Origin of the sequence: Streptomyces sp. MK7 (assembly GCF_032658145.1) — a bacterium.
In the GTDB taxonomy this organism is placed as follows: Bacteria; Actinomycetota; Actinomycetes; order Streptomycetales; family Streptomycetaceae; genus Streptomyces; species Streptomyces spiralis.
Genome location: NZ_JAVACL010000007.1, coordinates 112692 through 225614, shown reverse-complemented (window position 1 = coordinate 225614; position 112923 = coordinate 112692). Strand labels below are relative to the sequence as shown.

Genomic DNA, 112923 nt, shown 5'->3' with positions numbered 1-112923 from the left:
CGCAGTCGGTCGAGCAGGTCGTCGGCCGGACAGCGGCCCTTGAGGACGTAGCGGTCCAGGTACGCTCCGACGGCGTCGGTGACCTCGGCGGTGGCACCGACCCGGGGCAGGGCGTCCAGGGCGGCGACGAAGCAGGCGATCGCCGCCTCGTGCAGCTCCGGGTCGGCGAGCCCGGCGCGGGCGGCGTCGGCCCACAGCGGATTGTGCGGCGCCGGCAGGGCGAGGGTCCGCTCGGCGAGCGGCTTCACCGCCCGGTACGCGGTCTCGGCCGCCTCCGGGTCGTCGAAGAGCGCCGTCGTCACCGCGAGCGGCACGATCCACCCGTCGTCGCCGGGCTGGGCGTCGATCATGCGCAGTTCCAGGTGGCCGCGCGGCCTGACCGGAGGGAACAGCGTGGTCATGTGGTAGTCGAGGTCGTCTCTCGTCGGCGGCCTCGGCCGGCCCGAGCGGATCCACTCCCGGAAGGTCAGCGCCTCGGGGACCTCCCACGGCCCGGTGTCGCGGCGTACGCACATCACCGGCGCGTCCAGCACATGCCGCGCCCACGCGGAGCGCGGAGCACCGTCCAGCGGGGGAGCGCCCGCCCTTGCGGGGCCTATCTGCGTCCACAGCAGCTGCCGGGTGGAGAGCCAGCCGGTGGGCCGGCGCCCGAGCAGCGGGGAGTTGGCGAACACGGCCACCAGGACGGGGCCCAGCTGGTGTGCGAGCCACCACCGTCGCACATGGCCGAGCGGCCCCGGCTCCTCGTGGCCGGCGTCCAGGCACACCTGTACGGATGCCGTGGTGCACATCATGTGCCGGCCCGCCGCGCCGCCGCGGTCCAGACAGGTCTCCAGGGCGTCGTAGCGCCGCTCGCGCAGGAATCTGCGGGGCGTGTGCCAGGGGTCGTGGCCGATGCCGACGAGGCGGAGGCCGCCCTCGGCCAGTACGGCACGGACGGCGTCGAGGTCGGCGGAGACGGTGCCGATGCACTCCATCAGGGAGGCGGCGGGCGGCGAGCTCAGCTCCAGCTGGCCGCCGGGTTCGACGGTGAGCGCCGACCTCAGGGGCACGGTCCGCAGCGCGGCGTAGGCCGCTTCCAGACGTTCGGGTGTCACGGGGACGCGCGGAGTACGCAGCTCGTGGACGAGCCACTCCACCTCGACGCCGACGGCGCGGGGTGGTCCGGTTTTGAAGCAGATGCCGCTGACCAGTGCCTCGACCTCGGCCTCGGTGAGGGCCGTACGGCCCTGCGTACAGCCGCTCGCCGGGGCGGCGGGCGAATCTGACATGTCGGGATCCTCCTGAGATTCCACCATGCCACCGGCCCGGGATCGGTGGGCCGGGGCGGAGTCATACCGTCCCACCCAAGACCCTGCGGCCGATTCGCACAAGGGTGCAGATCGGGACAATCCTGCCTTGAAATTTCTGTTTCCGCGATGTTTGCCTGTGCCTCACGGCGCTTCACGGGGCGGGGTCCGTCACAGGCCTCTCGCGGGGCCCGCCGGTGGCCTTCCTCCCGGAAACCCGTTTGCACCGCACGTCCAGGATCGCCCACGATGCGTGCATGAGCACGACGGGGGAGGCCGCGCGGCGCGCGGTCATGGCGCGTACGGGGGTGGCGCCATGAGCGCGCGCCTGCGCGGGATCGCGCAGCAGACGGAGCAGATCGTGATGGCGGGCGTCTACCGCGCCGCCGACGGGCGCGAGATGCGGATCGCGGCGGCCGTCGATGCCGCACGGGAGGGCACCCGCGTGTACGGCCCGGAGCCGGTGCCCGTACCGCGCTGGACCCCGCTCGAGACGTCCGTCGAGGTCACCGGCGAGAGCAGCCTGGCGGCGGCCCGACGGCTCTGCGGCCCCCCGGTGGCCGTCCTGAACTTCGCCTCGGCCCGTAATCCCGGCGGCGGCTACCTCAACGGCGCCCAGGCCCAGGAGGAGGCCCTGTGCCGCGCCTCCGCCCTGCACACGTGCCTGCTCGGGGCCAAGGGGTTCTACGACCACCATCGGGCCCACCGAGACCCGTTCTACTCCGATCGGGTGATTCATTCACCGGCGGTGCCCGTCTTCCGTGACGACGGGCACCGGCTCCTGGACGAGCCGTACACCGCCGGCTTCCTGACCGCCGCCGCGCCGAACGCGGGGGTGGTGCTGCGCGACGCCCCGGAGCGCGCCGGTGAACTGCCGCACGCCCTGGCCGTCCGCGCCGAGCGGGTGCTGGAGACGGCCGCCGCGCACGGCTACCGGCGGCTGGTGCTGGGCGCGTGGGGCTGCGGGGTGTTCCGCAACGACCCGGCGCAGGTGGCGGGCGCCTTCCGGGCGCTGCTCGGCCCCGGCGGACGGTTCGCGGACGCCTTCGAACACGTGGTGTTCGGGGTGCTGGACCGCACCCGGGACGGCCTGGTCCGCGAGGCGTTCGTACGAGCGTTCGCCTGAGGCCGAGGCTGAATCCCAACCTCGGCCCAGCCCGAACCTGAGACTGAGCCTCAGCTCCAGCGGTACCGCTCCCGCAGCCGGTGCACCACCGAGTTGAAGCGCATCCGGTCCAGCGCGCACGCCTCGCGTCGCATGCCGTCCTCGTGCAGCCTCAGCACCCGGTCGACGTCCACCCAGGAGTCGCGTCCCGACCGGTCCCAGGGCCCGTTCCCGATCGGCACCCACTCCCGGTCGCCGTCGTGCGCCTTGCTGGAGAGCTGGACGGCGAGCAGGGTTCCCGCCGTCTCCCGGGCCACCACCAGCACCGGACGGTCCTTGCCCCGCCCGTCGTTCTCCTCGAAGGGCACCCAGGTCCAGACGATCTCCCCGGGGTCCGGGTCACCGTCGTGCGCGGGCGCGTACTCGGTGCGCACCCGGCCGACCGCGCGCGCGTCGGCCTCGGTGGTGGCGGTGGGGCCGTAGCGGCCCGGGACGTCGTCATCGGTGAAGGCAGTCACGGGGGCACCCTAGAGCGTGCGCGCGAGCGCCGGGACACCGGGCGTACGGTGCTGATGCCTGGTCAGGACATCTCGCCGGGCCCGCGGATGCGCATGCCGGGCCGGCGCCGGTGCACGGTCAGGTAGACAAGGCCGTCCTCGCCCGCGGTGATGCTGCGCGTGGAGCCGTGCGGGAGCCACACCGTGGCGCCCTCGGCCAGTGGGCGGGGCTCGTCCCCGGTGCCCGCGCCGAGCACACCGCCGCCGGAGACCACGTACAGCAGCACGTCCAGATCCGGTTCGGCGTGCGGTGCCACGCGCCCGCCCGGCGCGAGGCGGACGAGGTTGGCGTCCAACTGGCGTCCGCTCTTCGCCAGCTTCCACAGCACACCCGCCGGGACCGGCGGGGCGTCGGCCAGCGCGCGGGCGTCGCACAGGACGCGCGGCTCCGACGGCTCGGTGTCGTGCGCGGACGGCGGCGTCATGCCGTACCCCTCTCTCGGCGGCTCCCAGGCGTGGCCTACGATTATTCCATGTTGGTTTCGTAGAAAATCGCCGCAGCTGAGAAGGGGTGAGCAGGCGTGTCCACCACACGGCGGAGCCCTCGCCGGCGCGAGGTGCTGGACGTGCTGCGCGCGGCCGCCGGGCCGCTGGGCGTCACGGAGACGGCCGAGCGGATCGGGGTCCACCCCAACACCGTCCGGTTCCACCTGGACGCACTGGTGGCCGAGGGGCTGGTCGAGCGGCGGATCGGGGAGCCCTCGGGGCCCGGCCGTCCCCGGACCGTCTACGTCCCGCAGCCCGGCATGGACCGCGGCGGGACGCGCGGCTACCGCCTGCTGGCGCAGATCCTGCTCAGCCAGTTGGCGTCCCGGGGTCCCGAGGCCCGGTCGGCCGCGACAGAGGCGGGCCGTGCGTGGGGGCGGTACCTGGTCGACCCGTTGCCGCCCTTCCGGGAGCCGACGGCCGAGGAGGCGGTGGGGCGTCTGGTCGCCCTGCTGGACGACCTGGGCTTCGATCCGGTGCCGGAGACGAGCGGCGCCGGGGAACCGCCGGAGCGGATCCGGCTGCGGCACTGCCCGTTCCTGGAGCTGGCCGAGGAGTACGGCTCGCTGGTGTGCCCGGTCCATCTGGGGCTGATGCAGGGGGCGCTGACCGAACTCCGGGCCCCGTTGACCGCGACCGGCCTGGAGCCCTTCGCGGAACCCGATTCCTGTCTGGCCCATATGAGGTTCCTTGAAGCTCCCTGAAGCTCCCTGAAGCCCCGTGAGCTCCCTGAAGCCCCTGAAGCCCCTGAAGCCCCTGAAGTCCCCGTGCAGTGAGCAGGCCGCGGGCCGGTGCCCCGGCAGAGAGGCAACACATCGATGAACACCACGTCGGCCGCCACGGCGAGCGCGGTCACCTTCGTCTGGCTCGGCATGGTGCTGGCCATCTCCTTCCTGGAGGCGCCGCTGAAGTTCCGCGCTCCCGGTGTGACCATCCCCATCGGCCTGGGCATCGGCCGACTGGTCTTCCGGGCGCTGAACCTGACGGAGGCCGCCCTGGCCGCCGTCGTGATCGTCGCGACGGCCGTCGGCGACGCCCCGGGCCGCGTGATCGCGCTGACCGCGGCCGTGGCCGTCGTGCTCATCGCCCAGCTGGTCTTCGTCCGGCCCCGCCTCAACCGCAGGTCCGACCGCGTCCTGGCGGGCGAGGACGACGGCCCCCGCTCCCTTGGCCACCTGGCCTATGTGGCCCTGGAGGTCGCCAAGGTCGCCGTGCTGATCGCCCTGGGAATCAGCCTGCTGACGGTGTGAGCGACACGTGTGGGGCCCTCCGGGCGGAGGGCCCCACGCACGTGTTCGTGTCCGGAACGGTCAGCTCTCGCCGCCGTCCACCGGGACCTTCTGCGCCGGGGGCGGCGCGCTCCCGTTCAGGGACGGCGAGGCGCCGTTCCCGCCCTGGCCGTTGCTGTTCGACCCGTTCTGGTTCATGGACGCCAGCAGTTGGCGGGCCAGACCCAGCCCGGTGCCGCCCATGGTGAGCGCCTTGGCGAACAGGTCGGCCATCCCGTCGGCGCCGTTGAGCAGCACCATGTTGTCGACGTTGCCGAACGCCGAGGCGCCCGCCTGGACGATCTCCGGCCAGTTCTCGGCGAGTTGCTGGGCGACGACGGCCTCCTGGTTCTCGGCGAGGGCCGCCGCCCGCGCCTTGATGGTCTCCGCCTCCGCCAGGCCCTTGGCCCTGGTCGCCTCGGCGTCCGCCAGGCCCTTCGCCTGCGCGGCCGCCGCCTCGGCCTCACCGGTGGCCCGGGTCGCCGCGGCGGTCGCCGCACCCCGGGTCTTGGTGGCCTCCGCCTCCGCGCCCGCGGCCGTCTTGACCCGGGTCGCCTCGGCCGCCGCCGCGAGCTCCGTCTCCTTGGCCTTCGCCTGCGCCGCCGAGATCCGCGCGTCGCGCTCGGCCTCGGCGAGCGTCCGCTTCTCGTACGCCGTGGCGTCCGCCGGCTTGCGTACGTCCGCCTGGAGCTGCTGTTCGCGCCGGTGCGCCTCCAGTTCGGCGACCCGCGTCTCCTGGACGACCACTTCCTGCCGGGCGCCGGCTTCGGCGAGCGGGCCGGCCTGGCGGGCCTTCGCGGCCGCCTTGTCCCGCTCGGCCTGGTAGCCGGCCTGGAGGATCTCGCTGTCCCGGGTGGCCTCGGCCATCCGCGCGAACGACTGCTGCTCCGCCTCGGTGGCCAGCCGGTTCGCCTCCGCCTGCGCGATGCGCGCGTCCCGCTGGACGGCCGCCGCGTGCGGCATCGCGAGGTTCTGGATGTAGCCGGTGGGGTCCTCGATCTCGTGGATCTGCAGCGAGTCCACGATCAGACCGAGCTTCTCCATCTCCGTGCCACAGGCCGCCCGGGTCTGCCCGGTCAGCTTCTCCCGGTCGCGGATCATGTCCTCCACCGTCAAACCGCCCACGATCGAGCGCAGATGACCGGCGAAGACGTTGTGCACCCGCTCCGACATCAGCTTCTGCTGGTCCAGGAAACGGCGGGCCGCGTTCGCGATCGACACGAAGTCGTCGCCCACCTTGAAGATGACCACGCCCCGCACCTTCAGCGGAATGCCCTGATGGGTCACGCAGTCCACGTGCAGTTCGGTCTCGTTCAGGTCGAGCGAGAGCTTGCGCACCACCTGCACCCCGGGCAGCACCAGCGTGCCGCGCCCGGTGACGATGCGGAAACCCATGCCCTCCTCGAGGCCCTCGGTCCGGTGCTTGGAACCCGAGATGACCAGTGCCTCGTTGGGCTCGGCGACCCGCCACATCAACTTGAACAGACCGATCAGAACGAGGACGGCGACGACCGCCACCCCCGCAACGACGCCGACGATCATCGGCATACGCCCCCTTTGGGTTGGTGCCCGTTCGGCACCGAACGAAGGGAGTGTGCTCCTCGGCGGGCCCCGGGTGAAGACACCGGCGCGTCCTTGTTGCAGTCTTGACGTGTAAGGCCCTCACCTGCGCTCTCATCGGTGACGGAGCGGGCTCAACTGTCGTACACCGCTTCGACGTAGACGGTCCGGGGTGGCAGGTACTCCACCACCATCACCACCGTGCCCCGCTCGAGCCGGCCCTTGCCGTCGGCGGGGTAGGCGAGGAAGTGCTCGGCGCCGCCGCGCACCCGGACGATCACCTCGCCGACCAGCCCCGGCCCGACGGTACCGGTGACACGCCCCATCAAGCCGACCATCCCCGCATCCTCCATGGCCGCAGCCTAGATCCTGCCGGGGCATCAGGCAGGAGGGCGGAGGGTAGATGCTCGTACTGCTGCCCCGGGGAAGCCGGGGGCGCCGGACACGGTGGGGAGAAGGGGGAGTTCATGTCCGACGAGCTGGTGCGGTTCGAGCTGGGGGAGGGCTCGGCCGGGGTGTACGTCGAGGTGGCCGAGGACGACTCCGGAGTGGAGCGGGTACGGCGGCGCGGCGGCGCCCCGCCTCAGGCGGTGGACGGATTCGAGCACGGCCTGGACCAGATCCGCGACGTGGCGGCCCGCACCCTGCGGCGGATCACCTCGATGCCGGCCGCGCCGTCGACGGTGGAGCTGGAGTTCGGGGTCAAGTTCAGCGTGGAGGCGGGCGCGGTCATCGCGCGGACCGGCGTCGAAGGGCATCTGAAGGTGAAGGTGGTCTGGGAGAACGCCGCTCCGGACCGGCGCGCGAACCAGGGCGAGGACGAAGACGAGGACGAGGAGACGACGGACACGCCTCAGGCGACCGACGCAACCGGAGACACTGCCCATGCCACAGCCGCAGCCGGTGCCGCAGCCGGTGCCTGAGCCGGCGCCTGAGCCGGCGCCCGGTTCACTTCGGCATCGGATCCGTCGACTTGATCACCACAGGGTCCGCATCCGTCGGCTCCCGGCGCATGGGAGCCACCCGCGTGTGCTGAGGCGGAGGCCCGGCATGCTGCGGGGGCCCCGCCACCTTCACCAGGCTCGGCGCGGCCCCGGCCCGCTCCGTCCGGCTCCGGTACAGCGTCGTCCGCCCGGTGACCCAGCATCTCCACCACCATCACCAGTATCCCGAGCGGAGCATGGGCCACGGGGTGATCCACGCGCGCCGGTGGCCGGCACGCCTCGCCGTCGCCGCGTCGTCAGTGGGCCAGCAGCCTGCGCAGCCAGTCCCCGCGGGCGGTCTGCGCGGCCCGGGACAGGGCCGCTCGCGGGGCGATGCCGTCGAAGCCGTGGAAGCCGCCGGGCCAGACGTGGAGTTCGGCGACGCCCCCGGCCTGCCAGATACGGGAGGCGTAGGAGACCACCTCGTCGCGGAAGGTCTCCGCGGAGCCGACGTCCAGGAAGGCCGGCGGCAGGCCCGACAGGTCCTCGGCGCGGGCCGGCGCGGCGTACGGCGACACGTCCGGGCCGCCGCGCCGGTCGCCGAGCAGCGCCGTCCACGCGGTCTCGTTGGCCGTGCGGTCCCAGAGGCCGGTGCCCGCCATCTGGTGCGCGGACGGCGTGTCGTTGCGGTCGTCGAGCATCGGGGACATCAGCATCTGGCCCAGCGGCCGCGGCCCTCCCGCGTCCCGCAGCAGCAGCGCCAGCGCGGCGGCGAGCCCGCCGCCGGCGCTCCCGCCGACGAGCACGATCCGGCCCGGGTCGCAGCCGAGTTCCCGCGCGTGCTCCGCCGTCCACAGCAGACCCGCGTGCACGTCGTCGACGGGCGCGGGGTGGGGGTGTTCCGGCGCCAGCCGGTACTCCACCGACACCACGGCCGCCCGATGCCCCTTCGCCCAGTCCAGGGCCGTGTTCACGCCCAGTCTCCGGTTTCCGAGGACCATGCCCCCGCCGTGCACGTGGTAGAGGAGGGGCCGGCCGGTGCCGGTGGCCGGTGCGGTGGGCCGGCAGACCAGCAGCGAGACGCCGGGCGCGCCCTCGGGCCCCGGCACGGTCGGCTCGGTCACCTCGAAGGCGCCGTCCATGGTCAGGTCCAGCTCGTCCAGGAGTTCGACGGCGGCACCCTGCCGGGCGGCCGCGATGTCCTCCGCCGCGAGCCCGGGCCCCAGCAGACCCCCGGACTCCTCCAGGGCGGCGGCGAGTTCGGGGTCGAACGGGGGCGGGAGCGGCGTCATGAAGTCTCCTCGCGCGGATCGCGGTGTGCGGCGGCTCGTATGCCCTGTGTGGGTACCCCTCCGCGGCGTGGACGCCGCCGTACGGCGGACAGGTCCCGCCGACCGGCGGGTGGTCACCGGCCCTTCCGTCCGCAGACGGCGGCGTGGCGGGCCTTGGAGCGCACTTGAGGATCTAGTGTCGGAGGGGCCGAAGACGGCCGGAGACTCGGAAACTGCGACGTACGGAGACGCGCATGCGGGTCGGTGTGCACATCAACCGGTTCAACAACGCGGGTGGCGCGCCCGCACTCGGCACGGAACTGGCCGCCGCGGGGGAGGCGGCCGAGTCCGCCGGGGTGAGCCGGTTGTCGGTCATGGACCACTACTTCCAGATGGAGTTCAACGGCGGAGCCGAGGACCCGATGCTGGAGGCCTACACCACGCTGGGCTTCCTCGCCGGCCGCACCTCCACCGTGCGGCTCGGCGCCCTGGTGACGGGGGTGACGTACCGCCACCCCGGGCTGCTCGCCAAGATCGTCACCACCCTGGACGTGCTCTCCGGCGGCCGGGCCACGCTCGGCCTCGGGGCGGCCTGGTACGACCGTGAGCACCACGGGCTGGGTGTGCCCTACCCGCCGCTCGCCGAGCGTTTCGAGCGGTTGGATGAGACTCTGCGGATCTGTCTGCAGATGTGGGACCCGGACGCCGACGGCCCCTTCGAGGGCACGCACTACCGGCTCGCCGAGACACTGTGCGTGCCGCCGCCGGTGAGCTCGCCGCACCCGGAGATCATGATCGGCGGCGGGGGTGAGAAGAAGACGCTGCGCCTGGTCGCGCAGTACGCGGACGCCTGCAATCTGATCCCCGCCTCCCCCGAGGAGCTGCGGCACAAGCTGGACGTGCTGCGGAGGCACTGCGACAGCGTGGGGCGCGACTACGACGCCGTACGCAAGACGTTCGTGTACACCGGGGAGGCGGCGACCGAGGAGGACCTCGACGCCCTGCTGCGGGACCTGGAGGGCTACGCCGGGCTCGGTGTCGACACCGTGATCCTGGCTCCGCGCCTGGGCGATCCGGCCGGCTGGATCGACCGCTTCGCCTCCCGGGCCGTCCGGCGCGTCGCCGAACTGGAGTGAGACCGCGCCGTGAACCGGGTGAGGGGCCCGAGCTCCACGCTCGGACCCCTCACCCGGTTCGTTCGGCTCGGCTCAGGCGGCGACGGCCTCGCCGGCGTGGCCGTGCAGGCGGGCGACGACCTCGGTCAGCTGGGCGGCGACCTCGGCGTCGTCGACCGGGTGGGTCTCGGCGAAGCGGGTCACGGAGCCCGGGATGGACAGCTTGATGTCCTCGATGACCTTGCCGCCGGCGATGCCCACGGCCTTGCGGGCGTCGTCCTGCGCCCACACGCCGCCGTACTGGCCGAAGGCGGTGCCCACGACCGCGACGGGCTTGCCGGTGAGGGCACCGACGCCGTACGGACGGGACAGCCAGTCGATGGCGTTCTTCAGCACGGCCGGGATGGTGCCGTTGTACTCGGGGGAGAAGAGCAGGAAGGCGTCGGCGGCCTGGGCGGCCTCGCGCAGCTTGGCGGCGGCGGCCGGCACGCTGCCCTCGACGTCGATGTCCTCGTTGTAGAACGGAACCTCGGCCAGGCCCTCGAACAGCTCGACCTCGGCACCCGCGGGGGCGAGCTTGACGGCCGCCTCGGCGAGCTGGCGGTTGTGCGAACCGGCGCGAAGGCTGCCGACGAGCGCGAGGATACGAACAGACATGGGAACTCCAAGGGGGGGTGAAACACTGCGGTAACGATCCGGACCGAGGTCCGTTTAATTTTCTACCAGACTAACCGGACCACGGTCCAGTTTTCTTCCCGATGCTTTACGCTGGCTTCATGTCCAGCACCCTCCCGCCCTTCCCCACGCCTCAGGAGCCCGTGGAGAACACGCCGGTGCTGCTCGAGCTCGGCACCGGCGTGGACGAGCCATGTCTGCGCGCCGATGCCGCGCGCAACCGCGCCCGGCTGCTGGACGCGGCCGCACGCCTGGTGGCGGAGCACGGCGCGGCCGGCGTCACGATGGAGGCGGTCGCCGCGGCCGCCCAGGTGGGCAAGGGCACGGTCTTCCGCCGCTTCGGCGACCGCATCGGTCTGCTCAACGCGCTGCTGGACCACTCCGAGCGGAAGTTCCAGGCGTCCATCCTCAGCGGCCCGGCCCCGCTGGGGCCCGGCGCGCCGCCGGTGGAGCGGCTGCGCGCGTTCGGCTGCGCCGCGCTGCGCCGCGCCGCCGACGACCTGGAGCTGCAGCTGGCGGCCGAGCCCTGCCCCGACCGCCGCTTCCTCGTGCCGGCCCGCCAGGTGCGCTACGGCCATGTGCTCATGCTGCTGCGGCAGGCGGTCCCGGACGCGGACTGCGAACTGCTCGCGCAGACGCTGATGGGCTACCTCGAACCCGCCCTGATCCACCACCTGACCCGGCAGTGCAAGATGCCGATGGACCGGTTGCAGGCAGGCTGGTTCGACCTCGTCGAACGCGTGACCGGCACCGGGTGATCGGCGCCGGGGTGATGGGCACCGATGGATCCCGCTGAGAGCGGGTGGTGCTGCCGAGAGCGTGGGGCTGGTCGCCGTCGAGGCCGGACGGGCTCAGTGGTGGCCGGCGAACATCTCCAGCAGGCCCTCCGGCGCGTCCTGACGGAACAGCAGGGCCGCACCGCGGGCCGAGTCCGCCGCCGCGGCCTCGCTGCGCGGGAACAGCCTCTCCTCGGGGGATGGCTGGACGGGCGGGGCGCTGACGGTCCGGCAGGGGTGTCCGGCCGAGGGGCGGTCACGGTCGCCCGGGGACGCTCGTGCGCTCGATGCCGTTGATCAGGGTCTGGAAGCCCCAGGACAGGCGGTCCTCGGGGGCGCCGGACAGCAGAGGGCCGGCGAGGGCGGCGATGTGCGGGTGGGTGCGGTCAGACGCGCTGTGCAGGGCGTGCGCGAGCGCGTCCCACTCGGCCCGGTCCGCCGCCGAACCGTCGCGCGACGCGTGCTCGGCGGCCGTCGCGGTGGCGTGCTGGAGCAGCAGATCCACCCCCCACGCGGCCCGGTCGGGCGCGACGCCGCCCTCGTCGAGGAGACCGAGCAGCGTCTCGATCAGGTTCAGGTGGTGCGGGCCGCTGGGCCGGGCGGTGAGCGCGGACCGGGCGAGTCCCGGGTGCTCCATGAGCATCGCCGTGTACGCCGTGAGCACCTGCTCGAGTCGGCCGCGCCAACTGCCCTCCGCCGGCGCGGGGCCCACCGTGCCGAGCAGCTCGTCCAGCACGGCCGCGTGCAGCTCGGAGGTGTTGCGCACGTACACGTACAGCGAGGCCGGGCCGGTGTCGAGATCCTGGGCCAGGCGCCGCATGGTCACTCTCTCCAGGCCCTCGGCCCGCAGCACGGCGACGGCCGCGGCCACGATGCCCTGACGGGTCAGGGCGGGCTTGGCCGGGCGGTCGCGACGGCTGCGCGGGGCGGTGGGTCGGCGTGCCGTCATGCGACGACTGTAACGAACGCGTTCGTGACGAACTAGTTCGTGGCGAACGCGTTCGCGGCGAACATGTTCGCCGCAGGCCGTACGCCTCCCGCCCGGCCCGCACGGCCCTGCCCGGTCCGCGCTCCCCGCCTTCTGCCAAGATGCAGTACGTCATGGTGCAGATACCAGAACCCGCCGCGTCCTCGTCACCCGCACCGCGCTCCGTCCCCACGAGTGCCGATGTGGCCCGCCTTGCGGGCGTCTCGCGCGCGACCGTCTCCTACGTCCTGAACAACACCGGCGCCGTACGCATCAGCGAGCCCACCCGCCGCCGGGTCCACGAGGCCGCCAGAGAACTCGGGTACGTGCCCCACGCCGCCGCGCGCAGCCTGCGCGCCGGGCACAGCCGGATCGTCCTGATGCCCGCCCCCGCCATCGCACCCGGCCCCCTCTACAGCCGGTACCTCAACGAACTCCAGTGGGCGCTCGGCCGCCTGGACTACACCGTGGTGCAGCACGGGAACGTCGGCCTGCACGGCGACGAGGCCGTCCGCGCCTGGGCCGAGCTACGGCCGGTCGCCGTCCTGGTCCCCGGAGCCGGGATAGGCCCGGAAGGCGTCGCGGTGCTCAAGCGCTCCGGCGCCCGCGCCGTCGTCACCCTGGGACCCGAACCCGTGGACGGCGCCCACGCCCTGCTCATGGACAACGAGCGCGTCGGGCACTGCGCGGGCGCCCACCTCTACGCCCGCGGCCGCCGCCGGATCGGTGTGGTCGTGCCCGAGGAGAGCGGCCTCGACATCTTCTCCCGGCCCCGCCTGGCCGGCGTACGGCACGCCCTGCGCGGCACCGACGGGACCGTGACCGAACTGCCCCTCGGCTACGACGAGGAGTCCGCGGCCCGCCTCGCCGGCCGCTGGCGCGGGCTCGGCCTGGACGCGGTGTTCGCCTACAACGACGAGTACGCGATGCTGCTGATGCGCGCCCTTCAGGACGACGGCGTCCGCATCCCCGAGGAGACGGCCGTGATCGGCGCCGACGATCTGATGCTCGGCCGCCTGCTGCGCCCCCGGCTGAGCACCGTGCACATCGACCTGCCCTCCGGCCGCTACGTCGCCGACCTCGTCGACCGGGCCGTACGCAACCCGGGCGCGGCACCCGAACGGCTGACGGTGCTCGGCGCGACGGTGGTCCAGCGCGAGTCCACCTGACCCGGGGCGCGATGGAACGGGCCCGCCGATGAGCGACGGGCCGGCCGACGAGGGGCGGGCCCGTCGCTGAGGACGGGCCCGTCGCTGAGGACGGGTCCGCCGACGAGGAAGGACCCCTACTGCCCGTCAGGGCCCGTCTGCCCCTGTCCCTGACCCTGTGCCTGCTGCTCGGCGACAGCCTTGCGGACCTCGTCCATGTCCAGCTTGCGGGCCTGCCCGATCACATCCGTCAGGGCGGCCTCGGGCAGCGCGCCCGGCTGCGCGAACACGGCCACCTGGTCGCGGACGATCATCAGCGTCGGAATGGACTGGATGCCGAAGGCCGCCGCGAGCTCCGGTTGCGCCTCGGTGTCCACCTTGCCGAACACCAGGTCCGGGTTGTCCTCGGCCGCCTTCTCGTAGACCGGGGCGAACGAACGGCACGGCCCGCACCAGGACGCCCAGAAGTCGATGAGAACGAAGTCGTTCTCGCTGACCGTCTGGTCGAAGTTCTCTTTGGTGAGCTCAACGGTGCTGCTCATGGCGTATTTCCTCTTCCTGGTGTGGGGACGTACTTCCTGGCGCGGGGACAAGACGTCGGCACAACACGGCCGGCCCTACGGGTATTCCGCGCGCGTACCCGTTTGGCCACGGCGCACACCACCGTCCAGACTGACGTCATGACGGAAACGGAAACCATCGCGTACGACGTCGTGGTGCTCGGGGCCGGGCCCGTGGGGGAGAACGTGGCCGACCGCACTCGCGCGGCCGGTCTGTCCACCGCGGTCGTGGAGAGCGAGTTGGTCGGCGGCGAGTGCTCCTACTGGGCGTGCATGCCCAGCAAGGCTCTGCTCCGCCCGGTCATCGCGCGCGCCGACGCCCGCCGCCTGCCCGGCCTGAGCCAGGCGGTGCAGGGCCCCCTCGACGTCCCGGCGGTCCTCGCCCGCCGGGACGAGTACACCTCGCACTGGCACGACGACGGCCAGGTCGGGTGGCTGGACGGCATCGGCGCCGACCTGTACCGCGGCCACGGCCGTCTCGCCGGTCCGCGCACGGTCACGGTCACCGGCGCGGACGGCGGGCACGTGACGCTGACCGCCCGGCACGCCGTCGCCGTCTGCACCGGCACCGGCGCCCAGCTGCCCGACCTGCCCGGCCTCGCCGACGTCCGGCCGTGGACCAGCCGTGAGGCCACCTCCGCGAAGCACGTGCCCGAGAGGCTGATCGTGGTCGGCGGAGGCGTGGTCGCCACCGAGATGGCCACCGTCTACCAGGCGCTCGGCTCCCAGGTCACCGTTGTGGTCCGCGGCAAGGGGCTGCTGTCCCGGATGGAGCCCTTCGCCGGCGAGCTGGTCGCCGAGGCACTCACCGAGGCGGGCGCCGACATCCGCACCGGCACCTCGGTGGATTCGGTGACCCGGGAGAACGGCGCCGTCGTGGCCGTCACCGGCACCGGCGACCGGATCGAGGCCGACGAGATCCTCTTCGCCACCGGACGGGTCCCGCGCACCGAGGACATCGGACTGGAGACCGTCGGCCTTCAGCCGGGCTCCTGGCTCACGGTCGACGACACCCTGCGGGTCGAGGACAGCGACTGGCTCTACGCGTGCGGCGACGTCAACCACCGTGCCCTCCTCACCCACCAGGGCAAGTACCAGGCCCGGATCGCGGGCGACGCCATCGGCGCCCGCGCCAAGGGCGAGCCCCTCCAGGACCCTGCCCCTTGGGGCCCGCACGCGGCCACCGCCGACCACCACGCCGTCCCGCAGGTGGTCTTCACCGACCCGGAGGCCGCCGCCGTGGGACTGTCGCTGGCGGAGGCCGAACAGGCCGGCCATCGGGTCCGCGCCGTCGACGTGGAGCTGTCCTCGGTCGCCGGGGCCGGGCTGTACGGGGACGGTTACCGCGGCCGCGCCCGCATGGTGGTCGACCTGGACGAGGGGATCCTGCGGGGCGTCACCTTCGTCGGGCCCGGCGTCGGCGAACTGCTTCACTCGGCGTCCGTCGCCGTCGCCGGACAGGTCCCGGTCGACCGGCTGTGGCACGCGGTCCCGTCCTATCCGACGATCAGCGAGGTGTGGCTGCGCCTGCTGGAGGCGTACCGGGGCTGACCGCGGCGGTGAGGGCCGCGGCGACGCCCGTCACCGCGGCTCGAGCCCCGTCACGGCAGCTCGAACCCGAGTGCCTGCGCCGCCTCCTCGGGTGTCGGCTGCGTCCAGCGCGCCGCCAGCGTCTCGTTCGAGGACAGCGAGCGCAGCTCGGCGCGGTCGAGGTAGAGGGTGCCGTCGAGGTGATCGGTCTCGTGCTGCACGATGCGGGCCGGCCAGCCGGTGAACACCTCGTCCACCGCCCGGCCGTGCTCGTCCCGCGCGCGCAGCCGCACCTCGGCGTGGCGGGCCACCACCGCCTGCCAGCCCGGCACGCTGAGGCAGCCCTCGTAGAACGCGGCCCGTGCCGCGCCGACCGGCTCGTACGACGGATTGACCAGCACGCGGAACGGCTGGGGCACCCGCCCCCGCGCTCGTCGCACCTCCTCCGGAACCGGCGCCGGATCCTCCAGGACGGCGATCCGCAGCGCCACACCCACCTGGGGTGCGGCGAGTCCCACGCCGGGCGCCGCGTGCATGGTGAGGCGCAGCGCCTCGACGAACCGGGCCAGCAGTGCCGGCTCCAGCTGGCCGTCGAACGGCTCCGCGCCGCGCCGCAGCACCGGATGACCGGCCGTCACCACGGGCAACGGCCCGCCAGCGGCGAGAAGTTCCTCGACCCGCTCGGCAACGGGCGTACGCGCATCCGGGCAGTCCATCGCGCCAGCATGCCACGGCCCCGACGGGACCCGTCGCACCGTCCCGCTCACACGTCCGCGAACTCGCCCGCGAACGCCGAGGCGATGCGCAGGTGCTGCGCGGCCTCCTCGTGGCGTCCCTGCCGCTGGAGGGTGCGGCCGAGCATCAGCCGGGCGTAGTGCTCCACCGGGTCACGCTCCACGATGACGCGCAACTCCGTCTCGGCACGGCGCAGCTGGGCCGAGTGGTAGTAGGCACGGGCCAGCAGCAGCCGCGGTCCGGTCTGCTCCGGCACCTCCTCGACCAGTCCGGCCAGGACGCGGGCCGCGCCGGCGTAGTCCCGGGCGTCGAAGAACTGCTGCGCGCGCTCCCAGCGCTCGGCCGGTGTTCCGTGGTCGTAGTACGTCGTGTTCACGCGTGACCTCCTTCGGTGTACTGCAACCGAGGCAGGTGGCTGAACATTCCACGATGTGCCGCGCCCGCTGCAGACCGGTCAGGAGGCGAGCGCGGCCAGCTCCGCTTCGGCCCGCTCGGTGACCGTGGTCAGGACGCGGGCGGCGGCCGCAAGGTCCTCGGCGGGGATGCCGGCGTAGATACGGGCGGCGATCTCGGCCGTCTCGGCGCTCGCACCGGCGTAGAAGGTCTGCCCGGCGTCGGTGATCCGCAGGTGCGGACCGTCGGCCGCCAGCAGCCCCTTGGCGATCAGCTGCCCGATGACGTCACGCACACCGGCCTCGTCGGCCTTGAGCGCGGCGGCGGTACGGCCCACCAGCCGGTCGTGCTCGACGGGGCCGCCGGCGGTGGCGACCGGCCGCAGGGTCACCATCTCCTGGAACGTGACGTGGTAGCGGGACAGCACCTTCTCCAGGACCGCTCGGGCGGCGTAGTGGGCCACACCGATGAGGCGGCTGTCCATGGCCGGGGTGGGGGCGGAGCCGGTGGCGTGGGCGGTGGTGTGGGCGGTGGTGGTCATGACTGCTCCTTCTCGTGCTCACTGTTCTGGCTGAACGGATCAAGAGGTGCGTCGAGCAGGGTCGCCAGCTCGCTGGTGAACGCCCGTGTGCGCGGGCTGTCGAGGCCGCCGAGCGGCTCCAGCAGCTGCCGCAGGAGCCCATGGACGACCTTGATCGCCTGCCCGGTGACATCCCGGCCGCGCTCGGTGAGCGCGAGCTGGACGGCGCGCGGGTCCTCGGGGTCCCGGGTGCGCTCGAGCAGACCCGCGGACTCCAGTCCGCGCGCCAGCTTCGACACGTAGAGGGGCTCCAGCCCGGTGTGGTCGGCCAGGCGCCGCTGGCTGGGCCGCAGCCCGGAGCGGTGCATGCCGTACAGCGAGGCCACCAGCGAGTACTGGGCATGGGTCAGCCCCAGCGGGGCGACGGCGCGGTCGACCGCCACGCGCCACTTCATTGAGAGACGCCAGACCAGAAAACCGGGCGTCGCGCCCTCGGATGCCGTACCCATGGCAGATACAGTACATGGCTATTATGTACATGGCTACTATATCCGCGATCGCTGTTCCTTCCAGGGCTCCGGGGGACAGGGCGGCGGCTCACCGGGAACGGAGACAGGCCTCACCGAGGGCCGAACAGGCCTCACACTCGGCCGGACGCCCGCGTGACGGACTGACGGAACCGCTCCGGCGGGACTAGGTTGTGGCCATGAGCAATCTTGACCGCGAGGCGGTCCCCGCCGTGTGCGGCGGCCGTGGTTTCGTGGTGGCGGAGCCGGTGCGCGAACTCCTCAGCCCGCGCCGCGTCAAGCTCGGCGAGTCCACCGAGGTCCGCCGGCTGCTGCCCAACCTCGGCCGCCGCATGGTGGGCGCATGGTGCTTCGTCGATCACTACGGCCCGGACGACATCGCCGACGAGCCCGGCATGCAGGTGCCCCCGCACCCGCACATGGGCCTGCAGACGGTGAGCTGGCTGCACGACGGCGAGGTGCTGCACCGCGACTCGACCGGCAGCCTCCAGCTGATCCGCCCCGGCGAACTGGGCCTGATGACCTCGGGCCGGGCCATCAGTCACTCGGAGGAGAGCCCCGGGTCGCATGCCCGCTTCCTGCACGGCGCACAACTGTGGGTCGCCCTCCCGGACGGCCACCGCCACACCGACCCGCACTTCGAGCACCACGCCGACCTGCCGACCGTCACGGCACCCGGCCTGACCGCCAGGCTGATCCTCGGCGACCTCGACGGCGCCACCTCACCCGGTACCACATACACCCCGATCACCGGCGCCGACCTGGCCCTCACCCGTGGCGCGGACGTACGCCTCCCCCTGGAGCCCGACTTCGAATACGCCGTGCTGTCCATGTCCGGCGAAGCCCACGTCGACGGCGTACCACTGCTGCCCGGCTCGATGCTCTACCTCGGCTGCGGCCGCGGCGAACTCCCCCTGCGCGCCGAGTCCGACGCCGGCCTGATGCTCCTGGGCGGCGAGCCCTTCGAGGAGGAGCTGATCATGTTCTGGAACTGGATCGGCCGTTCGCAGGAGGAGATCGCCCAGGCCCGCCGGGACTGGATGGAAGGGACACGGTTCGGCGAGGTCAAGGGGTACGACGGTGATCCACTGCCGGCTCCCGAGCTGCCGGCGACGCCCCTGAAGCCACGTGGGCGGGTGCGCTGACCTGCGGAAATGGTTGACGGTCGGCGGCGGGTGGGTGAGTCCGGTCGGGGACTGTCCCGCGTCCTTCGACCGCGCACAGGCAGGGCGGCTGAGTATGCCGCAGGTTCGATGCGAGGCGCTGGGCGATTCCACGGTGTGGCCGTCTGTGGGCGGCTGTGGCAGGAGTCTTGCTGACCCACTGCCAACTCTACTGATGCGTTATCAGATGACCTCAGAGTCCTGTTCGCCCAGCTATGTGTACGTGGCGCGCAGCCGTCTCGCCGAGGTCCTCAAGGACGATCTCCAGTGTCCGGCCCGTGCGTTGGCGGGTTCGTGGATGGGCTGCGCCATGTGCCGAGGTGGGGCGATCCAGGGCTGTGTTTCTCCCAGCGGGGGTTCTGGAAGGGATGCGGGGCTCCACGGGGCGCGGCGGGCTCGGCCGGGCGGGTTCTGGGGACATGTCCGGCGCCCCGCGGGAGCAGGCCGGCCTGGCGTCCGGCATCGTCAACACCACCTACCAGGTGGGGTCGGCCCTGGGCCTCGCCGCACTGACCGCGGTGGCCACCTCGCGGGGCGCCGGACAGCTGGGCAACCTGCCCGCCCTCACGGACGGTTTCAGCGCCGCCTCCGTCTGGGCCGCCGCGATCGCCGCGGTGGGCGGGATCGCCGGCTGACATCAACGACGCCCACTGATCGCCAGAGCAGGGAACCGGCTACCGCAAGGGTGCCGCCCAGCCCGGGTCACCGTCCGCGAACGGCAGCGCCTTGGGAGACGAAGCTACGCGCGAACTGAGGGAGCCTGGCGGCCTCAAAAGCGCCGTATTTGCCGCTCGCGACGAGTTGGAACTTGACACCCTCGCGGCCGTCAGGGCGCTTATAGCCGTCGGGGAGGAACCGGCGGTAGTGCTCGCTGGCGCGGTCGAAAAACTCCGGGCGCTCGGTGCGCGAGAGACAACCCTCGAGATTTAGAAGGAAGAGGTAGTGGCGAATCATACGAGTGAAGAGGAACGGAGCCACAACGTCCAGGGCGCTACGCTCCTCGAGCAAGCCAAAGCTCTCTTCGTAGCGGGCGAAGACATCGAAATGAGTGCCGCCCGGCGCGCCTGCGGGGTGTTGAGTGTGCCGACGGCGGATCTGGACGCAGTTCCATTTCAGGACGCCGATCCGGTCAGCGGCCAGCATGGCGCGGTGGACGACCGCGACCTCCTCGTAGAAGCCGTCGGGGAATGCGAGTCCCTGCCGGGTCCACAAGTCGCGGCGGAACAGACGGTCCCAGGAGTAGGCGGGAGCGCCGAACAACTCAGGCTGATCGATCGGGGCGAAGGGCTCACGTCCCTGCCCGGCAAGCAGTGCGGCGGCGGCACCGGGCCAGGAGCGGCGGCGATGCAGGCGAGTGTGCCCGAAGAGAAGGATGTCCGGCTTTTTTGCATCTTGTAGCCGGTCGGCAATGGCCTGAAGCGTTGCACCCCCGATGATGTGATCGCTGTCCAGGAACAGCAGGTAATCACCGGTTGCGTGCTCGGCCCCTGCGTTGCGTATCCGGCTAATGCCGACGACGCCCTTCAGGTGCACGGCCGAGACCCGCCCGTCGCGCCGGGCATAGTCATCCACCAAGTCCGCAGGGCACTCAGCAGACTGGTCCAGGACGGCGATGACCTCCACATCCCGGAAGGACTGGTTTAGGATCGAATTCAGGCAGTTTTCAAGGTGTCCCTGAAGGTCGTGAGTGGCGACTATGATGCTGATGATCGGGGATGCAAGCATGATGATCGAAACATAGGTGGCAGCCCGCGGCATGACAAGCCCCAACGGGCGCCCAACTCGCAGCAACATATAAAATTCTGCGCATGCTCCCACCGCCTTCGCGCATCAGGTCCTGAGCATGCCCCTATCGGCTGATCGGCACGGCGTTTACGCCTGTGATCGGTTCGAGAGCATTGTCGCGTTGGTTGAGTCGGTGCGACGACTTTGGGGTTGGTCGACTGGAAATGGAGTGCCGCACTGCCCGCCCTGATCACCATCTTCGGCGTCACCGTCGGTATCGGCTGTGCCGCCGGCCCGACGCCCGCTCCTTCCACCTCGACCGCAGCTCCTGCGCGCTGTGACCACCGCCGCTCCGTCAACGCGACGTTCCAGGCGTCCGCCACACCATCCCGCCTGCCGATCCGCACCGCCCCGTGGCAGCCCCCGTGCCCCATCGGCGAACTTGCCTTCGCCGACGCATGGAACAGTCCGCCGTCTCCTGACAACTGCGCCTCCTGCGCACCCTCGGCCTTGTCACCGGCCGCCGCGACGGCCGCCGCATCGTCTACTGCCTCCGCGACGACCACGTCGCCCAGCTCCTCGACCAGGCCGGTGCCACGAGGCCCTTGGGTCCCTGGGCCCACTCCTACAGCGCACCGGAGGGCCGGACCGTCACACCCTGGGGCGCCCAACTCCACACGGCTCTCCGCATCAAGAGGGTGGCCGGGCCGGGTTCAGGAGACGGCAGACGTCAGGTACGTCAGGTACACCCCTCCCTCGCAGTCAGGCATCTTCCGCAGGGTCCAGCGGCCCCGCACGCTCGTGGAGGAGAAGTCCGACTCGGCGTCGTCCTCCTCGACTTCGCCCTTCTCAGGGATGTAGCCGGCCTTGGGGAGCCACTTGTGCAGGAACGCCAGGGTGGTGTCGAATCCGTCCCGTACGACGGTGGCGACTACGAGCCGACCGCCGGTGCGGTGCTCCACCGAGGTCACGACCGCGCCGTCGGGCACCGGCAGGTTCTCCGGGAAGTCCTCGGGGAGCGGCAGTGAGGCGGCAGTGGCGCAGCCGCCGGGCGCGGCCCCGGCTGCATTCCTGGCCGGCGGATCGGTAGCCTGCTTCGCCGCGTACGGCGTCGCCCCCGGGGGCTCGGGGTGCTTGTTCGCCGCCGAGCATCCGGTGACCGCGGCCAGGCCGAGGACGGCTCCTGCCAGTAGGGCAGCCGAGGGCGAGGGCTTCATCTAGTGGCTTCCTTCGGGCTCATTGCGCTTGCCGCGGACCACGGCGTCGTACGCGCCGTACAGCGTGTTGCCGGAGGTCTGGCGGGCGATGGAGGCCAGGGCGTCGTAGTTCTGGGCGCCTCCGGTCGCGCAGGTGCCGGTGCAGCCGTCGGCGTAGGCGGCGAGCACGCGGCCCTGGGCGTCGGTGGTGACGTCGATGAAGTCCAGGAGGTTGCGGTCGTTGCCGCACGTGGTGCCGCCCGTGCAGATCGACCCCTTCTGAACCGGATCGGTCGGGGTGGCGTCGGCGGTGACCCAGGACTGGCCGCCGTCGTAGGTGGTGGCCACGTACAGGTGCCAGACGCCCGTGAAGTCGGCCGCGTCCTGATAGTTGCCGCCGGTGGTGGTGCCGAGGAAGACGAAGGCGGCGCGGTTGTCGTCGCCCGCGGTCACGGCCGGGAAGACGATGTTCTTGATGCCGAGGGCCGCGCCGACGTTCTGGTCGTACAGCCACGTCTTGCCCTTGTCGTGGCTGACAGCGATGCGCGGAGTACCGTCGCTGTTCTGGTAGCCCATGTAGACGGTCCCGCCGGCCCCGATCCCCACGCTCGGGTCCGAGTCACCGGGGGTGCTGGACGGGTTCTCGTGGACGGTCCACGTCAGCCCGTTGTCCTCGGAGACGGCCACGGCCTGATTGCCACCACAGCCCTTGTTGGGCACGTACACCGTGCCGTCCGGAGCCACCTTCACATGCCCGTGCAGGCCGCCGCAGTCCAGCAGCGAGTACATCGGAACGGCAGGCCCGTACGTCAGACCGCCGTCCCGGCTGACCGCGCAGGAGGCGTCGGCGATGTCCTGGGAGCAGTAGTAGACGGCGTTCGGGTACGACGTGACGGCACCTGGACCGCCCGCGGCGAAGGGGCCGCCACCGATGGTCTGATGGTCCACACCGGAGTTGACGCCCGAGCCGCCCGTCGGCGTCCACGTTTCACCGTCGTCGTCGGTGTAGCAGGTCAGGGCGGTCTTGCCGGCGAGCTGCGACTCGAAGGTGCGGTGGGTGGCCGGGTCGGTGAACAGGATCGGGTCGAGGCTGGTGGTGCTGCCCTGAGGACAGCCGTTGGCCGCGCTCGCACTCTTGTCCTGCCACGTGGCGGCACCCGCACTGTCGTAGGTGACCTTGAGCGTCGATGTGTACGCCTGGAACATCGCGGCGCCGCTCGCGCGGTCGACGCCGATCGAGGGTTCACCGGCGTTGTGGGCATCCGCGATGCCGTCGTGCGCCCAGGAGTTCGCGTACGTCGGTGGTGTGGCCGTACTCGGCGGCGGATCGGCCGGAGCGGTGATCAGGCTCGCGGTGCCGGTGAAGCTGTCGCCGAGCGGCGCGTACGGCACCACGCGCACGGTGTACGACGCCGACACCGCCGGAAGCAGCACGGTCTCGGGGTCGCTGGAAGAGGCCGAGGCGGCCACCTCTCGGCCGTCCGTATCGAGGACGTACAGGTCGAAGTCGGCGGCGGAGTCCGGCCATCTGACGTCGATGCGCAGGCTGTGACCGGCGTCGTAGCCCACGGGCACCGACACCTTCAGGGCGTAGTCGTCGCAGGGTTGCGCATTGCCGCAGCTCACCGTCCCGGCAGTGCCGGAGACATTGGGGACGGCGAAGGGACCGGCGCTCCACGTGGTCGTGGGCGCGGTGTCGCTGACCGATCCGGACGGCGGGGTGGCGGCGTCGGCGGCCGCACTCGGCAGGCTTCCGGCGACGAGCGCCAGCAACCCGACGGCGAGACGCCCACGCGACCGCGGATGGCGGTGAAGACGTAGTGCGGAGAGGAGAGCCACAGGTACCTCTTGGGTTCGCGAGTCGGACGAAGGGCGGTGGTGTGTGGCGGTACGGGTGATGCCTTCGTCTGCTCTACGGCGAGGCAGGCGGCGTCCGTCGCGAGAAACCGAACTCCTTTCGGAACGGGCCGGAAGGGTACTGAGGGGGCAGCAGGACGAAAATGTGCCCCGCGCGACTGCGCGAAGGCGCTTACGGAGGGCCCGGTCAGAGGGCGTCGACGCCGCTCACCTTCCAGCCGTCGGAGGTGCGGGTGAGCGTCATACGCACCCGGTTCAGGTCCAGCCGGGGCTCCGGGACCCGAGTGCTCCGGGTGACCTGGTTGACGAAGAGCAGGACGACGGCCCGGTCCGGAGTGGCCGACACGACGGAGACCGCCGGGGCGCCGCCGTCGGCGGGTGTGGCCACGGTCGCCTTCACCACGCCGTGGTACTTGGTCGCGGTCGGCGCGACCACCGCCTTCGTGGTCCTGCCGTACTGGTCGCGGAAGTGCCCGGTCAGCAGAGCGCGGGCCCGGGAGAAGTCACGGTCCAGGTGCCGGTAGTCGTACGACAGCACGACCGGCGCCGCCTTCCGCGCGGCCGTGACGGCCTCGCCGCGCGCCTGCTCCGCCTGCCGCCCCTGCCGGTATTGCCACCCGAGTACGGCGGCCGCGACCAGGGCCGCGACGAGGAGGACGACGCCCAGCACCGCGGTGAGCACGATACGCCTGGCCTTGCGCGGGGGCGCACTGTCCTCCGGCTCCTCCTCGAACGACTCGGGCATTTCGGGCTCGGGCGGGTCCTCCCAGCCCTTCGCCGGCGGATCGACGACCGGGGTGGGCCCGGAGGGAGTCTGCTCTTCCTGGCGGGAACCGCGTTCGGGGGGCGCGGGCCGCCCGGCGCGCTTGGCTGCCGCTCGGGCGGCCGCGGTCATGGTGCGGCGGGCCGGTGAGCTGGTGCCGCGGGTGCGGGAGGTCGGGTTCGCCACGGTGTCTCTCCTCATCGATGGCCTCACGGGTGGGTCAGCCCACGAACGCAACGTCGGAGGTCAGCCAGCGGCCGGCCACGCGCTCGAGGTCGAGCTGCAGCCGGTAGGTGCGCGCCTGGCCCTCGGGCACGGCGGTGTTGGTCACCTTGCTGTCGGCCACGACCAAAACCCGGGCCGAGCGCGCGTCGGACCGCACGATGCCCGCTTCCAGGACCTGCCCCTCGGACACCGACTTGTTCTGCGCAACCAGCTTCGTCAGTTGTGCGGTCTGCGCGGCGAACTCCTTCTTGAACTCGCCGGTAGCGCCCTTCAGCACATCGCCGCTGTCCCGGCCGTAGTGCCGGTAGTCGAGCGAGGTGAAGTTCAGCGCCGACTGGCGGGCCGCCGCCAGTATGTCCTGACGGCGCTGCTCTGCCGCGCGCTGGTCGGACAGCTTCAGGCCCAGCCAGACACACGGCACGGTCGTCAACACGGTCGCGGCGACGAGCCCCGCCGACAGCAGCCTCATACGTCCGCCTCTCATGCCATCGGTCCCACGAGCAGCCATTGCCACGACTCCTTTCCGAACACGGTCTGTTCCCCGCCCGTCGAGCCGATCTCGACGGGCGTTCCGTCCGGGCCGGTCACGGTGCCGGTCTCCGGGTCGTAGGGGGCCACGAATGCGGCCTGGCCGGCGCTGTACCGGCCGGTCGTCGCACCGGGCGCGTTCTGCGCTCCGCGCACCGAGGTCTTGCTGCCGCGCGGCATCGTGCAGCGCGCGTCGGTGTTCGCCGGGCGCGTGCCGGTGTCGGCGGGGTCGCGCCGCTGGGTGCCGTAGCCCTGGGTGCACGCGGGAGGGTCGTCGGCGTTCACGGTCAGCCCGAAGTGGGTGGTGCCGTCACCGGGGATGACCGTGTAGCTGCCCGCGACATTGAGCGGGAGCGTGACCAGCGCCTGTTCGACGCCAGGCAGCCGGGCCATTGTGATCTGGCCACCGCTGATGAGGTTGGCCAGCAGGACCGGCACGTGCGGCCGCGTGGACTTCAGCAGGGAGTCGACCTCCTGCGCGGCGGGCACAGTGGTGCCTATCAGTCGGCGCAGATCGCCGTCACTCGACTTCAACTGCTCGGTGAGCGCCGCGAGATCACGGGAGAACGACCTGATGGCCGAGCCCTGGTCGGCCTGTGTCCTGAGCACCGTCCGCGAGTCCTCGATCAGCGAGACAGTCTGGGGAAGCGACTGGGATGCCGACTCCACCAGCGCATCGCCGGAGTCCACCAGCCGGCTCAGGTTCGGTCCGGAGCCGGCGAACGCCTTGCCCAGCTCGTCGACGGTGACCCGCAGATCGTCCTTGCCGACCGAGTTGACCAGCCGGTCGAGGCCGAGGACCAGGTCGGTGACCGGCAGCGGGGTCCGGGTGCGGCGGCGCGGGATCGGGCTGCCGTCCATGAGGTACGGCCCGCCCGACCGCCGTGGCTGGAGGTCGACGTACTGCTCGCCCACCGCCGAACGGTCGGCGACCACCGCGAGCGTGTCGGCCGGGATTCTCGGGGCGCCGTCCTCGATCTTCAGCGCCACCGAGACCCCGGAGCCCGTCAGCCGCAGATCGCCCACGCGGCCCACCGGCACGCCCCGGTAGGTGACCTCGGCGCCCGGGAAGACGCCCCCGGACTCGGCGAAGTCGGCGCGCACGGTGTACCCGCGGTGCAGGAGGTCGTCCACCAGACCCGTGTACCGGGCGCCTACGTAGGACACCCCGAGGGCGGTGACCGTCGCGAAGGCGAGCAGCTGGGCCCTGACCGTACGTGTGATCACGGCAGTATCCCCTTCAGCATCAGCTCGGCGAGGCCGGGATCGACGCCCGGCGGAAGGCGACGCGAACCGCCCCCGGTGCCGTAGGCAGCGGTGCACACCGGCGGGCACAGCAGGGTGCTGCCGTCGGGGGGAGGCGAGGGCACGGCGGGCGCGGAGGGCACGGGAGGCACGGACGGGGTGCCCGGCAGGGACGGGACGGACGGGAGAGGGGTGGGAGTGGGGACGCCGGGAAGCCGCGGTGTCCCGGGGGCCGGGGACTTCCCGCTCTTGCCGGGCTTGCCGGGCTTGCCGGTGACGTTGCCGTAGAGGTCCGCCAGGTCGAGGTCGGCGGTGATCTTCAGGTTGACGTAGTCGCCCTTGACGGCGTCCGTGACGTTGCGCGGGAACGGGTACGTGGTGAGGATTTCGAGCGAGTTGGGCAGGTCGTCGCCCGCTCTGTTCAGCTCCTGCAGGATGGGCTGGAGCTTCTTGAGGTCGGCGACGGTGTCGTCGTGGGACGCATTCACCACCTTGGTGCCGGTCCTGCCGAGCCTGGACAGGGCGGTAAGCATCTTCGTCAGGTCCTTGCGCTGGTCGGCGAGGGCCTTCAGAGCGGGGGGCATGGCGTCGACGGCCAGCGCGATCGTCTTCTTCTCCTTCTTCAGCCGCTTTGCGAGCCGGTTGACGCCCTTCAACGCGCGCACGATGTCCGCCCGCTGGTCGTCGAGGCCGCCGAGGAACGTGTCCAGCTGCTTCAGCAGGGACCTGACCCGGTCCTCGCGGCCGCCGAGGGCCTTGTTCAACTCGATGGTGATCGTCTTCAGCTGGGCCACCCCGCCGCCGTTGAGCAGCGCGGACAGCGCCGACAGCACCTCCTCGACCTCCGGGTTGCGGCCGCTGCGGGACAGCGGGATGCGATCGCCGTCGCGGAGCCGTCCGACGGGGCGCGTGCCGACCGGCGCGGACAGGGCGACGTACTTCTCGCCGAGCATGCTGGTCTGCCTCAGATCGGCGATCGCGTTGCCGGGCAACTTCACCGAGTCGGCGATCCTGAGCCGCACGCGGGCGTGCCAGCCGTCCAGTTCCACCTTCTCGACCGCGCCGACGGTGACGTTGTTGACCTTGACCGACGACTGCGGCACCAGGTCCAGGACGTCCCGGAACTCGACGGTGACGTGGTAGGCGTGACCGTCCGAGGCGGCGCCGCCGGGCAGCGGGACGTCGTACCAGCCGTTGAACTCGCAGCCGGTCAGCAGCAGCGACCCGACCGCCGTCCAGGCGGCCACCCGCCCCTTGCGCTGCACGCTCATACCGGCGCCCCCAGAATTCCGCCGAGGGTCTTGTCGACCGTGCCCGTCGACGCCGGGGCCGACGGAACCTTGGGCAGGGAGTCGAAGAGCTTCTTCAGCCCGGCGCAGTTGTCGTGGTCGTCGCCGGTCGTCCTCAGGATCGAGCAGAGAAGGGATGACGGATCCTGCGGGGCTTGCGCGTTGTTGCGGGTGTCGAGGGTGCCGGCGGCGGGGTTGTAGGCGTTCTGCAGGTTCGACAGGCCCGTGGGGGCGACGGTCAGCAGCTCCTCCAGAGCGTCCCGTTGGGTGACGAGAACCTTGGTGACCTTGGTCAGGCCCTTCACGTCCGAGGTCAGCTCCTTCTTGTTGCCCTTCACGAAGCCGGCCACGTCGCCGAGTGCGGTGGCCAGGTACTTCAGCGCGGCCGCGAGATCTTCGCGCTCCCCGGCGAGCTGCCCGGCCACGTCGGCGAGGTCGGTGTTGAACGACCGCACGCTGGTGTCGTCCGCCGCGAGCGCGGCCGTGAACACCTGAAGGTTCCGCACGGTCCCGAACAGGTCGCCGCGCCCGTCGGACAGCGTGGTGACCGCCTGGGACAGGTCCTCGACCGTCTGGTTGAGGTTCTCGCCCTGCCCCTGGAGGTTGTCCGCGCTCACCCCGAGCAGCCGGGACAGCGAGCCCTTCTTGTTGGCACCGTTCGGGCCGAGCGCCTCGGCGGTGGTGTGCAGGCTGTCGAAGATCCGGTCCAGCTCGACGGGGACGGCCGTACGGGACTCGGGGATGACGTCGCCGTCCCGCAGCACCGCACCCTTGCGGTACACCGGCAGCAGCTGCACGTAACGGTCGCTGACCACCGAGGAGTTGACGATCGCGGCCTGCGCGTCGGCGGGGACCTTGCGGCCCCGGTCGTATTCCAGCTCCACCCGTACCCGGTCGCCCTCCGGGGTGATCTTCCTGACCTCACCGATGCGGACACCGAGGACGCGGACGTCTGAGCCGGGGTAGATGCCGACGGTGCGCGGGAAGTACGCCGTGACGCGGACGGGGCCGGGGCCGGGCCAGAGGACGACGGCGAGGCCGACGACGATCGCGAGCGCGGTGAACAGGGCCAGGAGTCTGCGGGTCATGGGGTGCCTCCCGTCCGTGGCGTGACCGGGGCGGCGACCAGGTTCTGGACGTAGGAGTCGAACCAGCGGCCGTTGCCGAGGGTGTTGGTGAAGAGCCGTACGTAGGGGGCGAGCAGCCCGACGCTGCGGTCCAGGCTCGCCTGGTTGCGTTCAAGCATCGTCACGAAGGTGTTGAGGTTCTTCAGCGCGGGCCCGATCTCCTTGCTGTTGTCGTCGACCAGGCCGGACAGCTCGATGCCCAGCAGCGCGGAGCTCTTGAGCAGCTTGTGGATCGCCGTACGCCGCTTGCCGATCTCCTTGAGCAGGGCGTCACCGTCCTTCACCAGCGCGGAGAAGTCCTTCGTGTGACCGGCCAGCACCTCGGTGACTCCGTTCGCATGATCGAGGAGCCCGCGCAGCGCCTTGTCACGGGCGGCGACGGTCCGTGAGATCCGCGACAGCCCCTTGATCGACGCCCGCACCTCCGCGGGGGAGTCCTGGAAGGTGGCGGACATCGTGTCCAGCGCCTTCGCGAGCCGGTTCGTGTCGACCTCCTCGGTGGTGGTCGTCAGGTCGCTGAAGGCCTGGACGACGTCGTACGCCGACACGGTCCGCCGGAGCGGGATCTCGCTGCCCGGCTTCAACTGGCCGGGCCCCCTCGGGTACAGGGCCAGGTACTTCGCGCCGAGGATCGTCTTGACGCGGATCGACGCACCCGTGTCGGTACCGAACCCCGGGTGGCCCTTCACTCTGAAGGTCACCTTGACGTGGTCGCCGTCCAGGTCCACGCCCTCGACCTTGCCGACCTTGACCCCGGCGATCCGTACCTCGTCGCCCGGCTTGAGCCCGCCGGCCTCGGAGAAGGCCGCGCTGTAGGTGTCGCCGCCGATCAGCGGCAGGCTGTCGGCGTTGAAGGCGGCGACGGTGAGCAGCGCGAGGACGGTGAGGCCGACGGCGCCGACGACGACCGGGTTCCTCCCCCACTGCCCGAAAGGCGTGGGAGGTGCCCCCACGCGGAAGGGCTTCAGGCGCGGCCGCTTGAGCCGGATCCTGGGCAGTTTCGGCGGCAGGACGCGTACCTTCACGAGGGGCTCGGGGCGGGGCTTGCGCCTGGGCAGCAGCCTGGGGAGTCTGGGCAGTTTCGGCGGCAGGACGCGTACCTTCACGAGGGGTTCGGGGCGGGGCTTGCGCCTGGGCAGCAGCCTGGGGAGTCTCGGCAGTTTCGGCGGCAGGACCCGGACCCTCACCAGCGGCTCGGGGCGGCGGACAGTGCGCCGTCTGATGCGCATGCTCATCCGCCACACCTCGCCCGCGCCACGTGCAGCTCCGGGGTGATCACCTGCTTGGTCTTCGGCAGCACGATCCGGCCGTCGAAGTCGCAGAGGTAGAAGTTGAACCACGAGCCGTACGAGGCGGTCCCCGTCAGCTTCTTCAGCTTGTTCGGCAGCCGCTTCAGGACGCCCTCCACGGTGTTCTCGTTCTTGTTCAGCGTTCCGGTGAGATCGCCGAGCCCGGCGATGTCGTCCTTCAGCGGTGGACGCGCGTCCTTCAGCAGCCCCGACGTGACGTCCGCGAGGTCGCCGATGCTCACCAGCGACTCCCCTATGGGCTTGCGGTCGGCGGAAAGCCCCGAGACCACCCGGCGCAGCTGCGTGAGCAGCCCGGAGAAGCGGGAGCCGCGCTTGTCGAGCGTCTCCAGGACGGTGTTGAGGTTGTCGATCACCGACCCGATCAGCTTGTCGCGCTCCGCGAGGGTGCTGGTGAGCGAGGCGGTGTGCGCGAGCAGGCTGTTCACCGTGCCGCCGTCGCCCTGGAGGGTCTGGATGATCTCGGTGGCGAGCTGGTTGACGTCGCTCGGGCTGAGCGCGGCGAACAGCGGCTTGAAGCCGTTCAGCAGGGCGTTGAGGTCCAGCGCCGGCTGGGTCCGGGACAGCGGGATGGTGCCGCCCGGCCGCAGCCGGGCGGTGACGTCGCCTGTGCCCTCGGTGAGCGCCATGTAGCGCTGCCCGACCAGATTGCGGTAGCGGACGACCGCGTGGGTCCCGGCGAGCAGCGGCCGGTCCGCGCTGACGGTGAATGTGACCTCGGCCAGTGTCCGGTCCTTGATCCGGATACCCTCGACCTCTCCTACGCGCACTCCGGCCACCCGGATGTCGTCGCCGGTCTCCAGCCCGGTGACGTCGGTGAACACCGCGTGATAGGTGTCCTTGGGCGTGAAGGAGACGTTGACGATGGTGGCGGCGAGCAGCGCCGTCGCCGCGATCGTGACCAGCGCGAAGAGGCTGAACTTGACCAGCGGGGCGGCGGTCTGCCGGGCTCCTGGCCTGCTCATGCGACACTCACCGCCGTTCCGCGCGCGAGCGGACCGAACAGCAGGGTCGCCACGGGCGGCACCTGGTCCGCTGGGACGCCCATGACGGGGGCCACGAGCGAGCCGACGGCCCGCTGCTCGGCCCGGGTGGCGGACACGTCGGCACTTCCGGGGAGTGCGCCGCCGGAATTTCCGGCCGACGTACCGTCGTCGAGACGGGGCTTCGTCCCTGGCACCCGCGGATGCGGCAGACCGCGGCAGTCGGGGCCGGACCGCTCGCCGTACACCGGCTCCTCACCGGGCCGGTACGCCCCCTGCGGGCGGACGACCTCGAGGGTGATCCGCATCTCGCCGCCCCGGAACGCGTCCTCCGACGCCTTCTCCTGCCGGACCAGGCCCTGGAACAGGCACGGATACTCGGGGGAGTAGCGGGCGAACAGCTCCAGCGTGGGGCGGGAGACCCGGCCCAGGGTGATCAGCCGGTCGCCGTTCTCGGACAGGAAGTCGTTCGCCGTGCCCGCCACGGAGGCGGTCGCGCGCAGAGCCGACGCCAACTGGTCCCTCTTCTCGACGATGGTTCGGCTGGTGGTGACCGCGTTGCGCAGGATCCGCATCAGGTCGGGCGCGGCGTCGCCGTACACCTCGGCGACGTCCGCGAACCGCGTGATGTCCTCCTTGAGGGAGGGCATGTGCGGGTTGAGGCGGCGCAGATAGCCCTCGACCCGGGTCAGGTTGTCGCCGATCCGGTCGCCGCGACCCTCCAGCGCGGTGGCGAACGCCGACAGCGTGGCGTTGAGTTCACCCGGCTGGACCGTGCGCAGCAGCGGCAGCAGGTCGTTCATCAGCTGCTGCACCTCGATGCCGACCTTCGTGCGGTCCTGGGTGATGACGTCGCCCGCACGGATGGGCCGTGCCGACGCGTGCGCAGCGCCGGGCGGAGCGACCAAGTCGACGTACTTCTCGCCGAACAGCGTCTTGGGCAGCAGCCGCGCGTGCACGTCCGAAGGGATGTACGACACGTACTGCGGCTTGAGCGCGATGTCGAGGGTCGCCTTCGTGCCGTCGGCGTGCACCTCGCGAACCTCGCCGACGAGCAGCCCGCGCAACTTGACGTCGGCGCGTGGATCGAGCTGGTTGCCGAGGGCGTCGGCCTCCAGGGTGATGGGCACCACGGAGGTGAACGCCTGCTGGTAGACGGCCACCGCGAGCGACAGCAGCAGCGCGAGCACGGCGAGGAACGCGATGCCGTACAGCCTGAGTCTCATTCCGTGCGTGCGCACCGTTCTCACCCCGCTATCCGCACTGTCGTGTTGGCTCCCCAGATCGCCAGGCTCAGGAAGAAGTCCAGGACGTTGATGGCGACGATCGAGGTCCGCACCGCCCGGCCCACCGCGACGCCGACACCGGCCGGGCCGCCGCTCGCGTGGTAGCCGTAGTAGCAGTGCACCAGGATGATCAGCAGGGCGAAGACGATCACCTTGCCGAAGGACCAGAACACGTCGACGGGCGGCAGGTACTGGTGGAAGTAGTGGTCGTACGTGCCGGTCGACTGCCCGTAGTAGTCGGTGGTGATCGTGCGGGCGGCCAGGTACGAGGACAGCAGCCCGATCACGTACAGCGGGATCACCGCGACGAAGCCGGCGATCATCCGTGTCGTCACCAGGAACGGCAGCGACGGGACGCCCATCACCTCCAGCGCGTCGGTCTCCTCGCTGATCCGCATTGCACCGAGCTGCGCGGTGAATCCGGCGCCGACCGTCGCGGACAGGGCGAGTCCGGCCACCAGCGGGGCGATCTCCCGGGTATTGAAGTACGCCGACAGGAACGCCACGAAGTTGGAGGTGCCGAGCTGGTTGAGGGCCGCGTAGCCCTGGAGGCCGACCTCGGTGCCGGTGAAGAAGGACAGGAACGCGATCACGCCCACCGTGCCGCCGACGACAGCGAGCGCGCCGCGCCCGAAACTCACCTCGGCGAGCAGCCGAAGGATCTCCTTCTTGTAGCGGCGCAAGGTGCGGCCCGTCCAAGCCAAGGAGCGCCCGTAGAAGGACAGCTGGGAGCCCAGCTCTTCGAGCGAGCGCAAGGGGCGATCGAGGAGTTCTCGCGGTCTCATCGGCTAACCCCTCTGCGGGACGACCTGGAAGTACACGGCAGTCATCACGAAGTTCGTCACGAACAGCAACATGAAGGTGATCACCACGGACTGGTTGACGGCATCTCCCACGCCCTTCGGACCGCCCTGCGCGGTCAGCCCCTTGTACGAGGCGACGATCGCCGCGATGGCCCCGAACACCAGCGCCTTGATCTCCGCCGCCCACAGGTCCGACAACTGGGCGAGGGTGGTGAAGGACGCCAGGTAGGCACCCGGCGTCCCGTGCTGGAGGACGACGTTGAAGAAGTAGCCACCCGCGACACCGACCACCGAGACGAGGCCGTTGAGGAGCACGGCCACCACCATCGACGCCAGCACCCGCGGTACGACGAGCCGGTGGATCGGATCGATGCCGAGCACCTGCATCGCGTCGATCTCGTCGCGGATCTTGCGTGCCCCGAGGTCGGCGCAGATCGCCGTGCCCCCCGCGCCCGCGATCAGCAGCGCGGTGACGATCGGCGATGCCTCCCGCAGCACGGCGAGCACGGACGCGGCACCCGAGAAGGACTGCGCGCCCAACTGCCGGGTCAGGCTGCCGATCTGCAGCGCGATGACCGCCCCGAAGGGGATCGAGACCAGAGCCGTCGGCAGGATCGTGACGCTCGCGACGAACCACGCCTGCTGGATGAACTCCCTCGCCTGGAAGGGCCGCCGGGGCAGGGACCGGACGACGTCCAGCGCCATCGCGAAGAGGCTGCCCGAGTGCCGTAGCACACCTGTCGGGGAGAGCCTCATGCCCCTCTCACCGCCGTCCCGTGCAGTTCTGCCTCGCGTCTCGCGATCGCCTCCCAGCGGGGCGGGCGGGTGATGCCGGGGCCGGGGAGCAGGCGGGGAGTCAGCGCATCGGCCGGGCCGCCCTCGTCGATCTGGGCCAGCTCCTGCTCGACCTGGGCCGCGTCCTTCTCCTCCGCCATGCCGATCGGCCCCTGCATCCGGCCGTTCAGGAACTGCCGCACCACGGGCTCGTCACTGGCCAGCAGCTCCTCGCGGGGCCCGAACATCACCAGCTCGCGCCGGAACAGCAGCCCGATGTTGTCCGGGACCTGGCGGGCCGAGGCGATGTCGTGGGTGACGATCAGGAAGGTCGCGTCGATCTGTGCGTTGAGGTCGACGATGAGCTGATTGAGGTAGGCCACGCGGACCGGGTCCAGACCCGAGTCCGGTTCGTCGAACAGGATGATCTCCGGGTCGAGGACCAGGGCACGGGCGAGCCCGGCCCGTTTGCGCATACCGCCGGAGATCTCGCCGGGCAGCTTCCCCTCGGCGCCGATCAGCCCGACCATGTCCATCTTTTCGAGGACGATCCGCTTGATCTCGCTCTCCGGCCTGCGGGTGTGCTCGCGCAGCGGGAAGGCGATGTTGTCGTAAAGGTTCATCGAGCCGAACAGCGCACCGTCCTGGAACAGCACGCCGAACAGCTTCCGCACCTCGTACAGGTCGCGCTCGCGCAGGCGGGTGATGTCCCGGCCCGCGACCTTCACCGAGCCGTGCTCCGGCTTCAGCAGCCCCACGAGCGTCTTGAGGAAGACCGACTTGCCCGTCCCCGAAGGGCCGAGCATCACCGAGACTTCCCCGGCGGGCAGGGTCAGCGAGACGTCCTGCCAGATGACCTGGTGGCCGAAGGACTTGGTCAGCCCTTCCACACAGATCTCGACACCCATCCGGTTCCATCCTTCGCCCGTGGAGCAGCTCCGACATCTGCTCTACGGGGTGGGGAGGGGCGTCCGTCGCAGCGGACGAAGAATTTTTTGCGGACGCGTGTACTGGACGCTACGGCAGCTTCGGCGACGGCGCCGTCGGGGCGGGGACGGAGAGCGGAACGGCCGGCACGGCCGAGGCCGGGGGAAGCGACGGGATCGACGAGACGGCCGACGTCGTCGGGAGGTCCGGCACGGTGGCCGGCAGGCTCGGCACGGTGGCCGGCAGGCTCGGCACGGTGGCCGGCAGGCCCGGAACCTTCGGCACCTCGGGCACCTGCGGCACCGACAGCTTCGAGAGCGGCGACGCCGACGCCTCCGGCAGGGACGGCACCGGCACTCGCAGCGGCGAGGACGTCCCCCCGGTGGGCGTGGCCGTCCGGCCCCGAGCCCCGGGCGCCGAGGGCGAGGGGGCGGGCGTCCCGGGGGCGCGCCCCCGGCCCGCGGCCTCGCCGCCCACGACCTGCGCGTCGCTGGATATGGCCGGCCGCGGCGCCGGACCGTTCCCGCTTCCGCCCCCGTCGAGCGCGTACGGCAGCATGAAACCGGCCACCACCAGGGTCGCCGCCGTCGAGGTGACCGCGACCGCCTGGGCATAGCCGCCCCCGCGCGGCCGCCCGCGCCCGACCAGGAACAGCACCAGCCCGAGCGTCCCGGCCAGCGAGGCGCGCAGCGTCCGCCGGGCACGGGCGAGCAGCGACTCGACGGTGCGGTAGCTGAGCCCCATCCGCATCGCGACCTGGCTCACGTCCAGGTCCTCGGACCTCAGCCGAAGCGCCTCCGCCTGCCGGGCGGGCAGCTCACCGCTGCGCACGGCGAGCCACTTCGCCTCGGCCCGGTCGCACACCGCCTCCTCGACGGGTATCGGGCCCGGCGCGACGAGTGTCGGACGGCTGCCCACCTCGGCCTCGCGGTGGACCTGCCGGTACCGGTCGACACACAGCCGCATCGTCACCGTCGTCAGCCAGGCACCGAGCCGCTCGTCGTCGAGGTCCGGGCGCTCCGCGGCTCGCAGCATCGCCTCGTGAACGGCATCCTCGGCGTCCTCCTGGCTCATGGATCGCCGCCGGGCCACCTTGAGCAGTTGCTCGCGATGGCTCCACATGCGTTGCCAACGCTCGTCGGCGGCCGCTGTGTCCGCGGACATGTCCGTCGCCATGAGGGCCCCTTCGCACTCACCCGCCGGTCCTGTGCTTCCGGCGGTGGCGACATTACCGCCGAGTAGTGGCAGTTGTGGAGGGGGGAGACACCCCTCACGTTTCAGCCGTTGCCGGTGGTCAGCGGTCCCGCATCGGGCAGCACACCGCCCCCGGGCAGCGTGAGGGTCGGTACGGGGACCGGAACCAGTGGCGTCCCTGACTCCTTCGGGACGCCGGCCCTGGGAGACGGGCCGGGGGAGTATGAGACGGGCGGCATCGACGGCGTGCGCGAAGGACCAGGGCCCGGCTTCCGGCCGTCCGACGGCTTCGACGGCGAGGGCTTCGGCCTCTTCGGGCGGGACGGTTCCGGCCGGTCCGGCCGGGATCCGTCGGACGCGTCCGGCAGCACGCGGTGACCGGTCAGGTAGTACGCGTACCACGCCTTGACGGTGCGCAGATAGGCGAGCGAGCGGTTGTAGCCCAGGATCGCCCGGTCCAGGTCGGCAAGGGTCGACAGATCGCGGCCACCCGCGCACAGGTAGCGGCCGGCAGCAAGCGCCGCATCGTAGACGTTGTTCGGGTCCCTCCGTCCGTCGCCGTTGCCGTCCGCTCCCCAGCGGGCCCAGGTGGACGGGATGAACTGCATCGGGCCGACCGCGCGGTCGTACACCGCGTCCCCGTCGTACGCGCCGCCGTCCGTGTCCGCCACGACGGCGAAGGAGCCGCCGGTCAGCCGCGGGCCGAGAATGGGCGTCACGGTCGTACCGTCCCCGGTCACCCGGCCACCCCGCGCCTGCCCGGACTCCACTTGGCCGATCGCGGCCAGCAGCTGCCAGCGCAGGCGGCAGTGTGGCGCGCTGCGCGCCAGCTCCTCCTGGGCACGTCGGTACGCGGCGAGCACGCTCGCGGGCAGGGCACCGCCGTCCGTCACTCCCCGTGCCGAGCTCTTCTTCTGCGTCCGCAGCGGGGGAAGAGCGGTGCGGTACGGGGTGTCGCCGGACACGCTGAGGCCGTGCTCGGCGGGTGCCGCCCTCCGCGCGGGCTCCGCGGCCTCGGCCAAGACCGCCCTCGGCGCCTGCGACGCGGTCAGCACGGCCATCGCCGCCGCCGCGATCGCCGTACCCCTGGCGCCCCTCAGTGCCCCTTTGAGTGCACGCGCTGCCACTGTGCAGCCCCCTCCGTGGGTGAATCCGTCGTCTGCTCTACGCGGCCGGGGGGCAGTTCCGTCGCGCGGAACCGGGCTGGACCGGGTGCGCGCCTCCTCGGGAGCGGCGTACGCATGGGTGGGTGATGGACGGCCGGCTGCGAAGGCGCGCGGGCCAGGAGCCTGTGCCTCGCATTGCCGACAGGCCCGCGCGAACGGGCAATGAGGCCCTGCCCCCTCAGGGACAGGGCCTCATCGCGTCGCAAGGTCGATGCGCTGGAGACACATTCCCGTCCGCGCCGACCTGGCGGCCCGCCGGTCAAGGGCACCGACTGGCCGCCGGCGGGAGCCTATGGGGGCCGGACGGGGGGCTGGAAGAACGGTGAAACCCCGTGGACGATCATGTGGACCTGGGCAGGCTTACCCGTGCTGACCATGGCCAGGACGCCGGAGGTGATGGTGGCGATCGGCGTCTCGGCGCGGAGACCGTCGGAGCCGCCGACCGCGAGGCCGCCGGAGACGTTGCCACGTTGCTCAGGTCGGCGTCGGAGATCCCGGCTGTCGCGACCTGGGGGCCTTTGAGAGCGCCGTGGTGACTCGCCGCCGGCTGTGGGGCCGATCCCTGAACCGGATTGGAGCTCGTCCTGCGGCCGTCGGCGGACACTCCGCGGTCTTGCGCCCGGCCCGGATGAGAAGTTCTCGTCAGGGGCGGGCAACTGGCGTCCTCCGAAGCAGGAACCTCCCCGCTGTCGCAACCTCCCGCACGAGGCCACCGTTCGGTGGCTCACAGCTGGGTGGCGCCCCCGTCGACGGCGAGCTCGGCGCCCGTGGTGCAGGTGGCCTCATGTAGGGCATGTCCACGAGGCCTCCTGGCATCCGGGGGCACGCTGCGTGCCGGCAGCGGCGGTGGGCACGCGAAGCGCACTGTGACGATCAGTCCTCAGCGTGTTCAGTCCTCACGGCGCGGCCAACGGTCTGTCGGCGGTGCGCGCGACACCCGGATGCCGCAGGAATCACCCCATGGCCGCAACACCTCGGCCCGGGGCGCAGGCGAGCCGGACAAGGGACTTTCGGACCCGTCCACGGGCTGTTCGGCCTCAGCGGAACGGCAGGGCGTGCAGTGTACTGGAGGTGTCGGCAATCGTGACCAGAGCCAAAAGGAGCGAACGATGGCCACACCCGCGCGCAGGCAGAAGTTTCCGTTCCCGGAGATCCCCGAGTGGTTCGAGACCTTCCCCGCTCGCTTCGGCATGCCCGGCATGGGCGATCTGTACTCGCTCCGGATCGAGGAGTTCATGGAGGAGGGCCGGTATGTGATGCGGGCGGAGCTGCCGGGCGTCTCTCCGGAAAACATCGACGTCGTCATCAGCGAGGGCGTGCTGACCGTCAAGGCCGAGCGCACCGAACGCGAGGTGGAGAAGCACCGCAGCGAGATCCGCTACGGCTCCATGAGCCGGAGCGTGACCCTGCCGCCCGGGGCCGACGAGGAGGACGTCAGGGCCGACTACACCAACGGCATGCTCACCGTGAGCGTAGGCCTGGGCCACGAGAAGGCCCAGGAGAAGCACATCGAGGTCAAGCACGGTGCGTGACCCGCACCGAGGACTTCCGGGGTTCACATGTTGAGCCCGCCGGGCGCGCCGGGACGGAACTGCCTCCCGGCGCTCCCGACGCGTCGGCCAGGCTGGTCCCCAGGCATGAGGAGGGCGTGGAGGGCGTTGAGCGATGAGGCAGCGCAGTGTCGGTGATCTGATGACACCCACCGCGGTGAGCGTGCGACCGGGCACGACGTTCAAGGAGATCGCGCGCATCCTCGATGAGTTCGACATCACCGCCGTCCCGGTGGTCGACGACCGGGACCGGCCGATCGGGGTGGTGTCCGAGGCGGACCTGTTGCGCAAGCAGACATCCGGTGGCAGGGGGAACAGCGCCCGGGACCTGATGACGAGCCCCGTCGTCGTCGCGGAGCCCGGGTGGCACGCCGTACGTGCCGCGCGGACCATGGAGCACCACAAGGTCAAGCGCCTGCCGGTGGTGGACGGCCACGGCCGCCTGATCGGCGTGATCAGTCGCAGCGACCTGGTGCGGCTGTTTCTCCGCCGGGACCGCGCGATCCAGGAGGAGATCCTCGAGGACATCATCGTCCGAACACTGGCCCTACCGCCTTCGGCACTGACCGTCGAGGTCACCGAGGGGCGGGTGACGCTCAGCGGCACAGTGGAGCGCAAGAGCCTGATCCCCATCACCGTGCGGCTGTGCGACAGCGTCGACGGCGTGGTGGAAGTCGTCAACCGGCTCCGTTTCGACCACGACGACACCGCGGTTCCCGCCCCTGGGCACAGCGGCCCCGCGGCCGCGTCACCCCAGAGCGTGCCCGGGGAAAGGTGAGCACCTGCGGCACTGCGCCGACCTCACATACGACGCCGGTGACCGCGGCCGGGGTTCGGCTCACTCCCGTGGCCGCTGGTGCGGCGAGGCCGCCCAGCGTCGCCGTACCGCTTCCTCGTGCTCCGCCTCCTCCAGCGCCAGTTCCACGGCGCTCAGTTCGCCCGTCAGCCGGGGAATCCAGTGCCGGCGCAGGGCACGGACCCGCCCGCGGGTCGCCTCCGCCTCGCACGCGATCAGGTCGGCCGCCGTGCGGGCGGCGCAGTGCTCGGCGGCAGCGCTGACCGCGGCACGGTAGGCCTCTTCCGCGTGGGCGAGGGCGGTGTTCCCCGGTGTCCGTTCCGCGGGGGAGCGGGCGGGCGCGTGCCAGGAGACGGCCGACGGGTGGCTCACACCCATCAAGGAAGTCCAGTCGACCTCGACACCGGCCAGGCAGGCCGGGACCGCCTGCGCCAGGGCTCCTTCGCCTCCAAGGAGGACCCCGCGCACGAGCCAGGTCTCCGCCTCGGCGAGCTGCTCCCGCCACAGCCGGCCCGCCTGGTCCGCCGTCCGTCTCAGCGCCCGTTCCCGGTCCAGCAGCAGCCGGAGCTTGCGTTCCAGCAGGTCGGCTGCCCGCAGCGCCGTGGCGAGACCGTGCCGGAGCCTCAGCCGGCCGGCACGCCCCGGAGGGGCTGTGCGTCGCCGGGGGCTCACGGCAGCGCGCCTTCCTTGCCCGGGTGGTCGTCCCTGGGGCCTCGATGGGCGTCGAGGAGCGCCGCCGGGATCATGCCGAGCTGGCTCGGCGGCAGGATCAGCAGCACCTGCCAGGCGCGTTCCAGGGCCTCGTCGAGCGGCCGGTTCTCGTCGGTTCCCTGGGCGAGGAACCGGTGCAGGAAGGCGTCCTCCAGGTCCAGGTAGCGGTGATCGATCGCGCTGAGTGCCGGACGTCCGATCAGGTCGGCGAGTTCCCGTACCTCGCGGGCGCGGGCGAGTGCGGCGATGAGCTGCGCCGCGACATGCGGATGGTCCTCGCGGGTACGCCCCTTTCCCGCTCCCTTGCGCATCAGGCGTGACAACGACCCGAGCGGGTCGACCGGCGGATACGTGCCGCGGGCGTGCACCTCGGCGGACAGGACGATCTGGCCCTCCGTGATGTAGCCGGTGAGGTCGGGCACGGGGTGGGTGATGTCGCCGGCGGGCATGGTGAGCACCGGCAGCACCGTCACCGATCCGGGACGGTCCTTGATTCTGCCGCACCGTTCGTACAGGGACGCCAGGTCGCTGTACAGGTAACCGGGGTAGGCCCGCCGGGCCGGAATCTCACCTCGTGCGGCGGACACCTCGCGCAGTGCCTCCGAGTAGGCCGTCATGTCCGTCATCACCACCAGGACGTGGCGGCCTTCGTCGAAAGCGAGGTGTTCGGCGACCGTCAGCGCGAGACGAGGTGTGAGCAGCCGCTCGATCACCGGGTCGTCAGCGGTGTTGATCAGCAGGACGAGTTCCCGGGCCGCGGAGCGTTCGGCCAGGCCGTCACGGACGAAGGCCGCGTCGGCGTGCGTGAGTCCCATGCCGGCGAAGACGACGGCGAACGCCTCGCCGACGCAGGTCGCCTGGGCGGCCACCTGGACGGCCAGTTGGAGGTGGGGCAGCCCGGCGGCGGAGAACACGGGAAGCTTCTGTCCTCGGACCAGGGTGGTGAGGACGTCGATGGCGCCCACACCGGTCAGCACCGCCTCGGTGGGCGGCTGACGGCGCACCGGGTTGATCGGCGCGCCGCCCACCGGGGCGTCCACGCGCCCGAGGACGGGCGGCCCGCCGTCCGCCGGTTCGCCGCGCCCGTTGCACACCCGGCCCAGCCAGCCCGTGCCGACCGGGATCCGCAACGGTGTGCCCGAGAACGCGACGCGGGTGCCACCCGGGTCCATCCCGGCCGTGTCCTGAAGCACCTGGACCACCGCCAGATCCCGTTCCACCTCCAAGACGAGCCCGTGCCGGCGCTCACCGGAGTCGAGGACGATCGTGGCGAACTCGTCCCAGCCCACGCCGCTCACCCCCTCGACGACCATGAGCGGGCCGCGCAGTTCCCGCACCCCGGTGTACTCGATCTCGCCGGGCGCGCTCACCGGGTCTCTCCCAGCCGCTCCAGCACCGTGTCGCGGGCCGCCTCCACAGGGGCGCTCTCCCCGGGACCCGCGTCCTCGCGTGCCCGCAGCAGCGGGGTGAAGTCCACCGCCTCGACGGCGTCGGCGCGGACACCGGAGTCGACCAGTGCGAAGCATCGGTCGATCACCGTCAGGGCGGCTCCCACGAGGGCCGCCGTCTTGTCGGGTGTGCTGTAGGCATCGGCAGGGGACAGGGCGTTCTGCTGGACGACCCCCTCCCGCAGCAGTCGGCCGGCGAGCACGCTGATCCGTTCGCGTGGCGGCAGGGCCGTGACGCCGACCAGTTCCACCAGGTCGGCCAGCCGGTCCGCCTCGGCGAGCAGGCCCGCCACCCGTTCACGCCGCTCGGCCCACTGGGGGTCACCGGCCTGTGCGTGCGCCGCCGCCACGGCGGTGGCATCACGGGAGAAGGACTCCGCCCAGGAGACCGCCGGATAGTGGCGGGCGTAGGCGAGGTCGCGGTCGAGACTCCACAGGCAGCGCACGAACCGCTCGGTGTGGGCCGTGACCGGCTCGGTGCGGTCGCCGCCCGGGGGAGAGACGGCGCCGATGACGGTGACCGACCCGGTCGTGCCGCCGAGCGTGCGCACCGCGGCGGCCCGCTCGTAGAAGGCGGCCAGCTCCGAGGCGAGCCTGGCCGGATAGCCCTCCTCGGCGGGCAGTTCGCCCATCCGCGAGGCGAACTCGCGCAGCGCTTCCGCCCAGCGGGAGGTCGAGTCGGCGATCACCACCACGTCGAGCCCCATGTCGCGGAAGTACTCGGCGACGGTCGTGCCGGTGTGCACGCTCGCCTCGCGCGCCATCATGGGCATGTTGGAGGTGTTGGCGATGGTCACCGTCCGTTCCGCCAGGCGGCCACCGGTGCGTGGATCGGTCAGCTCGGACAGCTCCTCGATGACGTCGGCCATCTCGTTGCCGCGCTCCCCGCAGCCGACGTAGACGATCACATCGACGTCGCACCACTTGGCGATCTGCTGCAGCAGCATGGTCTTGCCGGTGCCGAAGCCGCCAGGGACCGCGACCGTCCCGCCGCGGGCCACCGGAAACAGCAGGTCGACGGCCCGCTGCCCGGTGTGCAGCGGCTGGTCGGCCGCAAGCCGCCCCGCGACTGGCCTGGGTCTGCGCACCGGCCAGCTCTGGGCCATCGCCACCCCCTGCCCGTCCACCGCGGCGACCACCATGTCCTCGCTGTGGTCGCCGGGCGGTGCGACCCGCCTCACCACCCCCGAGCACCCGGGTGGCACGAGGACGCGCAGGGGCACCGCCGCCGCGATGTCGCCGAGCACGTCGCCCGCCGCGACGCGCGTTCCCTCGGCCACGCGTGGAGTGAACCGCCGGCAGCCGCCGTCCGGCCCGGCACTCCGCGCGCCCGCCCGGAGCGTGTCACCAGCGTGGGCGAGGGGGCGGAGCAGGCCGTCGAAAACACCGCCGAGCAGCCCGGGACCGAGCCGCACCGCGAGCGGCCCTCCCTGGTGCCGGGCCGGGTGACCGGGCGCGAGACCGCCGGTGTACTCGTACGCCTGGACGGTGGCCATGTCGCCCCGGATGGCGACGACCTCACCAGGCAGCCGTTCCTCCCCGAGCAGCATCATGTCGTGCATGGCGACGCCCGGGGTACGGTCGATCTCCACGAGCGGCCCCGTGACCCGCAGGATGTGCGCCGGCCCGGCGCCGTCGGAACCGTGTACCGGTGCGGTGGACGGAGACGTCATGGCGCCCACAGCGTCTCGGCCTCCGCGCCGAGCCGGGCCAGGGCGCGGTCCGTGAGGGCGTCCGCCGTCAGATCCACGCGGCGCCCGGCCGCTCGTGCCGTGACTCCGCCGTCGTCGGCGGCAGTGATCAGCGCGTCGCTGCCGAGCAGGGCCCGTGCCCGCTCCTGGAGCCGGGTCAGCAGGGCGGCATCGTTCGTCACTGCTTCTCGAATGCCGGCGTGGACCTTGCCGCGGAGACCGGCATAGACCTCGGCGCGTGCGGCGAGTTCCCGGCTCCAGGCGTCCTGCCGGGCGCGTACTCGTTGCCAGGCCGCCTCCGCGGCGCCGTCTCGCACACCGTCCCGCCGGGCCTGTTCGAGCAGCGACTCCGCCTGTGCGCGTGCCGCTCGCACCACCTGGTCCGCGTCCGCCCTGGCCCGAGCCAGTGCGGCGTCGGCGTCCGCCCGTGCGGCGCGGATCAGTTCGGCGCGTACGGGCTCCAAGGCGTCTGCTGGGGCGGCCATTGCGGCGTCACGGCGGCCGGCGGGCGCGGTCATCGTGGCATCACCACCATCAGCGGCCGGGAAGGACCTGCCTCCGTCGCAGCGGTCGGCTCTGCCCGAAGGATCTCGGCCGCCTCTGCGGTGACGATGACCAGGGAGACCGTCGGCGCGAGCTCCCGCCAGGCACGGTGGATCGCCTCGGGGCTCTCGGCGACGTGGACTTCGACCCCGGCGAGGGCCAGCCCGGCCACCTTGGTCCGCGCCCCGATGGCTGTCACCGTACCCATCGTCACGCCTTTCCGATCAGCAGGATCGCCACCACCAGCCCGTAGACGGCGATGCCCTCGGCGAGTCCGACGATCACCATGGCGCGGCCGAACATCTCGGGTCGTTCACTGAGTGCGGCCAGCGCCGCCGCCCCGGTGTAAGCGACGGCGATGGCGGCGCCGATCGAGGCGCCGGCCACCGCGATGGCGGCTCCGATCAGGGCGGATCCGTTCACGGCACTCGACGCGGCCGCCTGAGCGGCCCCCGCCGCCCGCGCGGAGCCGGACAGCGCCGTGGCGACGAGCGTGCAGGCGCCGCCCAGAAGGACGAGATTCGTGGCCAGCAGCCAGTGGAAGACGCGTCGTGTCCGGCGTCGCAGCAGCAGCCGGGCGGCGGCGAGCGCAGCGGCCGGAACGGGCAGGACCATCAGCCAGGTGAGCACGTGGCCACCTTCCTCTCAGCCTCGGCCGGTGCCGCCAAGGGAACGTGCCAGGGACAGAACGGGCGGCCCTCGGCCTCGAAGAGCCGCGAGAAGATCTCGTAGAACTCCAGCCGCAGCGCCTGGACGCCGGCCACCAGAGCTTCCAGGGCGAACGACGCGGCGGTGCCCAGGACGAACAGCGCCACCGCACCGACCACGCCCGCAGCTCCCCGCCCGGCGAGTCCGGTCGTGCCGCGCCACACCAGGTCGGCGAGCGCGGCATGCGTCAGGCCGAAGGCCGCGAGCCGGGCGAAGGAAAGAGTGTTGGTGCCCGCGCGCACCACGACGTCGAACAGCCGCACCACGGTCTCGGCGAGTCCCGCGAAACCGCCCGTCGTGGCCCGGAACACCCCGACCGCCACCAGCGCCAGCCCCGCCGCGGCGAGCGCCGCCCCGACAGCGGCCAGGTTCGGCCGGTGCAGTACCAGGCCGGCCGCACCGAGCGCGAAACCCAGAAAGAAGACAAGCCCGGCACCGCCGGAGGCCGCGTACAACGCCTTGCCCGGCCCGCCCTCACGCCAGCGGTTGACCGCACCGGCCGCATGGGCGAGGGCCAGCAGCCCCGCCCCGAAGACAACCGCGGCGGCCAGCAGGCGCGCCGGACTTGCCAGCGGGTTCAGCCACAGCACCGGCAGAACACCCGTCGGGCCGAAGAACTCCCCGTAGGCGACGCCCGCCAGCATGGCCGCCGCTCCCGCCCCGGCGAGGAAGGGCCACAGACGGCGGTACCGCGCGAGCCTGCGCGGCCGTCCGAGCCGCAACGCCAGCGCGCCGAGCAGTAGCAGAGCCCCGTGCCCCACGTCCCCGAACATGATCCCGAACATGACGACGTACGTGATCCCGGCGGGCCATGACGGATCGACATCCGTGTAGGGCGGTGTGCCGTACGTCGTCACCAGCGGTGCGAAGGCCGCGGACGGTCCGGACCGCAGCTGTGTCGGCGGATCGACTCCGGGCGGTGGCCGCAGCGGGACCAGCGCACCACCGGCCGCGGCGAGCCGCCGCGCGAGCCGTGGCATCTCGGCAGCAGGGCACCACCCCGCGAGTCCGGCGACCTCACCCCGGACGACGGCGCCCCGGGCGCGCTCTTCCAACTGCGCCTCTCCGGCGAGCAGGCCGAGGTCGCGGTGCTCTTCCAGCGTGTCCAGATCGGGTGCGAGGACGGTCAGGGCAGCGGCCTCACGAGTGGGTCTCGCCGGGCCGGAAGGCGCGGGCGCCGGTGCTTCGGGACGTGTCTGAAGCCGCTGAAGTCGCTGGGCCGCCGCGCCCGGGGCCGCCTCCTCCACCCGATCCAGCTCGACGCAGCCCGCCTCGGCGATCCGCACCAGCGACACCCGCAGCGCCTCGTGCGGAACGACCACGGCCACGCGCCGCATCGGGACCGGCGTCATCACCTCAGACCAAGGCATCCCATTCCTCCAGCGGGCGTCCGCCCCGGGCCGCCGACTCCAGGGCCGCTCGTACACGCCAGGCGTCCACGGACAGCACGGCGACGGCCGCCACGATGGTCCGGGACCCGTACCGGGCGTCGCGCAGCGTCGTGGAGCCGTCCTGATGGAGTACCCGCCACCAGTGCGCCTCCGCCCGCCACAGTTCGCTCGGTTCGGCGACGTCCTCCAGGGCCCAGCGGGCCGTGGACGGCAGGTGGTCGCGGAAGTCCGCGAAGGACGTGGCGTCGACGGCGCGCGGCCCCAGCAGGGCCTGAGCGTTGCGGCGCACGGGCGCCGGCAGAGTGCGTCGGTGCACGAACCGCTCGCGGGCCGTCAGCAGCGCGGCGCGGCCCTGCGCCCAGCGACGTGCCGACGGCACGATGGCGGCGGTACGCCGGGCCGCCGCCATCCGCATGCTCGTGATCAGGGCCCACGGGGTCTCCGCTCCGGGGTCGCCCCAGGACGATGCCGCGAGCGCGACGCGCAGTTCGCCGGGCGTGGCGGCGCGCTCGAGGGAGCGCCAGGCGGTTTCCAGGGCGCCGAGCCGGTACGGCTGCCAGGCCGGGGCCTCCGGGTCCGTACGGGCATCGCCTTCCGCGGGCAGCCGGGAAGCGACGTTGGCGATCTCGAACCCCGCGGCGAGCGGCCGGAGCAAGCGGGCGCCACCCCGGGGCAGCCAGCCCGCCAGCACCCGCAGGTGCCACAGCAGCGTGGCGGTGACCGCCCGCTGCGCCTCGGGCAGTGTGGTCGCGGCTCGCGCGTACCTGCCGTACGGCGTTACGGCCAAGTGCTGCAAGCTTTCGTCGAGCGTGGGGCTCGCCGCGATCTCACGTGCCCCGGCGCGTCCTGGACAACGACTGATCAGCGCGTGGACACGGACCACCGCCGCGACCCATCCGGCGCTCACCGCGGTCCCTCCGGCCGGTCGCTGATCCGCAGGGCGTCCGTCACGACCCGGTCGACCAGGGCGGGCATGCGCTCCCGCGCCCGCTCGTATACCTGTTCGGCGGCGCGATCCCCGCCCGACCGGATGTCTCGCACCTCCCGCTGTGCCGCGTCGCGCACCGGACCCGCGGCCTCCCGCCGTACCTGCGCGACCCGGGCCCGCGCTGCCGCCACCATTGCAGCCGCCTGCCGGGCGGCATCGTGCCTGATGGTCTCGGCCTCGCGATCCGCCGAGGCACGGAGCCGGGCCGCCTCCTGCTGCACGTCCGACAGACGCGCCAGCGACGGTTCCAGTTCCGCGGCGCGCTCGGCCGCCCGGTCGGCGGGGACCCCGGCGACCACGGCGCCCGGCGCGCCGGCGGGGCGGAACCGGGCGAGGAACTCCCGCAGGCTCATCACGAGTGTCCTCCTGCTGTGCTGGTCGGCCCCGTCTCTCCGTCTCAGCCCCCTGTCCAGTCTCACCGCTCTCCTGCGAGCCCGCACCGGATGGCACCACGGCACTGCTCCACCAGGGCCGTTCGGCTCTTGGCCCGGGCCTGTGGAGCGCCAGACTGGGAGTGGACAACCGGAGGAGTCCGGAGGTTGCCATGAACCAGCACGAAAACAACTCCACGGGCGCCGAGGCCCGCCGGGCCGTGCCGTCGCACTCCTGGCGTCCGGGCGAGGAAGCACGGCAGGACCTGCTCGTGCGGTATCTGGGCGCCGTCGCCGCGGTGTCCGCCAAACACGCGGCTGCCGAGTCGGAGACCCCTGCCCCGGTCAGGAGCCCGGGGCCGACGACGCGGCCGGCCCCGGTCCCGCAGACCGAGCAGGCCGTGAAGCCGCCGCAGCACGCCGAACCCGAGGCCCCGCTGGTGCGTGACGTCATGGACGTGCCCGCCGCATCCGTCCGGGCCGACGTGCCGTGCCGGGAGATCGCGCGCCTGCTGGCGCGAGAGCACGTCAGCGCGGTTCCCGTGCTCGACGCCGAGGACCGGGTGGTCGGAGTGGTGTCCGAGTCCGACCTGCTGGCGAAGGTCGCTTTCGAAGCGTCCGGCCGACACCCCGGCCACATCGGCAGGCTGCGGGGACGAAGGCTGCACGAGAAGGCCCGGGCCGAGATCGCGGCGGACCTGATGACCAGCCCGGCGATCACCGTGCCGCCGGGTGCGACCGTCGCGGAGGCTGCCTGGCTGGCGTCGCTGTCGCGGCTGAAGCGGATCCCGGTCGCCGACCACAGCGGCCGTCTGGTCGGCGTGGTACGCCGTAATGCGCTGCTGGAAGCACTGATCAGGGACGACGAGCGGATCCGGAAGGACATCGAGGCGAAGATCCAGGCGTTCTGCTCACCGGCCGACCGTGACACCGTGGCCGTCACCGTGCGCGAGGGGGTCGTGGATCTGACCGGCCGGATGTCGCACGCCGTGATGACCAGGCTGGTGGCGGAGGTGGAGGACGTCGACGACGTGGTCGAGGTGAACAACCGTCTGACCGGCACCTGACGGCGTCCGACCCGACATGCCGTGCTTCAGCCGCGGCTCGCATCCCGTCGGATGTCCAGGTCCAGGAAGTGGGCCGAGCACGAGATGCACGGGTCGTGGTTGCGGATGGCCCGTTCGCACAGGTGGGCGAGCTCGGTGTCTGAAACGGTCCCGCGTGCCAGGGTGGCCTGCACGAGGACGCGCAGGTCCTCCTCGATCGCTCCTTGGTTCTGAGCCGTGGGCGGGACGAGACAGGTGTTGCCGATCCGACCCTCGGCGTCGAGCGTGTATCGGTGGTACAGCAGCCCGCGCGGCGCCTCGGTCGCACCGTGGCCCACGCCCGCCCGGGCCGGGACGTCCACGTACGGGCGCTCCGGAGGCTCGTACGCGTCGATGATCCGACCAGGACCAGCCCACGAGGCCACCGGTGCCGATCGTCTCCACGACAGCCGGGCCGCGGCCGGGGACGTGGAGGTCGAGCGCGACCGTGCCGGTACGGACGACCCAGAAGCGATCGGCCGGCGGGCGATCGGGTTGCACCGCTTTGCTCCACCCGGGTGACGGCACCGCATGGGCGTAAGAGTCGGCGTGACCGTCCACCTCAGTCCGGCTCCATGTACGGACGGCGGAAGACCGGGGCCAGGCCGGTGCTCCATGGGCGTACGGCCGCCAGCGCCTGAGCGACCGCCGACTCGAGCGGGCCACTGGTGTCCACCGCGACGGCCTCGGCCCAGGGCGGTTCCCTGACCGCCATGGCGGCGGCGATGTCGAGGCCGGCGTCCGATGTGCCGGGGCCGCGTGCTCCCAGGCGGGTCGCCGACACGTCGCCGGGCACCTGGCAGTGCAGGGCCACCAGGTCCGAGCTGGTGCGTTCGGCAGTGCGCAGTGCCGCTTCACGCTGTTCCGCGGTGGACCAGGTGGCGTCCAGCACGACGGACTCGCCGTAGGACAACAGGGCGGCCGCGCGATCGAGCAGGGTGGCGTAGGTCCTGGCCGTCCACTCGGTTGCGTACAGCCCTTCGCCGTAGGGGGCTGCCGCGGCCTGCTCCGCAGGGATGCCCGCGAGTTCCTTGCGCACACGGTCGCTGCTGAGCAGCGCCACGCCCAGCCGGTCGGCCAGCGCACCGGAGAGGGTGGACTTCCCGCTGCCCGGCAGCCCGCCGACGAGGACGAGGCAGACGGCGGAGGACCGCAGATGGCGCAGTGTCGCGGAGGCCAGCCGCCCCGCCGCCGGCTCCGCGCCCGGAGCTCCCTGCCGCGCCTGGATGAGGGAGACCTTGGCGCGGACGAACGCGCGGTAGGCCACGTAGTGGTGCCACAGGGAACGGGGCGCGGGGTCGCCGGAGTACTCGCTGTACTCGGCGAGGAAGTACGCCGCGGCCTCTCGTGCGCCGAGCTGTTCCAGGTCCATGGCGAGAAAGGCGGCGTCGTCGAGGCCGTCGACGTAGCGCAGACCGTCGTCGAACTCGAGGCAGTCCAGGACGCGGGGGCCGTCGTCGAGGCAGAAGATGTCCTCGGCGAGCAGGTCGCCATGGCCGTCGACGACCCTTCTCTGTTCGATGCGGGCATCGAACAATGGCTTACGGCCGGCGAGGTAGCGGCGCACCAGCCGCTCGGTCTCCGGCACGGCGTCGGCCACGGGGCCGTCGGCGGCCAGCGAGCGGACCTGTGCGAAGCCGGCTTCCCAACGCGCTGACAACGCGTCGCGCGTGCCCTGTGCGTCCACCTGGTGGCTGCGGGGCGCCTCCGCGTGCCACGCGGCGAGGCGCCGGGCGACGGCCCGCAGGACGTCGTCGACGGCGGCACCGTGCCGCACCAGCCGGGACAGGCGGCGATCCGGCGGCATGCGGCGCATCACCACGAGTGGTTCGGCTTCCTCCGCACCGGGGCTGCGTATCTCGCCCACGCCCAGATAGACGTCCGGGGCGAAACGGCGATTGAGCGCGATCTCGCGTTCGCACGCGGCCCGGCGGGCCGTCACCGTAGCGTAGTTCAGGAACCCCAGATCCACCGGCTTCTTCAGTTTGTAGGCGCGGTCGCCGGCGAAGAGCAGGATCGCGGTGTGGGTCTCGCACACCTCCGCGCGCGGCAGCGCTCCGCCCGGGCCGTCTCCGTGGTCACCGGCCCGGAGTGGGGGCGGGTCGGCCCCAGGCACCGGCCGTGCCGGTTCCGCGGGGCGGCCGGACTCACTCATGAGGAACGACGGCGACGGGGCAGCGCCCGTGATGGACGGCGGCCTGTGCCACGGGTCCCAGGTGGGACGCCAGTCCCCGACGGTGCCGGCGCCGGCCGACGACCAACAGCAGCGCACCTTCGGCGGCCCGTACGACGGCCTCGGCGGGGCTGGTGAGGCGCACGCTGTCGGCCACGCTCACCTGCGGGTACTTCTCCCGCCAGGGGCGAAGCGCCATGTCCAGCTCCTTCTGTGTCTCCCGCGTCATCGGTTCGGCGACATCGTGGTCCACGTCCCAGGGCACACGTGCAGGCAGCGGCACGCGTTTGCCGTGGACGGCCAGCAGGGGAACACCCCTGGCAGCGGCGGTGTGGAAGGCGAAGTCCAGCAGGTCGTCGGAGGACCCGGACAGCTTCAGAGCCACGATCACGCGGGGCCTGGGTGCACGGGGTGGCGGCTCCTGCTCCGCGCTCCGCGCGCGCACCAGCACCACCGGTCGTCCGGCCCGTGCGACGACGGGCATGCTGACGTCGCCCAGGAAGTAGCTTTCGACGGGTTCCAGACCTCGTGAACCGAGCACCACCATCTCCGATCCCGCCTCCGAAGCCGCTTGGAGCAAGGCGCTCTGGGCATCGTCGGCGACCAGAGCCTCGACGATGGACAGGCCCGGGTGGCGTGCCTGGAGTTCTGCCCGCGTGGCGCGGACCAGACGTTTCGCCCAGTAGTTCTGATCGGCTTCCGCCGGGACCCGGGTCGGCTCCGGCACAAGCTGCGGCCACGCGTGCAGCAGGCGCAGAGCAAGCCCGCGCTTGACGGCCTCGTCGGCCGCCCAGCGGGCTGCGGCGAGACTCTCGGGTGAGCCGTCGAGGCCCACGGTGACGACCGGTTCCATGACCGCGGCCTCCGTCAGCACGGTGCGTTCTCATTCGAGGAGTACCGCAATCCCCTGCCCAGCGCATGCGCACCTGGTCGGCGGGAGCAAGGCGCGGTGACGATTCCTCCGGCACGCGGCCCCGTGCGGCGGAGCGTCGCGTGGCATGTTGAATAGAGCACCACAGTGAGGACGCCCAAGCCGACCGGGTGGAAGTGGTGCGGAGACCGACGGCAGGACCCTATGCCCTCGCCGTCGGTTGACAACGGTTTCGGCGACATGGAGATCCGCACTCCCGAGGGTGGCGGGACGGTACTGGTGCGGCACGCGCCGGTCACCGGCGCCCAGGGACCGGTCGGGAGACCGACTGCGGACGACCACAGGGTGGCCGGCACCTGGCAGAGGGGGGGCCGGACCGTCGTACGCGCTCTCTCAGCAAACCGGGTCGTACGTCCCCAGTGGGCAGGACCTTGGGGCCGTTGGTGCGGCTGCCGTCCCCGGGTGATCCTGGGAACGGGCTTCATGAGAGGGGGCACGACCATGCACGCTCAGCTGGGTGATCGACTGCTCGTGGAGAGCCCGGTCACCGGTGTCACCCGGCGTGACGGCGAGATAGTCGGCCCGCACCATGACGACGGAGCCCCTCCGTACGACGTGCGCTGGTCGGACACGGGCGAGGTCGCGCTGGTCTTCCCCGGGCCGGACGCGCATGTACAGCACTTGGTGCGCGAGGAGGCACCGGTCCAAGGGCCGAGCGCCGGCGTACCCTCCGCACCTGTCGTGGGGCAGCCGGGGGACTTCGGACGACGTCTGGCGACGGTCCGCCGGCGCCGGGGGCTCAGCATCGAGGAGACGGCCGGCCGTGCCCGGATGTCGCCGCAGTATCTCGCCTATCTCGAACAGCGCCCGTCTGAGCCGGGCATCGCCACGGTGCTGCGCCTGGCCGACGCGCTGGGCACCGCACTCGTCGCGCTGCGCGGCGGCGATCAGGAACTGCCACCGGGACAGGGGCAGGCCCTGCTGCACCCGCGGTCGACGGATCTGAGCCAGGACGAATGCCGGGCGCTGTTGTCCACGCACGGAGTGGGGCGTATCGCGTTCACCACCCCGCACGGGCCCGCCGTGCTCCCGGTCAACTACGACGTGATGGACGATGCCGTCTTCTTCCGCACCGTGCCTGGCTCTGCACCCGCCGGGGCAGTCGGCAACGAGGTCGCCTTCGAGACCGACCGCATCGACGAGACGATGAGCTGCGGCTGGAGTGTGCTCGCGGTGGGTCCTGCCGACGCCGTCCGCGACCCGGAGGTGCTCCGCCGGCTTCAGAAGCGGGCACACTCCCAGCCATGGGCCGGCGGCGCGCGCCCGCTGTGGGTGAGGGTGCCCCTCACCCGCCTGACGGGACGCCGGATCACATCGGCCGATCGGTGAGGCGGGAGCCGGCGGTGACCTAGCTGTCTTTTGCCGCTCGGGGTCATAGGGACGGATCATGCGCTGTTGCACTGTCGGCGATGTCATGACGCGCGACGTGGTCGCCGTGCGGTCAGGCTGCTCCTTCAAGGAGGTGGCGCGGGCTCTGGAGCGCCACCGGATCGCGGCGTTGCCCATCGTCGACGACGAGGGACGTCCGATCGGTGTGGTCTCCGAAAGGGATCTGCTCCGGCATGAGGCGAGCCGTGGGCTCGTGGTCCGCGACCCGGCCCGGAGCGGCGCCAAGACGGCCGCGGCCCTGATGACCTCACCGGCTGTCACCGCCCGCCCCGAATGGAGTCTCGCCGAGGCGGCCCGGACGATGCGGCGCCATGCGGTCGGGCGGCTGCCCGTGGTGGGAGCCGACGGGCGGCTGGCCGGCATAGTCAGCGGCCACGATCTGCTGCGTCCGTACCTGCGTGAGGACGCTGCTCTCGCCGACGAGATCCGTCACGACGTACTGGAGCGGATTGTGGGCCTGACCCCGGGCCGTGTCGGGGTCCGCGTCGGCGACGGGGTCGTCACCCTGACCGGCCGGATCGACGCCGGCACCGACCTTCCCGTCATCGTGCGCCTGTGCGAGTCGGTTGCGGGCGTGGTGGCGGTCCGCCCTCATCTCACCTTCGCCTACGGCGGCGCCGACCTCGACGTGGAGCCGCCCGCGGGCGAATGAGTCAGCTGCCGGGACGATCACCGGGAGGAAGCCGACATGAAGATCGAGACCCGTTGCGGGCACTTGCAGGGCCCAGGACAAGGGCGGTCTGTGGGCGTCGATGACGCCTGAGGAGGCCAGAGGCCTGGCGGCCCTGCTGCTGTTCCAGGCGGCCGCGGTGCTGCTCGATCACCACTGGGGCGTCGACATCGCGGTCCCCTCGGCCACGCCCCTCGTCTCGCTGATCGAGGAGGCGACCGGCGCCGCGGACACGGTCGCACTGCTGCGCCTGAGCACCGCGGGCGTCGGCATCATCGAGACGGCCATCACCGCCCGTTCCAAGGCGGCGGGCCGCCCCTTGGGCGACATCCGGCTGCCCGAGGGCACCCTGGTGGGGGCCGCACGGCGCCCTGCCTCGAACCCCGGCGCCTCCCTCCTCCCATAGGGACCGGGCGGGGCGAGCGGCCAGGAGCAGGGACCTGCGGCCCCTGCCCGGCGGGGAGGCCGGCCGCGCATGCTCGAAACGGGAACATTGGTTGCAGGAGGTGAGACCATGCCCCGCACCGTCACCGTCGGTCTCGACGGGTCGCCGGAGAGCCGGGCCGCCGCCGAATGGGCGGCGCGCGAGGCACAGCTCCTCAGGCTGCCGGTCAAGCTTGTGCATGTGCGGGAGCCGGTGTCCGAGCCCATGGCGCTGGTCCAGCTCCTCGGCGCGGAAGCGCACGAGCACTGGAGCGAGAAGATGTGCCATGAGGCCCTCGAAGGCCTGGGCTTGTGTCGCGGCGTCGGGCCGCCTCGAAGGCCAGGCCGCCGAACTGACCGGTGTGCTGCTCCCCTGGCGGCAAACGTATCCGGACATCGAGGTCGTCGAGCAGCCGCGCTCCGGCAGCGCTGCCGAGCTGTTGATCAAGGCATCCCGGGAAGCGTCCCTGCTCATCGTCGGCCGACGTGTACGTCAAACCCCTCTGTGCCCCACATCGGACACGTCACCCACGCCGTCCTGCACCACGCCGCCGCTCCCGGCGCGGTCGTCCCGCACGGCTGAATACTGAGCACATACCCATGGGAGCGTGAGGATGATGGACCTTCCGCTGGTCGTCGGTGTGGACGGATCCGGGCCCAGCCTGCGGGCCGTGGACTGGGCGGCCGACGAAGCCGCCCTGCGCGGCGTGCCGCTCCGGGTGGTGTACGCCTCGCTCCGGGAACGCTATGAGGGCTCCGCGCTCGCACGGGACCTCGGCAGGCCGGACGCGCAGGTCCTGGCCGAGGACATCGTCCGGGCCGGCACCCACCGCGCCCGTGATCGGCAGGCCGGCCTGCCGATCAGCATGGCCGCCCTGCCCGAGGAGCCGGCGTACGCGCTGGTGCGGGAGGGCAAGAACGCCTCCGCCGTGGTGGTGGCCAGCCGAGGTCGCAGCGGTGTGGCAAACCTGCTGCTCGGTTCGGTCAGCCTGTTCGTGGCCGCGCATGCCGACTGCCCCGTGATCGTGGTGCGGGGCGGCAACGACAACCAGGCCCGCGTTCCGGTGCACGGCCGCGTCGTCGTCGGTGTCGGGGAGGCCTCCGTGGCCGCGGTCGACTTCGCCGCCGACCGCCGAGCTGTCGCGGGTGGTGAGCACGGCGCGTGCGCGTGTCTCGTCGTCCTCTTCGGTGATGTAGATCTGCACTGTCCAACGCTTGGCTTCCATCGTGATCACTTCCGTACTGAGATGTTCCTGCTACTTCCCACGTGCGCGTGATCGGGTTCCCCTCACCAGAGCCGAACGTCCCCGCCGGAATTCCCGGAAGCCCCGTGTGAGCTGCGGCATTGCCACCCGGGAGGCAAGCCGCCACGATGAGGATTTTCCGGACACCGATGGAGAGCGGCTACTCATGGGCGATCATGTGCATGTGCGGCTCAGCCAAGGGCTGAGCGTGACGGCAGAAGGCGAGCTGATCGAGCACTACCGCTGCCGATGCGGGGCCACCTGGGCCGAGACCTACCGGCTCGATGGCAAGGAGCCGGATCACCGAACCTGACAGACCGGACCGCAGAGTGCGGCGCGCGAGCCGGGCCGGGAAATCGCAGGCTCGTCATACGACCTCCAGTACCTCAGACCCACACGGACACCGGCGATCCGTGCAAGGGGAAGCGTCTCCGGCACGGGCTGACGTGCTTCCGGCCTGTGCCCGGCACGGTCTTCCCGGAACGTGGTCATGGTGACCCCTGCAACGCGCGTGTATCCGCCCTGGCGAGACGCGTGGTGTACCAGTCGCGGGTCAGTTCCGCGGCGATGTCGAGCGCGGCCGGCTCGGTGAACAGGTGGCCGGCGCCGGGGACGACCTCGACGCGGTGATCGCAGTGCATCCAGTCGGCGGCAACGCGGTGCAGCCGAGCAGACGCGTGTCCAGCGCGCCCACGACGAAGAGAGAGGGAGCGCGAACGCGGGTCAGTGCCGCGGGGCCCGCCGGCTCGGGGCGGCCGCCGATGCAGACGACCGCGCGGATGTCGTCGTCGGTCGTGGCCGCCGCCAGAGCGGCGCCGGCACCACGCCAATCGCTACAAGGCGTCCAAGCAGGCGGACGTGCTGATGCTCGGCTACCTGTTCTCCCCGTCCGAACTCCTGCCGTTTTTCCGCCGGTTGGGCCACCACCTCGACGAGGAGACCTGGCAGCACACAGTCGGCTACTACATGGAGCGGACCCGTCACGGCTCCACCCTCAGCAGGCTGGTGCACGGCTGGGTCCTGGCCCGGGCCCGGCGCGCCGAGGCATGGTCCTTCGTCCAGGAGGCACTGGGGGGCGACGTGGCCGACCTTCAGGGCGGCACCACCGGCGAGGGCATCCACCTGGGCGCCATGGCCGGCACCCTCGACCTCGTGCAGCGCGGACTGCCCGGCCTGGAGACCCGCCGGGGCGCGCTCTGGCTCGATCCGGCCCCGCTGCCGGAGCTGTCCTCCTACGGCTTCCGTCTGCGCTACCAGGGCCACTGGGGCGTGCGGCTGCGCCTGGAGCACGGCCGGCTCGAGATCGCCGTGCCACCCTCCGACCGCGCGCCGATCGACGTCCGCCTCCCCGACCGAGCCGTCTGTGTCCAGCCGGGAGAGACGTGCAGCTTGGTGCTGCCCGAGTGAGACTGGGGGCCGGTCGGCCCCGGCACCGGACGTGTGGCACACACCCTGTCGCAGGCGGACGGGTCACCATGAAGTCAGAGCCTTCAAGGAGGATTCCGCCCTGGGGCAGCCAGAGGCGGCCGCGTAGCAGCGGGAGGCACCCGCATTCACAGAGGAAGGCCGAAGATCATGGTCCAGACAACATGGACGACGACAGGCGTGTTCACGGGGCAGGGAGGCGCCCGTACCGACGGGGCCGGGATCGTGACCGGGGAACTGACCGTGCAGACCACCTGGGCCGGCAAACAGGCCGATGTGAAGGTCCGGTACAGCGGCACCGCCGAGTGGTTCACCCTGGCCGGGAGCCCGGTGTCCTGCCCCTCTCAGCAGGACAGCCGCCGCCTTCATCAGGCGGTCGTGGAAGCCGTGCGAGCCGGCGGAGGCGCCACCGTTCCGCACCCCGACCAGCTGTGGGCACGTCGTTGAGCACCGCCGGGAACCGGCGTGCTGTGGCTTTCCGGAATTCCGTTCACATACGGCACGCGGGGTCGGCGTAGCGCAGCAGCACCCCCACTCCCTCGGCCGGCCTCATCTCCCGCTCGGACATCAGAACCAGTTCGCCCTTTGTGCCGACGAGGGCCCGGACCAGGGCCGCGTCGGCTTGTTCCTCATGCAGCTCCCGTATGCCGTAGAAGCGCAGTTCCTGTTCGGTGAGGGCGAGTTGGCCGGGTTCCGGGCCGGTCCACAGACGGAACGGTGACTCGGGGTGATCGTTGAGGAAAAGGGCCTTGACACCGCCGCGTTGCAGCGCCGACACGGCGGCGGCAAGGCCTTCGGCCGATGCTCCGTCGCGGGTCCGCTCGGCGAGGAAGGCACCCAGCAGGGCCCGGTCGTGTGCGGCCATGCGCCCGCGGAAGAGTTCGTCGAGCTTCCTCTCCAGCAGTGCCCGACCCGGCTGCGACTCACCGGCGCCTTCGACCGTGACGACCTGTCCGCGCAGGCCGGCGGGGAGCCGACGAACAAGGATGCCCCGGGCCCAGACGTCTCCCGCGACGACCACCGCCTCGACGTCGATGCGCCGCGCATGGCCCGCCAGCTCCCGGCCGACCTCCCCAGCGGCACGCATCCAGTCCGTCACCGGGATCTCCTCGTCCAGGCGGTGGCCCGGCACCACCTTGGTCAGCGGCCACATGCCCGCCTCGGCTTCGATCCGTACGGCACCGGTGGCCTCCGTGGAGTGACGGCCGCCGTAATGCACGTGCACCGCCAGGTATGGGATCCCGGGCGCTCGCTGGACGATCAGGGGCATGGTGTCCGGCAGGGTCCCGAAATGCGCGATGTCCCGTGCGGGCGGGGCGGGCAGCTCGTCCAGCAGGGCCAGTCGTCCGTGAGCAGTGAAGACTGCCTGGCCGTGTGTGCCGGGGACGTCCGTGTCGCTGCCCACGGTGCCCGCCACCGCGGTGAGGGAGTCCCGGTCCGCCCCCTCGGACGCCAGGGCGTCCCGCAGGTGCCGCCAGCGCAGTTGTATGGCGGCATCGGGGTCCTCGATGGCGGCGTCGCGGGATGTGTCCAGATAGACGGACGCGAAGGGACCGGGCTGCTTGTAGAGAGGCTCGAGGAAGGAAAGTCTCATGGTCACTCCCGCATGGGCTGTCGGCGTGCCGGCAACGCCCGGGATGCCGCCGTCTCAGGCGGCGGCTGTCCACCTCCAGGATGCGTCGGCCTGGCCAGCGGCGCCCGTCCTGCGGCAGGGGCAATGGGGTCCCGGGCGAACGCAGCACGCAACGGCTTGCCCGCCGTTTCTCACGGAGCCAGTCAGAAGTAGTTCTCCTCCTCCTGTGTGAAGTGCAGTCGCAGGACGGTGTGCAGGCCGTACAGGCAGGCACGCAGGTCTTCGAGCTGCTCGGGAGCCAGTGCGCCCTGCGCGTCGGCGAGTGACAGGTGGGTTAGCGGTCGGCCAGGCGGACCACAGGTGCCGACTCCGCGCCCGCCTGACGGGCCAGCCGGACGATCTCGGCGTAGGTGCTGTCCTGCTCGGTCGCCGTCGCCCGCAGGTCGAAGGCCCCGCCCGCGTTGACGACACCGGGCCTCGTGGGCGCGCGACAGCGGCTGCCATGTCGGTGTGGAGGTGCACGGAGCGGCCGTAGCGCATGGCGGTGGCGCCAGTCAGTCGGATAGTGCAAGACCGAAGAACCCCCTGGGGCACTTTCTCAGTCGTGTATCAACTGCCGGGTACTCTCTCCGAGCAGCAGCCTGCGTTCTCAGTGGTGCCCGTCGCCGAGCGCTGCCCGTGGGCGAGCACGCCGGTCGGGCCTTTGGCCGCCGACCCCGGGCCGGTCGGCACATGTGTGCGGCGGTCACGAAGGCGTGGGCTGGTATGCGCGAAGGGGCGGAAGCCTGGCATCCGGTAGGGAGTGCCGATCGGGGGGCGCGATGCCGGTACGACAGCTCGAGGAGAGGACGGTGACCGGGCTGGTCGCCGACGCCGTACCTGGCGACGTTCGACTTCAAGAGCAGCGACCAGCACATGCCGGTCGATGCGCTCTCAGATGGCGAGCAGAGCGGCCTCAACCTGCCCCTGTCCCTCAAACAGGCCGGAAGCCTGCTGCTGCTCGACGGGCCGACCAATGAACTCGATACCGAGATTCTGACCTCACTGGAGAACGTCCTGCCCGTCTTCCCCGGCTGCGTCATGGCCACCGCCCACGACCGGTCGTTCGGGGAATGCCTGAGGGCGGCGGCGATCCTGTTCCACACCGGCATCCGGGACCATCCGCCCCGCAGCGACCGCATGCGGAAGGGGCACAGTGGAGGGGTGGGGGTAGTTGGCGCCTCTACGGCACGACGCGCAGGAAGGAGCTGCGACGATGACCGCCCAGCACAGCACAGTCAGTGAGGTGATGACACGAGATGTCGTCACCGTCCGACCGGACACCCCGTTCAAGGAGATCACATCCGTCCTGTCCAGGCACGGCATCAGCGCCGTGCCCGTGGCCGACGAGCAGGGTGCGCCGGTGGGGCTGGTGTCCGAAGCCGATCTGCTCCGCAAGCAAGCCGAACAGCCCGGGAGGTACGGCGGTCAGGCAGCACCGCCCGGGTGGCCGCACGGAAGGGCCAAGGCACGAGCGGAGAACGCCGCCGGGCTGATGACTTCGCCCGTGGCCACCGCTCACGCCGACTGGCCGGTCGCCCAGGCGGCCCGTGAGATGGACCGCCACCACGTCAAGCGACTGGTGGTCGTGGACGCAACAGACCACATCATCGGCATCGTCAGCCGCCCGGATCTGCTGCGCGTCTTCCTGCGTCCCGACGAGGAGATACGCCAGGAGATACGCGACGAGGTTCTGACAGCGATACTGCGGCTGAGCGGACAGGATGTGCAGGTCCAGGTTCACGACGGCGTCGTCACCCTGCGTGGCGAGGTCGAGAAGCACAGCACTGCCCAGATCGCCGAACAGCTCGCCAAGGGCGTGGACGGCGTGGTCACGGTCAGGCCGATGATCGACTACGTCATCGACGACAGAGCAGCCGAAAGCCGGGCATAGTTGATTCGAGCCCCTTGGCAGAGGCGCTTCCGTACACACGTGACCCTGGGTGGCTTTCCCGCCGCGAGCGAACTGGGCCCGCTTCTGTGAAAGCCGCCCTGGGCGGGATCTCCGCGGCAGGTGTGTGTCAGCCGGGTGTCCAGGGGCTGCTCATGGTGCAGGCGGCTGATGGTATCCGTGAGCTGCGAAGCACGGACGGGACCTGAACCGGCAATGCCCGGTCCGGATGGGCCCGAGGGCGTCGGTGACGAGCATGTTGGGGATCGGTAACCGACGTAGACGCTCCTCGACGGGGGCGACGAGGCCGTGGTTCGCGATTACCGTGAGGTCGGTAGCGGCCCTGCGGTCGAGCGGGACCGGGCAGCCGTTTCCGCTGTGCGCATGCCCGCCGCGGCGGGTACGACCCCTCTCGTGGGAGCGGCGGGGGACGGGATGAACGAGTTCGGCCGCACCGGGAGACGGGTTTACACGTATTCGGACTGACAGTAATAAGAGATTCTAATTCCGATGTCTGTCGAATTGTTGCTGAGATCGGCTCAACGAGTGGCGTTTCCGGACAGGACCGGCGTGCTCCAGCAACGTACCGAATCAGCCTTGTACACCGTGATCGTTACGTGAGGCGATGGAAGGCTGGAAACGGTGATTGCGCGAAGGAAATTCCTCGTGGCCGGCGCTATGGGGGGTGCGGCGATGCTTCCACAGGGTGTTCTGGGAGTGCCGACGTATGCGGCGACGGCGCACCCGCCGACAGGGTGCAAGGACCCCGCGGGAACGCCGAACACCCCTCCGCTGGAGAAGTTCGTCGACCCGCTGCCCAGGCCGGTGACGGCCATCCCGGATCCTTCTGTCTATCCGGGCGCCGACTACTACGAGATCACGATGCGACAGGGCTTGTGGCGCTTCCACCGGGATCTCGGGCCGTCACCTGTGTGGGGTTACTGGGCCACGAACCCGCACGATCCTCACAAGCCGATCGGCATGGGCTATCTCGGGCCGACCATCAGCACCACGCGTGACCATCCGACGGTCGTCAAGTGGCGCAACGAGCTGCCGACCACCCACATGTTCCAGTTCGTGATCGACAAGATTCGCAACGGCGACCCCGAGCTCGCCCCGATCGCTCCGCCTCCCTACAAGAGCGTCCCGCCCTTTCCCCCGAATATCAGCGTCTGGAACGTCGTACACCAGCATGGCGGTTACACAGCACCACAGTCCGACGGCATGCCGCTGCAGTCGTTCAGTCCGGACGGCATCCATGCCGAGTCCTACTCCACCCTGGACCCGAGCCGGGTCAAACCCAACGAGGCGATCTACGGCTACACCAACCACGACCGTTCGTGCATGCTCTGGTATCACGATCACGGCATGGGAATGACCAGCCTCAACGTCTACGCGGGCCTTGCCGGTCTCTACTTCATTCGTGACCCCGCCGACGAGCGGCTCGGGCTCCCGCGTGGCGAATTCGAGGTCCCCCTCATCCTGCAGGACCGGACCTTCCACCGGGACGGCTCGCTCGCCTACACCATGACCCAGAGGGAAGGCGAGGACACCCCGGTCGTCAACGGGAAGGCATACCCTTTCCTGGCCGTTGAGCCGCGACGCTACCGGCTGCGCATTCTCAACGCTTCGAACGAGCGTTTCTGGCGGCTGAGGTTCGACGTTCCCAGAGACGTACTTCTTGAGCCCCCACTGCCGTTCTGGCTGATCGGCACCGACAGTGGCTTCCGCGCTCCGCTGCAAATGCTCGATTTTCTGATCAGCCCGGCCGAGCGGTACGACCTGATCGTCGACTTCAGTCGGATGCCCATGGGTACGAACGTCACATTGACGAACTACCCGGGAACACAGGTCCACTTCCCTGGCATCCCCGGATGCGGACCGGAAATCGCGGAAATCATGCAGTTCCAGGTCACCAAACCACTGTCCGGAGGCGGGGACAGGACGACGCCGCCCAAGAAACTCAAGCTGCCGGCGGTGGCACCCATCAAGCCGAAACCGCACACCCCTCGGCGGGAATGGGTCGTCTACCAGCACAAGCTCTTCAGCACCATGACGTTCAACGCGGTGCCCTTCATGGAGCCGTCCCAGGACTTCGTCAAGGCGGACTCGACCGAGATCTGGGAGTACATCAATCCCAACCATGACGCCCACCCGATGCATGTCCACCTCGTCGACTTCCAGGTGCTGAACAGGCAGCCGATCGACGCGGCCCGCTACCAGACGGATTACGACAAGTGGATTTACGGTGGCCGCAAACCCGAGGACCGACCGGTGTTGGCGAAATATTTCACCGGGCCACCGATTCCGCCAGACCCGGACGAAGCGCTGTCCTACAAGGACACGGTCAAGGCCCATGCGAAGATGGTGACTCGAATCATCATTCAGGAATTCATCCCGCCGACGGATACGATCGCGTCGATTCCGGGCAGCGGCGCCGAGTTGCCGGCGACGTACATCCACCACTGCCACATTCTCGAACACGAAGACGACGACTTGATGCGCCCGTGGACGATCGTCGGCCACGACGACCACGATGATGGTGACCACGGCGGCGGCCACGGCCACGGCCGCTGATGGGATCGATCGACCCGCGAGTGCCGGTCCCGGCCAAGAGGAAGGGCGCACCCATCGGGTTCGCCTTCCCGCTACAGGACGGCAACGTCTCGACGCTCGATGTCCCCGGGCCGGAGCAGATCGCGTCCCTCTGGGACCCGATGACCACCAAGTTCGAGGGTGCCCTCCGTAGGGCCGGCGGAGGAGCGAGGAGACCGCCGCCAGTTGTCCTCGTGGATGGGGCAGTATGCCCGGCGCCCGAATCCTCCGCCGGCACCGCAACGACCTGTCGCCCGGCCTACTGCCGACGGCCCAGTCAGTCCTGGGTGCGCCGGAAACGAAGGACGGCGTTCACCGTGGTCACGTCGCGCATCATCCCCGCCTGGTTCCAGGTCAGCCCGAACTCCCTGCGGTCCACGGTGAAATCGGTGGTCAGGGTGGCCGCGTCGGTGCTCGCCTCGGTGACGGTGGCGGTCAGGGTCAGCGGCCGGGTGGTGCCGCGCACGGTCAGGCTGCCGTTGACCTCGACGGCGGTCTCGCCGCGCGGAGTGACCTCGCGGACCTCGTAGATGATCTCCGGGAACTCATCGGTGGCGAAGAAGTCGGCCGAGCGTAGATGGGTGTCGCGCTTGGCGTTCTTGGTGTCGAGGGAGGCGGAGCCGACGGTGACGGTGCCGGTGGCGGTGCCGTCCGGGCGGACCTGACCGTCACCGGAGAGCGTGGTGAAGTGCCCCTTCACCGTGACCAGACCCCACATCGTCTTGTGCCGGACGGCGACGGTGGAACCCTCGCGATCCAGATGGAAAGCGCCCGACTTCACGCCTGTGGTCATGGAGACTCCTTGCCGATGCTGGTGGTCCAAATTTGTACGACCTCAAGCTAGCACGCAGTCGTGCAAATTTGGACCACAGGTATCATGGACGCATGCCCGGCTCCATCGATCCCGCCTCCACCGGCCCCTCTCAGACCGGCGATGCCTCGGGCTGCCCGGCTTCGGACGGGGGCGGGCTGCTGCCGGCGGAGCTGCGGACCTGGATGCGGGTACTCGCCGCCGCGGGCGCCGTCGAGCAGCAGCTGCGCAAACATGTGAAGGAAGCGATGGGGGTCTCGCACGATGAGTTCCTCATCCTGTGCCTTCTGGCCGACCAGCCGGGGAACACCCTGCGAATGACGCGGATCGCCGAGCTGCTCGGCCGTCCCAAGACCCGCCTGACCTATCAGGTGGCCTGCCTTCAGCACGCGGACCTGGTCGCACGCGAATCCGTCTGCGGCGACCGGCGCGGTGTCGCCCTGACGCTGACCGACAAGGCCCGGCGGCTGCTTGCCCAGCACACCCCCGCCCTGGTCGGGACGGTCAACCGGGCCCTGGCCGACTCCATCGGCCCCACGCACTGCGAGGCCCTCAGCAGCCTGCTTGCCCAGGTGTCCGCCGCTCCCGCTGCGACACCGGACCCTGACTCCCCTGCCGGCGATTCGAAGACGGTCGGCTGAACACTCGGGATGGGCGACAGCGCCCCATGCCCTCACCCCCTCCCAGACGCTGCCCGCTTCCCGTGCATGGCCGGCATCGTGGAGCGGCCGAGCAATCGCTCCACTTCGGCGCCCTCGACGTCGAGGGCCACCTCACCACCCCCCATTCCGAGGCCGAAGAGACCGAGGCCCAGTGCCACGCCGGGTCCTGAGCCTCAGCCGCTCCGATGCCGATCAGTGCGGCAGCGGCTGCCACCGCCGTTGTTCCGGCCGCGATGACCGGCCGCGCGCCCCAGCGGGCGACGAGGGCGCCCGAGCATTCGAGACATAGTGACTCCTTCTCGTCGCCATGTATCGGGTTCGTCGTCTCGTACACTGAACTCGTGCCGAAGCTGTGGAACGAGACCATCGAGGAGCACCGGCGCGCCGTCCGGGATGCGGTGCTGGAGACCACGGCGAAGTTGGTGGCAGAGCAAGGGCTGCGGGCCGTGACGATGTCGCGGATCGCAGAGGAGAGCGGCATCGGCCGGGCCACGCTCTACAAGTACTTTCCGGATGTTGAATCGATCATGGCCGCCTGGCATGAGCGCCAGATCGCCGGTCACCTCGACCAGCTGGCGCAGCTCCGCGACCGGGCCGGGACGCCCGGGGAACGATTGGCCGCGGTGCTGGAAGCCTACGCGTTCATCCAGCAGCAGCGGCACGGCCATGGGGGAGAGTTGTCGGCGCTCCTGCACCGAGGCGACCACGTGGCGCACGCCGAGAAGCATCTGCGGCAGTTCATCCGGGGCTTACTGGTCGAGGGCGTGGAGGCGGGCGAGGTGCGAGACGACGTCGCGCCGGACGAGCTGACCGGGTACTGCCTGCACGCCCTCGCCGGTGCCGGCGGCCTGACCTCCAAGGCGGCGGTCAGGAGGCTCGTCGCGGTCACCCTGTCCGGGCTGCGGCCCCGAGCTTGACCATCAGAGCCTGACCGCCGGGCTGCCCTTGCCTGGCGCTCCCGTCCTCCGCGGCGAGTTTGTCGTCGTCGAACGCGCCGGCGGGACGCCGCTGATGGACCTCAGGATGTTCACGAGGTGACCAGTGGTCACGGGCGCGTCCCTCATACTCGTCGCCACCGCGCTCCTGATCGCGTTCCTCCTCCTCGGCTGGGTGTATCTCCGACACGTACGCGGATTCAGCGGCCTGGTGCTCCTGCCCGAGGACGAGGGTGAGGGCGACGAGGGCGACGAGGGCGCTCGCGGCGGCCGCGACCGCGCTGAGCGCTGAAGGCATCCGTGAAGCCACAGCTAGGCCGAGCGAGGCGACCGCCAGGCCGGGCAGCCGCCCCGCGCGCACACTTCCGTCAGCCGGCATCCCCCATGGAGTCCGAGGCGTCTGTGGCTACGAGGTTGTCGACTTCCCGTACCAGTCACGAAGCCAGGTGCGCAGCTGAGTGATCTCCGCGTTCTGGGCGGTGGCGATGGAGTGGGCCAGGGTGATCAGCCGGCTGTGGGTGGCGTGTCCGGGTGCGGTGTCTGCCGCGAGGACGGCGGCCTTGTGGTGGGCGATCATCGCTTCCACGAAAGCCTGGTCGACGCTCGTACCGGCCCGCATCGTGGCCATGTCGCTGGACATCGAGCCCATGTCCGCTTGCATGGACCTCATCATCTGCCCGATGTCTGCGGTCATACGGGCGGTCGCTTGAGCAGGCGTGAGTCCGTACCAGCTGTTCAGCCAGCTGGTCATGTCGCTGATCTCCTGGCTCTGGGCGGTGATCAGCCGTTGCGCCATGGCTCTGAGCTCGGGGCGAGTGCCGTGGGCGAGCTCCATGCGGGCCATCGACACGGCCATCTCGTGATGCGGGATCATCCCGGCCATGAAGGCCTGCTCGAACGCGGCCCCGTGCAGTTTCTGCAGAGCGGCGGTGTACTGCCGGGCCATCTGCGTCATCTGGTCCCCGCCAGGCTGCTGCGTGGCACTGACTGGGGCGGGGGTCGCCGCGAGGGCAATCGGTGCCAGCGTCAGTGACGAGGCGAGACTTGCCGGGACGAGAACGGCGGTGGCCGCACGGCGTGCGGGAGACGGCATCGGGCCACTTCCTTCCGAAAGAGGTGTCCGGATACCCCGAGTATCGCCACCGTTGCACAGCGTGATGCTGCGGGCAGGTCGGCGTCCAGCGGAGTGAGGTGCCCCGATCCGGCCGACGAGGCTGGTGGCTGCGGGCAAGGCGTCTTCCGCTGCGACGGATGTCATTACTCCGACTGGGTGATGTGGCTGGCACTGGCTGTCGGCGGGAGCTCGATGGGCTCGAGGTCCAGATCGCCCGCCCTTCGTGATGATCTTCGCGTGGAGCGGGGGAATCCGAGACGATCCGGCGAGCCGCGCTGAGTCCTGCGACCCCCGGCGGTCCTGCTGCCGAGCCCACGTCGAGGTCGAGGATCACATCGGTCAACGGTGAGAGATCGTCGTTCTCCGTGTACGCGATCGTGAGTGACAGGCCGATGGCCGGCACGAGCTCGTACGCCTTGGACAGCAGCCTTTGACCTCCCCCGGTGTCGCCGGCGGCCGCGTGGCGCTGTGCCACCGCGAAGATCTGCCGTGCCCGGTCCATCTCGGTGATGCGGCAGGCGGAGAAGTCCTCCAGGACGAACTTGGTGTCGTCCTCGCCGAAGAACTTCTCGAAAGGGTTGACGAACGACGTCCTGCCGCTCTTGTTACGGCCCACGATGGGTGTGGTTCTCGCATCGATGCGGACGTCGGCGTTGTTCAAGGCGCGGAAGTCGAACACCTGCGCGTGGGTCGGCCGCATCGCTCTCCTGCCATCGTCCCAACTCGCCCTCCAGTGGCGGTCTGAACGGCGCCGTGGAGGCGCGGAGTTGATCGCTGATCCGCTGCCTTACATACCCCCTACGGGTATGTTACGGTGCAACGCGACGGTACCCCCCAGGGGTATGTGAACAGGAGAGGTGAACCCATGTCAGCCGTCAATCCCCGGCGCTGGTGGGCACTGGTCGTGCTCGCCGCCGCTCAGTTCATGGTGATCATGGATACGTCGATCATCGGGGTGGCGCTCCCCGAGATGCAGAAGGACCTCGGCTTCTCGCAAGGCGAGTTGCAGTGGGTCTTCAACGCGTACGTCATCGCGTTCGGCGGGCTGCTGCTGCTCGGTGGCCGCCTGTCCGACCTGCTGGGGGCGCGCAAGGTCTTCAACACCGGTTGGGCTGTGCTGATCGCCGGGTCCGTGGTCGCGGCTGCCGCGCAGACGGCCTGGGTGGAGGTCGTCGGCCGCGCCGTGCAGGGTGTGGGCGGTGCGCTGATCGCGCCGTCCGCCATGACCCTGCTGATGATGCTCTTCGCGCACGACCCGAAGGAGCTCGGCAAGGCCATGGCGCTGTACGGCGCGGCCGCGCCCGCCGGCGGCACGGCCGGCGTGTTCCTCGGCGGTGTGTTCACCGAGTGGCTCAGCTGGCCGTGGGTCTTCATCGTCTACATCCCGATCGGCGTCGCGACCCTCGCCGCCACCAAACTGCTCCCGGCCGTCGGCGGCCGACGCGGTTCCGTCGACGTGCTCGGTGCCGTCGCTGTCACCGCGGGCCTGGCGCTCGCCGTCTTCGCCATCGTGCGAGCCCCGGAGACCGGCTGGACGTCGACCGCCACCGTGCTGCAACTCGTCGGCGCCGCCGTACTGCTCGCGCTCTTCCTCGTGATCCAGAAGTCGGTGCGCGAACCGCTGATGCCGCTCGGCATCTGGCGCGTGCCGCGGCTCGGCTCGGCCAACCTTGCGATGACCCTGCTCGGTGCCGCGTGGATCCCGATGTGGTACTTCCTCAACCTCTATCTGCAGCAGGTGCTCGGCTACGGGGCCTTCGCCTCGGGTGCCGCGCTGCTGCCCATGACCGGCCTGCTGATGATCTTCATGACCGCCATCACGGCCCGGCTGCTGGCCAGGTTCGGCGCCAAGCCGTTGATCGGCGGCGGCCTGCTCATCCTCGCTGCGGGCCTGCTGTGGCTGTCCGCCGTGGAGCCGACCGGCACCTTCGCGGTCGACGTCCTGCCCGCCTCACTCGTGGCCGCGCTCGGCATGTCCCTCGCCTACATTCCGGCGATGATGGCCGCCATGTCCGGCGCCCCGCGGGAGCAGGCCGGTCTGGCGTCCGGCATCGTCAACACCACCTACCAGGTGGGGTCGGCCCTGGGCCTTGCCGCACTGACCGCCGTGGCGACCTCGCAGGGCGCCGGACGGTTGGGCAACCTGCTCGCCCTCACGGACGGTTTCAGCGCCGCCTTCGTCTGGGCCGCCGCGATCGCCGCGATGGGCGGGATCGTCACCCTGCTGACGATGCGGAGCGAAGCGGCGGCCATGACGAAGCAGCCCGACGCCACCGCGGCAGCACCGGATGACCGGGCTGCGGCCTAGCTCAGCTAAGCGAGCGCGTGCGGAAGGGCCGCCGCGGCGCAGTCCGCCACGGGACCACACCACACCACGTCCGAGGCCGTCCGGCTCCGGGCAACCCGGGGGCACGGGCGGCCCTGAAGTCTGTTCGGAAGAGCAGCACACGCGACGAGGAGCCGCCAAGGCGTTCCATCTGAACCGGGCCGGCCGGCACCTCGGATCGGGCGGCTGCCGTGAGGCCGGGCTGCTCATGTGCGCGGGTGGGTTTCGTACATTCTCGCGGCCACCACGAGGCCGGAGACGGCGGTGAGCGCGGCGACGGCCCAGATGGCGGTGGTCAGGCCGTAGACGTCGGCGAGGGCACCGGAAAGGAGGGCGCCGACGGCGAAGCCGCCGTCACGCCACAGCCGGTAGACGCCCACCGAACGGGCGCGCCAGGCGGGGTGGGCGACGTCCCCGATGGCGGCCAGCAGGGTCGGGTAGACCAGGGCAGTGCCGGCGCCGAGGAGGACCTGGGCGGTGGCCCAGACGGGGAATGCGGTGCCGATGGCGACGAGGGCGATGGCGACGGCCTGGAGCAGCATGCCGGCCGTGATGAGGTGCTTGCGGCCGATCCGGTCGGACCACCAGCCGGTGAACAGCTGCCCGAAGCCCCATATGGCGGGGTAGAGGGCGGCCAGGACGCCGATCTGGGCGACGGACAGACCGTGGGCCGCGAAGAGGAGAGGGAAGATGCCCCAGGCGAGGGCGTCGTTGAGGTTGTTGACCATGCCGGCCTGGCTGGCGGCGGACAGCGCCTTGTCGCGGATGCTGGTGATCCGGGCGATCTGGCCGGTCGTCAGCTCGCCGTGGTGGTCGGGATTGCTCGGCGCCGGGTGGAGTGCGGCCTCGGCGCGGGCATGGCCCCGGGTCTCGTGGACCGCGAGGGTCGAAAGGCCCAGGGCGAGGGCGGCGTAGGCGGCACCGAGGAGGAACGGGGCGGGGCGAAGCCCCCAGTGGGCGGCGATGGCGCCGGTGGCCAAGGCGGTGGCCGCGAGGGCGACATAGCTGGAGGCCTCGTTGAAACCCATGGCCAGCCCGCGGCGGGCGGGACCGACCAGGTCGATCTTCATGATGACGGTGGTGGACCAGGTCAAGCCCTGGTTGACCCCGAGCAGGACGTTGGCGAAGACGATCCAGCCCCATGTCGGTCCCCAGATCAGGAGGACCGGTACCGGCAGCGCCACCAGCCAGCCGGCGACGAGGACGGGTTTGCGGCCGTAGCGGTCGGAGAGGGTGCCGGCGAAGAAGTTCGTGATCGCCTTGGTGGCGCCGAAGGCCACGATGTAGGTCAGCGCGGCGGTGTAGGCGGACAGGTGGAACGCGTCGCGTGCGAGCAGCGGCAGCACGGTGCGCTCCTGGCCGAGCATGCCGCCCACGAGGGCGTTGACGGCGACGAGCAGGGCGAACTGGGCGATGTTGGCGCGCAGTCCGAGCTGTATGCCGCTGCTCGGGGCGGTGGTGCCGGCGGTCACGCGCCCTCCTCGAGGGGGCGGCCGGTGGCCTTTGCCCAGTCGTCGGGGCCGCCTGCGAGGACGGCGAGGTCGTGGTGCCCAGCACGCTGGAGGAGGCTCGCGGCGGTCATGGCGCGTTCGCCGTGTCCGCAGTGCACGACGGCACCGTCCGGGGCTTCGCCGGTGCGGGCGGGCAGGTCGCCCAGCTCGATACCGAGGGCGCCCGGCATGTGTCCGGCGGCCCACTCACCGTACTGACGGACGTCGAGGACAGGGCGGTCGGTGAGGCGGTCCACGGTCAGCAGTTCGATGGTCTGTTGCTCGCCGCCGTCGCCGGTCCAGGCTGTCATGGGAAGGTGGCCGGCGAGGCGCTCGTAGCCGATCTTCAGGGCCTGCCAGGTGAGTTCGGCCAGGTCCTGGCCTGGGGCGGTGACGAAGACCAGCGGGGTGGTGTCGGGCAGCAGCCAGCCGAGCCAGGTGGCGAACTGGTCGCGCAAGGGGATGGAGACGGCGCCGGGGACGTGCCCCGCGGCGAAATCGGCGATGGGGCGGACATCGACGATCTGCGCCCCGTGGCCGAGGAGCCGATGTACATCGTGCACGGTCAGCGAGGGGAGGACGGGTTCGGCTTGGAGGGCGGCGGGGCCGCGCCGGTTGGCCTCGGCGAGGCGGTCGAAACAGGCGGGGTAGGAGCCCAGGCTGCCGAGCAACTGCCGTACGAAGGTTTCCTCGTCCGCGGCGGTGAGCAGCGGGTTGGTCAGCTTCTGGGCGCCGATGGTGGTGGTGCGTTCGGCGCCGGGCGGGGCGGAGCAGAACGACCCGGCGCCGTGGGTGGGCCAGACCGCCACGTGGTCGGGCAGCTCGGACAGGCGGCGGAGCGAGCGGTACTGCGCGCGGGCCAGTTCTTCGGCACGGTCGGCACCGAGCAGATCGGTGCGGGCGGCCGAGCCGACGATCAGGGATCCGCCGGTGAAGACTCCGAGTTCCTGCTGCCCGTCCAGGAGCAGGAAGGACAAGTGCTCGTCGGTGTGACCCGGGGTGGCCAGTGCCCGCAGGGTCAGTCCGCCCAGGTCCACCTCGTCGCCGTCCGACAGGCCGTGGTGCGGGAAGGCACGGTCTCCGGCGCTGGACGCGAGGATCGTCGCCTCGTCGTCGTGGGCGAGCTGGACGGCGCCGGTCAAGAAGTCGGCGTGCAGGTGGGTGTCGGCCGCGAAGGCGACACTGAGACGGCGACGCCCGGCCGCTCGGCGCAGGGCGCGGAGGTCCCGGCTCGCGTCCACGGCCAGGGCGCGGCCTCCGCCCAGGTCGACGAGGTAGGCGCTGTTGCCCAGTCCGGCGTCGACGAGCGGTGTCAGGTGATCGTCGGCGAAGCCCATGGGATCCTCCAGGTTCAACGGCGGCGAACGGGTCGCTCCCGGCCCCAGCCGTCACCTACAATATTCCATGGATTTATGGAGGATGCCCATGGGAGACGCCGCGCGCAAGGCCGCTCTCTACGACGCCTTCGCCCGCACCGGCAAGGCACTGAGCAGCGGGAAGCGCCTGGAACTGCTCGACCTGCTGGCGCAGGGCGAGCGCCCTGTCGACGCCCTCGCCAAGGCCGCCGGTCTGAATCTGACCACCGCCTCGGCACACCTGCAGACCCTGAAGCAGGCGGGACTGGTCGCCACGCGCCGCGACGGCGTGCGCATCTACTACCGGCTCGCCGGGGACGACGTGGCCGGCCTCTACGCGCTGCTGCGGCAGGTCGCCCGGAGGCATCAGGACGTGGTCGAGCCCGCCCGCACCGCCTACCTCGGTCCCGACGACGCGGAGGAGGTCGGCCGCGAGGAGCTGCTGGCCCGTGCGGCGGCGGGTGAGGTCGTGGTCCTGGACGTGCGGCCCGCGGAGGAGTACGCGGCCGGCCACATCCCGGGCGCGCTCTCCATCCCGGTCGAGGAACTCGCCGACCGCATCGCCGAGCTCCCCGAGGACACGGAGGTGGTGGCGTACTGCCGGGGTGCCTACTGCGTGCTCGCCTACGACGCCGTACGCCTCCTCCACGCACGCGGGCGCAGGGCGCTCCGGCTGGTGGACGGGATGCTGGAGTGGCGGCTGGCCGAACTGCCCGTGGACACGGAGATCGCCGCGTGATCCGCCGGCACCCCGGACTGCGGGATGGCCCGCTCTACCTCGACTACAACGCCACCACCCCCGTCGACCCCCGGGTGGTGAAGGCGATGCACCCGTACCTGACGGAGTGGTTCGGCAACCCCTCCAGCGGCCACGCCTACGCCGGCGAACCCAGAAACGCCCTGGCTCGCGCCCGCCGTCAGGTGGCCGATCTCATCGGCGCGCAGGCCGGGGAGATCGTGTTCACCGGCACCGGCTCGGAGGCCGACACCCTCGCGCTGCGCGGCGCCGTGCTGGCGGCAAAGTCCGACCGGCCCCACGTGATCACACAGGTCACCGAGCACCCGGCGATCCTGGAGACCTGCCGGGCCCTGGAGCGGCTGCACGGCGTGCAGGTGACCTGTCTGCCGGTCGACGAGAACGGTCTTGTCCGCCCCTCGGCACTGGCTGCCGCCCTCACCGAACACACCGTCCTGGTCTCGGTCATGGCCGCCAACAACGAGACCGGCGCCCTGCAGCCCATCGCCGAACTCGCCCGCGTCACGCACGCGTACGACGCGCTGTTCCACTGCGACGCGGCGCAGGCCGTCGGCAAAGTCCCGCTCGACGTGCGCCAGTGGGGCGTGGACCTGCTCACCGTCGTGGGTCACAAGATGTACGCGCCCAAGGGCATCGCCGCCCTGTACGTGCGCGACGGCATCACCCTCGAACCACTCGTCCCCGGCGGAGGACAAGAGCGAGGGCTGCGCGCCGGCACGGAGAACGTCGCCCTCGCCGTCGCCCTGGGCGCCGCGGCCGAACTCGCCGCCCAGGAGCTGGCCGCCGGCGGACACGACCGCATCCGCGGACTGCGTGATCGGCTCCACGCGGGACTGGTCGAGGCGTTGCCAGGCCGGGTCCACCTCAACGGGCCGGCCGAAGACCGCCTGCCCAACACCCTCAACGTCAGTATCGACGGCGTCCGTGGCCACGAACTCCTGGCCGCCCTTCCTGGATTGGCCGCGTCCACCGGTTCGGCCTGCCACAGCGGCGACCACACGCCCTCGCCCGTCCTGCGCGCCATGGGACTGTCCGACGACCGCGGTCTCGCCGCCCTCCGCGTGTCCCTTGGACGCTGGACCATCGCCGGCGACATCGAGCGCGCGATCCACCTGCTCGCCACAGCCGGCCGCAGCGCAGCCCGGCACCGACCACCCAGCCGGCCGGCCCGCTGATCGTGGACGGCACCGGCATGCCGCGCGCGGTCCTGCTGCTGCACCTGCGCGCCCGGATCGCCGACGCCGCACCGGGCACCGAGGTCCACCTGATCGCGGACGATCCAGCCGCGCCGCTGGACCTGGCAGCGTGGTGCCATGTGACCGGCCCCACCTATCGCGGCCCTCTGCCCGGCGATGGACCGGCGCCGATCTACGCCTGCACCGTCGCCGGGACGGCCAAGCGGACGGCTCCGGCCCGACGTGCCCGGCGTCCACTCCGTCATCGGGGTGGACGCCGGGACGGTGAGTCTGCGCGAGGCCGACCATCTGATCCACGACCTGGTGGACCGGCTCGGCCTGCCGCCCGGCACGCTCGCCTGCACGCACCTGATCCGCACCGAAGGCCGCCGGGGCGCAGCCGTCTCGCTCGCGCTGCCGGACCGTGACGGGGCTGAAGCGGCGTGGCGGCGACCGGCTGCCCTGGGGAGGCCGGACGTGGGCGCGGCCCTGGGCGGGCGCGAGCGCGGCCCGGCGGAGGCTTCCCGCACCGCCGCACTGGCCGCTGCGGAACATGCCGACCGACGTGCCGGTCGGGCCGTGGTCTACCCGGGAGCGAGCCGTCTCACCGGCACGGTCACCGTGGCCGACCTGTTCACCCTGACCGCCATCGACCATGTCACCGTGGTCGGCACCCCGTCGACGGACGGGCCCGGCCCCGCCGCGCCCGTGCTCACCCGCGACCATGTACGGCCGGAGTGGCGGGAGGGACGGCTGACCCTCGCCCTGGTCCCGGCCGTGGGTGGCACCCTCGCGCCGTTCGAAGTGCCCAACCCGACCCCGTGCTGCGCTGATCACGCCTGACAGCCGCTGGGCGCGCAGGTCGACCAAGTCCCCGTTCCCCACCCCGTGGGCGGCTGGCAGCAGGCACGTCGCGCTCATCACCCGCTCCTGAGGGTGATCGCGCCAAGCGCCATCCTACGGAGCCCGATGCCGCAACGCGATGTGGGCGCTGTTCCGTAGGTCCGACCCGAAGCCTTCCATGCTCGAGAACCTTGAGGCGCGCTTTTCGGACATATGCTCTTTTTTCTGACTTCTTAGAGGGGGTTCAGGTGGCTCTCATGATCGCGGGTCACTCTCTTTTCCATGACCGAGAGCTTCCGAGGCAGCGGCGAGGACCCACGAGTACCCCAGGGCGACGGGCAGGGGTCTGCGTGTCCTCAGCAGGACGCCTCACCGCCTGTGAGTCGGCGGCGCCGCCGAGCCGGACGCGCCAGTGCGGCCGGCGCGCCCGCCAAGGAGCCGTCACCCCTGACCGCCTCCGCTCACGACGGCAACGGCGGTGGCACCACTGAACCTCGCCGGTTGCCGGCAGCTCGGGTCTCGGCTTCGCCCCCCGATCAATACTGGCCAGTCCGACTCGGCGAAGTGCCGCTCCGGCTCCCGGACCTCGACGGGCGCCTCGCCGGGCGATGCGTAAGGAGTGCGACATGAGCGAGCAGGTTCTGTATGGGGCGACCGCCGGTGGCTTCGCCTGGGTTTCCCAGGCGCCGGCGTCGCACGAGCTCCACGCACCGGCGACGCGGGCCCCGGCGGTGTCCGTTCCGCATCTGATGGGCTTGCGCACCAGTGCCGCACGCCCCCACCGCCGCAAGGTGCCGCTGAGGCGTCTCACCTCGGCACTGGGCTGAGCCGGCCCGACTCCTGCATCGAGATTGGTCAGGCCTGCTCCTCGCTCGCCATCAGCCCGGCCTGCGCCCCCACGGCCTCCGGCGGGATCGTGGGGGTGGCCTCGGGCGGCGCCTGCGGCGGCCGGCGGTGGGTCATGAAGGCTTTGCCTCGGCGGATTCCCGCGCGTCCCAGGAAGACGTGGCCGGCCATGAGAACGACCTTCAGCGCGATCAGTACCAGAACGCCATTGGCGGCCCAGTCCGTCCATGCCGAGGTAGCCAGTGCCGCGCCGGCCACGCCCAAGTGCAGCGCGACGACCAGTGCGCCGACCGACAGGAGACCTATCGCTTCGGCGGCTCCTTGGAGGTTGCTCCTGCCGCTCTTGGGTGCCTGGGCTCCGCTGGGCGGGGCCGGGGGAGTCGGGGGGCACTGCCAGGTCACCGTCAGACCATCGCGCCGGCCGATCTTTTCGAGGCGCACGGTGATGCCGTTCTGGAGCCGTTGCAGGGCCTCACCGTCGTCGGCTTCGACGTACAGCGTCAGTGCTTCCGGTGTGGCGTCAAGGGTCCATCGGCCTTCGGCGAAGCGCACGGTTCCGTGGGTGTCGGACCACTCGGCGTGCTGGACCTGGGGCATCCGGCGGGCATGAGCGGCGGGGGGCCGATGCCGCATCCGGCGCATCATGTCGGTGTGGCGGCAGAGTTGGACAAGGTATCGGCTCGCGCGGTCTGTCGCGATCCGGGCTTCGGCGGTCGGCATGGAGTTCCTTTCTCGGGCCGATCCCGCAGGGGGATGCCTTCGTGCGCAGGAATGCGGTCGAGCGGGCGTCGACGCGTGCGCACACCGGCCTCAGGCGCCCTGCCTGGGGAGGTCAGATCCTGGTGAGGGTGGCCAGCCAGGCCCGGATGCCGACCGGGCCGGTGGTGATGTCGATCGTGGCCGCTTCGACGGAGTCGACCTGCCAGCCGTCGGCGAACGACGCTTCGATCTCGCCCCGCGTCACCCTCCTCGGGCCCTGGTCGCCGGGTTGGTGCTCGCTGAAGCAGAGCATGGAGTAACGGCCGCCTGGCCGCAGTACGGCTCGTAGGCCGGCGACGAAGGCGGCGCGGTCGCGGTCGTTGAAGATGTGGAACAGTCCGCAATCGAGGACGGTGTCGAAGGACTCCCCGAGGTCGGTCAGCTTCCGGGCATCGTGGTGGAGGAACCGCGCCGCAAGGCCACGGTCGCCCGCCTTCTTCCGTGCGGCCTCCAGCGCCTTGTCGGCGAGGTCGACGCCGGTCGCGTCCATGTCCCGGCCGGCACACATCAGCACGTGCTCGCCGGTCCCGCAGCCGACGTCGAGCACCCGGCCATGGATATCTCCTGCTTCGGTGAGTGCGAGGAAGGCCGGCTGGGGCCGGCCGATGTCCCAGGCGGGCCGGCCGGCGTACAGGTCGTCGGGCCTGTGCCACGGATTCTCGGTGCCGAGGTGGGGGTGGGGGCTGGACATGCGGGTGTCCTCCATCGCCGGTGAGCGTCCGGACCGTCGTCCGGCCTTGCTACGCTCAGCTTTATCGAGACAGAGTGTCTATGTCAATCCGAGGTGTATTGATTACTGAGTGCGCACACTGCGGAGGTGTCGCCGCGCCGCCACTTTGGCCGCCGCTGGCTCCATCGCCCCGGCTGCCTGCAGCAACGCGGCGGGCACGGAGAGCTCCGGAGGGAGCAACGAGCGCCAGGCTCGCACCCCGCCGTCGACGGCGTGCGGAGCTGGATGAAGGGCCGCGACGGCAGGGACCGGATCGACTTGCGGTCCAAGGTGTTCTGGAAGCCCGGCACCGACGTCACGCCGTGGCCGTCAACAACGGCTACGGTGACTGGAGCGTCGAGTGGGCGCAGTGGGCAGCAGGGCAGCGCCCTGAAGCAGCAACCCATAGGCCGCGCGTACGGGTGAGGCGTCACGCATGCCTCGGATGCCTCCGCTCGTACGCGCACTCCTCCAGCCGCTTTGCTGATCGACAGCGCAGGTGCCCGGTGCCCGCCACCAACGGGCGTCGGGAGGCGCCCGGGTTGTCCGGGTGCCTCCCGACGAATTCGTCGCCGCTGGTGGTTACTTGAAGGTGCGCAGTCGCAGGCTGTTGGTCACCACGAAGACCGAGGAGAAGGCCATCGCGGCGCCCGCGATCATCGGGTTGAGCATGCCGGCCGCGGCGAGGGGCAGGGCTGCGACGTTGTAGCCGAAGGCCCAGAAGAGGTTGCCCTTGATGGTGGCCAGGGTCTTGCGGGAGAGGCGGATCGCGTCCGCCGCCACCCGGAGGTCACCGCGGACGAGGGTCAGGTCGCCCGCCTCGATCGCCGCGTCCGTGCCCGTCCCCATGGCCAGGCCCAGGTCGGCGGTGGCCAGGGCGGCCGCGTCGTTGACGCCGTCGCCGACCATCGCCACCGTACGCCCTTCGGCCTGCAGTCGCTTGACCACGTCCACCTTGTCCTGGGGCAGGACCTCGGCGATCACCTCGTCGATCCCGACGGCCCGGGCGACGGAATCGGCGACCAGTTGGTTGTCGCCGGTCAGCAGGACCGGCCGCAGACCCAGCCGGCGCAGCTCGGCGATCGCCTGGGCGCTGGTGTCCTTGATCGCATCGGCCACGGTGAGCACGCCCCGTGCCTTGCCGTCCCAGGCGACGGCGACCGCGGTGCGGCCCTCGGCCTCCGCCGCGGCCTTGGCCTCGGCGAGCTCCTCGGGGAGCTCGATCGCCCACTCCTCCAGCAGCTTCTCGCGTCCGACGAGCACCGCGTGCCCGTCGACCACGCCCTGCACACCCAGCCCGGCGACGTTCTCGAAGTTCTCCGGAACCGGCAGGCTGCCGGCCTTCCCCCAGCCTTCGGCCGGGGGGACCCTCATCTCGCTCCGCTCGACCGCGCCGGCGGCGATCGCCTGGGCGATCGGGTGCTCGGAGGCATGCTCCAAAGCACCTGCCAGCCGGAGCAGGTCGCCCTCGTCCACGCCCTCGGCGACGTACACGTCCTGGAGCGTCATGCGGCCGGTGGTGACCGTGCCGGTCTTGTCGAGGACCACGGTGTCGACGCGGCGCGTGGACTCCAGCACCTCGGGACCCCGGATGAGGATGCCGAGCTGGGCGCCGCGACCGGTGCCGACCATCAGCGCGGTCGGCGTGGCCAGGCCCAGGGCGCACGGGCAGGCGATGATGAGCACGGCGACGGCGGCGGTGAACGCGGCCGTGGCGTCGCCCGTGACGAACAGCCAGGTCAGCAGGGTGCCCACGGCAATGAGGATGACGACGGGCACGAACACCCCGGAGATCCGGTCGGCCAGACGCTGGACGGCGGCCTTGCCGTTCTGCGCGTCTTCGACCAGCTTCGCCATCCGCGCGAGCTGCGTGTCCGCGCCGACGCGAGTGGCCTCGATGACCAGTCGCCCGCCCGCGTTCACCGTCGCGCCTGTGACCGCGTCACCGACTCCGACGTCCACCGGCACCGACTCGCCGGTCAGCATGGAGGCGTCGACCGCCGAGGCGCCCTCGACGACGGTGCCGTCGGTGGCGATCTTCCCACCAGGACGTACGACGAACCGGTCCCCGACTGCCAACTGGGAGACAGGAACGCGGACTTCCGTGCCGTTGCGGAGCACGGCAACGTCCTTGGCACCCAGTTCCATGAGCGCCCGCAGTGCGGCGCCCGCCTTGCGCTTGGACTTCGCCTCCAGGTACCGGCCGGCCAGGATGAAGGCGGTCACTCCGGCAGCTGCCTCCAGGTAGATGGAGGAGGAGCCGTCTGTGCGGGAGACGGTGAGCTCGAAGCCGTGTCGCATGCCCGGCATGCCCGCGTGCCCGAGGAACAGTGCCCACAACGACCAGCCGAGGGCGGCGAGAGTGCCGATGGACACCAGTGTGTCCATGGTGGCGGCGCCGTGCCGGGCGTTGGTGAAGGCGGCCTTGTGGAAGGGGAAGGCGCCCCAGACCACCACGGGGGCGGCGAGTGTGAGCGAGAGCCACTGCCAGTTGTCGAACTGCAGGGCCGGGACCATCGCCATCAGGATGACCGGCACCGAGAGCACCAGAGAGACAGTCAGACGCTGACGGAGGGACAGCAGCTCACCGTCCGGCACCGCCGGAGCGGCCTCCGCGTCGGCGGTCTCGCCGGCCGGAGGAGTTGGAGGCGGTGGCTCCTCGGCGGTGTATCCGGTCTTCACCACGGTGGTTATGAGGTCGGCGACCTGGACGCCCGGCCCGTAAGTGACCTTCGCCTTCTCGGTGGCGAAGTTGACCGTCGCGGTGACCCCGTCCAGTCGGTTGAGCTTCTTCTCGATGCGGGCCGCGCAGGAAGCGCACGTCATGCCGCCGATGGAGAGCTCGACATCGGAAGTGGGAGCGGGGGCAGTGCTGCTGAGCGTCGTCTCGGGCGCCGTACTGGTCATGCGTGTCTCCTGGAGGAGGCCGGGACGCACAGCGTCCGTATCAGCGGAGCGATACGTCCCGGCGCGGGGAGGTGAATCGCGTGGTGCCGGGGGAGGGAGCCCCGGAGAAGCCCGTCAGGCCTGGCCGACGAGCTCGTAGCCGGCCTCGTCGACGGCGGCGCGCACGGCAGCCTCGTCGAGCGGGGCGGCGGAAGTGACGGTGACCTCGCCGGTCTCGGCCACAGCCGTGACGGAGGTGACGCCGTCCAGGGCGCCTATCTCCTTCGAGACCGCGCCTTCGCAGTGGCCACAGGTCATGCCGGACACCTTGTACACGGTGGTCACACCGATGCCCTGAACATCGGTCGCGGTGCCCGATCCGCAGGAACCGCCGGTGCCGCCGCAGCAGGAGGTGGAGTTCGTCTGTTCGGTCATGATCTCTTCCTCAGGGTGTGTGTGCGCATGGGTCGGCCCTCGGGCCGAGGAGGTTCCCCGACCCGTTCCGACAACGAGAACGATATACCCCCGAGGGGTATTCCCTCCACCTGGTGGCGCTCCCCACAGGGCCATGGGCGCCCGGCATCTCGGCCACCAAGGCTCTTGGCATCTGTCGCGATCTGCGACGCGTAACCGCCCAGGGAAATCGGTGACCTCCGTGCGGCCGACGGCGTGCCGAGCGCCTCCGGAACACCAGGGCCGGAATCCTCAGGGGCATGCTGGTCCGCTTCCCCGAATATGTATGCCCCCCGGGGGTACGCGAGGGGCTCGAAGGCAGCAGGAGAGGAGCGCCGGAGATGGCCACCCAGACCGACACCCCTGGACGATGTGCTCAACGCCGGCTTCCCGGCCTCGGCGAAGCCCCGCTGCCCGCCGACCAGCTGCCAGGGGGTGACGCCTGATGAGCGGCGTCACGGCGGCCTTGTCACTGCTGGGCGTGGCTGCGCTGGCCGTCGCGGGCGTGTACGGCGCGGGCCGGGCGGCACGCCAGTCCTCGGATCCGCTGGCGGCCGCGCCGTTCGGCTCGGGGCTGGAGCCGGTCGAGCATGCGGTGAGCCGGTTCCACGTGCGCTGGTACGCCGTGGCGATGCTCTTCTTGGCCTTCGACATGGAGATGGTGTTCATGTACCCGTGGACACGGGTGATTTCCGCCATGGGGCCGAGCGCGGTGATCGAGATGTTCGTCTTCCTGGCGGTCCTGCTTGCCGGGGTCGCCCATGCCTGGCGGGAGGGAGCACTGCGGTGGACGTGATCAGTCGGGCCCTGCGCGCCGCGGCTGCCCGGCCGCACGTGCTGATGGCCACCCTGCCAGGCGGCACGGCAGCGCGGCTGGAGGCCGAGCGGTTGCTGCGGCTGTGGGACTGGCCGCCGGCAGCCACACCGGCACAGGCCGATCTGCTGCTCGGCGTCGGTCCCGGCCGGCCGGAAATGCAGGCGGCGCTGGACCGGCTCTGGCAGGACCTGCCCCTGCCTCGTGCCCGCGTGCACGCGCCTCGCGCCCGCGACGTAGAGGCCGCACTGGAGGCAGGGCGGGCACGCCTCGGCTCGCCCTCTCGTCAGCGCGAACAGGTCCGAACGTCCACCGAAAAGGGCCGGCACGGCAGCCACAGCCCTCATGGCGGCCACGGTGGCAAAACCCGTGAGGGCGAGGGCGGTCGAGGTGGCCACGAGGACCACGGCAGCGATGGCGGGGAACACGGCGGCCATGGTGGGCCTGGCGCGGGGGAGACGGAGACGCCGGGGGGGCTGCCCATGGCCGAGCAGGGTGAGGACCGCGACGGCCTGACCCTGGATCGGCTGCATGTTCCCCTCGGGCCGTTCCTCAACGACTGGCCGGCCGGCCTGACCATCCGGCTTGTCCTGCAGGGTGACGTCATCCAGCAGGCCGACCTCGAGGATGCCCGCCCGCCCACCGGTGGGAAGGCTGTGCCGTTCTGGGTGCAGCCGTGGCTGCGCGCGGCGGCGGGCGAGCGCGTGAGCGTGGGAGAGGCGGCACGGCGGCGGGCGGCTGCGCATCTCGACAGTCTGGCCCGGCTGCTGTCGGTGGCCGGATGGCCCACCGAGGCGGTCGCGGCTCGGCGTCTGCGCGACGACCTGCTCACGGGCGCTGCAGGATCGGAGGTCGCGGCACGGCTGGAACGGCTCGCTCGCCGGGTGGGCCGGTCGCGGACGCTGGCCTGGCTGACGCACGGGATCGGCAGGGTGAGCGCCGAGGAGGCGCGCGAGGCCGGGGTGAGCGGGCCGGCGGCGCGGGCCGGGGGAGACGTGACAGACCGCTATCGCCAGTGGCTTGCCGACATCCGACGCGATGTGGCGCGGCTGGACGACTCGTCACTTCTCCGATCATGGGCGGAAGAGACCCCTCGCGGCCACTGGAAAGCCGACGGCCCCCCGTCGGCCGCGCTGTTGACGCTGCTGCCTCGTCTGCTGACCGGCGCCGAGCTGGCCGCTGCCCGCCTCATCGTGGCCAGCCTCGACCCGGACCTGGACGAACTCGCTGTCACCCGGCCGGAGGTGACGGTCGGTGGTTGAGGCAGGGGCATGGTGGACCCTGTTGGCCGCACCCTCGATGCTGCTTGCTCTGGCCATGCTGGCAGTGGCTGTCGATGCGTTGCTCGACGCCCGGATCGCGGGACGGCCTCTTACACCTGCGGCTGCGGTGCGGCCGTTTCTCGGCGTGCCGCGGGCGCTGCCGGCGCAGCCGCGGCGGCTTCCGGCCCCGGACGTGCTGCTGTGGCGGGCCGGTGTGGTCACCGTGCCGGTGGCCGCGGTGTTGTCGACACTGGTGATCCCGTTCGGCAACGTGGCGGTCGCCGACCTGTCGGTCGGAGTGGTGTGGTTCAACGCCATGGAGGTGCTGACCTGGGCCGGCCTGTGGCTGGCCGGGTGGGGCCCCAACGCGGTCTTCTCCCTGGTCGGCGGCTACCGGTTCGTCGCCCAGGGCCTTGCCTATCAGCTGCCGATGATGCTCGCGCTCATCTCGACTGCGACCGGGGCTCAGTCGCTGCGGGTGGGTGAGATCGCCGCCGCCCAGCACGGCCTGTGGTACGCGGTGTGGATGCCGGTTGCCTTCGCCGCCTACCTGGCCGGTGTGCTCGCCTTCAGCTTTCTGGGCCCGTTCGCCTACCCGGCGGGCCGTGACCTCGCCGGCGGTGTGCTGAGCGAAGCCTCGGGGGTGGACTTGCTGCTGCTTCAGGCGGGGCGGTGGCTGTGGCTGGCCGCGGGGGCGGCGATGGCGGTGCCCTTGTTCCTCGGCGGCGGTGCTGGGCCGGGGCTGCCGCCCTGGGCGTGGACGCTGGTCAAGACACTGCTGGTGCTGGCCGTGTTGGTGGCGGCGGTGCGGCGGCTCCCGGTGATCCGCGCGGACCGGTACGTGGAGCTGGCCTGGGTCGTGCTCGTCCCCCTGACGATCGTGCAGGCGCTGGTGCCGGCCCTGGTGGACCTGAACCGATGACGAGCAAGGGGATCACGTCATGAGCACGACGGACTTCGTGTTGCTGGGGGTGCTGGGCGTGCTCGCGCCGGCCGGCGGCGCCTTGGTGTTCACCTTGAACTCGATGGCCCGTGTCACCTTCGCACTGCTGGCGTCCCTGTGCTGTGTCGGGGGCGTGGTGACCGTACTGGGGTTGCGGTACCTCGGCGTGGTGATCGTGCTGATGATGGTCATGGAGATGGTGATCATGGTCGTCTTCATGATCGCCTACATGATGAATCCTGCAGGTCTGATGCCGATGTCGATGCTGCACAACAAGCGTGGCTCGCTGGTCATCAGCACCGTCGTGTTCGCAGCCCTGGTCGCCGGCATCTTCGCCGTGCCGTGGCCGCAGCGCACGGGAGCCCCGCCGAAGGACACCACCTTCCAGGTCGGCATGTCCCTGATGGGCGATCAGATGCTGACGATGGTGACGCTGGGGTTCGTGCTGCTGGCCACCATGGTCGGCGCCACCGTACTGGCCACTCACCGGGGCCGCTACGACCGCTTCGGTGACAACCTCGACCAGAGGCCCGCGAACGACCCGGCCGACGGAGGGGTGGGTCGATGACCTTCGAACTTGTCCTGGTGCTGGCTGCGGGCCTGTTCTGCATCGGTCTGTTCGGTGCGCTCTCCCAGCAGTCCATCGTCATGATCATGATGGGGATCGAGCTGATGGTCGGCGGCGTCATCGTGGCGGCCGCCGACTTCTGGCACTTCCTGGCCCCGGCTGCGGCGAGTGGGCAGGTGGTCGTCGTGGCGGCAGTGGTGGCGATGGCGGTGGAGATGGCCATGGGATTCGCCGTCGCCACGGCGATCTACCGGGCGCGGCAGGTCGACATGACCGACATGGCCGAGGAGCTGAAGGGGTGAACGCACTTCTCTGGCTGCTGATCGCCGTTCCCCTGGGTGCCGGGGCCTTCCTCGGCCTGGCGGGGAGAGGCGTCAATCAGCGGGCTCCCGTCCTCGGTGTGGCGGCAGCACTGGTGACGCTGGGCCTGGCCGTGACCGCGGCGGTGACCCGGCCGGATGCCAGTGCGCCGCTGTTCGCCGGGATGCGGGCGGGGCTGGCGGTCGACGGTCTCTCCGCGGTGATGGTGGTCACCGTCGCGGCGGTCACGCTGGGAGTGCTGCTGTTCTCCACCGGAGAGTTCGGCCCGAGCGAGAACCGAGGCCGGTTCTACGGGCTGATGTTGCTCTTCGCCGGAGTCATGCTCGTCACCGTCACGGCGACCACGTTGCCGCTGCTGCTGATGGCCTGGGAGGCCATGGGCGCCACCAGTTGGGCGCTGATCGGCTACTGGTGGCAGCAGCCGGAGCGGGCGCGGGCGGCGGACGTCGCCTTTCTCACGACACGCACCGCCGACCTCGGTCTGTACCTTGCGGCCGGGGCTGCGCTCGCCGGCGGCATCGGCTCGCTGCGCGTGGACGCACTGCCCGACACGAACTCGCCGTGGCTGCACGTCGTCACCGCCGGAGTCGTGGCCGCGGCACTGGGCAAGTCCGCACAACTGCCGTTCTCCTTCTGGCTGTCCAAGGCCATGCAGGGTCCGAGCCCGGTCTCGGCGCTGCTGCACTCGGCGACCATGGTCGCCGCCGGTGCCTATCTGCTGCTGCGACTGCACCCACTGCTGGCCGCAACCGCCTGGGCCGGACCGCTGGTGGCGTGGACCGGTGCGCTCACGGCCCTGGCCCTAGGGGTCGTGGCCATCGCCCAGCGCGATGTGAAACAACTGCTCGCGGCCTCCACCTGCGCGCAGATCGGCTACATGGTCCTGGCAGCCGGATGTGGGGGAGTGGCGGGCGGTCTCACGCAGCTGGTCGCCCACGCTGCCACCAAGTCGGGGTTGTTCCTGGCCGCCGGAGCGTGGCTGACCGCGCTCGGTACCAAGCAGCTGCCCGCCCTCCGCGGCGCCGCTCTGCGCTATCGGCTGGTCGGCGGCGCCTTCGTCGTCGGTGTCCTGACGTTGGCGGGGCTGCCGCCGCTGTCGCTGTGGGCGGCCAAGGACGAGGTTCTCGCCGCCGCCCGGGCCGAGGGCACCGGCCTCTACGCCGTCGGGTTGACGGCAGCGGCTGTGGCGGCCGTCTACAGCGTCAAGGCGCTGTGGTACGTCACCCGTCCCCTGCCCGAGGACGCCGAGACCGGCTACGACACCGAGCGGCACGGCACCCGCCACGTCTCACGCTCCGTCGCCATCCCCCTGTGGCTGCTGACGGGATTCGCGGCGGTGCTCGGCGTGCTCGCGCTGCCCGGTCCCGCCTCCTGGTTGAAGCAGCTGGTCGGCACTCCCGATGAGCCGACGCCCGCGGCGTGGGAGCTGGGCCTGTCCGCAGGCGTGGCGCTCGCCGCCGCGGGCCTGGCCTGGCGGTGGCCCGCCGGCCCGGCGCCGGCTCCCCGCCTCCCTGCGCGCTGGGCGCGGGAGTGGCTCTTCCTGGAACGTGCGGCCGATGCTCTGGTGGTACGGCCCGTCCTCGCACTGTCGCGGACGCTGGCCCTTTTCGACGACCGTGTCGTCGACGGCGTCGTTCGGCAGGCGGCCCACGGCGGTCTGGCAGCGGCCCGGCTCGCCCGCCGGGTGGACGACGGCGGCATCGACGCCGCCGTCCGAGCGGTCGCGGCCGGGGCCCGAAAGCTGGGCCGGTGGGCGCGCCGCCCGCAGACCGGACTGCTGCACCAGTACTACGCCCAGGCCGCCGTCGGTGTCTCGGTGCTGATCCTGATCCTGTTGTTGGTGAGGTAGTCCCCATGCTGAGTATCGTCACGTTCCTGCCGCTGGTCGTGTGCGCGGTGCTGCTGTTCCTGCCGCGCGCCCTGCCCGACCGGGCGTGCGTCTGGGTGTGGATCGTCACCGCCGCCGCCGACCTGGCGCTGGTCATCGCCCTGTGGGTCGGCTTCGACACCGGTGGCGGGATGCAGTACGAGCAGCGGATGCGCTGGATTCCCAGTGCGGGTGTCGGCTACCACGTGGGCCTCGACGGCCTCTCTCTGCCTCTGGTCGCCCTGACATGCCTGCTGTTCCTGGCCGTTGCCGTGTACTCGCTGCGTGAGCGGCGGCGGGTGCGCTCGTATGTGTGCCTGTTCCTCTTTCTGCAGACCGTCGGCCTCGGGCTGTTCGTAGCCCTGGACCTGATCCTGTTCTTCGTCTTCTTCGACCTGTCGATCGTCGGCATGTTCTTCGTCATCGCCGGGTGGGGCCACGGCGAACGCGCCCGCGCGGCGGCACTGAAGTTCTTCCTCTACACCTTCGTCGGCTCCCTCGCCCTGTTGCTCGGCTTCATCGGCCTGTACCTGGCCGCCACTCCGCACACCTTCGACATCACCGACCTGACCCGCACGAACCCGCTGTCCGGCCGCGGCCTGTACGCCGGCCTGGTGCTGCTTGCGATCGGCGTGGGCCTGGCCGTCAAGACGCCGACCGTTCCGTTCCACACCTGGCTGCCGCCCGCCCACACCGACGCCCCCGCCGCCGGCTCGGCGATCCTCGCCGGGATCCTGCTGAAGATGGGCACCTACGGGTTCGTCCGCATCGCCATGCCCCTGCTGCCGGGCAGCTGGCGCCACTACGCCCTGGTCATCGTCATCATCGGTGCCGTCTCCGTCGTCTACGGGGCACTGGTGGCACTGGGCCAGACCGACTTCAAGCGCATGATCGCCTATACGTCGGTCAACCACATGGGCTACGTCATCCTTGCTGCGGGCGCCGCCGGAAGCCTCGCCGGCAGCGACGTCCAGGCCCGCGCCCTCGCGGTGACCGGCGCGGTCACCCAGATGGTCAGCCACGGCCTGATCACCGGCGCACTGTTCCTGCTCACCGGGATCCTCTACGACCGCGGCCGCACCTACACCATCGACGCCTACTCCGGGCTGGCCGGACACGCCCCGCGCTTCGCCGCCGTCACCGCCGTGGCCGCGTTCGCCAGCCTCGGCATCCCTGGTTTTTCCGGCTTCATCGCCGAGTTCCAGATCTTCACCGGCTCCCTCGCCTCCCAGACCGCCGCCACGGCCATCGCGCTGACGGGCATCCTCATCACCGCCGCCCTCTTCCTGCGCGCGCTGCGCTCGATGTTCCTCGGCCCTCCCCGACTGCCGCAGACCATCCCCACCGGCGGCATCACCGACCTCCACAGCAGCGAGGCAGCCGCGACCGCGCCCCTGCTCGTGGTCGCACTGGTCATCGGTGTCGCACCGCGCTGGCTGCTGGACGTCATCGAACCGGCCAGCCGCACCGTGACCGGGCTGGTGGCAAGGTGAACGAGAATCTGCCCGCGCTGCTGCCCGAGTTCGCGCTGGTCGGCGCGGCTGTCATCGGCCTGCTCGCCGGTTCCTGGCTGCCGCGCCACCGCCAGTGGTTCGTCGGCATCCTGGCCGTCACCGCCTGCGTCACCGGCCTGGTCGCGACCTCTTTCACCATCGACACTGGCCGCGAACAGACCGTCTTCTCTCGCACGTTCGCCATCGACGCGGCCACCGAGACCGGTCGGCTGACCGTCCTCGGCGCCCTGCTGCTGGTCATCGCGATGTCCGTGGAGGCCGTCCGTGGCCGGAAGCGGGAGACCGAGTACTGGGTGCTGTTGCTGATGACCGCGGCCGGCACCCTGGCCCTGATCGGCGCGAACGACCTGCTGATGCTGTTCGCCGCCTACCTGCTGGCCAGCATCCCGGCGTACGCACTGGCCGCCTTCGCCAAGGATGCTTCCGGCACGGAAGCCGCTCTGAAGTACTACCTCATGGGCGCGCTGCTCGGTGTCACCATGCTCGCCGGCACCGCCCTCCTCTACGGCGCCGGCCACGCCACGCTCTACCGGGAACTGCGCGCCGCGCTCCCGGCGGCACCGTACGGGCTGGTGTCCGTCGGCCTGGTGGGCGTCCTGGCCGGGCTGCTGTTCAAAGCCGGCGCCGTACCCGCGCACTTCTGGGTTCCCGACGTGACCCAGGGCGCGCCCACCCCGGTCGCCGCCTACGTCACCACCCTGCCCAAGATCGGCGGTCTGATCGCTGGATACCGCCTGCTCCATCAGGCCCTGGCGGACACCACCGTCAACTGGCCGTTGCTGCTGGCGGTCGTCGCCGCAGTGACCATGACACTGGGCAATCTCGCCGCGTTCTTCCAGACCGACGTCAAACGCCTGCTGGCGTACTCCACCATCAGCCAGGTCGGCTATCTGCTGATGGCCCTGGCCGTGGCCACCCGAAGCGACCTCGCCCAGAAGAGCCTGCTCTTCTACCTGGCCGCGTACGCCGCCACCAACCTCGGCGCCTTCGCCGTCGTCACCGAACTGCCCCAGGCCCGCACCCTGCAGGATTACCGGGGCCTGGCCCGACGCCACCCCGGCCTCGCCGCCGTGCTGGTGATCTGCCTGCTGGGGCTGGTCGGAACCCCACCCACCGGCATCTTCCTCGGCAAGCTCGAGATCTTCAGCGCCGCCATCGACGGCGGCTACACGTGGCTGGCAGCCCTCGCCGTCGCCAACACCGTCGCCTCCCTCTTCTACTACCTGCGCTGGTTGGCCCCGCTCTTCCGTACCACTGACCCCGCACCGGCCGAAGCCCAGGCTGCTCTTGGCCGCTGGGCAGCCGCTACGGCATACACCGCGGGGACTGTCTCCGTGGTTCTCGGCGTTGCCGGTGGACTGGTCCTCCCCCTGGGGATGGGGCCCCTGCTCTTGTGAGGGACACTCGGCGGCACGCCGGAGCCGCCGGCGCGGATCACCCATGCGGGCCGGGGCACAAGGCAGGGCGGCGCCTCGCCCGTACGGGGACGAAAACTGCCGTACAACGACGATCCGTTTACGATCTGTCGCATGCCGCAGGAACCTGCCGGCTGCGCGGGGGTGCGCAAGCCGGCCCTCGCCGTCCTTGTGAGTCTCGTGCTGATGCTCCTGGTTCACGTGATCGCGTGCGCCACGCATCCGGACGAGGGGCACTCGCACGCCACGGCGGTGGCCGCCTCGGCGGTGCACAAGGACACCGGGGCGGACACCCTGCGGCTGTCCGCACGGGAAGGGCGGACTGTCCCCTGACCCACGGAGCGGACGGGCATTCGTTGGCCCCGAAGACCATCCGCTGCTTCTCGCCGTACAGGGCGAGGCGGTGGTCGAACAGCTCGGAGTCTTGCGTGCCCCAGCAGCCGGTCCAGTTGCCGCCGGCGGCGCCGAAGCCGTCGAGGCTGGAAAAGACGTCGAAGGTGTGGGTGGCGGTCATGATGCTCTCCTCGGGTGCGGGTGATCGACTGTGCGGAAGGAGCCGATACCCCGCCCCCGTATAGTGGGGCGAGTCCTGTTCAGAGGAAGCAGGGGTGCGGAGAGCGATGACGACAGCCATAGGCCGGCGGGCGGGATTCCGCGGCAGCGCCGTACGCTGCGCGCGGGCCGTCGTCGTGGCGCTGCTCGTCGCCCTGGCTGTGCTGATCCACCACGACACGACGTCCATGGCCATGCCCTCCCGTGCCGCCATGAGTGCGATGCCCGGCATGGACCACACCTCCGCGGCCATGACCACGACGCCGACGGCCGCCTCGGCCGGGCACGGCAGGGCACCCCGGGCCGCAGACATGGCCATGGACGATGACGGCGGTGCCTGCTCGGGTCCCGCGATGCAGCATTGCTCGTCCGGGGACGTGGGCACGCCACAGCTGCTCGCGCCGCCGTCGGCCCTGCCCCTCGCCGTCCAGGGCTCCCCCGTCGAGGGCGTCCTCGCCGGGCACAGTCCTCCGGGAATCTCGCACCGTGCGCCGCCGGACCTTTCCGTCCTCTCTCGGCTGCTGATCTAGGCCCGCCGTCCTGCGGACCGCTGCCGCTTTCCGTATGGAGCGGAGCTGCCGCATGCGCCCTGATCAACGGCACATGAACACATCGAGAAGAGGACATTCCCCATGAACGGCATCAACCGTCGCTCCGTCCTGCTGGCCGGGCTCGGCGTCGCGGGCGCGGGGGCGCTTGCCGCGTGCAGCAGTGGCTCCGGCAGCTCCCACGGCACCCCCTCCCTGGTCAGTCCCAACGGCAAGGCGGTCGCCGCCACCGACAGGAAGCGCATGAGCACCGGCAAGGTGGAGAACGTGACCCTGACCGCCGCGTCGGCCACGCTCGACCTCGGCGGCGGGATCATGGCCAAGAGCTGGGCCTTCAGCGGCCGCACCCCGGGCAAGGAGATCCGGCTGTCCGCCGGTGACACACTCGCCGCCGAACTCTCCAACCAGCTGCCCGACAAGACCACGACGTCCGTCCACTGGCACGGCATCGCCCTGCGCGCCGACATGGACGGCGTGCCGCCGGCCACCCAGGCCGCCGTCCGGGCCGGCAGTAACTTCGCCTACCGCTTCATCGCCGACACCCCCGGCACGTACTTCTTCCACCCGCACGTCGGCGTCCAGCTCGACCGCGCCCTGTACGCCCCGCTGATCGTCGAGGATCCCAAGGAGCCGCTGCAGTACGACGACGAGTGGGTCGTCGTGCTCGACGACTGGGTCGACGGCATCACGGGCACTCCCGACGAGGTCTTCGCCGAACTCAAGCAGGGCATGGGCGGCATGGACAAGGGCGGTTCAGGCGCCAGCCCCAGCAGTTCGTCCTCCGACGACATGGGGGACATGGGTGGGATGGACATGAGCGGCGGAAGCATGGACGGGCTGAGCTCCATGCCGTCGGCTTCTTCCTCCGGCGGCGGCATGCCGATGAAGTTCATGCTCATGGGTGCCGAAAGCGAGTTGCTCGGTGGTGACGCCGGTGACGTCAAGTACCCGTACCACCTGGTCAACGGTCGCGTCCCGGCCGACCCGGACGTCTACACCGGCAAGCCCGGCAAGCGTGTCCGGCTGCGCATCATCAACGCCGGCGGCGACACCGCGTACCGGGTCGCCCTCGGCGGCCACAAACTGACCGTCACCCACACCGACGGCTTCCCGGTTCGGCACCAGCAGGTGGATGCCCTGCTGGTCGGCATGGGGGAGCGGTACGACGTCCTGGTCACCCTCGCCGACGGCGTCTTCCCACTGGTCGCGCTCGCGGAGGGCAAGAACGCCGGCGGCATGGCGCTGGTCCGCACCGGCTCGGGCACCGCGCCGAAGCCCACCGTCCGCCCGGCGGAGCTGAACGGCATGATCATGAGTGCCTCCCAGCTGAAGGCGGCGGACGATGTCCGGCTGGCGTCCAGGAAGGTCGACCGGGTGCACCGCATCGAGCTGACCGGCGGGATGGGCAAGTACAACTGGGCCATCAACGGGAAGCGGTTCGACATGGACCACCCGACCGCGAACCCGATCCTCGTCCGGCAGGGACAGCGGGTCCGGCTGGACTTCGTCAACAAGACCACCATGTGGCACCCGATGCACCTGCACGGGCACACCTACCAGCTCGGCACCGGCGGCCCGCGCAAGGACACCACGATCGTGCTGCCGAAGAAGACCGTCTCCGTCTACTTCGACGCCGACAACCCCGGCCAGTGGATGTTGCACTGCCACAACGCGTACCACGGGGAAGCCGGGATGATGGCGCTGGTGGCGTACCAGGCCTGACGCACGCCTCCGTCCCCTCCCTCTCCGGGCCGAGCACGACCGACGTGCCTGCGGACCGCCACCAGGACCACAGGCACGTCGGCCTCGGAGTACACCGCGAGCAGCACGGCGAACGCGGACAGGAAGAGCACCGACAGCCAGGCCGAGCCGTAGAACGCGTCCAGTACGGAGCCAGCGGCTGTGTCCCGGTCGGTGCCAAGAGAGCAACTCGTCCCGTGCCCGAAGACGACCTCTCGGCCAAGAGACAACTCTCCGATCCGCGCTTCGACTGAATACTGCAAGGATGCAATTCCGCGATTTCATCGTCAGGACCGCCGGTTCGCCGGCATTGGATTTCCGTCGCTGCGGAAGTGTTTTCAGGCGCGGACGACCGTGAGGAGGCGAGCCCCGGACGTGGCTCACCGAGTTTGGTCCGCGGACCTTCTGAGATATGATATTGATCATGGCGGGTAGCAGCCTGAGCGCAATCGTTGCTGCCGGCGTCGGTCGCCATCGGGCAGCGACGTCGCCATGATCTGGGAAATGCTGGTGCTGGGTTTCGTGCTCAGCCTCGACAATTTCCGGGTGTCGATCGCACTCGGCACCGTCCCCTTCGGCCTGAAGCGCGCGGTGCAGGTCGCACTGACCTTCGGACTGTGGGACGCGGTCATGCCTCTGGCCGGGCTGTTGATCGGTCGCGAGATCGGGGAGTCCATCGGGAACGTCGCCGATGTGGTGGGCGCGGCCGCGCTCGGCGGGTACGGTCTCTACCTCGTCATCTCGGCCCTTCGCAACCCCGAGCCGGACGAGTTGGACCACCCGTGGGCGCTGTTCGGCATCCCGTTGACACTGAGCCTGGACAACCTGATCGCCGGGGCGAGCCTTGGGATGCTGGGGCTTTCGCCGTGGCTTTCGGCCGCCGCCTTCGGTGTCATGACGGCGGTGATGTCGCTGGTCGGGCTGCAGCTCGGGCGGGCCGTGGCGCACCTCATCCGGATTCGCTCGGACCTGTTGAGCGGTGTCACCTTGATCATCGCCGCTGCGGCGCTGCCGTTGGTGTTCGGCAACTAGGGCCTGCCGGACAGGCCCTGGTCCGCTCACTCGGCTCCAGCAGAGGTCCGGCCCGCTCCACCCGGGTGGCGGCGCGGCGCGTGAAGCTGGTGCGGGCGGGGGATCAGCGGAAGGTCGCTGGGCCGCGAGTCGGCGTTGGCGGCCTCGACCGCCCGGGCGACCAGGTCGTGGTCGGGCGACAGGTGGCAGACCGGGTCGGTGCGGGCGGCGTCGCCGGTGAGGAGGAAGGCCTGGCAGCGGCAACCGCCGAAGTCCACCTCCCGCCGGGGGCAGCTACGGCAGGGTTCCGGCATCCAGTCGGTCCCCCGGAACGCGGTCATCACCGGGGCCTCGGCCCAGATCCGCGCGAGCGGGTCCTCCCGCACGCTGGCCCGCGGCAACGGCAGGGACTGGGCGGCCGGGCAGGGCAGGACGTCGCCGTTCGGCGTCACGGTCAGCTGCCGGGAGGCCCAGCCGCCCATGCAGGGCTTCGGATAGCGGCTGTAGTAGTCGGGGATGACGTAGATGATGTCCATGCGGTCCCGAAGCCGTTCGCCGGCGGTCCGTACGACGGCCTCCGCCGCTTCGAGCTGGGCCCGGCTCGGCAGCAGCGCGTCACGGTTGCGCCAGGCCCAGCCGTAGTACTGGGTGTTGGCCAGTTCCACCCGGTCGGCGCCCACCTCCTCGGCCAGGGCGAGCAGGTCGGCGAGGCGGTCGATGTTGTGCCGGTGCAGCACCACGTTCATGGTGAGCGGCCAGCCCAGCTCCTTGACCACTCTCATCGCCTCGATCTTGCGGTGGAAGGACGGGGTCCCGGCGATCCGGTCGGACACGGCCGGCTCGTCGGCCTGGACGCTGATCTGCACATGGTCCAGGCCGGCGGCCCGCAGCTGCTCGGCCCTCGGACGCGAGAACCCGAGGGCGCTGGTGATGAGGTTGGTGTAGAGGCCCAGGTCGTGGGCGTGCGCCACGAGCTCCACCACGTCGCGCCGCAGCAGCGGTTCCCCGCCGGACAGGTGGCACTGCAGAACTCCGAGGTCCTCGGCCTCGGTCAGCACTCGCAGCCACTCGCCGGTGGTCAACTCGTCCTGGTAGCCGGCCAGGTTCAGCGGGTTGGAGCAGTACGGGCAGGCCAGCGGGCAGCGGTAGGTGAGCTCGGCCAGCAACCCGAACGGGCTATCCATCGCCGAGCTCCACCCAGTGCCGGGCGACGAGCCGGGTCAGGAACTGCCGCACCTCGTCGTCGGGGACGGTCCGGTAGTGCGCGCCCAGCTCGCTCACGATCTCGGCCACGGTGTGCCGCCCGTCGCACAGCTCGAGGATGGCCGCGCCGCTCCCGTTCAGCACCACCACCGCCTCGGGATGCAGCAGGATCGGACGCTGCCTGGTCCGGGAGAAGGCCAGCCGGACATGGGGCGCCAGCCGGGGCCGGGCGGAGCCGGACAGTCCGGCACCGGGCCGGGTCCTGGTACTGGTCTGGTTCGTTCCGGTAGGGGTCGTGTCCATGATGGTCACTCCGGATAGGCCTGGTCGACGGCGTCCATCAGGCTCCACAGGACGTCGCACTTGAACGACAGCGCGCCGACGGCACGCGCCCGGGACTCCGCGGAGAGGCAGTGCCCGGTGACCACCTCGAGGGCGTGCTCGCAGTCGCGGGGGGCCTGCTCCAGACGGGCGCGGAAGTAGGCGAGGCCCTCGGGGTCGATCCACGGGTACCACCGCTCGAACGCGGCCAGCCGTGCCGCCATCAGATCGGGCGCGAACAGCTCGGTGAGCGAGGACGCCACCGCCTCCACCCACGGGCGGGTCCGGGCGAAGTTCACATAGGCGTCGACGGCGAACCGCACCCCGGGTACGAGGTGCCGGTGGTCCCGGACCTCCTCGCGGGTCAGGCCGACGGCCTCGCCGAGGCGCAGCCACGCCTCGATGCCGCCCTCGCCGGCCGCCGTGCCGTCGTGGTCGAGGATCCGTCGGATCCAGCGGCGGCGGACCTCGAGGTCGGGGCAGTTGGAGAGGATCGCGGCGTCCTTGCGGGGGATGTTCTCCTGGTAGTAGAAGCGGTTGGCCACCCAGCCCCGGATCTGCGGGCGGCTCAGCCGGCCGTCGTTCATCCGGACGTGGAACGGATGCTGGTCGTGGTACCGCCGCGAGTGCGCCCGCAACGCCTCGACAAAGCCGTCGGCGCCGGTTGCCGTGGCCGTCGTCGTCACGGCACTACACCTGGACCTCAAGGCCGTCCATGGCAACCTCCATGCCGTTGTCCTCCACGGTACGCCGCTCGGGCGTGTCCTCGAGGAGGATCGGGTTGGTGTTGTTCATGTGCACGAAGACCGTCCGCCCCACCCCCAGGGAGGGCAGTTGTGCCAGGCTGCCGTCCGGTCCGCCGACGGGCAGGTGGCCCATCTCCCGGGACGTCTTCCCCGCCAGGCCGAGCCGCAGGAGCTCGTCGTCGCGCCAGCAGGTCCCATCGATCAGCAGGCATCCGCAGCCCTCGATCTCGCCGCGCAGTGCCGGGGTCAGTGACTGCACTCCCGGCAGGTACACCAGCGTCCCCCCGCTGCGCTCGTCGGTCAGCCGGTAGCCCACGACGCGGCCGTGGCCCGACTCGGCTGAGAACCGGGCCCGCTTGCTGGTGGGCACGTCGAAGGCCTGGCAGGACAGCCCGTCCGACAGGGCGAGTTCGGCGCCGGGGAGCACTGCGTGCCACTCGACCGGGCAGTAGCGCTCGAGCGTGCGCAGAACCCCCGAGCCGTCGCACAGGGTCCGGCGCACCGCCGGCGTGGCGTACAGCCGCAGGGCGCGGGCCTCGCGCAACAGGAGCAGGCCCAGAGTGTGGTCGAGTTCGGCGTCGGTGAGCAGCACCGCCTCCAACGGCGTCGTCCGGTCCTCGCGCGGGCGCAGGCCCGGGAAGGCCTCGATCTGGCCGCGCACGTCGGGCGAGGCGTTGATGAGGAACCACCGGCGGCGGTCGGCGCTGACCGCGACCGACGACTGGGTGCGCGCGAGACCGGCCCGGGAGCGAACCACGGCGCACACCGGGCAGCCGCAGTTCCACTGCGGGGAGCCGCCCCCCGCCGCAGAACCCAGCACACGCAGCAACACACCGCCACTTCCGTTCATCGGAACTCCGGGCCGTGGCCGGCCCGGCCGTCCGTGGCCGTCCCGAACCGCCGGGGGCGCCGGATCAGCTCCGGCGCCGCCCCGCGTCCGCTGGTCCTCTCGTCCGCTACTCCTCCAACCGAGCGAGATACATGGTCACCTCGGCCGCGACCACGATCTCGTCGAACTCGGGTGTCTCCCACACAGCGAGCTCGGACTCCATGGGTTCACCTCCTCTCTGCCAAGGGCGGCAGGCTCCGGTCACGCACTAGACCGGTTCCGGAAGGGCGAAGACGAGCAGGGCGCTCCCGTGCCCGGCGCCGAGCATGCCGGGGAGGAACCCCTCGGCCCAGCCGCCCCAGCCGACCGGTACGGCGATGTACTGCCTGCCGTCGACCATGTAAGTGGTCGGGCTGCTGTGGTGCCCGCTTCCGCACTGGAACTGCCACAGCAGCTCGCCGGTGCGCGCGTCGAACGCGTTGAACTCGCCGGAGGGTTCACCGGCGAACGCCAGGTCACCGCCGGTGGCCAGCACCGAGGCGCACATCGGCAGCTCGTTGCGCCAGCGCCACTTCTCGTCGCCGGTGGAGTCGAAGGCGCTGATGGACCCTGCCATGTCCTCGATGTCCACCTGAACGCCCGCGCCCCAGTACGGGATGCTCTCCTTGAACTCCCGGCGCCGCCGGGTGGCGGTGGCTCCGGTGTCCTGGACCGGGACGTAGAAGAGCCCGGTCTTCGGGCTGTAGGCCGCGTGGGTCCATTCCTTGGCTCCGGCGGGACCGGGGTAGAAGTGGACCGGTTCTCCTTCCTTGTCCGGGTACACCTTGGCCGTCACCTGGCCTTCCCTCGTGATCGCACCCCACGTGATGCGGTCCACGAAGGGGGTGATCCGGACCCTCTCGCCGTTCGTGCGGTCGAGGACGAAGAAGTAGCCGTTCTTGTCGAAGTGGCCCAGCAGTTTGCGCCCGTCCTGCTCGAACAGGATGCACTCGGCGATGCTGTCGTAGTCCCACAGGTCGTGCGGGGTGCACTGGTAGTGCCAGCGGATCTGACCGCTGTCCACGTCCACGGCGATGATGCTGTCGGTGAACAGGTTGTCGCCCTCGCGGACGGCTCCGTCGAAGTCGGGCGCCGGGTTGCCGGTGCCGACGTACAGCAGGTTCGTCTCCGGGTCGAAGGTGCCGGTGAGCCAGCAGTTCCCCCCTCCCCGTGCCCAGGCCTCGCCGTCGGCGGGCCAGGTCTCCGCGCCGGGTTCCCCGGGCTTCGGCACCGTGTAGCAGCGCCACTGGTGCTCGCCGGTCTCGAGGTCGAACGCGTCGAGGTGGCCGCGTACGCCGAACTCGCCGCCGGAGCTTCCGACGATGACCATGTTCTTCACGACCAGCGGTGCGACCGTGGCGCTCTCCCCGGCCCGGACGTCTCCGTAGGTCCTGTCCCAGACTCGCTTGCCGGTGGTTGCGTCGAGGGCGAGCACACGCGCGTTCGCCGTGACGAAGAAGACCTTCCCCTGGGCCACGGCGACCCCGCGGTTGACGTTTCCGCAGCACAGGGACACGTCGAAGGGAACCGCGTGCTTGTACCGCCAGATCTCCACCCCCGTCTTCGCATCAAGGGCCCAGACCCAGCCGTCCCAGCCGGAGAGGAACATGACCCCGTCGACGACGATCGGGGCGGCCTCGAACGAGTAGGTCGACGCGCCCGCGATCAGGCCGGTGGTGCCCGCCTGGAAGACCCATGCGGGGACCATGCGCTTGACGCTCTCCGTGTTGATCTGGTCCAGCGGGCTGTACCGCTGTCCGTTGTAGGCGCCGTAGTAGGTGAGCCAGTTCTGGGGTTCCTCGCGGGCATGGAGTATGCGTTCGTAGTCGACGCCGGCCACCACCGGCGGCGCGACATCCCCGCCCGCGACCTTGCCGCTCAGGCTTCCCTGGTCGACGGCCCAACCCGCGTCCACGTAGTCGACGGTCATGCGCTCCGCCTCCATCTCCTTACGGTCGCGGCTGTTCGGGACGGTCGAGGCGGGCCTCCGGCGGAGCGTCCCCCAGGACGACGATCGCGCCGGTCAGTCCCCGGCCTTCGTCGTTGCCCGTGGGCGAGCAGAACCAGTAGTAGCCCGGTCCGTCGAGGTTGAGGTTCGCCCGTCCCCGTGAGTGGTTCACCAGCCAGATGAACTTCCGGTCGCCGTTGCTCGGCAGCAGCGCGCAGTGGGTGTTCAGATCGTCGTTGACGAGCTCGAGCTCGATGTCGCCTCCGTGCGGCATGACCAGAATTTCGGGATCCCAGGTCAGTTCATCCGGGTGAATGCGAATGCTGGCCTTCATTCGGCCGTCCGATTCCTCGGTGGCCCGGCCGATGCTTCCGGTGCCCAGCACCTGACCCAGTGCTGCTTTGTTCTGTGTGTTCAACCCGATCTGATCCAGCAGGTCGGATCGCTCCTGCGCGGTCGTCATCGGGGCTTCACTCTCCTCATGAAGGAACCTCTAATGAGTGGACCTTTGAAATTCATTTTTGCGTCGCGGTACCGGATATAGTCGGCAAGCAAGGCAGATGTCACGCCGGATGAATCACATCGAAAAGCGGGATGAATTAGCAACCGATAAACACGCTACGCCGGGCGGATCACACCGACAAGAGTGAACGACGGCTCGGGGCCGCTCATGCCGTTCGTCCGCGACCGGCTACCGTTCGTGCCCCATGTGCTGCCGTTGGCGGCCCCGACGGGGGAATCAAGCGAGGTCGAACCGATCGAGGTTCATGACCTTGTCCCACGCGGCGACGAAGTCCCGCACGAACTTCTCCCCTGCGTCGTCACTCGCGTAGACCTCCGAGACGGCGCGCAGCTCGGGGTTCGTGCCGAAGACGAGGTCGACGCGGCTGCCGGTCCACTTGACCTCGCCGGTGGCGCGGTCGCGGCCCTCGAAGGTTTCCGCGGTCGCGGATGTCGGCTCCCATTCCGTGCCCGTGTCGAGCAGATTCACGAAGAAGTCGTTGGTCAGCGACCCGGGCGCTGAGGTGAGGACACCCATCGGCGACTGCCGGTGGTTTGCGCCCAGCACCCGCAGGCCACCGACCAGGACGGTCATCTCGGGCACGCTGAGGTTCAGCAGGTTCGCGCGGTCGACCAGCAGGTGCTCCGACGGCAGCCGGACGCCCTTGCTCCGGTAGTTGCGGAACCCGTCCGCGGTCGGCTCGAGCGGGGCGAAGGACTCCGCGTCGGTCCACTCCTGCACGGCGTCCGTGCGTCCCGGAGTGAAGGGGACCCGGACGTCGTGGCCGGCGGTCCTGGCCGCCTGCTCGACGGCGGCGGCTCCGCCGAGCACGATGAGGTCGGCCAGCGAGATCCTCTTGTTCCCGGTCTGGGAACCGTTGAACGACTCCCGGATCTCCTCCAGGGTGCGCAGCACCTGTGCCAGCGTGTCGGGCTCGTTGGCCTCCCAGCCCCGCTGCGGCTCGAGGCGGATGCGCGCGCCGTTCGCCCCGCCCCGCTTGTCGCTGACGCGGAACGTCGAGGCCGACGCCCACGCGGTCGAGACGAGCCGGGAGACCGGCAGCCCGGAGGCGAGGATCCGGCTCTTGAGCACGGCGATGTCCGCCGCTCCGACGAGCTCGTGGTCGACGGCGGGGATCGGATCCTGCCAGATCAGAGTCTCCCGGGGGACCAGCGGTCCGAGGTAGCGCTGGATCGGGCCCATGTCGAGGTGCGTCAGCTTGAACCACGCCCGGGCGAACGCGTCCGCGAACCGGTCCGGGTTCTCCAGGAAGCACCGTGAGATCGGCTCGTAGACCGGGTCCGACCGCAGGGCGAGGTCCGTCGTCAGGATCGTCGGGGCGTGCCTCGTCGACGGGTCGTGGGCGTCGGGAACGGTACCGGCCCCGCCGCCGTCCCTCGGGATCCACTGCCACAGACCGGCGGGGCTCAGCTCCACGTCCCACTCGTAGCCGAACAGGGTCTCGAAGAAGCCGTTGTCCCATGTCGTCGGGGTGGGTGTCCACGTGCCCTCGAGCCCGCTGGTGACGGTGTCCCCGCCCTTTCCGGTGCCGTAGCGGCTCTTCCAGCCAAGGCCCTGCTCCTCGAGAGGAGCACCCTCGGGCCCGGGGCCGAGACAGGCGTCCGGGTCTGCCGCGCCGTGGGTCTTGCCGAACGTGTGGCCGCCCGCGATCAGCGCGACGGTCTCCTCGTCGTTCATCCCCATGCGCCGGAAGGTCTCGCGGATGTCCCGGGCCGCGGTGAGCGGGTCCGGGACGGTGTTCGGCCCCTCCGGGTTGACGTATATGAGGCCCATCTGGACGGCGGCCAGCGGACTCTCCAGGTCCCGGACGCCGCCGTGGCGTTCGTCGCCCAGCCAGACCCGCTCGGGGCCCCAGTAGACGTCCTCGTCGGGCTCCCAGACGTCCGCCCGGCCGCCGGCGAAGCCGAAGGTCGTGAAGCCCATCGTCTCCAGGGCGCGGTTGCCCGCGAAGATCATCAGGTCGGCCCAGGAGATCTTCCGGCCGTACTTCTTCTTCACCGGCCAGAGCAGCCGCCGCGCCTTGTCGAGGTTGCGGTTGTCCGGCCAGCTGTTCAGCGGCGCGAAACGCTGCATGCCCGCGCCCGCGCCACCGCGCCCGTCGTCGACGCGGTACGTCCCGGCGCCGTGCCATGCCATCCGGATCACCAGCGGCCCGTAGTGGCCGAAGTCGGCCGGCCACCACTCCTGCGACGTCGTCAGCACCTCGTCGACGTCCCGCGCCAGGGCGTCGAGGTCGAGCGTGCGGAACTCCGCGGCGTAGTCGAAGTCCTCGCCCATGGGGTCGGCCATGACGGGGTGTTTCCGGAGGATCGCCAGGTCGAGCCGGTTCGGCCACCAGTCGCGGTCACGCGCGCTCCCCACCGGGTGACGGCGGTGCCCGGCCGGGACGGAGTGGCCGAGGCCGCCCGCGCTCCCCACACTCTTCTCGCCGACCACGGCGTCCGGACTGTCAGACACGGGATTCCTTCCGGGAGCAGAGTTGTGCCGGGGCCCTCAGATGCCCAGCGCGCGACGCACGGCCGGCGCGTTCCGCCGGGAGACCGGCACCATCTCGTTCGTGCGGTCGTCCATGACCAGGGACAGCTCGCCCTTGGGCCCGCGCTCGATCTCCCGGACACGGCCGAGGTTGACCACATACCGGCGGTGCACCCGCAGGAAGCCGACATCCGCCAGCTCACCGTCGAGCTTGTCCAGGCTCGAAGAGGCGGCTCGCAACGACCCCTGATCGGTGGAGAGCCACACGTCGTTTCCCCGCGACTGCGCGAAGGAGACTTCCGGCAGCCGCAGCAGCACCATCCGGTTGCCGCGCAGCGCGACCAGCCGGCGCGGATGCGCCCGGGGGTGCGCGGACCACTCCGCCTGGGGCACCTGCACCCCGTCGGAGGCACCGAACGAGACCAGGTTCCCGATCAGGTGCCCGGACGAGAAGACCGGTCGGATGCTGATCGATGTCGGCTCGTCGGCGAGGTGGGCGAAGATCTGCGTCGAGCCGACCCAGCCGGGATCGTGTGCCGCCTGCCCGGTGGCGTGCCGGGCGGCTGCGATCAGTTCCGGCAGCCCAGGGGTCCAGCGCAGGGTGGGGTCGACCGCCGGGGTGGAAGCCGGGACGCCCAGGAGTCCGCTTGCCATGTCGTCGGCGATCACCACCTTCCCCGCGGCGTCCACCGCGGCGAGCGCGGCGCCGGAGCGGGTCCTGGCCCGGGTGTAGGCCGCGACCAGCTCGGCGCCGCTGTCCCGGGCGCGCCTCTTCAGCGGGTACTGGGTCATCGTGGCCGCGTTCGCCAGCCAGCATTCCGCGGACGCGGGAAGCTCGCTGCGCCAGCAGCAGATGCTCAGGACCGCGATCGGTTCCTTGGTCACCACGTCACGGACCGCGATGCCCGCGCAGACCCAGCTGTGGAACGCCTGGCACCAGTGCTCCGCGCCCCTGATCGGCACCGGGCCGTGCGCCTCGAGCGCCGTGCCCATGCCGTTCGTGCCGGCCGCGCACTCGGACCAGCAGAACCAGGGCGCCAGATGGGAGGCGTCGGCTCTGGCGAGCGTGGCTTGATCACCCCACTCGGCCAGGATCCGGCCCGTGGCATCGGCGACGGTGACGACGCCACCGAGGTTGCCCACTTCATGTGCCACCGAGGCGGCACGAAAACCCAGCTCGGCGAAGACGACATCGTGCTCGGGCGTACGGCCGGGCTCCGCGACGGCTGCCGGGGCCTGTGTGAGGTGAGGATCGACCCGGTACTGCTCTCGGCAGCGACGCCATGAGACCGCCACCAGAGGGCGGACGCCCGGGACCTGGTCCTCGCCCCGCACGAACCGCTCCCACGCCGCGAGTACGGTGCCGTCGCCCGGGTTCGCCGGGACGGACTCGAGCCGAGATGCATCCCTCATGGTTCAGAACCGTCCTTGGTTCATCCCCGACGCCCGACGGCGTGCACCCGGTCCGCGCGGGTCGCTGCTGGTCGCGGCCGGGCCCACGGCGGGCCGGGCACCGCGTCGCGCGTCTTCCTGCTTCGTCACTCGTTCCAGGCCGTGTCACAGACCTCCATCCCCCACCCTAGGTACCGTTTTCGGGCTGCGCACGTCCCTGTCCGGGCCGCGTGTGCCGGGCGATCGAGGCGAGTGGGTGCCGCGGCGGCCGAAACAGCGCAGCCGGGGCAAGGCCGTCGCCAACGGCTGTGAACGCGGTCCCGCTGCGTGGCGTGCGCGCCGCCGCCCCGCAGCCGGGCGGGGACGGATCGGCGGTCGGGGGCGGCGGGCGGTCGGGCGAACGGTCAGCGGGAACGATCTCCCCCGGTGAGCCGGCGTGCCGCGCTCCGCCGACCTCGCCGTGGCGGCCGTAGCCGCCATCGATGCGCTCACCCTCGCGAGCACCGGCGAGACCCGGACACCCGGACACCCGGGCAGTCTCAAGCATGTCGGTCGATCAAGGACTTCAACCGACGAGGAGGCAGCACGGAAGAGACTTCACTGAGAGTATCGGGCATCGCTCGGCGCATCTCCGCCGCCGCGTGGACAGGGATGGCGCCGCCCCGGTGCCGGGGCGGGCTGCCGCCCGGGCACGACGCCCGCCGCAGCACCCGTTGCGTTGACCCGTCCGTGTTCGTAGGCCAGGGCACTGTCCAGGCAGCGGCCGCGGGCCTCGTACCCCGCGGCGCGCGCCTCGTCGGCGATCCTGCGCGGTTCCAGTTCCGTGGAGCGCGTCAGGCCGTCACGAAGATCGCGCGGCGCAGCCCCGACCGTGACCCGCACCCAGAACGATTCATACGCTCGGTCCGCGAGAAGTACACGTGCCTTCGACCTCACCCCATGGCCTCTCAGCCGGGGACACGGGCAGAAGACACCCACCGCGTTGTGTGAGTTCGGCCTGTTCGGAGTGTGCGCCGCCGTCTGATCGCTGCGTCACAGCCACCCCCGGCGGGCCGCCATGACGGCGGCCTGGAACCGGGTGGATGCCCCGAGTTCGGTCATCAGGCCGTGGATGCGGCGCTGCGTGGTGCGCGGGCTCCAGCCCTGCGTCCGGGCGATCGCCGCGTCGGTCAGGCCGGAGCTGAGCATGGTCAGCAGGGCCCGACGCTCGGTGTCCGCCTGCGCGGCCGGCCCCGGATTCGCCGGGACCGTCTCCACCGCGGTGTCGGCGCCCCGCGGCGGCGCCGTGTCCCGCAGCGGCACGGCGCGCTCCCACTCCGCTTCGAAGAGCGCCTCCAGGGACACGAGCATCGGTGAGGGACGGATGAGATACGCCGCCGAGTGGCCGCCGGGGGCCAGGCTGAACGGGATGATCGCGGCCTGGTCGTCGCTGATCACCAGTTTCAGCGGCAAATCGGCCCGGACCCGCGCCTGTTCGCCGCCGCGCACGCTCGGCAGGATGTCACTGTGCAGCCGGCCGGGCCAGGCCACCGCCGCACGGTTGTAGATCACCCGATGGCTGACGCCGGTACGCTGCCGCTGCGTCTGGGTCTCCAGGTTGGCACCCGGGCGGTCGATGTACGGGGGGCGGTCGAAGGCGCGTACCTCGCGGCGGGCGCTCGAGGTCAGCCGGTGCACGGCGGCGCTGATGTCCCCCCGGTCGGTGAGGAGTTCCACGGCGATGTCCGGGTGGCTGATCCGGTTCGCCTCCCGGTGTGTCTCCGCCAGCCGCTGCACCAGTGAGCGGGCCGCGTCGAGTTGGTGCTCACGCTCCTGGATCAGCGCGGTGACGGCGACTTCGGGTGCGGTCGCCGTGAAGCGCGGCGGGCGGCCGGTGGCGCGTGTGGCGAGACCGTCCTTGACCAATTGCGACAGCAGTCGGCCGGTAGCGGAGGCCGACAGCCCGCACACCGCGCCGAGTTCGGACGCGGTGCAGCGCGGCAGGCCTATGAGGGCGGTGTAGGCATGCTCTGTTTCGGCGGTAAGCCCGAGTACGTTGAGTTCCATTCCTTCTTCCGCGCTCGTGTGGCGACACGTCGCCACGTGGCTCACTTCGGCCACTGTCTCAATCTTGTGCTGTCTTGCATGTAGTTGGCATCTTCCCCTGAAAGGGACGTCCTCCTACGCCGATGACGAGCGGGCGGACGTCCCTGTCGTGTCGCCCCCCTCGGAAGGTGTCCCTATGCCCCCGCGTCGCCATTCGCCAGGCAGCCGGTTCGCCCGGCTGTCCGTCGCCCTGGCCGTCGTGTCCTCCGCCGTCGCCCTGGCCGTGCCGGCCGAGGCCGCGCCGCAACCCGCCGCGATACCGTCGGCCCGGACGCCGCTCGACGGCACCTCCTCGGGCAGGGCGGTCCCCAAGCCGCCGGCCCAGCACCAGGGCGCCGTCCCCGGCCGGGTTCTGGTCACTCTTGACCCGACGACGTCGGTGACGGGCCACCGGGTGGCCGGTACGCGGGAGGCGGCCCGTGTCCCGCAGACCAGCAGCCCCGACCTCGACGCGAAGCTGCGGTCGGTCGGTGCCGAGTCCCTGCGCCCGCTGTTCCCCGGCCTGTCGTCGTCGGCCGCCGGTGACCTGACGTCAGCGGCTCGCTCGCGCCTGGGCGACGACGCGGCCGACCTGTCCCGCACCTACGTACTGCAGACCGGCCGGCGCGACTCGGCAGCCATGGCGCGGGCCCTGCGGGGCACCCCAGGGGTCTCCTACGCCGAACCCGACCGCTATGTGAACACCATGAACAGCGGTGCCCGGCCGCTGCCTTCGGCGGTGACCAAGGCCGCCAAGACGGTCACCGCCAAGCCGGCCCAGGGCACCGACCCCGCTTCGGTGCCGGAGAACTACGGACTGAACACCTCCGCCCAGGCGCTCCTCAACGCCGGCGGGGTCGACGCCGTCGGCGCGTTCTCCCTGCTGGGCCACTACGGGCGGCAGCCTGGCGACGGTGAGACCATCACCAATGTCTCCATCGGCGACCTGACCGACCAGTCGATGGCCGACGGCGGCGACGGCTACGTGCGGTCGAACGGTCCCACCACGGTGGTCAAGGACGGCCGGCGCTACCTCGACCTGCCGTCGATGCCGCTGATCCCCACCTACGTGGCCGGCGACGACGGCAGCCTGGACGGCGCCGCGTCCACCGAGAACCAGGACCCGGCGCTGGGCGAGGCCATGCTGGACTTCAGCGTCATGGCCCCGCTGACGCACGACCGGCAGCGCCCTGAGGCGACCGGCAGCGGCTACACCGATCTGCTGGGCATCGCGCCCGGCGCCGACTACCGCCTCGTCGTCCCGCAGCAGCCCACCATCGACCGGATAGCCGGCGCGCTGCTGGCCGCCGCACACCAGTCGCCCAAGCCCGACGTCATCACCGCGAGCCTCGGTTTCGGCACCGATGCGGAGGGCTTCCCCGGCCGCTACCTGGAGGACGACCCGTTCGTCCGGTCGGTCGTCGCCTCCATCGTGCAGCGGGACGGCATCGTGGTGTCGATCTCCTCCAACGACGGCACCCGCCTGTACACCCCCGCCTCCGTCGGCCCCGACGGAGGCAGCACACCCACCGACCTCGCGCCGGGCGAGAAGTCGGCCACGAACATCGACGACGACGCGGAGTCCACCACCCCGTCGAAAGTGCCCGACAGCGGCGCGATAGCCGTCGGCGGCACCACCCTGGACGACACCCTCGCCCAGGGGGCGGAGGGCGCCGCGACCACCGCCGAGACCCGGATCAGCGGCTTCGGCACCTTCTCCTCCGGCTTCGGCACCCGCGTCGACGTGTCGGCGCCCAGCGACAACGTCCTCGCGTTCTCCCACCCCGCGGGCGGATCCGCGCAGGACGTGTCCGTGTCGCTCAACGGCGGTACGTCCGCGTCCGCGCCGGAGGTCGCCGCCGCGGCGGCCGTCGTCCTTCAAGCCGGCCGGCTCGGCGGGCACGACCTGACTCCGGCCCAGGTAAGGAACGTTCTGGAGCAGACCGGCCGGGACGTGCCCACCCCGCCGCAGATCGACCGGACGCTGCACGTCGGCCCGCAGATCGACGTCACCGCGGCCGCCGAGCGGGCACTGGACAGCCCCGCGGGCACTCCGGCCCTCGTCAGGCTGTCGGTCGCGCACCGGGTCACCATCGGCGGGCTCGGCAGCGACTTCACGGAGACGACCGGCCAGGACCGTATCGACCTCGGCGACGCCGCGTCCGGCGGTACCGGGGAGGGCCTGGTGGGCCCGGTCACCTTCGCCGGTGACGTCACGGGCCTGGACGGTGAGCACGCCCAGTACACCCTCACCGTCGGATCGACCGAGTTCCGCTCGGACAGCCCGGCGATCCGGGTGACGCCGCATCAGCTCCTCGCCGCGGCAGGGCTTCCGGACGTCTCCACCACCGACCGCCAGGTGACGGTCACCTACCGGGTCGCCGTCGACGGCCGCACCCGCGCCACCGCCACCCGCACTCTGACCGTCGGCCCCAGCGACGGCCGGTACGCCGAGGCCACCGCGCCCAAGGCGCCCGCGGTCGTCACCGAGGGGCACCCGGTCACCGTGTCCTACGACCTGACCGGTGTCGAGTACGTCTCCGCACCGCAGTTGGTGGTGTCCGGCGTCGGCCACTGGAACCCGACCCTCGGACCGGTGTTCAGCGCCGCCTGGCACCAGGAGCTCACCGGCACCAAGGGCACCGTCACCATCCCGGCCGACGCGTTCTCCGGCGGCGGGATCTACGGCATCGGCATCTCGACCTCCGGGTTCGGCGGCATTCCCACGGCCGTCGGATACGGCGAGTTCGCGCCGCTCCGGGTCGCCGGCGGCACGGCGGCCGACCGTCCGGCCGCGCCGACCCTCACCGGGAAGAACGGCGCCGAGGGCCACACGGCCGAGGTCACCCGGGTCGCGCCCGGGTTCGACCTGCACTACGACGTGCGGGGCGTGCACCAGGCCGCGTACGCGGAGGTCGAGTTCTCCGCTCCCGGCCCCACCGTCTACGGCTCGGTCAACACGTTCACCAACGCGGACGGCGACCAGCTCGACAACGACGGCGTGAACGCGCCCGCCACCGTCCACCGGGTCCTGCCGGCCACCTCCGGCTCGGTGCGCCTGGACGCCCTGGCGCTCGGCCTGTCCGGCTCCGACAGCTACGGCGCGCGGGTGTTCGCCCTGGACAAGGACCACCACATCGTCGGCCAGGCCTCGCCGTCCTCCACCCTGGCGGTCGACGACGGGCTCGCCCCCGACGGCAGCACCGTGCTGAGCTTCGCCGCGGCCGGCGCGGACTCCGTCGCCGCCCTGCGCACCACCTCGGGCCGTACCGAACTCCGGCACTACTCCACGGCGACCGGCGCCTACGGCGCCGTCATCGCCTCCGACGCCGGCAACGGCTCCGACTACGAGGTGCTGGGCGTGGCAGCCGACGCACACCGCGCCCTCGCGGTGCGCCGGGCGACACCGGGCGGTGATGTGCGCGTGGAGACGTGGAACACCGCCACCGGCACGCTCGTCGGCTCCACCACGCTGAAGGCCGGTCAGTACACGTTCGTCGCCGGCCGGGTCGATGCCGTGCACGACCGGGGAGGGGTGCTGCTGCGCGGCTCCGACAACAGCGACCTCGTCCTGCCCGTCGATCTCGCCACCGGGACCTCCGGCGACCCGATCCCGGCCGACCTGCCTGATGTGCCCAAGGGCACGTACAGCCTGCTGGACTTCGACACGTCCTCCGGCGCCGTCTACCTGGCGAAGGGTGCGTCGGCGTTCCTGTGCCTGGGCGGCGTGCTCGTGCCCCGGGTGGACCTGACGACCCGGGCCGTCACCGAAGTCGGATCGATGCCCGGGTGCAGTTACGGCTTCGATTCCGACAACCAGGGCCACCTGTTCAACCTGTCGGCGACGGCGATCAGCACGAAGATCGTACCGACGGCGGTGCTGACGACCCTGGACACGGCCACCGGAAACCAGGACGCGTCGATCACCGTCCGCCAGGGCGCCCCGACGTCGATGGCGATCGACGGCAAGAACAAGATCGCGGTCGTCTCGTATCCCACGCCCCCAGGCCAGGCGTACTTCGGCTCGCAGCAGCCCCTGGTCCTGGACAGCAACGCCACCAGCCAGCTGTTGATCATCGATCTCGCCTCGGGCACCGTTCTGCGGACCCTCTCCGGGTTCACCGTCGCCGCGCACGGCGGGTCCCTGATCCACGGCGGGCAGATGAACTCCGTTCAGCTCGACCCGTCCACCCGGACCGGCTGGACGTACGGCGCGTTCGACGCGCAGGTGCAGCAGTTCAGCTACTGATCCCGACCGGCACACGGTGAGGGCCCGGACCCTCACGGACGGGCGCTGTCGGTCGATCCGGGCCCGTGCACGACGTCGGCCCCCAAGAGCTGGTTCTGGGTCTTGGGGGCCGATGTCGTCGTTCGGGGAGGGTGCCGGTGTCGATGAGCCGAGCAAGGCGGGTGTGAGTGGCAGAGGGCGGAGACGGTCGCCCGGACGTCGTTGAAGAAGCACTGGGCGGATACCCGTTGTCCAAGCTCGCCACCTCGTGGCCGACCTCGGCCGTAGCGGCTTCGGCCGGCCGGCGGTGCGCGTGCGTCATGGCCGGTGTGGGCCGCAGGGGTGGTCCGCTGAGCTGATCGAGAAGGTGGCCGCGGGCGGCGGCCGGCCGGCGCCGGCACGGTGAGGCAGCGGGCGGGGCGGGGGACGGACGCTGCCTCGGGGTGTGGGTCTCGCCCGCCTCGGCGTCGCGGCCGGCGTCGGCCGCCGGGGGTCCGGGTGGCCGCTCCGGCGCCCGTACTCGCGGTCGTTGGGCGGGTCAGGCGGCCGTTTCCCAGGCGCCGTAACCGCCGAGTAGGTCGTAGACCTCGGTGCGGCCGCTGTGCCGGATCAGGCTCGCGGCGATGGACGAGCGGTGACCGCCGGCGCAGTGGACCACCAGACGGCCCTCGGCCGGGACCTCGTCGAGGCGCTTGGCCAGTTCGGCCAGGGGGATGTGCAGAGCGCCCTCGATGGAGCGGCCGTCCTCGCGCTCGCCGCAGTTGCGCACGTCGAGGACCAGCGGGGGCTCGGCGGAGGCGAGTTCCTCGCGCAGGGCCTCGGCGGTCAGCCGTCCTGCCTGGCGTGTCTGCTCGGAGAGGGCGAGGAAGAGTTGCGCGGGCTCGGCCGCGTAGCCGTGGACGCGGTCGAAGCCGATGCGCGCGAGGCGGGTGACGGTCTCCTCGGCACGGCCCTCGGGGGCGACGATGAGGATCTCGTCCTCGGGGGTGAGGACGCTGCCGGTCTGCTCGGCGAAGCGGCCGTCGAGCGGAACGTTGACCGAGCCGACCAGATGACCGGCGGCGAATTCGAACTGGTCACGTGTGTCGAGGACCACGGCGCCGGCGGTGCGCAGGCGGGCGAACCCGGTCGCGTCCAGCGTGGGAGCGCCCTCCTGGGACTCGAACAGGTCGCGGTTGCGGCGGTTGAGGTCGGCGTCGTACGAGAAGTAGCCGGGGGCGGCCGACTGGCCGGCAGTGACGAGGCGGACGAAGGTGTCCTGGTCCATGGGCCGGCAGGCGTAGTTGGTCAGGCGCTGCATGCCGATGGTCGATTGCAGCTCGGTGGAAAGGTTCTTTCCGCAGGCGGAGCCGGCGCCGTGGGCGGGGAAGACGCGGACCTCGTCGGGCAGGGTCATCAGCTTGCGGTGGACGCTGTCGTAGAGCATCGCGCCCAGTTCCTCGGCGGTGACGCCGGCGGAGGCGAGCAGGTCGGGCCGGCCGACGTCGCCGATGAACAGGGCGTCGCCGGTGAGCACCCCGTAGGGGACGGTGTCCTGGGGCTGCTCGAAGACGAGGATGCTGATCGACTCGGGGGTGTGGCCCGGGGTCTCCAGGATCTGAAGGGTGACGCCACCCAGGGAGATGCGCTCGCCGTCGGCGAGCTTCCGGATCGGGTATTCGGTGACGGCGCGCTGCCCGTAGCCGATCCAGGCGCCGGTGCGCTGGGCCAGCTCCAGGTGTCCGGCGAGGAAGTCGGCGTGGAAGTGCGTATTGATCACCGCCTCGACGGTGAATCCGTTCGCCTCGGCATCCGCGACGTACTCGTCCACGTCCCGGCGGGGATCGACGACGACGGCCTTGCCGCTGGTCGGATCTCCGATGACGTATGCCGCCTGGGAGAGGCAGTCGAGGTAGTGCCGCGCGAAGTACATGAGGTGCCTCCTGGCGCCTGTAGTGCGGGGGACTGGAGCCCCGGGACACCCGGGGAAATTCGGACTAATACCCCTGGGGGTATTTGCATCGTATACCCACCGGGGTATACGGCGGCAAGTTGCCTTCGGTCGGTCTTGGGGCCGCGCCGGCCGCCCCTGATGGGTGCACTGTGACTCCGGCGCCGTCTCGTGGATGCCGCCGGCCCGGGTGACTCCTTGGACGGGATACCCCCGGGGGTACCCGTGCTGTCGTGTGGCATATACCCCCGGGGGTAACCCGCAGGTGTCTCCGAATTCTTCGTCGACGGCGGTATGAGGTCGGTGCCACGGCCTCGCTGCTGCACGCTTCCGGGTGCGACGTGATGGCCGTGGACGACGGCCTCGGCTCTGCCACCGCTGCGAGCACCGACCGTGGCGATCGGCTGAACGCCCCTCCTGTTCCGCCCCGCACCATTTTCGAGAGGTTTGCGATGTCCCTCTTCCCCACCGGTGAGGACCGTGTGTCCGTCGACGAGGCCGTCCGGCGCATCCGGGACGCCGACGCTCCGGCCGTTCTGCTGGATGTGCGTGAGCAGTGCGAGTGGGACGCCGGCCACGCGCCCGGTGCCGTGTACGCGTCGCTGTCGCGGCACTCGCCGCGGTGCGGATGCTGCGCCCCGCCCCCGTCGTCGCCGAGTCCGGCGCCCGGGTCGACGCGCTCAAGGCCGGCGCCGCGGGGGCCGGTCTCGGCGCGGTGACCGGGTTCCTGGGCGTGGGCGGCGGCTTCCTCGCCGTACCGGCGCTGGTGAGCGTCCTCCGACTGCCCATGCGCCGGGCGGTCGGCACCAGCCTGCTGGTCATCACGATCAACTCACTGGCCGCGCTCGGAGCCCGCGCGGGCACCGGAACGTACCTGGACTGGACGGTCATCGCGCCGTTCACCGCGGCGGCCATGCTGGGCGCCTGGGACGGCAAACGCCTGTCCGAAAAGCTCAAGGGCGGCACACTGCAACGCGCCTTCGCGTACGTCCTGCTCGCGGTTGCCTTCCTCATGCTCGTCGACGCGCTCTTCTGACCGACCCGCCGCGGTCCGGGACCACCCTCACAGTCACCCCACGGGACGCGGGCACTTGCGCTCCGGGGCGACATCAACACACAAGGAGCACGTCTGTCATGACCATCGCCGCCATCGATCCCCTCCAGGCCAAGGCCCGTCTGCAGGAACTCATCGTCATCGACGTCCGCACTCCGGGCGAGTACACCGACGGCCACGTCCCCGGCGCCCTGAACAGTCCGCTGGATCAGCTCGACCGCGCGCTGCCCGACATCCGCAACGCCGCCGAGCGTGGCGAGGTACTCGTGGTCTGTGCCTCGGGTGTCCGTTCCGAGAAGGCATGCGTGCAGCTCGCCGAGAAGGGGGTCCATGCCGTGGCCCTCTCGGGCGGCACCGGAGCCTGGGCCGCCCAGGGCCACGAACTGAACCGCCCCCTGGCATGCGAGGTCAAGACGGCCTGGAGCATGGACCGCCAGGTCCGCCTCACCGCCGGATCACTCGTCCTGCTCGGCCTGGCCCTCGGCGAGTTCGGCCCCCCGGCCTTCCGGCTGCTGTCCGCCGGCATCGCCGGCGGCCTGGTGTTCTCCGCCGCGACCAACACCTGTGGCATGGCCGCCATGCTCGGCAAGCTGCCCTGCAACCGGCCCCGCAAGGCCGACCTGGACGCCACGCTGGCACGCCTGCGCAGCCTCTGACCCACACGGTGTCCCGTGTGCCCCGGCACACGGGACGTTCCCTCCGGAGGGCGTCCCGATGGTCGCCGCCGCCCCGAACCGGGACGTAGAATACCTGCTGGGGTATTTTTAGGGGTGATGGTGGAACTCGAGGTCGGGGCCGCGCCTTTGAAGGCCGGAGTCGCACCTTCGTGGCGACTCCCTCCGCGCGCCGGTGGTTGCCCTGCTCAAATGCCCCCGGGGGTTCGTTGATGGCGAGGTTACGCGGCCTTGAGGGTGGGTCAGATACCCCTGCAGGTATTTGCCTGTCGGGCAAGTGCTGCACCACGACAGCGGTCGACGTGCCCCTGCGGGGCGGGCCGACCGTCACCGAGGTCGCCCGCCGGCTGCGAACGCCGCCCCTCGCCGCTGCGGTCCCATCCGGCTCTCGCCCGGCGGATCTGCGGGGACGGGCAAAGGACGGTACACAAGAGGCAGGGGTACGGGCGGGGGTGTCCGCCACCGGACCGTGGAGGTCTGAGCGTGTCCACGCCGATCGAGCAGCCGAATCACCGCGCGAGAGGCGCCATGGTGGACGAAGCGTTCATGCAGTGTCACCTCCCGGTCGCGATATGCGACGAGGAGCTGCGCATCGTGCGGGCGAGCAGGGGAATGGCCCAAGAGGCAGGCCTGACCGAAGACGAGTTGCACGGTCGGCGATTCACACAGTTCATGTCCGACTCCGCCTACGAGGAAGTGGCAGGGGGGATGCGCCGGGTCTTCGGGACAGGCGCAGTCGAGCATCTGGAGATCTACCTCGACGCCCGGGCGGAGCTTGGTGAGCGGGTCTGGTCGGTGACGCTGTCCCCACTGATGGGCGCGGCCGGCAGAGTCCAGCGTGTGCAGTTCATCGCGGTGGACATCACGGCGGAGTGCAGGGCCAGGGAGCGCCTGGCCGTGCTGAACGAGGTCAGTGCCCAGGTGGGGAGCACGCTGGACGTGACGCAGACCGCTCAGGAAATGGCCGACGTGGTGGCGGGCCGACTGGCCGACTTCGTCACCGTCGACCTGCTGGACTCGCTCTTCCGCGGCGTGGAGCCCAGGCCGTCCGCCGAGGGCGTGGCTCTGCTCCGTGCCGCACACCAGTCGGTCCTGCCCGGTGTCCCCGAGTCGGTGGTCAGGGTCGGCGAGGTGGACCATTACCCGGCGTCCTCGCCGCCCGCCCGCGTGCTGGCCACCGGCCGGTCCTCTCTCCATCGCTCCTTGGACGAGGACATCGAGCG

At 71.2% G+C, this 112923-nt stretch carries 104 protein-coding genes and 8 pseudogenes (2 of these 112 running past the window's edge); 48 read left to right on the top strand and 64 right to left on the bottom strand.

Annotation, left to right across the window (positions count from 1 at the left end; translation table 11 throughout):
• On the bottom strand, positions 1-1271 hold the 5' portion of the coding sequence (gene egtA / locus R2S09_RS12440; RefSeq protein ID WP_306192523.1) for an ergothioneine biosynthesis glutamate--cysteine ligase EgtA. Its footprint begins 46 nt before the window's first position; only the first 1271 of its 1317 coding nucleotides appear in the window; the start codon lies at positions 1269-1271; its stop codon lies off the left edge, out of view.
• Between the two features lie 334 nt (positions 1272-1605).
• Here egtA and R2S09_RS12435 point away from each other — a divergent pair, with 334 nt between their 5' ends.
• Positions 1606-2415 (top strand): TIGR02452 family protein, encoded by an 810-nt coding sequence (locus R2S09_RS12435; RefSeq protein ID WP_316740930.1) that lies wholly within the window; start codon positions 1606-1608, stop codon positions 2413-2415.
• 50 nt (positions 2416-2465) lie between these two features.
• Here R2S09_RS12435 and R2S09_RS12430 read toward each other — a convergent pair whose 3' ends face one another.
• Both R2S09_RS12430 and R2S09_RS12425 read right to left on the bottom strand, forming a co-directional pair.
• Positions 2466-2912 carry a type II toxin-antitoxin system PemK/MazF family toxin gene (locus tag R2S09_RS12430; RefSeq protein ID WP_306192521.1) on the bottom strand — a complete coding sequence of 149 codons (447 nt, stop codon included), beginning with the start codon at positions 2910-2912 and terminating at the stop codon, positions 2466-2468.
• A 62-nt stretch (positions 2913-2974) separates the two neighbouring features.
• A complete protein-coding gene (locus R2S09_RS12425) occupies positions 2975-3376 on the bottom strand; it encodes a hypothetical protein (protein WP_316740928.1) in 402 nt (133 codons plus the stop codon).
• A gap of 96 nt (positions 3377-3472) precedes the next feature.
• On the opposite strand from R2S09_RS12425, the gene R2S09_RS12420 reads away from it, so the two are divergent.
• Together R2S09_RS12420 and R2S09_RS12415 are read left to right on the top strand one after the other, a co-directional pair.
• Positions 3473-4141 carry a metalloregulator ArsR/SmtB family transcription factor gene (locus R2S09_RS12420; RefSeq protein WP_306192519.1) on the top strand — a complete coding sequence of 223 codons (669 nt, stop codon included), beginning with the start codon at positions 3473-3475 and terminating at the stop codon, positions 4139-4141.
• Between the two features lie 114 nt (positions 4142-4255).
• Complete coding sequence (locus R2S09_RS12415; protein ID WP_306192518.1) at positions 4256-4687, top strand: hypothetical protein; 432 nt, start codon at positions 4256-4258, stop codon at positions 4685-4687.
• A 60-nt stretch (positions 4688-4747) separates the two neighbouring features.
• Here R2S09_RS12415 and R2S09_RS12410 read toward each other — a convergent pair whose 3' ends face one another.
• Together R2S09_RS12410 and R2S09_RS12405 are read right to left on the bottom strand one after the other, a co-directional pair.
• Positions 4748-6253 carry an SPFH domain-containing protein gene (locus R2S09_RS12410; protein ID WP_316740925.1) on the bottom strand — a complete coding sequence of 502 codons (1506 nt, stop codon included), beginning with the start codon at positions 6251-6253 and terminating at the stop codon, positions 4748-4750.
• 146 nt (positions 6254-6399) lie between these two features.
• The gene (locus tag R2S09_RS12405) at positions 6400-6618 is read right to left on the bottom strand and encodes a hypothetical protein (RefSeq protein WP_306192516.1); all 219 of its coding nucleotides are present in this window, start codon (positions 6616-6618) and stop codon (positions 6400-6402) included.
• Positions 6619-6732: 114 nt separating this feature from the next.
• Here R2S09_RS12405 and R2S09_RS12400 point away from each other — a divergent pair, with 114 nt between their 5' ends.
• Positions 6733-7188, top strand: coding sequence for a CU044_2847 family protein (locus R2S09_RS12400; protein ID WP_316740923.1), 456 nt, complete (start codon positions 6733-6735; stop codon positions 7186-7188).
• A gap of 317 nt (positions 7189-7505) precedes the next feature.
• Here the strand turns inward: R2S09_RS12400 and R2S09_RS12395 are convergent, their stop codons facing one another.
• Positions 7506-8480 (bottom strand): alpha/beta hydrolase, encoded by a 975-nt coding sequence (locus R2S09_RS12395; RefSeq protein WP_306192514.1) that lies wholly within the window; start codon positions 8478-8480, stop codon positions 7506-7508.
• Positions 8481-8713: 233 nt separating this feature from the next.
• On the opposite strand from R2S09_RS12395, the gene R2S09_RS12390 reads away from it, so the two are divergent.
• Positions 8714-9595, top strand: a complete 882-nt coding sequence (locus tag R2S09_RS12390; protein ID WP_316740921.1) for an LLM class F420-dependent oxidoreductase — start codon at positions 8714-8716, stop codon at positions 9593-9595.
• Positions 9596-9667: 72 nt separating this feature from the next.
• On the opposite strand, the gene R2S09_RS12385 is transcribed toward R2S09_RS12390, so the two are convergent.
• Positions 9668-10231 carry an NAD(P)H-dependent oxidoreductase gene (locus tag R2S09_RS12385; protein ID WP_306192511.1) on the bottom strand — a complete coding sequence of 188 codons (564 nt, stop codon included), beginning with the start codon at positions 10229-10231 and terminating at the stop codon, positions 9668-9670.
• A 119-nt stretch (positions 10232-10350) separates the two neighbouring features.
• On the opposite strand from R2S09_RS12385, the gene R2S09_RS12380 reads away from it, so the two are divergent.
• On the top strand, positions 10351-11007 hold the full coding sequence (locus tag R2S09_RS12380; RefSeq protein WP_306192510.1) for a TetR/AcrR family transcriptional regulator: 657 nt from the start codon (positions 10351-10353) through the stop codon (positions 11005-11007).
• A 274-nt stretch (positions 11008-11281) separates the two neighbouring features.
• Here R2S09_RS12380 and R2S09_RS12375 read toward each other — a convergent pair whose 3' ends face one another.
• On the bottom strand, positions 11282-11974 hold the full coding sequence (locus R2S09_RS12375) for a TetR/AcrR family transcriptional regulator (RefSeq protein WP_306192509.1): 693 nt from the start codon (positions 11972-11974) through the stop codon (positions 11282-11284).
• A 152-nt stretch (positions 11975-12126) separates the two neighbouring features.
• On the opposite strand from R2S09_RS12375, the gene R2S09_RS12370 reads away from it, so the two are divergent.
• Positions 12127-13161, top strand: coding sequence for a LacI family DNA-binding transcriptional regulator (locus R2S09_RS12370; RefSeq protein WP_399143943.1), 1035 nt, complete (start codon positions 12127-12129; stop codon positions 13159-13161).
• 116 nt (positions 13162-13277) lie between these two features.
• On the opposite strand, the gene trxA is transcribed toward R2S09_RS12370, so the two are convergent.
• Positions 13278-13682, bottom strand: coding sequence for a thioredoxin (gene trxA, locus R2S09_RS12365; protein WP_306192507.1), 405 nt, complete (start codon positions 13680-13682; stop codon positions 13278-13280).
• Positions 13683-13820: 138 nt separating this feature from the next.
• On the opposite strand from trxA, the gene R2S09_RS12360 reads away from it, so the two are divergent.
• Entirely contained in the window at positions 13821-15251 is a 1431-nt protein-coding gene (locus R2S09_RS12360) for an NAD(P)/FAD-dependent oxidoreductase (RefSeq protein WP_306192506.1), read from the top strand.
• Between the two features lie 50 nt (positions 15252-15301).
• Here R2S09_RS12360 and R2S09_RS12355 read toward each other — a convergent pair whose 3' ends face one another.
• From R2S09_RS12355 to R2S09_RS12340, 4 genes are all read right to left on the bottom strand, one after another.
• Positions 15302-15946, bottom strand: coding sequence for a peptide deformylase (locus R2S09_RS12355; protein ID WP_306192505.1), 645 nt, complete (start codon positions 15944-15946; stop codon positions 15302-15304).
• Between the two features lie 47 nt (positions 15947-15993).
• Complete coding sequence (locus tag R2S09_RS12350) at positions 15994-16341, bottom strand: M48 family metallopeptidase (protein ID WP_306192504.1); 348 nt, start codon at positions 16339-16341, stop codon at positions 15994-15996.
• A 78-nt stretch (positions 16342-16419) separates the two neighbouring features.
• Positions 16420-16899: a MarR family transcriptional regulator gene (locus R2S09_RS12345; protein ID WP_316740919.1), complete on the bottom strand. Its 480-nt coding sequence runs from the start codon at positions 16897-16899 to the stop codon at positions 16420-16422.
• Entirely contained in the window at positions 16896-17387 is a 492-nt protein-coding gene (locus R2S09_RS12340) for a MarR family transcriptional regulator (RefSeq protein WP_316740918.1), read from the bottom strand. The genes R2S09_RS12345 and R2S09_RS12340 overlap by 4 nt, the downstream gene beginning before the upstream one ends.
• Positions 17388-17584: 197 nt before the next feature.
• Here R2S09_RS12340 and R2S09_RS12335 point away from each other — a divergent pair, with 197 nt between their 5' ends.
• A complete protein-coding gene (locus tag R2S09_RS12335; RefSeq protein ID WP_306192501.1) occupies positions 17585-18550 on the top strand; it encodes a pirin family protein in 966 nt (321 codons plus the stop codon).
• A 437-nt stretch (positions 18551-18987) separates the two neighbouring features.
• A pseudogene (locus tag R2S09_RS12330) lies at positions 18988-19194 on the top strand (MFS transporter); the annotation flags it as partial.
• A gap of 76 nt (positions 19195-19270) precedes the next feature.
• On the opposite strand, the gene R2S09_RS12325 reads toward R2S09_RS12330, so the two are convergent.
• The 16 genes from R2S09_RS12325 to R2S09_RS12245 all read right to left on the bottom strand — a co-directional run bounded on the left by R2S09_RS12325 (position 19271) and on the right by R2S09_RS12245 (position 36924).
• Positions 19271-20338, bottom strand: a complete 1068-nt coding sequence (locus R2S09_RS12325) for a glycosyltransferase family A protein (protein WP_306192500.1) — start codon at positions 20336-20338, stop codon at positions 19271-19273.
• Between the two features lie 668 nt (positions 20339-21006).
• Positions 21007-21510, bottom strand: coding sequence for a hypothetical protein (locus R2S09_RS12315; protein WP_316740948.1), 504 nt, complete (start codon positions 21508-21510; stop codon positions 21007-21009).
• Entirely contained in the window at positions 21511-23262 is a 1752-nt protein-coding gene (locus tag R2S09_RS12310) for a sialidase family protein (protein ID WP_316740915.1), read from the bottom strand.
• A gap of 271 nt (positions 23263-23533) precedes the next feature.
• Positions 23534-24295 (bottom strand): hypothetical protein, encoded by a 762-nt coding sequence (locus tag R2S09_RS12305; RefSeq protein WP_316740913.1) that lies wholly within the window; start codon positions 24293-24295, stop codon positions 23534-23536.
• A 34-nt stretch (positions 24296-24329) separates the two neighbouring features.
• Positions 24330-24803: a hypothetical protein gene (locus R2S09_RS12300; RefSeq protein ID WP_316740912.1), complete on the bottom strand. Its 474-nt coding sequence runs from the start codon at positions 24801-24803 to the stop codon at positions 24330-24332.
• Positions 24804-24814: 11 nt separating this feature from the next.
• Positions 24815-26089, bottom strand: a complete 1275-nt coding sequence (locus R2S09_RS12295) for an MlaD family protein (RefSeq protein WP_316740910.1) — start codon at positions 26087-26089, stop codon at positions 24815-24817.
• Entirely contained in the window at positions 26086-27378 is a 1293-nt protein-coding gene (locus tag R2S09_RS12290; protein ID WP_306192495.1) for an MCE family protein, read from the bottom strand. The genes R2S09_RS12295 and R2S09_RS12290 overlap by 4 nt, the downstream gene beginning before the upstream one ends.
• Positions 27375-28484 carry an MCE family protein gene (locus R2S09_RS12285; RefSeq protein ID WP_316740906.1) on the bottom strand — a complete coding sequence of 370 codons (1110 nt, stop codon included), beginning with the start codon at positions 28482-28484 and terminating at the stop codon, positions 27375-27377. Before R2S09_RS12285 ends, R2S09_RS12290 begins: the two co-directional genes overlap by 4 nt.
• Positions 28481-29476 (bottom strand): MCE family protein, encoded by a 996-nt coding sequence (locus R2S09_RS12280; RefSeq protein ID WP_316740944.1) that lies wholly within the window; start codon positions 29474-29476, stop codon positions 28481-28483. Before R2S09_RS12280 ends, R2S09_RS12285 begins: the two co-directional genes overlap by 4 nt.
• Before the next feature lie 278 nt (positions 29477-29754).
• Positions 29755-30795: an MCE family protein gene (locus R2S09_RS12275; protein ID WP_316740905.1), complete on the bottom strand. Its 1041-nt coding sequence runs from the start codon at positions 30793-30795 to the stop codon at positions 29755-29757.
• The gene (locus R2S09_RS12270; RefSeq protein ID WP_306187465.1) at positions 30792-32039 is read right to left on the bottom strand and encodes an MCE family protein; all 1248 of its coding nucleotides are present in this window, start codon (positions 32037-32039) and stop codon (positions 30792-30794) included. The genes R2S09_RS12275 and R2S09_RS12270 overlap by 4 nt, the downstream gene beginning before the upstream one ends.
• A 20-nt stretch (positions 32040-32059) precedes the next feature.
• Positions 32060-32884 (bottom strand): ABC transporter permease, encoded by an 825-nt coding sequence (locus R2S09_RS12265; RefSeq protein WP_306187463.1) that lies wholly within the window; start codon positions 32882-32884, stop codon positions 32060-32062.
• A 3-nt stretch (positions 32885-32887) separates the two neighbouring features.
• Positions 32888-33658, bottom strand: a complete 771-nt coding sequence (locus R2S09_RS12260) for an ABC transporter permease (RefSeq protein WP_316740903.1) — start codon at positions 33656-33658, stop codon at positions 32888-32890.
• Positions 33655-34584 (bottom strand): ABC transporter ATP-binding protein, encoded by a 930-nt coding sequence (locus tag R2S09_RS12255; protein ID WP_306187461.1) that lies wholly within the window; start codon positions 34582-34584, stop codon positions 33655-33657. Before R2S09_RS12255 ends, R2S09_RS12260 begins: the two co-directional genes overlap by 4 nt.
• Before the next feature lie 109 nt (positions 34585-34693).
• Positions 34694-35779, bottom strand: a complete 1086-nt coding sequence (locus R2S09_RS12250; RefSeq protein WP_316740901.1) for a sigma-70 family RNA polymerase sigma factor — start codon at positions 35777-35779, stop codon at positions 34694-34696.
• A gap of 101 nt (positions 35780-35880) precedes the next feature.
• A complete protein-coding gene (locus tag R2S09_RS12245; protein WP_316740899.1) occupies positions 35881-36924 on the bottom strand; it encodes a lytic murein transglycosylase in 1044 nt (347 codons plus the stop codon).
• Between the two features lie 1148 nt (positions 36925-38072).
• On the opposite strand from R2S09_RS12245, the gene R2S09_RS12240 reads away from it, so the two are divergent.
• Together R2S09_RS12240 and R2S09_RS12235 are read left to right on the top strand one after the other, a co-directional pair.
• A complete protein-coding gene (locus R2S09_RS12240) occupies positions 38073-38495 on the top strand; it encodes an Hsp20/alpha crystallin family protein (protein WP_306187457.1) in 423 nt (140 codons plus the stop codon).
• A 133-nt stretch (positions 38496-38628) separates the two neighbouring features.
• The gene (locus R2S09_RS12235; protein ID WP_306187455.1) at positions 38629-39291 is read left to right on the top strand and encodes a CBS domain-containing protein; all 663 of its coding nucleotides are present in this window, start codon (positions 38629-38631) and stop codon (positions 39289-39291) included.
• Between the two features lie 60 nt (positions 39292-39351).
• Here the strand turns inward: R2S09_RS12235 and R2S09_RS12230 are convergent, their stop codons facing one another.
• The 9 genes from R2S09_RS12230 to R2S09_RS12190 all read right to left on the bottom strand — a co-directional run bounded on the left by R2S09_RS12230 (position 39352) and on the right by R2S09_RS12190 (position 47142).
• A complete protein-coding gene (locus R2S09_RS12230; RefSeq protein ID WP_306187454.1) occupies positions 39352-39981 on the bottom strand; it encodes a V-type ATP synthase subunit D in 630 nt (209 codons plus the stop codon).
• Complete coding sequence (locus R2S09_RS12225; RefSeq protein WP_306187452.1) at positions 39978-41390, bottom strand: V-type ATP synthase subunit B; 1413 nt, start codon at positions 41388-41390, stop codon at positions 39978-39980. Before R2S09_RS12225 ends, R2S09_RS12230 begins: the two co-directional genes overlap by 4 nt.
• Positions 41387-43141 (bottom strand): V-type ATP synthase subunit A, encoded by a 1755-nt coding sequence (locus tag R2S09_RS12220; RefSeq protein WP_316740897.1) that lies wholly within the window; start codon positions 43139-43141, stop codon positions 41387-41389. The genes R2S09_RS12225 and R2S09_RS12220 overlap by 4 nt, the downstream gene beginning before the upstream one ends.
• Positions 43138-43677 (bottom strand): hypothetical protein, encoded by a 540-nt coding sequence (locus R2S09_RS12215; protein ID WP_316740895.1) that lies wholly within the window; start codon positions 43675-43677, stop codon positions 43138-43140. Before R2S09_RS12215 ends, R2S09_RS12220 begins: the two co-directional genes overlap by 4 nt.
• A complete protein-coding gene (locus tag R2S09_RS12210; RefSeq protein WP_316740894.1) occupies positions 43674-43910 on the bottom strand; it encodes a V-type ATP synthase subunit F in 237 nt (78 codons plus the stop codon). The genes R2S09_RS12215 and R2S09_RS12210 overlap by 4 nt, the downstream gene beginning before the upstream one ends.
• A 2-nt stretch (positions 43911-43912) precedes the next feature.
• On the bottom strand, positions 43913-44332 hold the full coding sequence (locus R2S09_RS12205; RefSeq protein WP_306187444.1) for an ATP synthase subunit C: 420 nt from the start codon (positions 44330-44332) through the stop codon (positions 43913-43915).
• The gene (locus R2S09_RS12200; protein WP_316740893.1) at positions 44317-45780 is read right to left on the bottom strand and encodes a V-type ATPase 116kDa subunit family protein; all 1464 of its coding nucleotides are present in this window, start codon (positions 45778-45780) and stop codon (positions 44317-44319) included. The genes R2S09_RS12205 and R2S09_RS12200 overlap by 16 nt, the downstream gene beginning before the upstream one ends.
• On the bottom strand, positions 45767-46588 hold the full coding sequence (locus tag R2S09_RS12195) for a hypothetical protein (RefSeq protein WP_306187442.1): 822 nt from the start codon (positions 46586-46588) through the stop codon (positions 45767-45769). The genes R2S09_RS12200 and R2S09_RS12195 overlap by 14 nt, the downstream gene beginning before the upstream one ends.
• 116 nt (positions 46589-46704) lie before the next feature.
• On the bottom strand, positions 46705-47142 hold the full coding sequence (locus R2S09_RS12190) for a hypothetical protein (RefSeq protein ID WP_306187441.1): 438 nt from the start codon (positions 47140-47142) through the stop codon (positions 46705-46707).
• A gap of 191 nt (positions 47143-47333) precedes the next feature.
• On the opposite strand from R2S09_RS12190, the gene R2S09_RS12185 reads away from it, so the two are divergent.
• Positions 47334-48227 carry a CBS domain-containing protein gene (locus R2S09_RS12185; protein WP_316740891.1) on the top strand — a complete coding sequence of 298 codons (894 nt, stop codon included), beginning with the start codon at positions 47334-47336 and terminating at the stop codon, positions 48225-48227.
• A 26-nt stretch (positions 48228-48253) separates the two neighbouring features.
• Here R2S09_RS12185 and R2S09_RS12180 read toward each other — a convergent pair.
• From R2S09_RS12180 to R2S09_RS12170, 3 genes and pseudogenes are all read right to left on the bottom strand, one after another.
• Positions 48254-48607 (bottom strand): annotated as a pseudogene (locus R2S09_RS12180) (nickel-dependent hydrogenase large subunit); the annotation flags it as partial.
• 200 nt (positions 48608-48807) lie between these two features.
• Entirely contained in the window at positions 48808-50283 is a 1476-nt protein-coding gene (locus tag R2S09_RS12175) for a bifunctional aminoglycoside phosphotransferase/ATP-binding protein (RefSeq protein ID WP_306187437.1), read from the bottom strand.
• A gap of 109 nt (positions 50284-50392) precedes the next feature.
• Positions 50393-51271 (bottom strand): universal stress protein, encoded by an 879-nt coding sequence (locus R2S09_RS12170; protein WP_306187487.1) that lies wholly within the window; start codon positions 51269-51271, stop codon positions 50393-50395.
• Between the two features lie 519 nt (positions 51272-51790).
• On the opposite strand from R2S09_RS12170, the gene R2S09_RS12165 reads away from it, so the two are divergent.
• The 5 genes and pseudogenes from R2S09_RS12165 to R2S09_RS12140 all read left to right on the top strand — a co-directional run.
• Entirely contained in the window at positions 51791-52678 is an 888-nt protein-coding gene (locus R2S09_RS12165; RefSeq protein WP_316740889.1) for a DUF1918 domain-containing protein, read from the top strand.
• A gap of 85 nt (positions 52679-52763) precedes the next feature.
• Positions 52764-53390 carry a CBS domain-containing protein gene (locus R2S09_RS12160; RefSeq protein WP_306187434.1) on the top strand — a complete coding sequence of 209 codons (627 nt, stop codon included), beginning with the start codon at positions 52764-52766 and terminating at the stop codon, positions 53388-53390.
• Positions 53391-53490: 100 nt separating this feature from the next.
• Positions 53491-53814, top strand: coding sequence for a hypothetical protein (locus tag R2S09_RS12155; RefSeq protein WP_316740888.1), 324 nt, complete (start codon positions 53491-53493; stop codon positions 53812-53814).
• Between the two features lie 108 nt (positions 53815-53922).
• Positions 53923-54414 (top strand): annotated as a pseudogene (locus R2S09_RS40550) (universal stress protein).
• A 34-nt stretch (positions 54415-54448) separates the two neighbouring features.
• Positions 54449-54973: pseudogene (locus R2S09_RS12140) on the top strand (universal stress protein); the annotation flags it as partial.
• Positions 54974-54997: 24 nt separating this feature from the next.
• Here the strand turns inward: R2S09_RS12140 and R2S09_RS12135 are convergent.
• A pseudogene (locus R2S09_RS12135) lies at positions 54998-55057 on the bottom strand (DUF1876 domain-containing protein); the annotation flags it as partial.
• A gap of 184 nt (positions 55058-55241) precedes the next feature.
• Between R2S09_RS12135 and R2S09_RS12130 the strand changes: the two are divergent.
• Positions 55242-55388 carry a hypothetical protein gene (locus R2S09_RS12130; RefSeq protein ID WP_316740887.1) on the top strand — a complete coding sequence of 49 codons (147 nt, stop codon included), beginning with the start codon at positions 55242-55244 and terminating at the stop codon, positions 55386-55388.
• A gap of 175 nt (positions 55389-55563) precedes the next feature.
• Here the strand turns inward: R2S09_RS12130 and R2S09_RS12125 are convergent, their stop codons facing one another.
• The gene (locus R2S09_RS12125) at positions 55564-55716 is read right to left on the bottom strand and encodes a hypothetical protein (RefSeq protein ID WP_316740886.1); all 153 of its coding nucleotides are present in this window, start codon (positions 55714-55716) and stop codon (positions 55564-55566) included.
• Positions 55717-55903: 187 nt separating this feature from the next.
• Between R2S09_RS12125 and R2S09_RS12120 the strand changes: the two are divergent.
• Both R2S09_RS12120 and R2S09_RS12115 read left to right on the top strand, forming a co-directional pair.
• Positions 55904-56482, top strand: a pseudogene (locus tag R2S09_RS12120) (glycosyl hydrolase family 65 protein); the annotation flags it as partial.
• A 168-nt stretch (positions 56483-56650) separates the two neighbouring features.
• A complete protein-coding gene (locus tag R2S09_RS12115) occupies positions 56651-56947 on the top strand; it encodes a hypothetical protein (protein ID WP_306187425.1) in 297 nt (98 codons plus the stop codon).
• Between the two features lie 43 nt (positions 56948-56990).
• On the opposite strand, the gene R2S09_RS12110 is transcribed toward R2S09_RS12115, so the two are convergent.
• Positions 56991-58094, bottom strand: a complete 1104-nt coding sequence (locus R2S09_RS12110) for a hypothetical protein (protein WP_316740885.1) — start codon at positions 58092-58094, stop codon at positions 56991-56993.
• Between the two features lie 894 nt (positions 58095-58988).
• Here R2S09_RS12110 and R2S09_RS12105 point away from each other — a divergent pair.
• The 3 genes from R2S09_RS12105 to R2S09_RS12095 all read left to right on the top strand — a co-directional run bounded on the left by R2S09_RS12105 (position 58989) and on the right by R2S09_RS12095 (position 62580).
• Positions 58989-59357: a hypothetical protein gene (locus tag R2S09_RS12105; protein ID WP_306187423.1), complete on the top strand. Its 369-nt coding sequence runs from the start codon at positions 58989-58991 to the stop codon at positions 59355-59357.
• Positions 59329-60006 (top strand): CBS domain-containing protein, encoded by a 678-nt coding sequence (locus R2S09_RS12100; protein WP_306187421.1) that lies wholly within the window; start codon positions 59329-59331, stop codon positions 60004-60006. The genes R2S09_RS12105 and R2S09_RS12100 overlap by 29 nt, the downstream gene beginning before the upstream one ends.
• 663 nt (positions 60007-60669) lie before the next feature.
• A complete protein-coding gene (locus R2S09_RS12095; RefSeq protein ID WP_316740882.1) occupies positions 60670-62580 on the top strand; it encodes a multicopper oxidase domain-containing protein in 1911 nt (636 codons plus the stop codon).
• A gap of 295 nt (positions 62581-62875) precedes the next feature.
• On the opposite strand, the gene R2S09_RS12090 is transcribed toward R2S09_RS12095, so the two are convergent.
• A complete protein-coding gene (locus R2S09_RS12090; protein ID WP_316740880.1) occupies positions 62876-63391 on the bottom strand; it encodes a YceI family protein in 516 nt (171 codons plus the stop codon).
• 92 nt (positions 63392-63483) lie between these two features.
• On the opposite strand from R2S09_RS12090, the gene R2S09_RS12085 reads away from it, so the two are divergent.
• The 3 genes from R2S09_RS12085 to R2S09_RS12075 all read left to right on the top strand — a co-directional run bounded on the left by R2S09_RS12085 (position 63484) and on the right by R2S09_RS12075 (position 65298).
• Positions 63484-64050 (top strand): MarR family winged helix-turn-helix transcriptional regulator, encoded by a 567-nt coding sequence (locus tag R2S09_RS12085; protein WP_306187415.1) that lies wholly within the window; start codon positions 63484-63486, stop codon positions 64048-64050.
• A 362-nt stretch (positions 64051-64412) separates the two neighbouring features.
• Positions 64413-64988, top strand: a complete 576-nt coding sequence (locus R2S09_RS12080) for a TetR/AcrR family transcriptional regulator (protein WP_306187413.1) — start codon at positions 64413-64415, stop codon at positions 64986-64988.
• Positions 64989-65112: 124 nt separating this feature from the next.
• On the top strand, positions 65113-65298 hold the full coding sequence (locus R2S09_RS12075) for a hypothetical protein (protein ID WP_306187411.1): 186 nt from the start codon (positions 65113-65115) through the stop codon (positions 65296-65298).
• A 114-nt stretch (positions 65299-65412) separates the two neighbouring features.
• On the opposite strand, the gene R2S09_RS12070 is transcribed toward R2S09_RS12075, so the two are convergent.
• Positions 65413-66099: a DUF305 domain-containing protein gene (locus R2S09_RS12070; RefSeq protein WP_316740876.1), complete on the bottom strand. Its 687-nt coding sequence runs from the start codon at positions 66097-66099 to the stop codon at positions 65413-65415.
• A gap of 886 nt (positions 66100-66985) precedes the next feature.
• On the opposite strand from R2S09_RS12070, the gene R2S09_RS12065 reads away from it, so the two are divergent.
• Positions 66986-68428, top strand: coding sequence for an MFS transporter (locus R2S09_RS12065; protein WP_306187408.1), 1443 nt, complete (start codon positions 66986-66988; stop codon positions 68426-68428).
• A 224-nt stretch (positions 68429-68652) separates the two neighbouring features.
• On the opposite strand, the gene R2S09_RS12060 is transcribed toward R2S09_RS12065, so the two are convergent.
• Positions 68653-69918, bottom strand: a complete 1266-nt coding sequence (locus R2S09_RS12060) for an MFS transporter (protein WP_316740872.1) — start codon at positions 69916-69918, stop codon at positions 68653-68655.
• Positions 69915-71273, bottom strand: coding sequence for a rhodanese-like domain-containing protein (locus R2S09_RS12055; protein WP_306187406.1), 1359 nt, complete (start codon positions 71271-71273; stop codon positions 69915-69917). Before R2S09_RS12055 ends, R2S09_RS12060 begins: the two co-directional genes overlap by 4 nt.
• Before the next feature lie 88 nt (positions 71274-71361).
• Here R2S09_RS12055 and R2S09_RS12050 point away from each other — a divergent pair, with 88 nt between their 5' ends.
• The 4 genes from R2S09_RS12050 (at position 71362) to R2S09_RS12035 (ending at position 74893) form a co-directional block, all read left to right on the top strand.
• Positions 71362-72030 (top strand): metalloregulator ArsR/SmtB family transcription factor, encoded by a 669-nt coding sequence (locus R2S09_RS12050; RefSeq protein WP_316740871.1) that lies wholly within the window; start codon positions 71362-71364, stop codon positions 72028-72030.
• Complete coding sequence (locus R2S09_RS12045) at positions 72027-73223, top strand: cysteine desulfurase family protein (RefSeq protein WP_306187404.1); 1197 nt, start codon at positions 72027-72029, stop codon at positions 73221-73223. The genes R2S09_RS12050 and R2S09_RS12045 overlap by 4 nt, the downstream gene beginning before the upstream one ends.
• A gap of 243 nt (positions 73224-73466) precedes the next feature.
• The gene (locus tag R2S09_RS12040; protein ID WP_316740870.1) at positions 73467-74066 is read left to right on the top strand and encodes a hypothetical protein; all 600 of its coding nucleotides are present in this window, start codon (positions 73467-73469) and stop codon (positions 74064-74066) included.
• A 626-nt stretch (positions 74067-74692) separates the two neighbouring features.
• Positions 74693-74893 (top strand): hypothetical protein, encoded by a 201-nt coding sequence (locus R2S09_RS12035; protein WP_306187402.1) that lies wholly within the window; start codon positions 74693-74695, stop codon positions 74891-74893.
• A 28-nt stretch (positions 74894-74921) separates the two neighbouring features.
• On the opposite strand, the gene R2S09_RS12030 is transcribed toward R2S09_RS12035, so the two are convergent.
• From R2S09_RS12030 to R2S09_RS12015, 4 genes are all read right to left on the bottom strand, one after another.
• Positions 74922-75632 carry a DUF2218 domain-containing protein gene (locus R2S09_RS12030; RefSeq protein ID WP_306187400.1) on the bottom strand — a complete coding sequence of 237 codons (711 nt, stop codon included), beginning with the start codon at positions 75630-75632 and terminating at the stop codon, positions 74922-74924.
• Between the two features lie 112 nt (positions 75633-75744).
• The gene (locus R2S09_RS12025) at positions 75745-76362 is read right to left on the bottom strand and encodes a class I SAM-dependent methyltransferase (RefSeq protein WP_316740865.1); all 618 of its coding nucleotides are present in this window, start codon (positions 76360-76362) and stop codon (positions 75745-75747) included.
• A gap of 600 nt (positions 76363-76962) precedes the next feature.
• A complete protein-coding gene (locus tag R2S09_RS12020) occupies positions 76963-79287 on the bottom strand; it encodes a heavy metal translocating P-type ATPase (RefSeq protein ID WP_316740864.1) in 2325 nt (774 codons plus the stop codon).
• A 114-nt stretch (positions 79288-79401) separates the two neighbouring features.
• A complete protein-coding gene (locus R2S09_RS12015) occupies positions 79402-79701 on the bottom strand; it encodes a heavy-metal-associated domain-containing protein (protein ID WP_306187397.1) in 300 nt (99 codons plus the stop codon).
• A 463-nt stretch (positions 79702-80164) separates the two neighbouring features.
• Here R2S09_RS12015 and R2S09_RS12010 point away from each other — a divergent pair, with 463 nt between their 5' ends.
• The 9 genes from R2S09_RS12010 (at position 80165) to R2S09_RS11970 (ending at position 88756) form a co-directional block, all read left to right on the top strand.
• Complete coding sequence (locus tag R2S09_RS12010) at positions 80165-80515, top strand: NADH-quinone oxidoreductase subunit A (protein ID WP_306187396.1); 351 nt, start codon at positions 80165-80167, stop codon at positions 80513-80515.
• A complete protein-coding gene (locus tag R2S09_RS12005; protein WP_316740861.1) occupies positions 80506-81795 on the top strand; it encodes a hypothetical protein in 1290 nt (429 codons plus the stop codon). The genes R2S09_RS12010 and R2S09_RS12005 overlap by 10 nt, the downstream gene beginning before the upstream one ends.
• Positions 81788-82717 carry an NADH-quinone oxidoreductase subunit H gene (locus R2S09_RS12000; protein WP_399143942.1) on the top strand — a complete coding sequence of 310 codons (930 nt, stop codon included), beginning with the start codon at positions 81788-81790 and terminating at the stop codon, positions 82715-82717. The genes R2S09_RS12005 and R2S09_RS12000 overlap by 8 nt, the downstream gene beginning before the upstream one ends.
• A gap of 19 nt (positions 82718-82736) precedes the next feature.
• The gene (locus R2S09_RS11995; protein WP_316740858.1) at positions 82737-83306 is read left to right on the top strand and encodes an NADH-quinone oxidoreductase subunit J; all 570 of its coding nucleotides are present in this window, start codon (positions 82737-82739) and stop codon (positions 83304-83306) included.
• Positions 83303-83608, top strand: a complete 306-nt coding sequence (locus tag R2S09_RS11990) for an NADH-quinone oxidoreductase subunit K (RefSeq protein ID WP_306187392.1) — start codon at positions 83303-83305, stop codon at positions 83606-83608. The genes R2S09_RS11995 and R2S09_RS11990 overlap by 4 nt, the downstream gene beginning before the upstream one ends.
• Positions 83605-85476, top strand: a complete 1872-nt coding sequence (locus R2S09_RS11985) for an NADH-quinone oxidoreductase subunit L (RefSeq protein WP_306187390.1) — start codon at positions 83605-83607, stop codon at positions 85474-85476. Before R2S09_RS11990 ends, R2S09_RS11985 begins: the two co-directional genes overlap by 4 nt.
• Before the next feature lie 5 nt (positions 85477-85481).
• A complete protein-coding gene (locus tag R2S09_RS11980) occupies positions 85482-86987 on the top strand; it encodes an NADH-quinone oxidoreductase subunit M (protein ID WP_316740856.1) in 1506 nt (501 codons plus the stop codon).
• The gene (locus R2S09_RS11975) at positions 86984-88405 is read left to right on the top strand and encodes an NADH-quinone oxidoreductase subunit N (protein WP_306187387.1); all 1422 of its coding nucleotides are present in this window, start codon (positions 86984-86986) and stop codon (positions 88403-88405) included. The genes R2S09_RS11980 and R2S09_RS11975 overlap by 4 nt, the downstream gene beginning before the upstream one ends.
• A gap of 132 nt (positions 88406-88537) precedes the next feature.
• A complete protein-coding gene (locus tag R2S09_RS11970; RefSeq protein WP_316740945.1) occupies positions 88538-88756 on the top strand; it encodes a hypothetical protein in 219 nt (72 codons plus the stop codon).
• Positions 88757-88778: 22 nt separating this feature from the next.
• Here the strand turns inward: R2S09_RS11970 and R2S09_RS11965 are convergent.
• Positions 88779-88937: pseudogene (locus tag R2S09_RS11965) on the bottom strand (deaminase); the annotation flags it as partial.
• A gap of 106 nt (positions 88938-89043) precedes the next feature.
• On the opposite strand from R2S09_RS11965, the gene R2S09_RS11960 reads away from it, so the two are divergent.
• The 3 genes from R2S09_RS11960 to R2S09_RS11950 all read left to right on the top strand — a co-directional run bounded on the left by R2S09_RS11960 (position 89044) and on the right by R2S09_RS11950 (position 92295).
• Positions 89044-89505: a hypothetical protein gene (locus R2S09_RS11960; protein ID WP_306187385.1), complete on the top strand. Its 462-nt coding sequence runs from the start codon at positions 89044-89046 to the stop codon at positions 89503-89505.
• Between the two features lie 102 nt (positions 89506-89607).
• Positions 89608-91245, top strand: a complete 1638-nt coding sequence (locus R2S09_RS11955) for a multicopper oxidase family protein (RefSeq protein ID WP_306187384.1) — start codon at positions 89608-89610, stop codon at positions 91243-91245.
• Between the two features lie 510 nt (positions 91246-91755).
• Positions 91756-92295: a manganese efflux pump gene (locus tag R2S09_RS11950; protein ID WP_306187383.1), complete on the top strand. Its 540-nt coding sequence runs from the start codon at positions 91756-91758 to the stop codon at positions 92293-92295.
• Between the two features lie 26 nt (positions 92296-92321).
• Here the strand turns inward: R2S09_RS11950 and pqqE are convergent, their stop codons facing one another.
• From pqqE to R2S09_RS11900, 10 genes are all read right to left on the bottom strand, one after another.
• On the bottom strand, positions 92322-93458 hold the full coding sequence (pqqE, locus tag R2S09_RS11945) for a pyrroloquinoline quinone biosynthesis protein PqqE (protein ID WP_316740850.1): 1137 nt from the start codon (positions 93456-93458) through the stop codon (positions 92322-92324).
• Entirely contained in the window at positions 93451-93780 is a 330-nt protein-coding gene (pqqD, locus tag R2S09_RS11940) for a pyrroloquinoline quinone biosynthesis peptide chaperone PqqD (RefSeq protein ID WP_316740848.1), read from the bottom strand. The genes pqqE and pqqD overlap by 8 nt, the downstream gene beginning before the upstream one ends.
• 5 nt (positions 93781-93785) lie before the next feature.
• Entirely contained in the window at positions 93786-94484 is a 699-nt protein-coding gene (gene pqqC / locus R2S09_RS11935; RefSeq protein ID WP_030172846.1) for a pyrroloquinoline-quinone synthase PqqC, read from the bottom strand.
• A 4-nt stretch (positions 94485-94488) separates the two neighbouring features.
• Positions 94489-95394: a pyrroloquinoline quinone biosynthesis protein PqqB gene (pqqB, locus tag R2S09_RS11930; RefSeq protein WP_316740844.1), complete on the bottom strand. Its 906-nt coding sequence runs from the start codon at positions 95392-95394 to the stop codon at positions 94489-94491.
• 106 nt (positions 95395-95500) lie between these two features.
• Positions 95501-95596 (bottom strand): pyrroloquinoline quinone precursor peptide PqqA, encoded by a 96-nt coding sequence (gene pqqA / locus R2S09_RS11925; protein ID WP_063766868.1) that lies wholly within the window; start codon positions 95594-95596, stop codon positions 95501-95503.
• 45 nt (positions 95597-95641) lie between these two features.
• Complete coding sequence (locus tag R2S09_RS11920; protein WP_316740843.1) at positions 95642-97342, bottom strand: PQQ-dependent dehydrogenase, methanol/ethanol family; 1701 nt, start codon at positions 97340-97342, stop codon at positions 95642-95644.
• 19 nt (positions 97343-97361) lie between these two features.
• Entirely contained in the window at positions 97362-97823 is a 462-nt protein-coding gene (locus R2S09_RS11915; RefSeq protein ID WP_306187372.1) for an MSMEG_3727 family PQQ-associated protein, read from the bottom strand.
• 276 nt (positions 97824-98099) lie between these two features.
• Positions 98100-100244: a catalase/peroxidase HPI gene (katG, locus tag R2S09_RS11910; protein WP_316740942.1), complete on the bottom strand. Its 2145-nt coding sequence runs from the start codon at positions 100242-100244 to the stop codon at positions 98100-98102.
• Between the two features lie 132 nt (positions 100245-100376).
• Positions 100377-101771 (bottom strand): DNA-binding protein, encoded by a 1395-nt coding sequence (locus R2S09_RS11905; protein WP_306187370.1) that lies wholly within the window; start codon positions 101769-101771, stop codon positions 100377-100379.
• A gap of 1011 nt (positions 101772-102782) precedes the next feature.
• The gene (locus R2S09_RS11900) at positions 102783-103796 is read right to left on the bottom strand and encodes a helix-turn-helix domain-containing protein (RefSeq protein ID WP_306187368.1); all 1014 of its coding nucleotides are present in this window, start codon (positions 103794-103796) and stop codon (positions 102783-102785) included.
• Between the two features lie 175 nt (positions 103797-103971).
• Here R2S09_RS11900 and R2S09_RS11895 point away from each other — a divergent pair, with 175 nt between their 5' ends.
• Positions 103972-108063 carry a S8 family serine peptidase gene (locus R2S09_RS11895; protein WP_316740841.1) on the top strand — a complete coding sequence of 1364 codons (4092 nt, stop codon included), beginning with the start codon at positions 103972-103974 and terminating at the stop codon, positions 108061-108063.
• Between the two features lie 517 nt (positions 108064-108580).
• Here R2S09_RS11895 and R2S09_RS11890 read toward each other — a convergent pair.
• The gene (locus R2S09_RS11890) at positions 108581-109954 is read right to left on the bottom strand and encodes an MBL fold metallo-hydrolase (RefSeq protein ID WP_316740840.1); all 1374 of its coding nucleotides are present in this window, start codon (positions 109952-109954) and stop codon (positions 108581-108583) included.
• Positions 109955-110540: 586 nt separating this feature from the next.
• Between R2S09_RS11890 and R2S09_RS11885 the strand changes: the two are divergent.
• The 3 genes and pseudogenes from R2S09_RS11885 to R2S09_RS11875 form a co-directional block, all read left to right on the top strand.
• Positions 110541-111008: pseudogene (locus tag R2S09_RS11885) on the top strand (sulfite exporter TauE/SafE family protein); the annotation flags it as partial.
• A gap of 98 nt (positions 111009-111106) precedes the next feature.
• Positions 111107-111682 carry a rhodanese-like domain-containing protein gene (locus R2S09_RS11880; protein WP_316740837.1) on the top strand — a complete coding sequence of 192 codons (576 nt, stop codon included), beginning with the start codon at positions 111107-111109 and terminating at the stop codon, positions 111680-111682.
• A gap of 546 nt (positions 111683-112228) precedes the next feature.
• Positions 112229-112923 carry the beginning of a SpoIIE family protein phosphatase gene (locus tag R2S09_RS11875; protein ID WP_316740940.1) on the top strand. The gene runs 1354 nt beyond the window's last position, so 695 of the gene's 2049 nt are visible here — the first part of the coding sequence; it begins with the start codon at positions 112229-112231; its stop codon lies beyond the right edge, outside the window.

Coding starts and splice junctions, on each gene's coding strand:
- R2S09_RS12375 (WP_306192509.1), bottom strand. CDS start 11,974: ATGACGGCACGCCGACCCACCGCCCCGCGCAGCCGTCGCGACCGCCCG.
- R2S09_RS11895 (WP_316740841.1), top strand. CDS start 103,972: ATGCCCCCGCGTCGCCATTCGCCAGGCAGCCGGTTCGCCCGGCTGTCC.
- R2S09_RS11905 (WP_306187370.1), bottom strand. CDS start 101,771: ATGAGGGATGCATCTCGGCTCGAGTCCGTCCCGGCGAACCCGGGCGAC.
- R2S09_RS12050 (WP_316740871.1), top strand. CDS start 71,362: ATGGGAGACGCCGCGCGCAAGGCCGCTCTCTACGACGCCTTCGCCCGC.
- R2S09_RS12335 (WP_306192501.1), top strand. CDS start 17,585: ATGAGCAATCTTGACCGCGAGGCGGTCCCCGCCGTGTGCGGCGGCCGT.
- R2S09_RS12015 (WP_306187397.1), bottom strand. CDS start 79,701: ATGACCGAACAGACGAACTCCACCTCCTGCTGCGGCGGCACCGGCGGT.
- R2S09_RS12380 (WP_306192510.1), top strand. CDS start 10,351: ATGTCCAGCACCCTCCCGCCCTTCCCCACGCCTCAGGAGCCCGTGGAG.
- R2S09_RS12435 (WP_316740930.1), top strand. CDS start 1,606: ATGAGCGCGCGCCTGCGCGGGATCGCGCAGCAGACGGAGCAGATCGTG.
- R2S09_RS12170 (WP_306187487.1), bottom strand. CDS start 51,271: ATGGAACCGGTCGTCACCGTGGGCCTCGACGGCTCACCCGAGAGTCTC.
- R2S09_RS12390 (WP_316740921.1), top strand. CDS start 8,714: ATGCGGGTCGGTGTGCACATCAACCGGTTCAACAACGCGGGTGGCGCG.
- pqqE (WP_316740850.1), bottom strand. CDS start 93,458: ATGGATAGCCCGTTCGGGTTGCTGGCCGAGCTCACCTACCGCTGCCCG.
- R2S09_RS12110 (WP_316740885.1), bottom strand. CDS start 58,094: ATGAGACTTTCCTTCCTCGAGCCTCTCTACAAGCAGCCCGGTCCCTTC.
- R2S09_RS12105 (WP_306187423.1), top strand. CDS start 58,989: ATGCCGGTCGATGCGCTCTCAGATGGCGAGCAGAGCGGCCTCAACCTG.
- R2S09_RS11880 (WP_316740837.1), top strand. CDS start 111,107: ATGACCATCGCCGCCATCGATCCCCTCCAGGCCAAGGCCCGTCTGCAG.
- R2S09_RS12240 (WP_306187457.1), top strand. CDS start 38,073: ATGGCCACACCCGCGCGCAGGCAGAAGTTTCCGTTCCCGGAGATCCCC.
- R2S09_RS12315 (WP_316740948.1), bottom strand. CDS start 21,510: ATGAAGCCCTCGCCCTCGGCTGCCCTACTGGCAGGAGCCGTCCTCGGC.
- R2S09_RS12300 (WP_316740912.1), bottom strand. CDS start 24,803: ATGAGGCTGCTGTCGGCGGGGCTCGTCGCCGCGACCGTGTTGACGACC.
- R2S09_RS12220 (WP_316740897.1), bottom strand. CDS start 43,141: ATGACGTCTCCGTCCACCGCACCGGTACACGGTTCCGACGGCGCCGGG.
- R2S09_RS12055 (WP_306187406.1), bottom strand. CDS start 71,273: ATGGGCTTCGCCGACGATCACCTGACACCGCTCGTCGACGCCGGACTG.
- R2S09_RS12385 (WP_306192511.1), bottom strand. CDS start 10,231: ATGTCTGTTCGTATCCTCGCGCTCGTCGGCAGCCTTCGCGCCGGTTCG.
- R2S09_RS11980 (WP_316740856.1), top strand. CDS start 85,482: ATGCTGAGTATCGTCACGTTCCTGCCGCTGGTCGTGTGCGCGGTGCTG.
- R2S09_RS12090 (WP_316740880.1), bottom strand. CDS start 63,391: ATGACCACAGGCGTGAAGTCGGGCGCTTTCCATCTGGATCGCGAGGGT.
- R2S09_RS12415 (WP_306192518.1), top strand. CDS start 4,256: ATGAACACCACGTCGGCCGCCACGGCGAGCGCGGTCACCTTCGTCTGG.
- R2S09_RS12070 (WP_316740876.1), bottom strand. CDS start 66,099: ATGCCGTCTCCCGCACGCCGTGCGGCCACCGCCGTTCTCGTCCCGGCA.
- R2S09_RS12030 (WP_306187400.1), bottom strand. CDS start 75,632: ATGCCGACCGCCGAAGCCCGGATCGCGACAGACCGCGCGAGCCGATAC.
- R2S09_RS12115 (WP_306187425.1), top strand. CDS start 56,651: ATGGTCCAGACAACATGGACGACGACAGGCGTGTTCACGGGGCAGGGA.
- R2S09_RS12035 (WP_306187402.1), top strand. CDS start 74,693: ATGAGCGAGCAGGTTCTGTATGGGGCGACCGCCGGTGGCTTCGCCTGG.
- R2S09_RS12165 (WP_316740889.1), top strand. CDS start 51,791: ATGCACGCTCAGCTGGGTGATCGACTGCTCGTGGAGAGCCCGGTCACC.
- R2S09_RS11915 (WP_306187372.1), bottom strand. CDS start 97,823: ATGACGACCGCGCAGGAGCGATCCGACCTGCTGGATCAGATCGGGTTG.
- trxA (WP_306192507.1), bottom strand. CDS start 13,682: ATGAGCAGCACCGTTGAGCTCACCAAAGAGAACTTCGACCAGACGGTC.
- R2S09_RS11970 (WP_316740945.1), top strand. CDS start 88,538: ATGCCGCAGGAACCTGCCGGCTGCGCGGGGGTGCGCAAGCCGGCCCTC.
- R2S09_RS11955 (WP_306187384.1), top strand. CDS start 89,608: ATGAACGGCATCAACCGTCGCTCCGTCCTGCTGGCCGGGCTCGGCGTC.
- R2S09_RS12410 (WP_316740925.1), bottom strand. CDS start 6,253: ATGCCGATGATCGTCGGCGTCGTTGCGGGGGTGGCGGTCGTCGCCGTC.
- R2S09_RS12235 (WP_306187455.1), top strand. CDS start 38,629: ATGAGGCAGCGCAGTGTCGGTGATCTGATGACACCCACCGCGGTGAGC.
- R2S09_RS12160 (WP_306187434.1), top strand. CDS start 52,764: ATGACGCGCGACGTGGTCGCCGTGCGGTCAGGCTGCTCCTTCAAGGAG.
- R2S09_RS12010 (WP_306187396.1), top strand. CDS start 80,165: ATGAGCGGCGTCACGGCGGCCTTGTCACTGCTGGGCGTGGCTGCGCTG.
- pqqB (WP_316740844.1), bottom strand. CDS start 95,394: ATGAACGGAAGTGGCGGTGTGTTGCTGCGTGTGCTGGGTTCTGCGGCG.
- R2S09_RS12400 (WP_316740923.1), top strand. CDS start 6,733: ATGTCCGACGAGCTGGTGCGGTTCGAGCTGGGGGAGGGCTCGGCCGGG.
- R2S09_RS11920 (WP_316740843.1), bottom strand. CDS start 97,342: ATGACCGTCGACTACGTGGACGCGGGTTGGGCCGTCGACCAGGGAAGC.
- R2S09_RS12065 (WP_306187408.1), top strand. CDS start 66,986: ATGTCAGCCGTCAATCCCCGGCGCTGGTGGGCACTGGTCGTGCTCGCC.
- R2S09_RS11990 (WP_306187392.1), top strand. CDS start 83,303: ATGACCTTCGAACTTGTCCTGGTGCTGGCTGCGGGCCTGTTCTGCATC.
- pqqD (WP_316740848.1), bottom strand. CDS start 93,780: ATGGACACGACCCCTACCGGAACGAACCAGACCAGTACCAGGACCCGG.
- R2S09_RS12260 (WP_316740903.1), bottom strand. CDS start 33,658: ATGAGGCTCTCCCCGACAGGTGTGCTACGGCACTCGGGCAGCCTCTTC.
- R2S09_RS12360 (WP_306192506.1), top strand. CDS start 13,821: ATGACGGAAACGGAAACCATCGCGTACGACGTCGTGGTGCTCGGGGCC.
- R2S09_RS12210 (WP_316740894.1), bottom strand. CDS start 43,910: ATGGGTACGGTGACAGCCATCGGGGCGCGGACCAAGGTGGCCGGGCTG.
- R2S09_RS12355 (WP_306192505.1), bottom strand. CDS start 15,946: ATGGACTGCCCGGATGCGCGTACGCCCGTTGCCGAGCGGGTCGAGGAA.
- pqqA (WP_063766868.1), bottom strand. CDS start 95,596: ATGGAGTCCGAGCTCGCTGTGTGGGAGACACCCGAGTTCGACGAGATC.
- R2S09_RS12425 (WP_316740928.1), bottom strand. CDS start 3,376: ATGACGCCGCCGTCCGCGCACGACACCGAGCCGTCGGAGCCGCGCGTC.
- R2S09_RS12025 (WP_316740865.1), bottom strand. CDS start 76,362: ATGTCCAGCCCCCACCCCCACCTCGGCACCGAGAATCCGTGGCACAGG.
- R2S09_RS12155 (WP_316740888.1), top strand. CDS start 53,491: ATGACGCCTGAGGAGGCCAGAGGCCTGGCGGCCCTGCTGCTGTTCCAG.
- R2S09_RS12370 (WP_399143943.1), top strand. CDS start 12,127: ATGGTGCAGATACCAGAACCCGCCGCGTCCTCGTCACCCGCACCGCGC.
- R2S09_RS12275 (WP_316740905.1), bottom strand. CDS start 30,795: ATGAGCAGGCCAGGAGCCCGGCAGACCGCCGCCCCGCTGGTCAAGTTC.
- R2S09_RS12345 (WP_316740919.1), bottom strand. CDS start 16,899: ATGACCACCACCGCCCACACCACCGCCCACGCCACCGGCTCCGCCCCC.
- R2S09_RS12125 (WP_316740886.1), bottom strand. CDS start 55,716: ATGCACTGCGATCACCGCGTCGAGGTCGTCCCCGGCGCCGGCCACCTG.
- R2S09_RS12200 (WP_316740893.1), bottom strand. CDS start 45,780: ATGCCTTGGTCTGAGGTGATGACGCCGGTCCCGATGCGGCGCGTGGCC.
- R2S09_RS11995 (WP_316740858.1), top strand. CDS start 82,737: ATGAGCACGACGGACTTCGTGTTGCTGGGGGTGCTGGGCGTGCTCGCG.
- R2S09_RS12340 (WP_316740918.1), bottom strand. CDS start 17,387: ATGGGTACGGCATCCGAGGGCGCGACGCCCGGTTTTCTGGTCTGGCGT.
- R2S09_RS12250 (WP_316740901.1), bottom strand. CDS start 35,779: ATGGCGACGGACATGTCCGCGGACACAGCGGCCGCCGACGAGCGTTGG.
- R2S09_RS12190 (WP_306187441.1), bottom strand. CDS start 47,142: ATGAGCCTGCGGGAGTTCCTCGCCCGGTTCCGCCCCGCCGGCGCGCCG.
- R2S09_RS11960 (WP_306187385.1), top strand. CDS start 89,044: ATGACGACAGCCATAGGCCGGCGGGCGGGATTCCGCGGCAGCGCCGTA.
- R2S09_RS11950 (WP_306187383.1), top strand. CDS start 91,756: ATGATCTGGGAAATGCTGGTGCTGGGTTTCGTGCTCAGCCTCGACAAT.
- R2S09_RS11890 (WP_316740840.1), bottom strand. CDS start 109,954: ATGTACTTCGCGCGGCACTACCTCGACTGCCTCTCCCAGGCGGCATAC.
- R2S09_RS12215 (WP_316740895.1), bottom strand. CDS start 43,677: ATGACCGCGCCCGCCGGCCGCCGTGACGCCGCAATGGCCGCCCCAGCA.
- R2S09_RS12185 (WP_316740891.1), top strand. CDS start 47,334: ATGAACCAGCACGAAAACAACTCCACGGGCGCCGAGGCCCGCCGGGCC.
- R2S09_RS12395 (WP_306192514.1), bottom strand. CDS start 8,480: ATGACGCCGCTCCCGCCCCCGTTCGACCCCGAACTCGCCGCCGCCCTG.
- R2S09_RS12265 (WP_306187463.1), bottom strand. CDS start 32,884: ATGAGACCGCGAGAACTCCTCGATCGCCCCTTGCGCTCGCTCGAAGAG.
- R2S09_RS11900 (WP_306187368.1), bottom strand. CDS start 103,796: ATGGAACTCAACGTACTCGGGCTTACCGCCGAAACAGAGCATGCCTAC.
- R2S09_RS12270 (WP_306187465.1), bottom strand. CDS start 32,039: ATGAGACTCAGGCTGTACGGCATCGCGTTCCTCGCCGTGCTCGCGCTG.
- R2S09_RS12085 (WP_306187415.1), top strand. CDS start 63,484: ATGCCCGGCTCCATCGATCCCGCCTCCACCGGCCCCTCTCAGACCGGC.
- R2S09_RS12290 (WP_306192495.1), bottom strand. CDS start 27,378: ATGAGCGTGCAGCGCAAGGGGCGGGTGGCCGCCTGGACGGCGGTCGGG.
- R2S09_RS12255 (WP_306187461.1), bottom strand. CDS start 34,584: ATGGGTGTCGAGATCTGTGTGGAAGGGCTGACCAAGTCCTTCGGCCAC.
- R2S09_RS12100 (WP_306187421.1), top strand. CDS start 59,329: ATGACCGCCCAGCACAGCACAGTCAGTGAGGTGATGACACGAGATGTC.
- R2S09_RS12285 (WP_316740906.1), bottom strand. CDS start 28,484: ATGACCCGCAGACTCCTGGCCCTGTTCACCGCGCTCGCGATCGTCGTC.
- R2S09_RS12020 (WP_316740864.1), bottom strand. CDS start 79,287: ATGACCAGTACGGCGCCCGAGACGACGCTCAGCAGCACTGCCCCCGCT.
- R2S09_RS12405 (WP_306192516.1), bottom strand. CDS start 6,618: ATGGAGGATGCGGGGATGGTCGGCTTGATGGGGCGTGTCACCGGTACC.
- R2S09_RS12130 (WP_316740887.1), top strand. CDS start 55,242: ATGGGCGATCATGTGCATGTGCGGCTCAGCCAAGGGCTGAGCGTGACG.